The organism is Brevundimonas sp. (assembly GCF_046295075.1).
Taxonomy (GTDB): domain Bacteria; phylum Pseudomonadota; class Alphaproteobacteria; order Caulobacterales; family Caulobacteraceae; genus Brevundimonas.
This window is the reverse complement of the sequence record NZ_JBKBOC010000001.1, coordinates 108,396-218,233: the sequence shown is the minus strand read 5'-3', so window position 1 is coordinate 218,233 and position 109,838 is coordinate 108,396. Positions and strand designations below refer to the sequence as shown.

The window sequence follows — 109,838 nt, the reverse complement described above, 5'->3', positions numbered from 1 at the left end:
GTTCGCCGTCGGCCTCGCGGCCGGGCTTCAGGACCGCCAGCATCCGCTCCTGGCTTTCCGACAGCATCATCTCATAGGCGGTCATGCCCTCTTCGCGTTGGGGCACGGCGTCCATGTTCAGCTCGATGCCGACGCCGCCCTTGCCGGCCATCTCGACCGAGGAGGAGGTCAGGCCCGCCGCGCCCATGTCCTGGATCGCGGCGACGGCGCCCGAGGCCATCAGTTCGAGGGTCGCCTCGATCAGCAGCTTCTCGGCGAAGGGGTCCCCGACCTGGACGGTGGGGCGTTTCGATTCCGACTCGTCGTCGAACTCGGCCGAGGACATGGTCGCGCCGTGGATGCCGTCGCGGCCGGTCTTGGAACCGAAATAGACGACCGACAGGCCGGCCGAAGGCGCGGCCGAATAGAAGATGCTGTCCGACTTGGCCAGGCCGACGCACATGGCGTTGACCAGGATGTTGCCGTTGTAGCCGGCGTGGAAGTTGGTCTCGCCCGCCACGGTCGGCACGCCGACGCAGTTGCCGTAGCCGCCGATGCCCGAGACGACGCCCTTGACCAGGCGTTTGGTCTTCTCGTGACTGGGGTCGCCGAAGCGCAGGGCGTTCAGCAGGGCCACCGGGCGCGCGCCCATGGTGAAGACGTCGCGCATGATGCCGCCCACGCCCGTCGCCGCGCCCTGATAGGGTTCGATGTAGGAGGGGTGGTTGTGGCTCTCCATCTTGAAGATGCAGGCGTCGCCGTCGTCGATGTCGATCACCCCGGCGTTCTCGCCCGGGCCGCAGATGACGCGGTCGCCGGTGGTCGGGAACTTGCCCAGGTGGATCTTGGAAGATTTGTACGAGCAGTGCTCGGACCACATGACCGAGAAGACGCCCAGTTCGACATGGTTGGGCTCTCGGCCCAGCCGGTCGAGGACGACCTGATATTCACTCGGGGCCAAGCCGTATTCGGCGGCCAGTTCGGCCATCGTTTTGACGGGGGTCTTTTCAGGAGCGCTCATGGGCGGCGCTTCTAGCCGCAGATGGGCCAAATGTCAGCCCGCCCGGCGCAAGATCGGGGAACATCGAACACCGGGAACGGTTGATTCCGACGACAGCCACAGGAGCCGCCATGACCGACACCCCTATCGACCCCGCCGCAACCCCCGAAGACGACGACCTGCCCGAGATCGCCGCAGACGACGCCGGCGCCTCCGCCCTGGCTGAAAAGGCCCAGAAACAGGCCGACGACACCGAGGAGGACCCGGCATGAGCAAGCCCCACACCGACCGCATCACGCCGGCTTCGGGTCAGCAGATGGATCGTTCGAACGATCCCGAAACGACCGCCGAAATGGACGCGGCGGCGCCGGAGGCCGCGATGGCCAGCCGTCGTCAGCGCTTGACGGGCTCGGCGGTCGGGGTCGGCAGCGTCGGTTTCGATGAAAGCGGCGCCTTCGACGTCGGCGCCGACGATCACGACCCTCAGGACGACGCCGTTACCGATACGACTAAACCCTGATCAATCTTTTTCCGCTCATCCCGGCGAAAGCCGGGACCCAGTTCTTTGGGCGCGAGCTGCGTGAGATCAATGTTCGGCGGTCATCCGATGCACTGGCAGACGCGAAAGAACTGGGTCCCGGCTTTCGCCGGGATGAGCGGGGAGTAAAGGTTCGAGGCTTACCGGGCCCGCTCAATCCCCGGTCGCAGGCGGAAGGTCAGCAGCAGCCCGCCGACCAGCAGGACGATGGCCCCGGCCAGGGCCGTGAAAGCGACGGCCGGCTTGTCCGCCTGTTCGGCGACGAAGGCGCCCAGCAGGCCCCAGGCCGTCGGCAGCGGATAGGCCATCGTCCGCAGAACCGCCGTCACCGCTAGGGCGACGACCACGACCGCCACGATGGCGACGATGGCCCACAGGCTGGGCGAGAGAGCGTCAGGCAGGGCGTCGAACGCGGTCACCGTCGTTATCAGGTTCAGCGGCGCGGCGACCGTCAGCCAACCCGCGAGGGCGGCGAGCGGCCAGACCAGCAGGATGCGCTCGCGGTCCATCAGCCGCAGCGCGCGGATATGGCCCGACACCGCCAGCAGCGGCAGCAGCAGGGCGATCAGCGAGGCGAAGATCACCCCCACGCTGGCGGCCTTCAGGTTCATGGCCGCCACGATGATCCAGAAGCCGATGCCGAAGAAGGCGACGGCGGACGGCAGGCCCATCCGGTTGAGCAACGGGCTCTCGCCGGTCTGAGGCAGGGCTTGGCGGATCGCATAGGCCAGGATGCCGACATAGATCAGACCCCAGATCGAGAAGGCGTAGCCGGCGACGCGCAGGGTGCTGTTGCCGTCGGCGGCGAACTCGGCCTGGGTCAGGCCCAGCCCGGCCAGGTTCTGAACCAGGGGCACGACGATGGCGAAGAGGGCGGCGGCCAGGACGACCAGACGCCGGGTGCGCTGGCGAGGTGTGGGGCGGATGATGGAGGACATTCGGATTCCAGTGCGTGAACAGCTTGACCGTCACTACGCCCGAATGCGGCATATGGTTCATGGCGACCTGTACAAGGGCCTAGGGAAATCCCCAGCAGAAAAGCAAGTCGGTTCACCAATAGGATGACGTCGTCACGAACGATGGAACCCTCGCCATGAGCTTCGCCGCATCCGCAACCGCCGCAACCAGCGCCGTTTTTCTGGGCTCTTCGCCCGACACCAACAATATCGGCGACCTGTTCTCCGAACTGAAACAGGCCATCCAGTCGGTGCTTGAGAAGCTGGGCATCGGCGACGAAGGCGCCGGGTCTGCGCCGCAGGCGGCCGAGCGAAAGCTGGTCCAGTCGGACAATGCGATTACGGCCGATCCTCTGGGCGTCAAGGACGCCTATGACCTTCAGCTCTATCGCGAGCCAAGCGGCGACTACACGCTGGAGGTCCACATGGGTGTGGACTTCAACTTCAATCAGGGCACGGATCCTGCCGGCAACGCGCTGCAATGGACGGAGCAGGAGAAGCAGGCCTTCATGGCCGACTATCAGAAGTCGGTTGAAGAGGTTTGGGACGGCCGCGCCATCCGCACTGCGCCCGACGGCGGCGCGGTCAAGCTGGACATCAAGCTGGACACCCGCGAGACCATGACCGGCGAGAACTGGAACATCGACGTCGTCCGCGCCGCGCCCGGCCAGTTCGTGCGAAGCTATATGAGCCCCAGCACCAACTCCGCCTCGCTGGACAGCAACGACGTGATCGGGGTGAACAAGGGCGCCGGCGACGGCATTATCCAGTCTGGCGCCGCGCATGAATTCGGCCATATGCTAGGGCTGGAGGACGAGTATACTGGCGGCGCCCATGTCGATGATCTCGACAGCATCATGAACGCGGGGTCCACCGTTGAAAGCCGCCACCTCCAGAACTTCTCCGACTGGGTCTCGCAGGCGCTTCGCTGATATGACCTGGGCCAGAATGACAGGGGGACTCGCCGCCCTGTTTGTCGCCGCATGCGGTGCGCCCGCCGGGAGCCAGACCATGAACGAACCCGCACCCGAGGCCCGCGCCGACACTCAGGCAGCCCAGGACGCCTGGGCGCGTGTCCAGGCCGCCTCCAGCCCTGAAGAACAGGCCAACGCTGTGGGCGTCTTCCTGCGCGCCCTGCCATCGGCGGGGGGACGGCCGGCGGCATTGAGCATGACGGCCAAGGACATCGCGTCCGGCCGCACGGTCGGTTTCGAGGATCCGGCTCTGATGCAGCGACCCAAGTCGCATGAGGTGACCGTCTATGCCGGCACGCGCAGCTATGTGTTCACCCCCCTGTCGCGCGCCAGCCTGACGCCCCTACTGCGCGAATAGACGGAACCGCGCCGGGCGACGATCGGTTGAGTCTGCGAACAGGAGACACGACCATGACCGACACCTCAGACAACACCCCCGCCTTCGAAACCGACGAAGTCGAGGCCAATCACGCCATCGAACAGGGCCTGGGCGTCGGCGCGCGCGAACTGGCCGCCCAGCGCGAGGCTGGTGAAAAGGCCTTCGACGGCGAAGAAGTCGAAGACGACGCGGCCGCCGACCTGTCCGACGGTCGGTCTCAGATTAAGGACATCTGACACCGGCTTCAGAGTTCATCTGGAAGTTGACGGCGAAGCGGATCATGCGGCCGGCGAGCGGCGTCGTCGCTGAGCCCGCCAGCTCGCAGTTGCCGTCAAGCGGCGGCGTAGATGCTCTGGAACAATGTCGCGCCGTCGGCCGAACCCAGCTCGGCCTCGAAGGCGCGGTCCGGGTGGGGCATCATGCCCAGGACGTTGCCTCGCACGTTCTGGATGCCCGCGATGGCGTTGACCGAGCCGTTGGGGTTGTCGACGTAGCGGAACACGACCTGACCCTCGCCCTCGATCCGGGCCAGGGTCTCGGCGTCGGCGAAGAAGTTTCCGTCGCCGTTGCCCTGGGTCATCGTGACTTCGGCCTGGCCTTCATAGCCGGCGGTGAAGCGGGTCTGGCCGTTGGCGACGGTCAGGGCGATGGGCTTGCAGACGTATTTCAGACCCTTGTTGCGTAGCAGTGCGCCCGGCAGCATTCCGGCCTCGCACAGGATCTGGAAGCCGTTGCAGATGCCGACCACGGCGACGCCATCGTCCGCCGCCTTCTTGACGGCCTGCATCACCGGCGACTGGGCCGCCATGGCGCCGCAACGCAGATAGTCGCCGTAGGAGAAGCCGCCGGGAATGACGATCAGGTCGAGGCCCGAGGGCAGTTCGGTGTCTGCGTGCCACACCATGGAGACGGGCTCGCCGGTGGAGCGTTCGACGGCGACCTTGCAGTCGCGATCACAGTTGGAACCGGGGAAGACGATGACGGCTGCGCTCATGGCGCGGCCCTTTAGCAGGCTTCTCGCGCCTTGTCAGGCGTCACGTCCTGCACGCATCAAGGTTTGCGACTGCGACCCAGATAGTTGGCGATCCGGCCCAGATCGATCTGGCTGAAACCCGCCCCATCCAGCGTTCGGCGCTTCCCATCCGCGTATCTGAGATGGATGACCCCCTGCATCAGGGCCGCGATGGAATAGACCGTCTGGCTGCTGACCAAGCCTTCGCCTGGGTAGTGACGGCGGTTCCCGAAACTGCCCTGGACGATCACGCCATCGGGTTGGACGATGATCCTGCGACGCATCGCCAGCATCCCGGCGCCGACCTGAATCGCCAGAAGGCCCAGCCAGACGCCGATGCAAGTCAGCCAGACTCGAAGGCCTTCGCCCTGGAAGCTGCGCGTAACCTCCTCGCCCTCTTTGAGATAGATCAGGAACAGCATGACCGGCGCGAAGCCCAGCATGCCCCAAAGTCCGAACGACAGGACGCCGAACGGCGCCCATCGATAAAAGGGCCAGGGCTTCAAAATGTCTCCATCTTTCAGCGGGCCGTTCGGTTTGGGCATCCATCAACTCCCCAGCGGAGAGCCAGCCTAACGCGTCTTCAGACCGTGCGCACCCGTTGAGACCGACCCGTCAGCCAGGCGACCAGGAAGATGGCGAACCCGCCCAGCGATAGGCCGACACCGACCCAGGCGGTCGAGGTCCAGCCGTAGCCCGCCGCGATGGCCATGCCGCCCAGCAGGGGGCCGATGGCGTTGGCGGTGTTGAAGGCCGAGTGGTTCAGCGCCGCCGCCAGAGTCTGGGCGTCGCCGGCGACATCCATCAGCCGCGTCTGCAACACCGAGCCCAGGCCACCGCCTCCACCGATCAGGAAGACGACCCCCATCACGGCCCACAGGTTCGACGCCGCCATGGGATACAGCGCCAGGGCCGCCGCGCTCCACAGCAACAGGCCGCCCGCCGCCTTGAACCCGACATGGTCGGCGGCCCAGGCGCCCAGAATATTGCCGAGGAACATGCCGACGCCGAAGACGGCGAAGACCCAGGGCAGGACCTCTGCTCCCACGCCCGTCACCGCCTGCAGCGTCGAGGCCAGATAGGCGTAGACCGCAAACATGCCGCCGAAACCGACGGCGCCGACGCCCAGGGTCAGCCAGACCTGCCCGCGCTTCAGCGCGCCCAGTTCGCGCCAGGGACTGGTGTCCGGATGGGCCGGATCGCGGGGGGCGAACAGGGCGACCAGGGCCATGGTGATCACGGCCAGCACGCCCACGATGGCGAAGGTCCAGCGCCACCCATAGGCATGGCTGATGATGTTAACGACGGGCACGCCCAGCACCGTCCCGACGGTCAGTCCCATGAGGATGGTCGAGACCGCCCGTGTGCGGAAATGCAGCGGCACGATGGAGGCCGCGACCAGGGCCGCCACGCCGAAATAGGCCCCGTGCGGAAGGCCGCTGAGAAAGCGGAACACCAGCATCCAATGATAGGTGGGCGCCAGCGCGCTGAGCACATTGCCGACGGCGAACAGGGCCATGAAGCCGATCAGCAGATGCCAGCGCGGCAGCCGCGCCCCCAGCACCGCCAGGATCGGCGCCCCCACCACCACGCCGGCGGCATAGGCGCTGATGACGTGGCCGGCGGTCGGCGCATCGACGCCCAGGCCGGCGGCGAAGTCGGGTAGGATGCTCATGGCCGCGAACTCGGTCACGCCGATGGCGAAGCCGCCCATGGCCAAGGCGATCAGCACGAGGGCGACCGCCCCGCGCGAGCGGACGGGAAGGGCGGTGTCGAGGGCGGCGTCTGTCATGCTGCGCTGCAAACTAATCAGCGTTCATGACACGACAAGGGCGACGCCGCCCGACAGCGATCACGCTTTGTTTTCGTAGGTCGCGGTGATCGAGGCCTTGGCCAGGGTGTGGAAGTGCAGGTTGAAGCCGAACACGGCGCCGGAGTTGTCGGCCGTGACGTCCAGGCTTTCCACGTCCACGGCGAAGACGGTGAAGATGTAGCGGTGCGGACCATGGCCGGGCGGCGGGGCGGCGCCGCCGAAACCGGCCTGGCCGAAGTCGGTGCGGCCCTGGATGGCGCTGTGCGGCAGATGCCCGCCGGACGATCCGGCGCCAGTCTCCAGTTCGGTCACATCGGCGGGGATGTTGGCGACGGTCCAGTGCCAGAAGCCCGAGCCGGTCGGCGCGTCGGGATCATAGCAGGTGATCGCATAGCTCTTAGTGCCCTCCGGCGCGCCGGACCAGGCCAGATGCGGCGACAGATTGCCCTTGGTGTGAACCTGGGCGTCCGGCAGCACGCCGCCGTCCTGAATATCGTTGGAGGTGAGGGTGAAGGTCATCTGAGGCGCTTTCTCGGCAATGCAGAAATCAGGCGGCGGACAGGAGACGCGCTTTCACGCCGTTGCGATCCAAGAGCCGCACCGCCTGAACGTCGAACGAGACGAAGGTTTCCCCGCCCAGCCATTGGCCTTCATGGGCGATAACGCCGTCCGCGAAATCGCCGCCCGCTTCCAGCACAGCAAGACCGGCCTCTGCGGCGGGGCGATCCACCGATATGTTGTGCATGTCCAGCAGGCGGCGAATGGCGGTGGCGATGTCCTCGCGAGAAGCGCGATAACCCCGCGCCAGAACCCAGGCGAACTCGCAAAGGGATTGGACGCTGACCGCGACCCGATCTGCGGTCTCCAGCGCCTCGACCGCCAGATGCTGCTGGTCTTCGTCATCGCCGACGACGGCGCGCAACAGGACGTTGGTGTCGGCGGTGATGTTCACGTTTGCTCAGGATCCGCGCCGGCCTGTGCGGTCAAGGCGCCGATCTCTTCGATCGACAGACGCGCGCCGTTCGTTCGGCCCTTCAGGAAGCCGGACAGGTCGGACCAGGAGCCCTTCATCTGTTCGGCGCTAAGCTCCGCGCGACCGTCAGGCAGCAGGTCCAGGCGCATTTTCTGCCCTGGCTGGATGCCGAGATGCTGCAACACCTCCTTGCGGAGGGTCACCTGGCCTCGGCTCGTGACGGTCAGCGTGGTCATGCCGACAATGTAATGCAATCATGCATTACATTCAACGGTCGGTGTCAGGCCGGCTGTATCCGGCAGCCGTCCATCTCGACATCATCTTTCTGGGGGTGGAGGCAGCCTTGTATCTACCGACGGCGAACTTAGCCGGTCAGACGAGCAGAGATAGCAGGGTTCCTCGGCGTTCAGAAGGCGATCAAACGTGTCGTAGGCCCGCATTTCGAGATCAAATGCGGCTCTGTCGCCAAACCCGCAGCCGTTCGAGTCGATGATGATGGCTTCTGTAGTCGGGAAAACTTCGCGAACGAAGACCGCCGGATGTGCGGGGTTGTCTGGCAATGTGACGACATACAGCCGGTTGTGTCGGTCGTCACGATAGGTGTTGGAGCCTCGTGTATAGCGGGAAACGACAAGCTCGGGACTGCTGTCCAAATCGGCGACCAGAGCTTGGAACCCTCGGGAGCAATCCAATCCAGGTCCGATTTCCCGCGCTGGTGCGGCGGTCTCCTCGCAGCCGAACAGCATAAGAGCCGCGTCGATGATCAGAGCGGCTCTCATGTTTTACGCCACCTCGATGCGGTAGCTTTCGATCACCGTATTGGCGAGCAGTTGCTCGCACATCTTCTTGGCCTCGGCCTGGGGATCTTCGGCGCCGGCGAGGTCGAACTCGATCAGCTTGCCGACGCGGGCGTTAGACACGCCCGACCAGCCCAGACCCTGCAGGGCGCCTTCGACGGCCTTGCCCTGAACGTCCAGGACGCCGGGCTTGAGGAAGACGTGAACCTTGACCTTAGCCATTAATGCAGCCCCCCTTGGATCACCGTCGGCATGCCCTTCATAATGCCCAGGCGACGCGCGACTTCGGTATAGCTTTCGATGACATTGCCCAGGTCGCGGCGGAAGCGATCCTTGTCCAGCTTCTCGCCCGTTGTGGTGTCCCACAGGCGGCAGCTGTCGGGGCTGATCTCGTCGGCCAGCAGCACGCGGCTGAAGTCGTTTTCCCAGACGCGGCCGAACTCGATCTTGAAGTCGACCAGGGTGATGCCGACCGCGCTGAACATGCCCGACAGATAGTCGTTCACCCGCACCGTCATGGCCAGCATGTCGTCGAGTTCCTGGGTCGAGGCCCAGTTGAAGGCGGTGATGTGCTCTTCGGTGACCATCGGGTCGTTGAGCTCATCCTTCTTGTAGTAGAATTCGATGATCGAGCGGGGCAGGGGCGTGCCTTCCTCGATGCCCAGGCGCTGGCTCATCGAACCGGCGACGATGTTGCGGCAGACGACTTCCAGCGGAATGATCTCGACTTCGCGGATCAGCTGCTCGCGAAGGTTCAGACGTTTGATGAAGTGGTTGGTCACACCGATGCCGTTCAGGCGCGACATGATGAATTCGCTGATCTGGTTGTTGACCACGCCCTTGCCTTCGAGGACGGCCTTCTTCTGCGCGTTGAACGCAGTGGCGTCGTCCTTGAAATACTGGATCAGGGTGCCGGGCTCGGGTCCTTCGTACAGGATCTTGGCCTTGCCTTCGTAGATCTTCTTGCGCTTGCTGTTCATGGTCCGGTCCCGGCTTACGGGCGCCCTCCAGAAACAAAAATCGCGCGGCCATTTTTGGATGGGGAAGACCCGGTCCTGGCGGCGCGTTTCGGAATCGTTCGGGCAGTCAATCTCGTTCGGCGTCTCCTTAGCCGAAGGCGGGCCTCGATACAAATGAGGATGGCGACGCGCGGATTGGTTGGGGACAGGACGCCTGCGCGACTGAAGTCAGGTTGCGTTCATGGACGGGCGGTCTATAGACGGCGCTTGCCCCGACGTTAGCGGGGTGGACGGAGCTTTGCTGAGCGAAATGACGACCTTCGACGATCGGGAAAAGGCCTTCGAGGCTAAATACGCCCTCGATCAGGAGCAGGAATTCAAGGCCATCGCCCGGCGCAACCGGATGCTGGGCCTGTGGGCTGCCGAAAAGATGGGCCTGTCGAGCGAGAGCGCGGATCAATACGCCGCCGCCGTCGTGCGCGCCGATTTCGAGCAGCCGGGCGACGAGGACGTGTTCCGCAAGGTCGCCGGCGACTTCAAGGCCTCGGGCCTGTCGGTGTCGGAAGGTGAGATTCGCTCCAAGATCGACGAACTGGCCTCGATCGCCCGCGAAGGCATTCGCGCCGGCGAATAAGTCTTAGGCCTTCGGGCTGATTCATGAGAATTCGAAAGGGCCGCACCCGGGGGAAAGTGCGGCCCTTTCTTTTCGCCGGGGACGTTGGGGGATGTCTCACCCGGCGTAGTGTGCGTCTCGCGCCCTTGAAGAACACGAGCGCCGAGATTTGGTTTCAGGCGTTTCCGCCCGAAACCAAATATTTTTTACGGCATCAGAACCGTGTCCACGACGTGGACCACGCCGTTGGATTGACCCACGTCGGCCTGGGTGATCGTGGACGTGCCGCCCTTGGCGTCGGTGATGACCCAGGTGTTGTTCGAGCCGGCCGAAACCTTCAGTTCTTCGCCCTGAACCGTCTTCAGCGTGGCGGTGCCGCCGTTGGCCTGGGCCTGGGCTGCGATGTCGGCGGCCGTCAGACGACCGGCGACCACGTGGTAAGTCAGGATCTTGGTCAGGTCGGCCTTCATCGCCGGCTGCATCAGGCTGGTGCGCGTCGCCTCGGGGATCTTCTCGAAGGCGGCGTTGTCAGGCGCGAAGACGGTGAAGGGGCCGGGGCCCTGCAGGGTCTCGACCAGACCGGCGGCGGTCACGGCCGACACCAGGGTGCTGAGGTTCGACGCCTTGGACGCATTGGCGACGATGGTCTCGTTGGGGCTCATGGCGGCGCCGCCGACCATCGGATCGGTCGCGGGAGCCATGGCGGCGCCCTCGGCCGGGGCCATGGCGGTCGATTCCGCCGGGGTCGTGGCGGCCGGCTCGTTGTTGCCGCAGGCGCCTAGCGCCATCAGCGCGCCGCCCGATACGGCGACGAGCATGAGATTGCGAAGATTGGTCATTGTGTTTCGTTCCCTTTGGGCCGCTCTCAAGGCGGTAACGGGAACGTTACGCGCGAAACCGCACAATGGATGCACTGCCCGCGTCAAGACATCGCAGCTTCACCATTCAGTCTTCGAACACCACCGTCTTTGTGCCGTGCAGCAAAACGCGGTCCTCCAGATGACGACGCACGGCGCGCGCCAGGACGCGGCGCTCGATATCTCTCCCCTTGCGGATCAAATCTTCGGGCGTGTCGCGGTGGCTGATCCGCTCGACGTCCTGTTCGATGATGGGGCCTTCGTCCAGGTCGGGGGTGACGTAGTGGGCGGTGGCCCCGATCACTTTCACGCCGCGCGCATGGGCCTGATGGTACGGCCGCGCGCCCTTGAAGCCGGGCAGGAAGGAGTGGTGGATGTTGATGCAGCGCCCCTCCAACTTGCGACTGAGGTCGTCCGACAGGATCTGCATATAGCGCGCCAGCACGACCAGTTCGGTCCCCGTCTCCTCGATCAGCCGCAGCAGTTCGGCCTCCTGCGCCGGCTTGTCGGCCGCGCTGACCGGCAGGTGATGGAAGGGCAGGTCGCCAAGGTCGACATGGCCGATCTGCTCGCGGGGATGGTTCGACGCGACCGCCGTCACCTGCATCGGCAGTTCGTCGATGCGCCAGCGGTACAGTAGGTCCGCCAGACAGTGATCGAACTTGGAGGTCAGGATCATCACCCGGCGCGGCGCGGAACCGCGCAGGGTCCAGTCCATGGCGAACCGCTCGGCCAAGGGTGCGAAGGCTGCGCGGATCGCCGCCTCCGGGTCGCCTTCCGCCGGTTCGAACACCACCCGCATGAAGAAGGTGGCGCTGGAGGCGTCGCCGAACTGTTGTGCATCGGAAATGTTGGCGTCCCGCTCCAGCAGGAAGGCGGAAACGGCCGCGACGATGCCGTGGCGGTCGGGGCAGGATAGGGTGAGGATCATCAGGCGGCAGGCTTATCCGGGGAGAAACTGCCCCAGTATGGCCCAGCTGTCCGCCTTTGCCGACAAGGATATTGCATGGGCGGGGCTAGACGACGGCAGATCGACCAAGGCGATGCTATCCAGATCGCTCAGAATGCGCCGTCCGAGCTTGGCCGCCAGCCCGCCGTTGAAGGCGACGGCTCTCAGCTCCGGCAGGCTTTCGACCAGACCCCGCAAGTCGGCCGCCTCCGGCGACCGGATCGCCACGTCCAGACTGCCCGACCGTTCCGCCGAGGCGATTACGTCCCACAGACCGACGCCTCGCGCCTTCAACCGTTCGAGGCGTTGCTCATAGGGCAGGGCGGCCAAGCCTTCGCCCAGCACCCCTCCAATCAGGGGCCAGAAGCCATTGCGGGGATGGGCGTAATACTGGGCCGCCTTCAGCGACGCGTCGCCGGGCAGGCTGCCGAGGATCAGCAGGCGGGTCTCCCCATCAACGACGGGGGCGAAGCCCTGTCTGCGGTCGCCGGTCGAGCGGTCGGTCACTTAACCGGCGGATCGTCGCGCAGCCAGCCGGTGATCGAGCGACGCTTGCCGCCGGCATAGGCGGCGACCGGCGCGACGGAGTGCATCCGGGGCGTCTTGAACACGGTCCAGACGTTGAAGCCGGGCTTGAAGCCGCGCTCGATGTCCCCGTTCGCGTCGTGGAACATCAGTTGACCGCCCCAGTCGGGCCGCCAGTCGCGCGACAGGCCCAGCGTATAGGCCGCGCGCCGTTCGCCCACGCCGGTGTCGTCATGCTGGGTCAGGAAGTCGCCGGGCCGGAACCAGGTCGCCTGGGCGTCGATCTTGGTCAGGGCGATTTCGCCGGTGACGGCCTTGGCGAACTCGATGAAGGGAGTGTCGTTGAAGAACTGGATCAGGACGTGGGTCGCATGGCCCTGGTCCTCCCCCGTCAGGAAGGCCTTAATGACGGGATAGGCCAGATAGACGAAGGAGAAGCCGTCGCGGCCCTTGCGCAAGGCGGCCTGCATGCGTGCGTTCAGTTCGTCGCGGCCCAGCGCCGCAATCTCTTGCGGAGAGATCAACTCCCCGCCCTTCGCCGTGGGCAGCGCCAGGCTCCAGGCCGTGTCATGTTCCAGCGCGAGCTCCAGCCATTCAGCGCTGGCCTCGTCCAGCAGGTTGGGCACCTGCACCATGCCGTCGCGCGCATAGGCCGCTGCATAGTCGCGGGGATCGAGCCGGGGATTGAGCCGGATCGTGCGCTCGCTCATGGCGTCAGTCTCCGAACACCCGCTTGAACACCACGTCCACGTTCTTGGTGTGGTAGTCGAGGTCGAACAGGGCTTCCAGCTGGTCAGCGGGCAGGGAGACGCGGTCGTCGGCCTTCAGGAAGTCGATGAAGACCCCTTCGCCGCGCCAGACCTTCATGGCGTTCTCCTGCACGGCGGCATAGGCGTCTTCGCGCGAGATGCCGGCCTGGGTCAGGGCCAGCATGACCCGTTGCGAGTGAACCAGACCGCCCAGGCGGTCGATGTTCTTCTGCATGTTCTCGGGATAGACGTTCAGCCGCTCGACCACATTGGCCAGGCGTTGCAGGGCGAAGTCCAGGTGGATGGTGGCGTCCGGGCCGATGCCGCGTTCGACCGACGAATGGCTGATGTCGCGCTCATGCCAAAGGGCGACGTTCTCCATGGCCGGCACCACCGCCGAGCGGACCAGACGGGCCAGGCCGGTCAGGTTCTCGGTCAGGATGGGGTTGCGCTTGTGCGGCATGGCCGACGAGCCCTTCTGGCCCTTGTCGAAGAACTCCTCGGCCTCCAGCACCTCGGTGCGCTGAAGGTGGCGTATCTCGGTGGCGAGACGTTCGATCGAGGAGGCGACGACGCCGAGGGCGGCGAAGAAGGCGGCGTGGCGGTCGCGCGGGATGACCTGGGTCGAGACCGGCTCGACCTGCAGGCCCATCTGATCGGCGACGTATTGTTCGACGGCCGGATCGACATTGGCGAAGGTGCCCACGGCGCCGGAGATGGCGCAGGTGGCGATTTCTTCCTTGGCGGTGATCAGGCGGCGTTTGGCCCGCTGGAACTCGGCGTGATAACCGGCCAGCTTCAGGCCGAAGGTCACGGGCTCGGCGTGGATGCCGTGGCTGCGGCCCACGGTCGGGGTGTATTTATGCTCCTTGGCGCGGGTCTCCAGCGCGGCCAGGACGCGGTCGACGCCGTCGATCAGCAGGTCCGACGACCGGGCCAGCTGGACCGCGAAACAGGTGTCCAGCACGTCGGACGAGGTCATGCCCTGGTGCAGGAAGCGGGCTTCCTCGCCGACGATTTCCGACACATGGGTCAGGAAGGCGATGACGTCGTGCTTGGTGGTGCGTTCGATCTCGTCGATGCGGTCGGCGTCGAAGGTCGCGTCCTTGCCCTTGGCCCAGATGGCGTCCGCGGCGTCCTGGGGGATGACGCCCAGCTCGGCCATCTTGGTGGCGGCGTGGGCCTCGATCTCGAACCAGATCTTGTACTTGGTCTCTTGCGACCAGATGGCGGCGGCGACGGGGCGGGAATAGCGCGTGATCATGGGCCGGTCGTGTCGGTCTCAAGGGGCTCGGAGTCAAGGTTCGTCGCTTGACTTCCCGCCGGCCTGTCCCAGATTATCGACCTAGAGGACGACCTCTCCCTTCATCGGGCATGACCGCCGGGACGACCCGGCTCGCCATGCAAGGGAGAACGTCATGGCCTGGATATTCCTTCTTTTCGCCGGCCTGCTCGAAGTCGTCTGGGCTTTTCTGATGAAGGCGTCGGCGGGTTTCACCAAGCCTTGGCCGACCGTCGGCATGGTGGTCTTCATGATCGGATCGTTCGGCCTGCTGTCTATGGCGATGAAGACCCTGCCGCTGGGCACGGCCTACGCCATCTGGACCGGCATCGGGGCGGTGGGCGCCTTCGTGGTCGGTGCGGTCTTCCTGGGCGAGCCGCTGACGCCGCTCAGGATTGCGGGCGTGGTCCTGGTGGCCTCGGGCCTGGTTGTGCTGAAGCTGGCGTCCAGCCATTGATGGCCGCAGCTTTCCAAGATGAGGACGACATGGAACTGGTGATCGGCGACAAGGCCTATTCGACATGGTCGTTGCGACCCTGGCTGGTGCTGAAACACTGCGGCGCGTCGTTCGACGAGATCGTCGTGCCGCTGAATCGACCGGACACGGATCGCCGGATCCGCGAGCATTCGCCCACCGGCCAAGTCCCGGTGTTGAAGGTCGACGGCGAGGTGATCTGGGACTCGATGGCCATCGCCGTGTGGGCGGCGGAACGCTATCCCGAGGCGCGGCTCTGGCCTGCCGACGCCCATGCGCGCTGGCTGGCGCGGTCTGCAGCCTGCGAGATGCACGGCGGTTTCAACGCCTTGCGAACCGCCTGTTCGACGGGGCCCGATCACTGGATGGTCGGCCCCAGCCGGGCCCCCGCGCCGCAACATCCGGGATTGGACAAGGACCTGCGCCGCATCGTCGAACTGTGGCGGGGCATGCGCGACCGGTTTGGCGGCGGCGGGCCCTATCTGTCCGGAGAATGGTCTGTGCCGGACGCCTTCTTCACGCCGGTCGCCGCACGCATTCGCCATTTCCAGCTGGACCTGGCGGCCCACGGCGATGACGGGACGGCCCAAGCCTACGCCGACACCCTGCTGGCCCATCCCGACTTCCGCCAATGGGAGGCCGACGCCTTGGCTTCGACGGGGGCTTAACGGGCGAAAACCATCCCGGCTGACGCTGCATTAAGCGGACGCCGTTATCTGTGGGGAATGAAAAGGCCGACCCTCCAGACCCATCCGGCCGAACCCGCCTCGCGCGGCATTCATCCGGTCATGGGCTATGGTCTGGCGGCTCTGATCGGCGCGGCCTTCTGGGCCAGCCTGCTGTTTACGGTCTTCTAGCGTACGCCGGCGACGGTGGTCGCTTCGGCGATCAGCACCGGCTGGGCCCCCGGCTGCGTCTGGGGCGGCGGCGCGACATAGTCCAGAGCCATGGGCACGGACCGGGCGCCCGAGGCCAGGGCGTCCAGCGTCTTCAGCGGGCCGCCGAACAGGCGCTGATAGATCCAGTAGCTGGCCATGACCTTTTCGACGTAATCGCGCGCCTGGGGCACGTCGATGGTCTCGATCAGCAGCAGGGGATCGGCGTCCGGGCCCAGCTTGCGCACCGCCGACAGCATAGGGCCCGGCCCGGCGTTGTAGGAGGCCACGGCCCGCAGCAGGTCGCCTTGGAAGGCCGGCAGGGCCAGCATCCGGTTGATGTAGGTCTGGCCCAAACGCATGTTCACCGCCGGGACCAGCAGTTTGGACGGGTCGGAAACGAAAGTGCGATCCCCCGTCATCTCAGCCGCCGTCGTCGGCATCACCTGCATTATGCCATAGGCGCCGACGCTGGACCGGGCGTTGGGATTGAAGTCGGTTTCCTTCAGCGCCAGCGCATAGACCAGCGCCTTCTCGATGACGAAGCCGCCTTCGGGCGCAAGGTCCGGCATCGGATAGCGGGTCGCGTCGATGCGCGTGGCGTCCGCATTGCCGACCGGCATGATGGCGCGCGCCAGGGCCGTCCACATCTTGGCCGCATCGCCGACGGCGGTGCGCAAGCCGGAACGCAGCTCGGTCTCGGCGTCGGCGCGGCGTCCGACCTCGTAGAAGGCGACGGTGCGTTTGGCGCGGGCATCGGCTTGGACGAAGGCTTCCAGCGCGGTCGGCTCGACGGCGGCGCTCTGGGGCACATAGGCGGCGCGGCGCAGGCGCGGCTCGGCCTCATAGGCGCGCGGCCCCATGTTCTCGATGACGGGTTCCTCGCCCAGCTGACGCAGGGCGATCTGACCATAGAAGGTGGCGGGCCACTGGGCCGACAGGCGCAGATAGTCGGTCACCCGATCCTGACGGCCCGACTGTCCGGCCGCGCGCGCGGTCCAATAGGCGGCGCCGGCGCGGACCCAGGGGTCTTCGGTCGGATCGTTGGCCACCCGCTCGAAGGCAGCGAAGGATTCGTGGAACTGGCCCAGGCGCCATTCGGCCAGGCCGACCGTCCACCAGTCGCCGATCTGGCGGCCCATGGCCGAGGCGCCGGTCAGGTCGTCGTTGTTGTAGGCGACGCGGGCCGCCTTCGCCGGATCGTCGACCCCGCCGCCGCCGGAGACAGCCGTCACCAGACTGTTCCAGGTGCGGCCGATCACGCCCCCCGGCCGCACCGGCTCGGGCGCGCCGTCGGGGCGGCGACGCAGGGCCAGCGTATAGACGCGGTCCGCGCACGGCAGGTCGGAATAGGTCTCCAGCCAGGCCGTCAGCTCTTCGTAGGTGGCGACGTGATCGGGGTGGAACAGGCTTTCGAACTCGACCTGACCCAGCAGGACCCGGTCCTGCGCCTGACGCGCCGAGGCGCGGGCGGTCTCGATGTCGCCGCGCCGCAGGGCGTCGAAGGCGGTGGTGTAGGAGAGGCGGTCCGCAGAGCTGAGCGCCGAGAGCCGATTGGAACCGGCGCTCGATTCGGCGGTTGATGCGTAAGGCGTTTCGGCGATGGCCGCGCCCGCCAAGGCGCTGAAAGCAACAGCAAGCGTCGGCGCGAGGAACGCGCGGCGGAACAGAAACATAAGCGGCGGCCCCCTCGTTGGCGACGCGCGTAAAATACGTGCGCGTGTATGGCGATCGGTCGTCAGCATGCCAGCATGCCGCGATTATCCTTGTTCTTCAACCGAGTCCGTTTCAAGGCGAACGGCCAGCGACAGCAGGTCGCTCCACACCTGACGCTTGGCCTGGGGCTGACGCAGCAGGAAGGCCGGATGCAGGGTCGGCATGACGGGGGCAGACACCGCGCCCTCCGCCAGACGCCATTCCTTCCAATTGCCGCGCAGCTTCATGATCCCCTCTTCGGCCTGGAGCACGGACTTGGCCGAGGCCGCGCCCAGCAGCAGGACGGCCTTGGGCTGCAACAGGGCGAAGGCGCGCTCCACGAAGGGGGCGCAGACCGCCTGCTCCTGCGGGCTGGGCGTGCGATTGCCGGGCGGGCGCCAGAAGACGGTGTTGGTGATGAAGACCTTGTCGGTCAGGCCTGCTGCCGCCAGCATCCGGTCCAGCAGTTGACCGGCCTTGCCGACGAAGGGCTGACCCATCCGGTCCTCGTCCCCGCCGGGGCCTTCGCCGATGATCAGGACCGAGGCGTTGGGATTGCCGCGTCCGAACACCGATTGGGTCGCGCCCATGCCGCGCAGGGGACAGCCCTCGAACGCCGCGACGGCCGCCGCCATATCCTGAAGGGTCGCCGCGCCCGCGGCCACTCTTCGCGCCTCGGCGATGGCGTCCTCGGCGTTGGCGCCGGCCAGCGGCATGACGACCGAGGCGGTCGCCTTCTGCACCGCCTTGACGGCCGGCGGCGGGGCCACATGGGTGTGGTCGACGGGCGCATCGCCATAGCAGGCGTCCACCCCCGCATCCCGCCAGAAGGCGAGCAGGCTTTCGACTGCAGCGATGTCGTGGGGTTGCGCGTTCATGTCTCGGGCTACCGATAGGCCTTGACCGCCCTCGCGTCACCTTCCGATAAGCGTCATAACCACACGAACAAGCTGGATTTCAGGGGAAGACATGGCCGAAGAAGCCATCGAGGGCGGCGCAGAGAACGCCCGCCAGGAAGCGATCATCGACAATCTGCCGCCGCTGGAGGCGCTAGCCGGCGTCGAGCGCGAGGTCATGGAGTATGACGTCGTCATCGTCGGCGGCGGCCCCGCCGGCCTGTCGGCGGCCATCCGCCTGAAGCAGCGGGCGGAAAAGGACGGCAAGGAAATCACCGTCGCGGTGCTGGAAAAGGGCGCCGAGGTCGGCGGCCATATCCTGTCCGGCGCCGTGATCGATCCCAAGGCGCTGAACGAGCTCTTCCCCGACTGGAAGGACCGCGGCGCCCCGCTGGAGACCCCGGTCACCAAGGACAGGTTCCTGCTGCTGGGCCCGCAGGGCGAGGCTCCTCTGCCCATGCCCCTGCTGCCGCCCTTCATGCACAACCACGGCTGCTACATCGCCTCGCTGGGCAATGTCACACGCTGGCTGGGCGAACAGGCCGAGGCCCTGGGCGTCGAGGTCTATCCCGGCATGGCCGCCAGCCACGTCGTCTGGGAAGAACAGACGGGTCGGGTCAAGGGCGTCGTCGCCGGCGTCTTCGGCATCGACCGCGAGGGCAAGCCCACCGACGACTTCCAGCCCGGCATCGAACTCCACGGCAAATATGTCTTCATCGCCGAGGGCGTGCGCGGCTCCCTGGCCAAGACCATCATCGCCAAGCACGGGCTTCAGGACGGGAAGTCGCCCCAGAAATACGGCATCGGCCTGAAGGAGCTGTGGCAGGTGCCTGCCGAGCAGCACCAGCCCGGCCTGGCCCAGCACACCACCGGCTGGCCCTTGGACGAGCACACCGGCGGCGGCAGCTTCCTGTATCATTTCGGCGACCGCTACGTGGCCATCGGCTACGTCGTTCACCTGAACTACAAGAACCCGTTCCTGTCGCCGTTCGACGAGTTCCAGCGCTTCAAGCACCACCCGTCTATCGCCCCGCATCTGGAAGGCGGCACGCGCATCTCGTACGGCGCGCGGGCCATCACCGAGGGCGGTCTGCAGTCGATCCCGAAACTCAGCTTCCCCGGCGGCGTCCTGATCGGCTGTTCGGCCGGCTTCGTGAACGTGCCCCGTATCAAGGGCAGCCATAATGCGATGAAGACCGGCATGCTGGCCGCCGACGCCGCCTATGACGCGGTTCAGGCCGGACGCGGCGGCGACGAACTGGTCGAATACCAGACCGCCTTCGAAAAGAGCTGGGTCTACAAGGAGCTGTCGGTCGTCAAGAACGCCAAGCCCCTGCTGAGCAAGTTCGGCACGACCCTGGGCGGGGCGTTTGGCATGTTCGACATGTGGTGCCGGACCCTGCTGGGCGGTTGGTCGCCGATCCCGACGCTGAAGCACGAAAAGACCGACGCCGCCTCGACCGGGCTGGCCGTCGATCACAAGGAGATCAAGTATCCCAAGCCGGACGGGAAGCTGTCGTTCGACAAGCTGTCGTCGGTGTTCATCTCGAACACCAACCACGCCGAGGACCAGCCCGCGCACCTGAAGCTGCTGGACCCGTCCAAGCCGATCCAGGTCAACCTGCCCAAATACGGCGAACCGGCGCGGCTGTATTGCCCGGCGGGCGTCTATGAGGTCGTCTATGCGGACGAGGTCGCCAAGACCGATCCGCGTTTCGTCATCAACGCCCAGAACTGCGTCCACTGCAAAACCTGCGACATCAAGGATCCGTCGCAGAACATCGTCTGGACTACGCCCGAGGGCGGCGGCGGTCCCAACTATCCGAACATGTGACGGAACGGGGCAGGGGCGCGTTCCGCCCTTGCCCGCCGCCGCAAAAGCGTGAAGGGTCGAGGCATGATCGCCTCCCGTTCGCGCCTCTTCGCCGCCTCCCTGACCGTTCTCGCCCTGGCCATGGCCGGACAGGCCGGCGCACAGGAAACCCCGCCTGCCGCGCCGACGCCGGAAACCCATCCGCCGGCGATCATCCTCAAGCCAGGCGAGCCGACGCCGGGCCAGGCGCCTTCGGATCAGGCGCCGTCCAGCCAGGACGCCGCACCCGATCCCTTCATCATCATCACCGATACCCCGGTCACGCCGCCCATCCCTGCGGTCTGGGCGCCGATCCCCACGAACGCCGAGGGCCGCAGCGCCTATGGCCTGTATCTGGCGGGCAAGCTGGCCCTGATGCAGGGCGAGGGCGCGACCGGCTCGGACTATCTCGCCCAGGCCGAGCAACTGGTTCCCGAGCAGCCGCGCGTGCGCGAACAGGCCTTCACATCGGCCCTGCTGACCGGCGATCTGGACGTGGCGGCCGCACTTGCGCCCACCGATGCGACCGCCTCGCCCGCCTTCGTCGAGGGCGGACGCCTGGTCCGGCTGGTTCAGGACTTCGTGCGCGGCGACGCCAGGACGTCCAACGCCGCCCTGGCCCAGCAACCCATCGGCGCCCCCCATGCCCGCGCCGGCCTGCTGGTCGCGCCGTGGATTGCGGCGGCGGCCGGGGACTGGACCCGCGCGCTTCAGCCTGCCCCGATCAGCGGCGATCCCCTGACCCTGGCCTTCGCCCGGATGAACCGCGCCGCCCTGCTGGAAAAGCGCCGCGACTATGCCGAGGCCGAGGTCGAGTTGAAGGCCGCCGCCGACGTGGCCGGGGTCGGCGCCCTGTTCAAACGCCCCTATGGCGAGTTCATGGAACGACGCGGCCGTCGCGACGACGCCATCGCCCTGTATGAGGCCGCGATCGCGGTTCAGCCGGTCGATCCCGGCGTCGTCCGCGCGTTGCAGCGTGTGCGCGACGGCGGTCGGCCCCCGGTCCTGCCCGACTTCCGCGAAGGCGCGGCCCAGGGCCTGATCACCGCCGCCGCCCAGGCGTCGGCCGAGCGCGGCAATGAGTTCGCCGCCGTCTATCTGCGGCTCGCGCAGAACCTGCACGACGATGACGAGACCGAGTTCCAGCTGGCCCAGGTCCTGTCGCGCGCCGGTCTGAAGTCGGCGGCCCGCAGCGCCCTTTCGCGCGTCGGGACCGACGATCCTCAGCTCTACGCCGCCGCCCGCGCCCAACTGGCCATTGCGCTGGAAGAGGACGGCCAGTCGGACAACGCCCTGGCCGAACTGCGCCGCGCGGCCGCCGCCAGCCCCGACGACCGCCGGATCGCCCTGGTTTTGGCGGGTCAGTTGATGCAGCTGAAACAGCATGACGAGGCGTTGACCCTGCTGGACGGGCCGGTGCTGAACACCGCCGATCAGGGCGCCAGCGTCCACTTCCTGCGCGGCGCCGCCTATGAGGCGCTGGGCCGCACGTCCGAGGCCGAGGCCGAACTGTGGGCCGCGCTCCAGACCGCGCCCAATGACGCCGACATGCTGAACTACCTGGGCTATCTGTGGGTCGACAAGGGCCTGCGGGTTCAGGAGGGCGCCGAGATGATCGCCCGCGCCCATGCGCTGGAGCCCGAAAACGGCAACATCCAGGATTCTCTGGGCTGGGCCCAGTTCAAACAAGGCCAGTTCGAAACCGCCGTCGACACCCTGGAGCAGGCCGTCGACAAGGAGCCGTCCAACGCCGAGATCAACGATCACCTCGGCGACGCCTATTGGCGGGTGGGCCGCGAACGCGAGGCCGTGTGGCTGTGGAACCGCGTCCTGGTGCTGGAGCCCGAACCCGAGCGCCGCGCCGATGTCGAGCGCAAGATCGCCAATGGGCTGGACGGCGCCGCGCCCGCCCAGGGCGTTTCTCAATAGTTTCCATGCCCGCGCTGACCGCCCTGGCTCCGGCCAAGATCAATCTGTTCCTGCATGTCGGGGCGGTGGACGCCGACGGCTATCACCCGCTGACCAGCCTGGTCGCCTTCGCCGATGTGGGCGACCAGGTTTCGGTCGAACCGGCCGACAGCCTGTCTCTAAATGTGACCGGGCCGTTCGGCGAGGCGCTGGGGGCTACGCCCGACAACCTAATCCTGCGCGCCCTTCGGCGCCTGGGCGAAGTCGCGGGAACGGGCGAGCCGAAGCTGAAGGTGACGCTGGACAAGCGCCTGCCCATCGCGGCCGGGCTGGGCGGCGGGTCGTCCGACGCGGGCGCGGCGGTGAAGCTGACGCGGCAAGCCCTGTCGCTGGACATCGACGATGCGGCGCTTGAGGTGGTCGCCGGCGTCGTGGGTGCGGACGGCCCCATGTGCCTGCGCATGCGCACCGCCTGGGCCGAGGGCAGGGGAGATGTGCTGACCGACGAACCGCGCCTGTCGCCGCTGCCGGCCGTCCTGTTCAACCCCGGCGTCCCGTCGCCGACCGGCGCCGTCTATCGCGCCTATGATGCCGGGCCGATGCGTTCGGCCGACCGACCGGATCCGCCGCACGACTGGTCCGTCGCCGCCGTGATCGACTGGCTGTCGGTTCAGCGCAACGACCTCCAGCCGCCCGCCCTGGCCCTGACGCCCGCCATCGCGGACGCCCTCGCCGCCGTCTCCGCCACGCCGGATGTGGCCCTGACCCGCATGTCCGGTTCGGGCGCGACGGTGTTCGGCCTGTATCTCACCGAGGCGGCGGCCCAGGCGGCGGCGCGAGCGCTGACTGCCGCTCATCCCCACGCCTGGGTCACAGCAACGCGGTTAGCCCTTCAGTAGCGTTCCAGGTTTGTGGCCGAATACTGGCCATTCGCCCTGTGGAACGCCGATATCGCCAAGGTCTCGCCTTGATCATCACAATCGTTACGAATTGTTTCGATGTCTCGGAACCAGATCACGGCGTTCTGATTTGAGTCCGCAGTTCCGATGACTGGAACGGGTCGCCGCTCCCCTCATGGCGATCCTCAAACAGAAAAAGGATACCGTCATGCTTCGTGCAAAACTGCTTGCCGCAACCGCCGTGGTCACCCTGATGGCCGCTCCCGCCTTCGCTCAGGACGTCACCCCGCCGACCTCGCCCGCCCCGGCCGAGGCCCCCGTGCCGCAGACTGATACGTCCATGCCTGCCGCGCCCGCGTCATCGGCGCCGGCCGCTGAAGCCGCAGCGCCAGCCGCAACGGATGTCGCCCAGGCCGCTACGCCGGCCGCCGGCGAGACCGTCGTCGACAAGCTGAAAGCGAGTGGTCAGTTCACCACCCTTCTGGCGGCCCTCGATGCTGCGCAACTGACCGACACCCTGGCGACGCGCCCGGCCATTTCGATCTTCGCCCCGACCGACGCGGCCTTCGCCGCCCTGCCGGAGGCCGACCGCACGCGTCTGATGGATCCGGCCAACGCCGCCGAACTGCGTCAGCTGCTGCTGTATCACGTCATCGTCGCCGACGTGACGCCCGACCAGATCATGGGCAAGAAGGGCGGCGTTCCGACCGCCGCCGAGAGCCAAATCCTGCTGGACGGCACCGGCTCGGCCATCAAGGCTGACGGCGCCACGGTGGTCAGCGCCGAACTGGACGCCTCGAACGGCGCCATCTTCCCGATCGACCAGGTCCTGAACCCGGCGAACTCCATGGCCGCCATGGGCGATGAAGAGGCCGCCGCCCCGGCTGAAGCCGCTGCTCCGGCTGAAGAGGCTGCACCTGCAGAAGCCGCCGCCCCGGCCGCCCCGGCTACGACCCCGACGGGTGAACCGGCTGCCGCGACCACCACCACGGCCTCGCCCCCGGTCGCCAATCCGACCGACGGTCAGGTCGATCCCTCGGCCACGCCTCCGGTCGATGCGGCCGATCCCGCCGCTGACGGCGGCGACGAAGCCAACCCGACTCCCCAATAAGATGGGGCGATAATACGGGTCACCCACGCGCTCGCTTGGTAGCGTGTTGAAGCGGAAGGCGGCGGGCCCTATGGTCCGCCGTCTTTTTTGCACCCCTCCCCACGAGCCCGATTTGACCCCCTCTACCGAGCCGCTCGCGTTTCAGGACCTGATCCTGACGCTCCACCGCTATTGGGGCGAGCAGGGCTGCGCCATTCTTCAGCCCTATGACATCGAGGTCGGGGCCGGCACCCTGCACCCCGCCACGGTCCTGCGCGCGCTCGGGCCCAAGCCGTGGAAGGCTGCCTATGTCCAGCCCAGCCGCCGCCCCGGCGACGGTCGCTATGGCGAAAACCCGAACCGCCTCCAACACTATTACCAATACCAGGTCATTCTGAAGCCGAACCCGGACAACCTTCAGGAGCTGTATCTGGGCTCGCTGGCGGCCATTGGGATCGATCCGAAACTGCACGACATCCGCTTCGTCGAGGACGACTGGGAGAACCCGACCGTGGGCGCCTGGGGTCTGGGCTGGGAGGTCTGGTGCGACGGGATGGAGGTGACGCAGTTCACCTATTTCCAGGGAGTCGGCGGCATCGAGGTCGATGTGGTCTCGGGCGAACTGACCTACGGGCTGGAGCGTCTGGCCATGTATGTTCAGGGCGTGGACAACGTCTATGACCTGAAGTTCACCAAGGAGGGGCTGACCTACGGCGAGGTCTTCCTGGAGAACGAGCGCCAGCAGTCGGAAGCCAACTTCCACGGCTATGACGTGGACGGGCTGAAGCGCCGGTTCGAGGACATGGTGTCTGAAGTTCAGCGCCTGCTGGACATGCGTGGCCCGCAAGGCCAGCCTTTGGTCCTGCCCGCCTACGACCAGGTCCTGAAGGCCAGCCACCTGTTCAACCTGATGGACGCCCGCGGCGCCATCGCCGTCGCCGAACGCCAGAGCTACATCGGCCGCATCCGCGACCTCTGCAAAGCCTGCGCTCTGGCCTATGTCGAAAATGAAAAGGCCGCGTCGTGAGCACTGTCTCTGGAATTCTCTCCTTCGATCTGGCCGACATCAATCTGGAGCAGCACCCCGGCGAGGCGATCTCGCTGTTCTCCAGCGGCCGTGTGGAAATCGAAGGCCAGGAGTCGTGGGCCGAGGTTCGCATCGTCCGCCCCGCCGATGATCTGAGCGGCCATCTGACCTCACAGCCCGGCGGCTGGCGCGGCGTGGTCGTGGTCAGCGCCGAGTGGTTCGACATCCTGCAGAACGCATTTCTGGCTCCGCGCCCCTTCCTGCTGAACATCGCCTTCAGCGCAGAGTCGGGCGCGGCTGACGCGCCGCTGGCCCTGCGGGACGTCGCCCTCACCCTGATGCGGTCTGCCGCCACGACCGAAGAGTCCGCCGACTGATGCCCCAGCTTCTTCTCGAAATCTTCTCCGAAGAAATCCCCGCCCGCATGCAGCAGGGCGCCGCGCGCGACCTCGACCGCATGGTCTCCGACCGGCTGAAGGCCGCCGGCCTGACCTGGGACGCCCTGACGACCTATGCCGGTCCGCGCCGTCTGACCCTGGTCATCGACGGCCTGCCCGTCGCCACGCCCGACCGCGAGGAAGAGCTGAAAGGCCCGCGCGCCTCGGCCCCGGAACAGGCGCTGGAAGGTTTCCTGCGCAAGACCGGCCTGACCCGCGATCAACTGACCGAGCGCGACGGCGTCCTGTTCGCCGTCCTGTCGTCCAAGGGCCGCGCCACCACCGATCTTGTCGCCGAGACGGTGGACCATGTCGTCCGCACCTTCCCCTGGCCCAAGTCGATGCGCTGGGGTTCCGGCACGCTGCGTTGGGTCCGTCCGATCAAGCGCATCCTGTGCATCTTCGACAGCAAGGTCGTGCCGTTCGAGATCGATGGCATCCAATCCGACGCCATCACCGAGGGTCACCGCTTCATGGGCTCGGGCCAGCCGCTGAAGGTCAGCGACTTCGTCGACTACCGCACCCAGCTGGAGAAGAAATTCGTCCTGATCGACGCAGCCGACCGCAAGCTGCGCATTCTGGAACAGGCCAAGGCCGCCTGCGCCGCGCGGGGCCTGGCCTTGGTCGATGACGACGGCCTGCTGGACGAGGTGGCGGGTCTGGCCGAATGGCCGACCCCGATCCTGGGCGACATGGACCCGCAGTTCCTGGCCCTGCCGCCCGAGGTCGTGCGCCTGTCGATGAAGGTGCACCAGAAGTATTTCGCCGTCCGCGATCCGTCCAAGGACGGCCTGGCCCCCAACTTCCTGGTCGTCGCCAATGTCGAGGCCACCGACGGCGGCAAGGCCCTGGCCGCCGGCAACTCCAGAGTCCTGTCCGCCCGCCTGAACGACGCCCGTTTCTTCTGGGACGAGGACCAGAAGGTCGGCTTCGACGCCTGGAACGCCAAACTGTCCGGCGTCACCTTCCACGCCAAACTGGGCACCCTGGCCGAGCGCGTCGAGCGCATCGCTGCGCTTGCCCGCGAGATCGCCCCCTTGGTCGGCGCCGACGCGGACGAGGCCGAGATGGCGGCGCGCCTGTCCAAGGCCGACCTGCTGTCGGGCATGGTCAGCGAATTCCCAGAACTTCAGGGGATCATGGGCGGCTATTACGCCCGCACCGCAACGAACTTCCCCACCCGGGCGTCGCTGCGCTCCGCCGTCCCTCCCCATGAAGGGGAGGGAGAATCCGCGCCCGATCCTCTCCCTCCCCTTCATGGGGAGGGACCGGGAGGCGAAGCCGACCGCGGGTGGGGCCGTGAGCAACGCGACCGCATCGCCGACGCCGTCCGCGACCACTACAAGCCGCAAGGCCCCGCCGACACGGTCCCGACCGCCCCGGTCACGGTCGCCGTCGCTTTGGCCGACAAGCTGGACACCCTGGTCGGCTTCTTCGCCATCGACGAAAAGCCCACGGGCTCGAAGGACCCGTTCGCGTTGCGGAGAGCGGCGTTGGGCGTGATCCGGCTATTGCTTGAGAATGGCGTGCGTTTGGGGTTGAGGACTGAACAGGTTCTCGACCTCTTCCTCTACGGTCCTGCGCATTTGGCGGCGGCCAAAGTAGAACTGGCGGTTACCAATCCTGCTCTGCCTGCGGCCATAGGCAAAAGCATAATGGAGAGCGACGAACCACTCGCTCAGCTTGAAGCGATAGCCGACGTTTTCCGTGAAGTGGAAGGAAAGTCTGCGGCCAAATGGGCTGATGGTGCGCCTCTAGCTTGGTTGATGCCTTTGAAGGCTGATGTGCTCGCCTTCTTCGCCGACCGCCTAACCGTCCTCCTCCGCGACCAAGGCCAACGCCACGACCTCGTCGCCGCCGTCTTCGCCCTGGGCGACGACGACCTCGTCCGCATCGTGCGTCGGGTGGAGGCGCTGGCCGCCTTCCTCGCCACGGACGACGGGGCCAATCTGCTGGCCGGCTACAAGCGCGCCTCCAACATCCTCCGCGCCGAGGAGAAGAAGGGACCGGTTCCGACCGGCATGGTCCAGACCGGCCTGCCGAACCAGCCCGAGCCCGAGACCGTCCTGGCCTTCGCCGTCGGCGCCGCCCGCACCGCCGTCGCGGCCGCGCTGGAGACCGAGGACTTCGCCGCCGCCATGACCGCCCTGGCGGCCTTGCGCGCCCCGGTGGACCGGTTCTTCGAGGACGTGCTGGTCAACTCCGACGTCCCCGCCGAACGCGACAACCGCCTGAAGCTGCTGGGCCAGGTGCGCGACGTGATGGGCCAGGTCGCGGACTTCGGTCAGATCGCGGGGTAGGGGAGAGCCTCTCGGGTACAGACGAGGCGAGGCGCGGGTTGCGAAAGCGCCGTTGGTGCGGTCAGCCGTCCGCCCGCGCCAGCAGCGCCTGAGCCTGCTCCAGATGCAGCCGCTCGACCATGGCCCCGTCCACGCGGATCGCGCCTTGGCCCTCGGCGTCCGGCGCGGCGAAGGCGGCGATGACGGCGCGGGCGTGGGCGATCTCGGCGCCCGACGGCGAGAAGGCGGCGTTGGCCCCGGCGATCTGGGACGGGTGGATCAGGCTCTTGCCGTCGAACCCATACAGCCGTCCCTGCAATGCCTCGGCCGCCAGCCCGTCCGCATCGTCGATCCGGTTGAACACCCCGTCGATGGCCAGCAAGCCATTGGCCCGCGCGGCGGCGACCAGCAGGGCCAGCCAAGGCTTGAACGGCTCGCGATCCGCAGACGCCCCGGTCCCCAGCGTCTTGGCCAGGTCGTTGACCCCCAGCATCAGCCCATCCAGCGCCCCATCTGCGGATGCAATGTCGGCCAGGGCCGTCAGCGCGCGCGGCGTCTCGATCATGGCCCACAGGGCGCACCCCTTGGCCAGGCCGGCGGACAGGGCGTGGACCGCCTCTGGCGTCTCCACCTTGGGCGCGACGACCAGCGTGGCCCCCGCCGCCTTCATCGCCGCCAGATCGTCCAGCCCCCACTCGGTGTCCAGCCCATTGATCCGCACGCCCAGGCGCGGCCCGAAACCGCCGCCGCGAACGGCCTCGACGGCGGCGGCGCGCGCATCGGCCTTGGCCTGGGGCGCCACCGCGTCCTCCAGATCCAGCACGGCGACATCGCAGTCCAGCGTCCGCGCCTTCTCGATCGCCCGCGCATTGGAGGCGGGCAGATAAAGGACGCTGCGGACCCGGTCGCTCCGCATCAGACGCGGCCCGTGACGGGGATCAGGGCGCCGGTCATGGCCCGGCTCTCGGGCGAGGCGAGGAACAGGATCACCGCCGCCAGATCGGCCGGCGCGACCCAGGTCGCCGGATCGGCGTCGGGCATGTCCTTGCGGTTGGCGGGCGTGTCGATGATGGAGGGCAGGACGGCGTTGACGGTGACGTGGGTGGTCTTCAGCTCTTCGGCCAGGGCCTGGGTCAGGGCGTGGACCCCGGCCTTGGCCGCCCCATAGGGCCCCATGCCGGCCCCGGCCTTCAGCGCGGCGGCCGACCCGACATTGGCGATCCGTCCGTCGGGCGAGGCCTTCAGCGCGTCCAGTGCCGCGCGGCTGGCGTTGACGGCCGTCGTGACGTTCAGCGCCTGCATCCGCGCCCAGGCCGGCTCCGCATCGTCGGTCGTCTGCCAGACGAAGCCCCCGGCGATGTTCAGCAGGGCGTCCAGCCGCCCGAACCGCGCGATGACCGTATCGATCGCGCCTTGCGCCTGATCCGCGTCCGTCAGATCGACCCCGCCGACCTCCAGCACGCCCTGCGGCACGGGATGGCCCGCCGCATGATCGATGACCGCGACCTGCCAGCCGGCCTTCAGCGCCGCCTCCAGCACCGCGCGGCCCAGGACGCCATGCCCGCCCGTGATTGCGACTGTCCGCTGTGTCATCCGATCCTCCATGTCGCCGGGGACCATAGAGGCGCTGACCGTGCGATCAACCGGCCGCGAACACCCGCGCCATCAACCGCTCCAGCGCGACCTGATCCTCGGCATCGAAGGCGGCGGGCGTCGTCGCATCCACGTCCAGCACCGCGATCAGCGCGCCCGAGGCGTCCAGCACCGGCACCACGATCTCGCTGGCCGAGCGGCTGTCGCAGGCGATGTGACCGGGAAAGGCGTGAACGTCCTCGACCAACTGCGTCTGGCGCGTCGCCGCCGCCGTCCCGCACACCCCGCGTCCGAACGCGATCCGCAGACACCCCAGCGTCCCCTGATACGGCCCGACCACCAGCTCGTTTTCCTTGTCCGGCGCCACGACATAGAAGCCGGTCCAGAAATAATGCTCGAACGCATCCGCCAGCATCGACGCCACCGTCGCCATCCGCGCCGTCACGTTCGGCTCCCCCTCCAGCACGGCCAGGATCTCCGCCTCGACCTCCAGATAGCGCGCGGCCTTGTCCGAGGGACGATCGGTGCGGGCGACATAGGCCATGGGGGAACTCCGAGAGGATACAGGCTGGCGATATAGGAGGGGCTTGGCGTGAAGGGGAGGGGCTAAGGAGATGGCTCTACATGAAAATAGGGCCGCCACCCGAAGGATGACGGCCCCGTACCATCAAGGCCGCGACTACGACTCAGTGCCGTTGCAATATTCTCCGTAGTAGAGTTCGCTGGCCCGTCGATAGCAGTCCCGCCAAGCGCTGGTGCCGAAAGTGTATCCGCCCAGTAAAGTGCAGTAATCATCGGGCGGCATGATGCATACGGGGTCGCCGGGATTGGCAGAGGCGGTTCCCGTTGAAACGAATGTGGCGGCCATGGTCATCGCAACGGCTGCGCTGAGGCGAACCATATTTGAGCGGATCGATTTCATGTCAGTCCTCCAAGGGAGCCAATCTCCCGTGGAGATTGCGACACAAGATTGCATTTCTATCAACCTGTAATGGGCGTTAATCGCTCTACTTCAGACCGCGTCTTCTTTGGTTAGACTGTGCGAGCGCCTAACCAGCCTGCGACCCAGGGTCAGACAAACGGCACTTGGATGCCGACCCTGACGACGACAAATCAGGCGATCCTTTGGGAAACTTGCGCCTGCACGGAGAGTGCTGGGTAAACGATTGCACGCGTAGCGTACTGTATCGTTTGCGAGGCTAGATGGAACCATGCGGGGTCGTAGCCTGCGAGAGGAGAGGACCATGCGGATGATCAGCCAATGGAGTCTGGTTGCACTGGCGCTGGCGTTGAGCGTCCCAGCACTGGCCAATCCGCAGGATCAAGAGTGCGGCAACGCCGCCAGGATCGTGCGCCAGGCCTACCCCAACGCCATTGCGCAAGGCGAGCGCGCTGTGCGCGTAGGCGACCGCACCCTCACGCTTCCATCCCCGTCGTCCATCAATCCGCACGCCATGGTGTGTCGGCGTTGGCGTGGCCAGCCGGGCCTGCTGTTGGTGGCCGTTCCGCTCATCGCTCAGGTCAGTTCAGACGAAACCTGGGGGGATCTGGATCTCCTCGTCGTCGATGAAGCCACCGGAACGCCGCGCCAACGCCTTCGCCTTCCCCACGCCATGGATGACGACGCCGTTCGGATATCCAGCGTCGCGTTCGACACCGCCGCCTACCGGCTTCAGCCGGATCGACTGGCGTTCGGCGTGAGACGCGAATGGGAGGGCAGTTCACGTCCCAATCCCTTCCGGGAGACGACGTTGTCCCTGTATGAGGTGCGAGGCGGCAGGCTTGCGCCAGTCCTCGAAGATCTGATGGTCTTTCGCAGCGTCGGGGAATGGGATTTGTCCTGCGCCGGCCAGACCGACGTGATCGAGCGCATCCTGCGAATGATCCCCGGCCCGCGCGGGCAGGACATTTCTGTGCTGGAGCGCCGGACGCATAGCACTTCGAGCGAAGCCAAGAGCGGAGAGTGCCGCACGGCAGACCAACCGGAGGCGCCACGCACGATCCGTCTGCCATTCGACGGCGAGCGATACGTCGTGTCTGGCACTCTCAAAGAGAGACTGGACTAGGTCCTGCAAGCGCCAAGCTCTGACGCTCTTGGCGCGACGAAGTGGTCTCGACAAGGTTTGGTAGGCCCGGAGGGACTCGAACCCCCAACCAGACCGTTATGAGCGGTCGGCTCTAACCATTGAGCTACAGGCCCCCAAGGCGCGCCTCGGCGGAAGGGGTCTCGCCTAGCAGGCGCGGGCGCGGCTTGCCAAGCGGGGGCGGGCAAGAAGGCGATCTTTCGGCGATTTCACGTAGATGAACGGAAACTGCCAAGCCTCACGGGCGTTCGTTCAGGCGAGAACGGCCAAGGTCGTTGCAACGGATCGGCGAACGCGCCGTCCTGGATCGCTTACGGAGAAGACCGCATGACCCGCACCCTGGCCGCCGCCCCCCTGAAGACCGTGTCGCTGAAGACCATCGCCCTGGGCGGCGCGGTCGCCGCCGCCGCCTTCCTGGCTGCCGCCACGCCGCGCGCCATGGCCCAAACAGCTGAACCCGCCATGGGAGCCATGCATATGATGCAGCCCGCGCCGTCGCTGAACCTGTCTGCCTATGGCGAGGTCAAGGCCGCGCCCGACATGGCGACCATCACGTTCGGCGTCCAGACCGAGGCGGTCACGGCTCAGGAAGCCATGCGGGATAACGCTGCGCAGATGACGCGGGTCGTCGCCGCACTGCGCCGCGCCGGCATCGCTGAGCGTGACATCCAGACCTCGGGCCTGAACCTGTCGGCGCAATACGACTATGTCCAGAACGAACCGCCCAAGCTGCGCGGCTATCAGGCGGTCAACCGCGTGACGGTGGTGATCAACGACCTGACCAAGGTCGGCACGACGGCCGACGCCGTGGTCGCCGCCGGCGTCAACCAGATCGACGGCATCAGCTTCGGCCTGAAGGATCCGACGGCGGCCGAGAACCAGGCGCGCCAGCTGGCCGTGCGAAACCTGCAGGCCAAGGCCCAGTTGTACGCCCAGTCGCTGAACGTCCAGCTGTCTGGCATCCGCAACCTGACCGAAGGCGGCGGCTATGCGCCCCAGCCGCCGATGCCGATGTTCGCCGCGCGCGCCATGTCGATGGATCGCGCCGAAAGCACTCCGGTCGCCGCCGGCGAACTGACGGTGCGGATCGACATCACGGGCGTCTACGACATCGCCCGGTAAAGGTGTGAGGGGCGACCGCCCAGGCGGTCGCCCCGACCTTTCACCATCCGCAGTTCAGCGGCTCATAGGTCGAATAGGCTGTAGATACGCCGGTGGAATAACGGCTGTAGTCACATGCTGTAAGCATCGTGCCCACTTCGTTTGTCAGTTCAGGGTCCGAAAAATACCGGATGTAGCTGGGAGGCGGACCATCCGGAGGAATGATCGGATCGGCATGAGCGCTTATGGACATTGCCGCTAGCAGAGCGGCCGTCGCAGTGATCACTTTGAGTCGCATCTTGATCTCCTATGCCGGAATGGAATGGCATAGGAGATCATAAAGGATGCAATCTCAAGATGATTCTTGGCGTCTTTAAGATTGCTTTCTTGGCTTGGCCCTCAATAGCCTTCAGCCGGCGTGTTTGATCTCGTTGGCGTCGTCCAGCAGGACCACGTTGGGGTTCCACTGGCGGGCTTCTTCCTGGGGCATCTGGCCATAGGTGACCACGATGACCTTGTCGTTCTTCTGGACCAGGCGGGCGGCGGCGCCGTTGACTCCGATCACGCGTGAGCCACGCGGGGCCTCGATGGCGTAGGTGGTGAAGCGCGCGCCGTTGGTGATGTTCAGCACATCGACCTGTTCGTGCGGATAGATGCCCGCCGCGTCCAGCAGGTCCATGTCGATGGCGATCGATCCCTCATAGTCGAGATCGGCCTGGGTCACCGTCGCACGGTGCAGCTTGGACTTCATCAGGGTGACCAGCATGGCGCGGTCTCCAAATATACGCGGGGCGCAGGCCCTCGCTCTCAGGCGGCTCATATAGGGATTTTCGAGGCCCGCATCAATCGGGGCGCCGCGCCGCAGCAAACGGTTTGCGTGTGCGAACGCTAGCGCCCGTCGGATATTGCGCGACCTTCATTTGACGACGGCCCGCGTCCCCCTATGCTGGCGCGGCCATTTCCGGCCTGCGAGCGCGCGTTTTCCAATCCGATGAAGCAATTCTTCCTGACGGTCCTTGGTGTCTTCACCGGGTTGATCCTCTTCCTCGTCGTCATTCCCGTGGTGCTGCTGACCGTCGCCGTCGCCTCCTCGTCCAAGCCGACGACGCCGGCGAACACGGTGCTGGAACTGGATCTGCGCGAGGGGATCAGCGACCAGCCGTCATCCAATCCGTTCGCGGCCTTCGGCGGTTCGGGCCTGGCCCTGACCCAGGTCGTGGACGGCCTGCATCAGGCCCAGGGCGACAACAGCGTCAAGGCCCTGCTGATCCGCCTGCCGGAAAGCGGCATGACGCCCGCGACCGCCGACGAACTGCGCCAGGCCATCCACCGCTTCCGCAACTCGGGCAAGCCGGTGATCGCCCACAGCCAGGGCTTCGCGCCCGTGGGCGCGGTGATGTCCACCTATATGGTCGGCGCCTCGGCGTCGGAACTGTGGATGCAGAACACCGCCGGCTTCCAGGCCACGGGCTTCTCGGCCGACAGCCTGTTCCTGGGTCGCGCCTTCGAGAAATACGGCGTCAAGCCCGACTTCGAACAGCGCTATGAGTACAAGAACGCCGTCAACGAATACACCCAGAGCGACTATACCGGCCCGCACCGCGAGGCCATGACGGCCTGGATGACATCCATCTACGACAGCGCCCTGGCCAACGCGGCCCGGGATCGCAAGACGACCGCTCCGGCGCTGAAGACGATCATTGAGGCCGGCCCCTATTCGGCGCCCCAGGCCCTGGCCAACCGTCTGATCGACAAGGTCGGCCAGGTCGAGGAGGCCGAGGCCGCCATCAAGACCCGCGCGGGCAAGGGCGCCGAGATCGTCGAGTTCGGCAAATACGCCGACCAGAAGGGCGAACGCACCGGCTCGGGCAAGAACGCCATCGCCATCGTCGGCGGGGAGGGCGCCATCGTCACCGGCCGCGGCGGCGGCGGCAGCTTCGGCGGCGGTTCGTCCATCCACTCGGATGACACGGCCGAGGCCATCTACGACGCCATTGAGGACAAGAGCGTCAAGGCCATCGTCTTCCGCGTTTCCTCGCCCGGCGGCTCGCCGGAAGCCTCGGAACAGATCCTGGCCGCCGTGCGCGCGGCGCGGGCGGCGGGCAAGCCGGTGGTGGTCTCCATGGGCGCTTACGCCGCCTCGGGCGGTTACTGGGTCAGTTCGGAGGCCGACTGGATCGTGGCCCAGCCCTCGACCTTGACCGGCTCGATCGGCGTGTTCGGCGGCAAGTTCGTGCTGGCCGATGCGCTGGGCCGATTCGGCGTCGACATGCGCGAGCTGACGGTGGGGGGCCAGTACGCCGATGCCTTCTCGCCGACGCAGGAGTTCACGCCGCAACAGCGCGCGGCCTTCGCCGGCTCGATGGACCGGATCTATGACGACTTCATCGCCCGCGTGGCGACGGGCCGCAAACTGTCGCCCGACCGCGTGCGCGAAATCGCCAAGGGCCGCGTCTGGACCGGGGCCCAGGCCCTGCCTCTGGGCCTGGTCGATCAGCTGGGCGGCGTCACCGAGGCGGTGAACAAGGCCCGCGAACTGGCGAAGATCCCGTCGAACGAACCCGTCCGCTTCAAGCATTTCCCCAAGCAGCAGTCGCCGTTCGAGGCCCTGTCGGAGATGTTCGGCGTCCAGACCGAGGCGGCCAAGGCCCTGGTCATGCTGGGCGGCGTCATGGCCGATCCCCAGGCCCAGGCCGTGATGCGCCGCGTCGAAAGCGACCGGATGCGGGGCGAGGGCGCGGTGGTCCTGGCCGACCAGCCGATCTTCTGAGGGACCGCGGCACACGCGACCGTGCGTCGCGGTCCATTGACCGCAGGCCCCGATGGACCGACATTGCGTGTCAGGCGTTCCTCGGGTCGCCTGAGAGGATGATCCATGTTCCAGCCTGAACGTCTCGCCACCATCGGTTTCGCCGCCCGCCGCCGTCCCAATGGGATCGTGGCCTCCGTGATGTGGGTCGCCGGCATGATCGCCGCCGTCTGCGCCATGGCCGTCGGCGCCGTCCTGGCCATCTTCACCGCCGCCGCCGTTGCGGTGATCGCCCTGTTCGCGGGCGTGCTGGTCTTCCTGGTCGGACTGGTCATGCGGACCCGCCGCAACATGACGCCGCGTCGCCGCAACGGCGATCCCGACCTGATCGAGGCGCACAAGGTGGACGGCGCCTGGGTCGCCTATGGCTGGGAACGCAACGGCCGCTGAGCCGGCGCCTGCAATGACATCCTACATCGACGCGCCTTCGCCCAACTTCGACGCGCGCCGTGCGCCTCCCGACATGCTGGTGCTGCACTATACGGGCATGCGGACGGGTGAGGCCGCGCTGGCGCGCCTGCGCGACCCGGAAGCCAAGGTCTCGGCCCACTATCTGGTCGAGCAAGACGGCCGCATCTTCCAGCTTGTCCCCGAGGAACGTCGCGCCTGGCACGCCGGTCGCGGCGTCTGGCAGGGCGAGGACGACTGCAACGCCGCCTCCATCGGCATCGAGATCGTCAATCCCGGCCACGAATTCGGCTACCGCGCCTTTCCCGAGGCCCAGGTCGCGGCGGTCATCGCCCTGATCGACGATATCCGCAGCCGCTGGAGCATTCCCGACAACCGCATCATCGCCCATTCCGACCTGGCGCCGGACCGCAAGGAAGATCCCGGCGAACTCTTCCCCTGGAAGCGTCTGGCCGAGGCCGGCCATGGCCTGTGGTTCGAACCGGCCCCCGAACGGATCCAGGCCCTGGGCGGCCTGCTGCAAAAGGGCGATCAGGGCATCGGCGCCATGGTCCTGCGCGCCGGCCTGCACCGTCTGGGCTACGGGCTGAAACCCGGCGGCGACTATGACGCCGAGACCGAAACCGCTGTCCGCGCCTTCCAGCGCCACTGGCGACCGACCCGCGTCGACGGCGTCGCCGACGGCGAAACCCGCGCCCGCCTGGTCGGCCTTCTCCAACTCGCCAGCGCCGAGAGCGTCACGGGCGTGCTGAACTAAAGGTCCGCGCGGTCCTGGAAGGGGCCGAAGACCCTGATGATCGAAATGGTGCGGTTTCCATCGTCGATACGATACAGGGATGCGATAGCCCTCGACGGGGCGTTCTCGAACGCCTGACGTTTGACCCTCGGGCCATCGGAACGGCGTGAACTGCAATTCGACGATGGCGCGCGTGATGCGGGCGGATCGCAAGCGCGCCTTCAGGCCGCTGCCGGGCTGATACAGCCAACGCCGCACCGCGAGCAGATCAACGCGCGCCCGAGCGGTGAAGATGACCTGATAAGGGCCGCTCATTCAGCTGAGGCTGGGTTCTTCAAGGTCTTCGCCGGCCGCCCCGACGCATCCGTTGGTTGACCTCGGCGGCGCGGCGGCGCATCTAGCGCGCGCCAGACGGCTGGGCGGTCGCGGCGGACTTCGCGTCCGTCGAGGAAAGTCCGGGCTCCACGGTGAAAAGGCGGCGGATAACTTCCGCCCGGGGCGACCCGAGGGATAGCGCCACAGAAAGCAAACCTCCGGCCTCGCGAGGCCGGTAAGGGTGAAAGGGTGGGGTAAGAGCCCACCGCGTGCCTGGCAACAGGGACGGCATGGCAAGCCCCGCCTGGAGCAAGACCAAATAGGGACATCGCGCGGGGTTCGCCTCGCGGGGCTCACCGCCTCAGATGTCCGGGTAGGTCGCGAGAACCGTTCAGCAATGGACGGTCCAGAGGAATGATCGTCGCCGTTCTTAGGAGCGGAACAAAACCCGGCTTACAGGCCGTCTGGCATACTTTTCTGAGGGCCTATCGCGCTTCGCGCTGCTTGAGGCCGATTTTTCTTGGGCCTATCGGCCTTCGTCCGACTTGAGACCGGTTGGGTGGGACTTGCCGCCCGCCGATGCGGCGGTGGTTTGCGCGTCGCCTTGGTCCGAGTTCGGATTATCCCCGCATTTCAGCGTTCTGGCAGCGAGCCCGCAGGTTTGCGGTCGTTAACCTATTGTCTGTTCAAGGAAGGTTAGAACGCTTCACAGCCTGTGAATACTTCGTCTGTTCCGTGTATGTTCTCGCTGTCAGACCGTGCTTAAGTCGTCACACGTCAAAACATGGTTAAATCTTGGCTTTGATCCCATTGAGGCCCATCTGATCCCATGCTATCCCACAATCATGATTTGGGGCTGAGAGGCGGGCGCGGCGGGCGTTCGTCAGGGCATCTAGGGACGGGCCGGAAGGTTCGATTGGCAGGGCGTGTTTCTCTCGACCTATGAGAAGCAGCTGGACGGCAAGCGCCGTCTCCTCATCCCCAACGACTTCCGCACGACCGAAAACGGCGCCGCCGGCGGCGTCTTCATCTTCCCCTCGATCGAAGCCGACTGCCTGGAAGCGGGCGGCGACCGCCTGTTCGCCGTCTATGCCGAAATGATCGAGGCCCTGCCGTTCGGCTCCGAAGAGCGTTCGGCCCTGGAGTGGCAGGTCATGGGCGAGCAGGTCCGCCTGGCCTATGATTCCGGCGGTCGCATCACCCTGCCCGAAGCGCTTTGCAACGAAGCGGGCCTGGACGACACCGTCGTCATCGTCGGCCTGAACGACCGGTTCCAGATCTGGTCGCGCGAGAAATGGGCGGCCCGCCGCGCCGAGCAGCGCGCCCTGGCCAAGGCCGGCATGGCCCAGATCGGCGCCCTGAAACTGGCGGCACAGATGAAGCTGGCGGGAGGCGGATCGTGACCGACGCCTCCATCAATGCGCCCCACGCCCCCGTCCTGCTGGCCGAGGTGATCGAGGCCCTGGCGCTCGCGCCCGGCGATGTCGTGATCGACGCCACCTTCGGCGCCGGCGGCTATACCCGCGCCATCCTGAAGACCGGCGCCCAGGTCGTCGGCCTGGATCGCGACCCGACGGTTCAGCCCCACGCCGACGCCGTCGCCAATGACTTCCCCGGCCAGTTCCAGCTGATCCGCACGCCCTTCTCGGGTCTGGCCCAGGCCTTTTCCGACAGCGGCAAGGCTCAGCTGGACGGCGCCGTCTTCGACATCGGCGTCTCGTCGATGCAGCTGGACCAGGCCGAGCGCGGCTTCTCCTTCATGCGTGACGGGCCGCTGGACATGCGGATGTCCGACGACGGGGCGACCGCCGCCGACATCGTCAACGGCTGGGATCACGGCCCCCTGGCCCATATCTTCAAACTGTATGGCGAAGAGCGTCAGTCGGGCCGCGTCGCCACCGCCATCCTGCGCCGCCGCGTCGAACAGCCCTTCACCCGCACCCTGGATCTGGCCGAGGTCGTCGAGAAAGCTCTGGGCGGTCGTCGCGGCGCGCCGATCCATCCGGCGACGCGGGTCTTTCAGGCCCTGCGCATCGCGGTGAACGACGAACTTGGCGAGCTGGAGCGCGGTCTGGAGGCGGTCGAGGCGACCCTGGCCCCCGGCGGGCGCCTCGCCGTCGTCACCTTCCATTCGCTGGAGGACCGGATCGTCAAGGCCTTCATGACCGAGCGCACGGGCAACAGCCCCGCCGGCTCGCGTCACGCCCCCATGGCCGTCGATCCGCGCAAACCCAGCTTCACGCTTCAGTTCAAGGGCGCGCGCGAGGCGGGCGACGAAGAGCGTTCGACCAATCCCCGCGCCCGTTCGGCCAAGCTGCGCGCCGCCGTCCGCACCGACGCCCCGGCCTGGGGCAAGATCGGTGGGGGGAGCGCCGCATGACCACGGCGCCCTTCTTCACCTATTCCCGCACCGCCCTTCAGCGCCTGTTCGACTGGAAGGTGCGCGGCGTGCGCTGGATCGAGATCATCGGCGTGGCCCTGGTCGCGATCATGATCGTGTCGGTCTATGCGGCCAAGGCGGCGGCGGCGCGCGAGAGCAGCCGCATCGCCCAACTGGAACAGGACATTCGCGAGAACGGCCAGCGTGTCCGCCTGCTGCGCGCCGAGGTCGCCCGCCTGGAACAGCCCGCGCGTCTGGAGGCCCTGTCGCGCCAGATCGGCATGGCGCCGGTGGACGTGCATCGTCAGGCCAAGGAAGCTCAACTGACCGAGCTGAAGCCCGTGCCGGCCCCGGCCCCAGTCGCAGCCGCGACCCCCGCCGTCGCCCCCGCTGCGGCCCCGGCCGTGGTTGAAGACGCCGCTCCCGCACCGGAGACGGCGCAATGAGCGTTCAGGACCACCGCTATCACCGCCCCGCGCCGGGCGTCGATCTTCAGGGGCGCCTGTCGCCCTTCTGGCGCGGGCTGTCGGAACTGATCTGGCGTCTGGAACACGGTTTCGAGCGCGCCCGCGCCGACGCCCGGCCGGAAGAGGACACCCGCGTCCGCATCTTCCTGATCCTGATCGTCTTTTCCTGCGTCTTCGGCGCCCTGGCCGTCGGCGCCTCGTACAAGGCCCTGTTCGCAGAGGCGAACGGGCGTGGCTCGGGCGTCAATCCGAACGCCCTGGTGCGCGGCGACCTGACGGATCGCAACGGCGAACTGCTGGCGACCAACATCATCCACTACGGCCTCTATCTGGACCCGGCCCAGATCTGGGATCGCGACCTAGCCTATCGCCAGCTTCGCCGCGCCCTGCCGCGCATTTCCAGCGAACGTCTGAAGCGCGTCCTGGCCAGCGACCGTCGCCTGATCGCCCTCAGCGGCCTGACGCCCCAGGAAAAGGCCGCCGTCCACGACCTGGCCCTGGGCGGGGTCACGTTCGAACCCGAGGACCGCCGCGCCTATCCGCTGGGAACCTCGGCGGTTCACCTGATCGGCGACGCCGACACGGGCGGGCGAGGCGTCTCGGGCGCCGAGCTGGCCTTCAACGACGAGATCCGCGCGGCGGGTCAGCGGGGCGAGAGCTTCCCCCTGTCCATCGACCTGCGCGTTCAGGGCGTGCTGGAAAACGAACTGGCCGCCGCCGCCATCAAGGCCCAGGCCAAGGGCGCCGTCGGCATCGTCACCGACGTCCAGACCGGCGAGGTCCTGGGCATGGCCAGCTGGCCGACCTTCAACTCGGCCGACCGCAACGCCGCGCCCGACGGCGCCACGCTGAACCGCGCCGTCTCGGGCCACTACGAGATGGGTTCGGTGTTCAAGACCTTCACCGTCGCCGCCGGCCTCGACACCGGCCGCGCCGACATGAACACCCTGTTCGACGCCTCCCAGGCCTTCCAGATCGGCGACCGCAAGATCAAGGACTTCCACGCCCAGAACCGCGTGATGACCCTGGAGGAGGTCTATCTGCACTCCTCCAACATCGGCACCTCGCAACTGGCGGTGCAGATGGGGCCTGACACGATGCGGGATTATTTCCGCCGCCTGGGCCTGCTGGACGCCTCGACCATCGAGCTGAAGGAATCGGCCAAGCCCGTCGTGCCGCGTCGCTGGGACAACTCGACCTTGGCCTCCCTGTCGTTCGGCTACGGCATCATGATCACCCCGGCCCAGATGGTTCAGGCCATGGGCGCCCTGACAAACGGCGGGCGGATGATCCCGCTGTCCTTGCGCAAGGGCGGCGCGCGCGGCGCGCAGCCCCAGCAGGTCGTCACCGAGGAAACCTCGCGCACCATACTGGACCTGCTGCGTCGCAACGTGGTCAAGGGGTCGGGCGGGTTCGCCGATGCGGCCGGTCTGCGGGTCGGGGGCAAGACAGGCTCGGCCAACAAGCTGGTCAACGGTCGCTACGACCCCAGCCATGCGCTCGGCTCCTTCGCGGCGGTCTTCCCCGTCGACGGCCCGCTGAACGGCAAACGCTATGCCATCCTGATCGTCATGGACGAACCCGGCGCCTATCCCAAGACCGGCGCCTATGTCGCCGCGCCGGCCGTGAAGAACATCGCCGACCGCATCGCCGGCTTCCTGGGCGTGGAGCGCCGCGAGGATCGCTGGCGCACGGCGACCGGCGAAAAAGTGCCTGAGTATCAGGACGTGGCGGGGGACGGTCTGTGAGCGCCCTTCACCTGTCCGACCTGTTGCGCCGCGACGTGTCCAGCGACCCCATCATCACCGGCGTGACCGCCGACAGCCGCAAGGTCGCCCCCGGCGCCCTGTTCGTCGCCCTGCCGGGCACGGCCGCCGACGGCCGCGCCTTCATCCCGCAAGCCTTGGCGCAAGGAGCCGCTGCGGTCCTGGCCCCGACCGATACGCCCGACGGCGCGGCGCCGGTCCTGGTCACCTCGGGCGACGTGCGCCGCGCCTACGCCATCGCCGCGCGGGGCTTCTACGGCGTACAGCCCAAGACCTGCGTCGCCGTCACCGGCACCAACGGCAAGACCTCGGTCGCCACCTTCTGCCGCCAGATCTGGGCCGGCGTCGGCCACAAGTCGGCCAGCATGGGCACCCTGGGCGTCATCGGCCAGAAGGGCGACAAGACCTACGCCCTGACCGGCCCCGGCCTGACCAGCCCCGACGCCGCCGAGGCCGCGCGCCTGATGGCCGAGCTGGCCGCCAAGGACGTGACCCACGTCGCGCTGGAGGCGTCGTCGCACGGCATCGACCAGCGCCGGTTGGACGGGGTGGCGCTGAAGGCCGCCGCCTTCACCAACCTGACCCAGGACCACCTCGATTATCACGGCACGATGGAGGACTATCGCGCCGCCAAGATGCGACTGTTCGAAACCCTGCTGCCGCGCGGCCGCACCGCCGTTCTGAACGCCGATTCCGACGCCTATTCCGCCTTCGCCTCGGCCTCGATCATGGCGGGCCTGGGCGTGATGGGCGTGGGCGAGCGCGGGCGCGACCTGGCCCTGATCGGCCGTCGAGCGACGCCGGAGGGCCAGCGTCTGACCCTGGACGTGCGCGGCCAGGTGCATGAGATCCTGCTGCCGCTGGCCGGCGCCTTCCAGGCCTCGAACGCCCTGGTGGCGGCCGGCCTGTGCATCGCGGCGGGCGATCCCGCCGACGCCGTGATCGGCGCTCTGGAAGGCCTGACCGGCGCCCAGGGCCGCCTGCAACGGATCGGCGCCAACGACGCTGGACGCGGCGGCGAGGTCTATGTCGACTACGCCCACACCCCCGACGGGCTTGAGACGGTGCTGAACGCCCTGCGCCCCCACGCGACCGGCCGACTGATCGTGGTCTTCGGCGCCGGCGGCGACCGGGATCGCGGCAAGCGTCCGCTGATGGGCGCCATCGCCGGGCGTCTGGCCGACGTCGCCATCGTCACCGACGACAATCCGCGTTCGGAAGATCCCGCCGCCATCCGCGCCCAGGTCCGCGCGGGTTGCCCGGACGGCCTCGAAATCGGCGACCGCCGCGCCGCCATCGAGGCCGCCGTCGAAATGATGCGCGACGGGGATGTGGTGGTCATCGCCGGAAAAGGGCATGAACAGGGTCAGATCGTCGCGGGCGTGACCCACCCCTTCGACGACGCCACCGTCGCGTCCGAGGCCCTGTCGTTGAATGCCTGATACATCCGCCCGCCCGCTCTGGACGGCCGCCGAAGTCGCCGCCGCCACGGGCGGCGTGCTGCATGGCGACGACCGCCCGATCACGGGCGTGACCTACAACAGCCGCGAGATCGTCCCCGGCGACCTGTTCCTGGCGCTGAAGGGCGCGCGCGACGGGCATGAGTTCGCATCCGCCGCCTTCGCCGCCGGCGCCGCGACCGCCCTGGTCGAACATCCGGTCGACGGCGGTTCCTATGTCGTCGTCCCCGATACGCTGCACGGCCTGGAGGCCCTGGGCGTCGCCGCCCGCGAGCGCGCGCCCCATGTCAAACGCGGCGCCGTCACCGGCAGCGTCGGCAAGACCAGCGTCACCCAGGCCATCAAGGCCGGCCTCGACCTCGCCGGTCCCGCCCACGGCTCGATCAAGAGCTACAACAACCACATCGGCGTGCCCCTGACCCTGGCGCGGATGCCGGTCGATATCCGGCGCGCCGTGTTCGAGATCGGCATGAATGCGCCCGGCGAGATCGCGCCCCTGTCGCGCTTCGTCGCCCCCCACGCCGCCTGCGTCACCACCGTCGGCCCGGTCCATATTGAGGCCTTCGCGGACGGCGAGGCCGGGGTCGCGCGCGAAAAGGCCTGTATCTTCCAGGGGCTTGTTTCCGGAGGGGCGGCCGTAGCGAACGGCGACGTGGCCTTCTCCAACGTCCTGTGCGACGCAGCCAGGTCCGTCGGCGCGCGCCTGCTGACCTTCGGCACGGACGCCGATCATGACGCCCGCCTGCTGGACTTCCGCCCGGATTCGGAAGGGGCCTCGGTCGCCGCCGAACTGTTCGGGCGGCGGATCGACTATCGCCTGGCCCAGTCGGGCGCCCACTGGGGCCTGAACAGCCTGTGCGTTCTCCTGATGCTCGACGCGCTCGACGTATCGCTGGACACGGGTCTTGAGGCTCTGGCGGGGTTTCAGCCGCTGGCGGGACGCGGCCAGACCCGCATGGTCACCCTGGCCGACGGCGACTTCACCCTGATCGACGAAAGCTACAACGCCAATCCGCTGTCGATGGCTGCCGGGTTCAAGACCCTGGGCGCGCGCAGCGTCTCGGGCCGCCGTGTCGTGGTGCTGACCGACATGCTGGAGCTGGGCGACCAGAGCCGCGACCTGCACGAAGGGCTCGCCGCCCCCATCGACGCCGCCGGTCTGGACCTGGTCCACGCCGCCGGTCCCGAGATGCGCTGGCTCTACGACGCCCTGCCGGTCTCGCGACGCGGCGTCTGGCGCGCGACGGCGGCGGAACTGGCGGCCGAGGCGGTCATGCTGGTCGCGCCGGGCGACGTCGTCATGGTCAAGGGCTCGAACGGGTCCAAGGCGTCGCTGGTCGCCAAAGCGTTGGCCGACCTGCAAGGCCGCGACACGCCGCCCGCGACGCGATAGGGAACGAGAATGTTCTATCTTCTGTATCTCTATTATGCCGACGTGGCGGACCAGTATCCGCTGCTGAACCTGGTCCAGTACCAGACCGTGCGCGTCGCCTTGGCCATGGCCACGGCCATGATCGTCGCCGTCGCCATGGGCAGCCGCTTCATCAACTGGATCCGCACCAAACAGGGCCGGGGCCAGCCGATCCGCGACGACGGCCCTGTTTCCCACCTGTCCAAGGTCGGCACCCCCACCATGGGCGGGCTGATGATCCTGGCCGGCATCGGCGTGGCGGTCTTCCTGTGGGGCGACCTGACCAATCCCTATATCTGGATCGTCAGCTTCGTGACGGCCGCCTTCGGCGTGCTGGGCTTCATCGACGACTACGCCAAGGTGACCAAACAGACCTCGGCCGGCCTGACCTCCAAACAGAAGCTGCTGGCCCAGACGGTCGTCGCCGTCGTCGCCGGCGTCCTGACCGTGCTGTGGATGACGGTGTCGCCGACCTCGCCGGGGCTTGAGACCTCGATCGCGTTTCCGTTCTTCAAGGCCGTGCTGCTGAACGTCGGCTGGTTCTATGTGGCGTTCGCGGCCTTCACCATCGTCGGCTTCTCCAACGCCGTGAACCTGACCGACGGACTGGACGGCCTCGCCACCGTCCCGGTGATGATGGCGGCCGGCGCCTTCGGGGTGATCAGCTACCTCGCCGGCAACTTCGTCTTCGCCCAGTATCTTCAGGTCCACCATGTGCCCGGCGCCGGCGAACTGGCCATCTTCTGCGCGGCCATGATCGGCGGGGGCGCGGGCTTCCTTTGGTACAACGCCCCTCCGGCCAAGATCTTCATGGGCGACACCGGTTCGCTGGCCCTGGGCGGCGCCCTGGGCGCCATCGCCGTCACCACCAAGCACGAGCTGGTCCTTGGCATCGTCGGCGGCCTGTTCGTCGCCGAGGCCGCCTCGGTCATGATCCAGGTCGGCTATTACAAGCTGACCAAGAAACGCATCTTCCTGATGGCGCCGGTCCACCACCATTTCGAGAAGATGGGCTGGCCGGAATCCACCGTCGTCATCCGCTTCTGGATCATCGCCGGCGCCCTGGCCCTGCTGGGCCTGTCCACGCTGAAGCTGCGCTGATCCGATGATTCCCGTTCCCGGCTATGAGGGCAGGCGGGTCGCGGTCTTCGGCCTGGGACGGTCGGGGATCACGGCCGCGCGCGCGCTTCAGGCCGGGGGCGCCATCCCGATCCTGTGGGACGACGGCGTCTCGGGCCGGATGCAGGCCGAGGCGGAAGGCTTCACGGTCGAGGACCTGACCACGGCCGACTGGTCGGGCTTCGCCGCCCTGGTCCTGTCGCCCGGCGCGCCCCTGACCCACCCGAAGCCGCACTGGAGCGTCGACAAGGCGCGCGAGGCCGGCGTGCCCGTCATCGGCGACGTCGAACTGTTCGCCCGCGCCATCTCCGCTCTGCCGAAGGACCAGCGGCCCCGCGTCGTCGCCATCACCGGCACCAACGGCAAGTCCACCACCACCGCCATGATCGGCTGGGTGCTGAAGTCGGCGGGCCTGACGGTCCATGTCGGCGGCAACATCGGCATCGGCGTCCTGGCCCTGCCGGCCCCGACGCCCGACGCCGTCTATGTGATCGAGGTCTCCAGCTACCAGCTGGACCTGACCACCACCTTCGCCCCCGATGTCGCCATCCTGACCAACATCTCGCCCGACCACCTGGACCGGCATGGCGGCATGGAGGGCTATGTCGCCGCCAAGGCGCGGATCTTCGCGGCCCAGGGGCCGGATGCAACGGCAATTGTCGGCGTGGACGAGGACTGGGGGCGAGGGATCGAGTCACGCTTGAGCGGTCATGTCATCGCTGTTTCCTCTTCCGGGCATCCATCGGAGCGGCCCCAGAACTGCGCCCCGGCTTCTGCCGAGATGAGCGGAATAGACGCGGAGCCGGGGTTGATCCGGTGGCAAGGCGGAATCCTGGCCGACCTCACCACCGCTCGCTCGCTCGCCGGCCGCCACAACGCCCAGAACGCCGCCTTCGCCTACGCCGCGGCTTGGGCGATCGGCGTCTCTCACGACGCCGCCGTCGCCGGCCTGCTGTCCTTCCCCGGCCTGGCCCATCGGATGGAAGCCGTCGGCCGCCTCGGCCCCGTCCGCTTCATCAACGATTCCAAGGCCACCAACGCCGACGCCGCGCGTCAGGCCCTGTCCTCTTACCCCCACGTCTTCTGGATCGCCGGCGGCGTGCCAAAGGCCGGCGGCATTGACGATCTCTCCGACCTCTTCCCGCGCGTGATCAGGGCCTATCTGATCGGAGAGGCGGCCGAGGCCTTCGCCGCCACTCTGGCTGACACCCCCCACGTCATCTCCCGAACCCTGGACGCCGCCGTCGCGGCAGCCGCCGCCGACGCCGCATCCGCAGGCGACGACCAGATCGTCCTCTTGTCCCCCGCCTGCGCCAGTTTCGACCAGTATCCCGACTTCGAGGCGCGGGGCGAAGCCTTCCGCGCCGCCGTCCTGGCCCTCGGGGCCGTCCCGGAAACCGCGTCATGAGCGCCCCCTACACCCCCGCCTTTTCGCGCAACGACCAGAGCCACGTCGCCCAGTGGTTCTGGACCGTGGATCGCGGCTTGCTGGGCGCGGCGCTGGCGCTGATGGGCCTGGGCGTGGCGCTCAGCTTCGCCTCCAGCCCTGCTGCTATCCTGGCTGATGAATCGATCACCGACCCCTTCCACTATTCCTGGCGGATGATGGTCTTCTCGGGCCTCGGCCTGAGCCTGATGCTGGCCAGTTCGCTGCTGTCGCCGCGCGGGGTGCGCCGCATCGCCGTCCTGGCCCTGTTCGGCGCCATTCTGGTGATGATGGCCCTGCCCTTCATCGGCGATACGGTGAAGGGGGCGGCGCGCTGGGTGAACTTCGGCCCGTTCAGCCTGCAACCGTCCGAGTTCGCCAAGCCCGGCCTGATCGTCTTCGCCGCCTGGATGTTCGCCGAGGCGCAGAAGGGGCAGGGGGTGCCGGGCGTCACCATAGCGTTTGGTTTCTACGCCCTGACGGTCTCCCTCTTGTTGATCCAGCCCGACATCGGCCAGACCCTATTGATCACCACCACCTTCATGGCCGTCTTCTTCATGGCGGGCGTGCCGTTCAAGTGGATGGCGGTCCTGGCCAGCGCGGGCATGGCGGGGCTGGTGTCGCTGTATTTCGTCTTCGGCCACATGCGCGACCGCCTCAGCCGCTTCTTCTCGCCCGAGACCACCGACACCCACCAGATCGACAGCGCGTCCGAGGCCATCCGCGCCGGCGGCCTGCTCGGTCGCGGCATCGGCGAGGGCGTCATGAAGCGCCGCGTCCCCGACCTGCACACCGACTTCATCTATTCCGTCGGCGCCGAGGAGTTCGGCCTGATCCTCAGCCTGATGATGATCGGCCTCTACGCCTTCATCGTCATCCGGGGCATGCGCCGGGCGATGAAGCTGACCGACCCGTTCGAACAGACGGCGGCGGCGGGCCTGTTCATGCTGATCGGGCTTCAGGCCTGCATCAATGTGGCGGTGAACCTGAACCTGATCCCGACCAAGGGCATGACCCTGCCCTTCATCAGCTACGGCGGCTCGTCCATGCTGGCCATGGGCCTGACCATGGGCTTCGCTCTGGCCCTGACGCGGCGCCGCCCCGGCGCCTACGAACCTGGCGCCAGCCTGCCGGGAAGACGCCGGCGGTTGCTCTAACTTCCTTTCGTCATCCTCTTCGGCGCCGCTAGGGTGATGCGGGCTTGGAAGGCGTTCATCACAACGGTCACGACGAGGTCACGGCGAACACGACGGGACCGAGCGCGTCGGCTCCCAGCGCCATGTCCAGGCCGTTGATCAATTTGCGGCTTTGCCGCGCCGCAGGCCATCAAGATTTCTGGGCCGGCACGGTCCCGTCGTGTCCGCCGTGACCTCGTCGTGCCCGTTGTGACGAACCTTTTGACTGCGCTGATGGCGCCGGCCTCAACAATCCGCCATTTCAGCCAAATATATCCCAGTAATTTCGACCGTTTGACGCTGACCAGCCGCTTTCTCCTGCCCACACCCCAAAACCGTGCGATCCTGTCGCCGCCTCATCCTCGACCCCACCCGCCCGCCACGGATTTCAGACGAATTGCACCATTCAGACGGTGTTTTTCGCGCTCCCGCCGTCTGAATTTCAGACGAATTGCACTATTCAGACCCTCTTTTTTTCCGGAGCCCGCCCCATGACCAAGCTCTGCGTCGTCGCCGCCGGCGGCACCGGCGGCCATATGTTCCCGGCCGAGGCCCTGGCGCGTGAGATGGCGGCGCGGGGCTGGCGCGTGGTGCTGGCGACCGATCATAGGGGCGAGCAATACGCCCACGCCTTCCCGGCCGAGGAACGGCTGGCGCTCGACGCCGCCACCGGCTCGGGGCCGCTGGGCTTGATCAAGGCGGGCGTCGCCATCTTCAAGGGCGTGGTCCAGGCGCGCACGGCCTTCGACCGGCTGGGCGCCGACGTGGTCGTGGGCTTCGGCGGCTATCCTTCCGCGCCGGCCCTGGTTGCGGCCGTGACGTCTCAGCGACCGACCGTGATCCACGAACAGAACGCGGTCCTGGGCCGCACCAACCGCATCCTGGCCCCCTATGTCGGTCAGGTCGCCTCGTCCTTCCCGACGCTGGAGCGGGCGCCGGCCAAGGTCCAGGGCCGCTCGCACGTCGTCGGTTCGCCGGTGCGCGCCGAAATCCGCGCCCTGTTCGACCGCCCCTATGTCGCCCCTGCCGACGACGGCCCCATCCATGTGCTGGTGACGGGCGGCAGCCAGGGCGCCCGCATCCTGTCCGAGAACACGCCTCGGGCTTTGGCCGCATTGCCCGAGGCCTTGCGCCGTCGCCTGAAGGTGCAACAGCAGTCGCGGCCCGAGACGCTGGAGGCCGCGCGCCAGATCTATCTGGAGGCCGGGATCGAGGCCGAGGTCGCCCCGTTCTTCCGCGACATGGCCGAGCGGCTGTCCAGGGCGCATCTGGTGGTGGGCCGTTCCGGCGCCTCGACCTGCGCCGAACTGGCGGTTGCGGCCCTGCCGTCCGTTCTGATCCCGCTCAAGATCGCCACCGACGACCACCAGCGCCTGAATGCCAAGGCCCTGACCGACGCCGGCGCGGCCGAGGTCATTCTGGAAGACGACCTGACCGTCGATCGCCTGTCGGCTGTCCTGACCGCCGTCCTGTCAGACCCCACCCGCCTGTCGGCCATGTCCGCCGCCGCCCGCTCCGTCGCCATCCCCGACGCCGCCCAGCGCCTGGCCGATCTGGTCGAGGCGACGGCGGGAAACGGTCAACCGCAACGCCCCTGATGCGTTAGGAAGCCCATGCCTCCCGAAATCATCGCCGTCACCCGCCAGATCCGCGCCCTTTGGCATCGGTTCGACTGGCTGCCCGAATGGGCGGTCGTCGTGCTGGTCCTGCTGGTCTTCGTCGGCGGCGGCTGGCTGACGCACAAGATCGCCTTCGCCATCCTGCGCCGGGTGGTCAAGAACAAGGACGTCTTCTGGCGAGGCGTGGTCGAGCGCGCCCGCATCAAGCTGCGTGTCCTGATCATCATCATCGGCGTCGGCATCGGCGTGACCGTCTCGCCCATGGACCCCGCCCCGTCCCAGGACATCCGCAATGTCCTGCAATTCTTGTTCGTGCTGACCCTTGGCTGGCTGGCGTCGGGCATGCTCGACATGTGGTCGGTCATGCACCTGAAGCGCTACAATATCGCCGTCGAGGACAATCTGCTGGCCCGCAAACACCTGACCCAGACCCGCATCCTGCAGCGGGTGGCCAAGGTGGTGCTGTTCATCGTCACCGTCGGTCTGGCCCTGATGACCATCGCCGGCTTCCGCCAATGGGGCGTCAGCCTGCTGGCCTCGGCCGGCGTCGTCGGCATCATCGCCGGCCTGGCCCTGCAGCCGATCCTGACCAACATGGTCGCCGGCATCCAGATCGCCCTGACCCAGCCCATCCGCCTGGACGACGCCGTCATCGTCGAGAACGAGTGGGGCAATGTCGAGGAGATCACCGCGACCTATGTGGTGGTCAAGCTGTGGGACTGGCGGCGGATGGTCCTGCCCTTGTCCTACTTCATCACCAAACCCTTTCAGAACTGGACGCGCGAGAACGCCCGCCTGATCGGCACGGCCTTCTTCTACGTCGATTACGAGGCCCCGATCGATCGGCTGCGCGAGGCATTCGAGGGGATCGTGAAGAACTCGAAACTGTGGGACGGCGACGTCCAGGTCATGCAGGTGACCGACATCACCGAACGGGTGCTTCAGGTCCGCTGCCTGGCCAGCGCGCGGTCCGCGCCGGTGGCCTTCGACCTGCGTTGCGAAATTCGTGAGAAGCTGATGGCCTTCATGCGGGACGAATGCCGCGAAGCCCTGCCGCGCGACCGCATCGAGTGGCCGCAGGGGGAAGAGAGGCCGGTCAGTCCGCCAGCGCCGCTTGGCCCCGACGGATTGCTTCGTCCAGCGTGAGTGTCTCGGGACTGATTCTGTCGCCGCAGGCCACGGCCAGCAGTTCCGCCGCGTCGCCGCCGGGCGGGGCGGCATAGGCCGGGGCCGGATCTGCCGTCGCCGGGCCTTCGGTTCCGTCGGACCTCAAGGACGCGAAATCGAGCCGATCCGCCGTCTTCGCCCGGCAGTCGAAGGCCCACCGCGACCAGCCCCCGACATAGGTCACGTCCGCGACCTTGAACCCCGCCTCCGTGACCTGAAGCTCACGCATATGGGCGATGTCGCCCTCCTGTTCGATGGAGGCGACGTCAGCGTAGATGGCGAACCGGCCGACGCCGGTCTCGACCAGTTGAGGATCGATCAGGGCCAGCAGCAGGGCGATCATGCGACCAGCGTCTCCGCCTGATGCAGGTCCACGCTGACCAGCTGGCTCATGCCGCGTTCGGGCATGGTGACGCCGTAGAGGCGGTCCATGCGGCTCATGGTCACCGGGTTGTGGGTGATGACAATGAAGCGGGTGTCGGTGCGGCTGCGCATCTCGTGCAGCATCCGGCAGAAGCGGTCCACGTTGGCGTCGTCCAGCGGGGCGTCCACCTCGTCCAGCACGCAGACGGGGGCGGGGTTGGCCAGGAAGACGCCGAAGATGAGGGCCGCCGCCGTCAGGGCCTGCTCGCCCCCGCTCATCAGGCTCATGACCGACAGCCGCTTGCCGGGCGGGCAGGCGTAGATCTCAAGCCCCGCCTCCAGCGGGTCGTCGCTCTCGACCAGTTTCAGCTCGGCCTGACCGCCGCCGAACAGGGCCTCGAACAGGCTCTTGAAGTTGGCGTTGATGACGTCGAAGGCGGCGACCAGCCGCTCGCGGCCCTCGGCGTTCAGCTCGTCGATGCCGTCGCGGAGCTTGGCGATGGCCTGGGTCAGGTCGATCCGTTCCGACTTCATGCTGTTCAGCCGGTCGCCGTATTCGACGGCCTCGTCCTCGGCGCGCAGGTTGACGGGGCCGAGGGCCTCGCGCTCGCGCTCCAACCCGTACAGCAGGCTCTCGGCCCCCGCCGCATCGGGCGGGCGGGCGATGGCGTCGTCGGTCAGCTTGCGGCCCAGCTCGTCGGGCGACATCTGGGCCGTCTCGCGCAGGGTGGTCTCGGCCTCGGTCAGCTTCTCGGCGGCGGCCTCGGCGCGGGCGGACAGGCCGGCGCGGGCCTCGCGGGCCTGGGACGCGGCGGTCTCTGCGGCGCGGCTGGCGCGGTCGGCGTCCGTCGCCGCCGTCTCGGCCAGAGCCATGGCGTCGGACGAGGCCTGCTTGCGCTGTTCCGCGGCGGTCAGCGTGTCCAGCAGCTTGCCGCGCTGCTCGGCGAAGCCCTGGGGCGCGACCTCGGCCTGTTTCAGCAGGGCGGCGGTCTTGTCCGCATCCTTGGCCAGGGCGGCGATGCGGGCGGCGCTGTCCCTGGACCGCGTGACCCAGCCGTCGCGGGCGCGGGTCAGGCTGCCCAGCCGCTGCTCTCGGCCCTGGCGATCGCGAGCCTCGGCGTCGCGGTCCGAGCGGGCGGTCTGGGCGGCGAGGCGGGCCGTGTCGGCGGCGGCTCGGGCGGCGGTCAGTTCGTCGCGCAGGCCAGACAGGGTCTCGGACGGGGCGTCCGTGGTCTGGGCGGCGTCCAGCGCGGCTTGCGCCTCGGCGACCTCGGCGGCGAGGCGGGTGACGGTGTCGTCTAGGGCCTGGGCGCGGGCTTCGCGACGGGCCTGTTCGCGGGCCAGAGTCTCGACGCGGTCGCGGGCGGCGGTCACGGCCTTGTCGGCGGCGAAGGGAGCCAGGCGGGCGGTCTTGACCGCCTCCTCTGCGGCGCGGAAGGCGTCGGTGGCGGCCTTCTGGGCGGCCTGGGCCTGATCCAGGGCGGGGCGGCCCTTGTCGATCTCCGCCTCCAGCTCGGCCAGCCGCGTGCGCTGGGCCAGGCGGACGGCGGCGGGGCGGGGCGCCTCTGCGCGGCTGACGAACCCGTCCCAGCGATAGAGGTCGCCCTCGGTCGTGACCAGGCGCGCGCCGGGCGGCAGGGTCTTGGCGAGGTCGGCCGCCTGCGCGTGGGACGCGACGCCGCACAGGGCGAGGCGCGCGGTCAGCTGCTCGGGCGCCTGAACATGGTCGGACAGGGGCGTGACCCCGGCGGGCCATGTCGGGGAGGGCGCGTCCGCCCCGCCCCAATAGGCGGCGGCCTTGGCGTCCAGCGCCGCGTCCAGATCGTCGCCCAGGGCGGCGGCGAGAGCGGCCTCGTAGCCCTTGTCGGCGCGGACCTTGTCCAGAGCCGGGGGATGCTCGCGCTTGCCGGTGACCAGCAACTGGGCCAGGCCCCGCGCCTCGGTCTGCAACCGGCCCAGCCGGTCCTCGGCGGCGCGGGCGGCGGTGCGGGCCTCCTGCTCAATTCGGGCCAGGTCGCCGCGCTTGGCCTCGGCCGCCTCGACGGCCTCGCGCGCGGCGGTCAGCTCGGCTTGGGCTGTCTCCAGCGCCTTGCGGGCCGTTTCCAGTTCCGGCGTCTCCAGCGGACCCAGGGCCTCGCGTTCGCGCTTCGCCTGGTCGTGCTGGCCGGCGACGCGGGCCAGCCGGGCCTCAGCGTCGCGTTTCCTGGCCGTCTCGGCGTTGGCGCGGGCCTCGACGGCGGCGAGCGTCCCGGCCAGCCGCTCGACCTCGCCGTCGGCGGCCTTGCGGGCGTCCTCGGCGGCGGCAAGGGCCTTGTCCAGTTCGGGGCCGCGTTCGGGGGCGGCGGCGATCTCGGCCTGGAGCCGGGTCAGTTCGTGGTCCAGCCGGTCCAGTTCGCGCTGGGCGTCGGCGGCCATGTTGGTTTCGCGCTCGACGTCGGCGGCGATGCGGGCGGCCTCGGCCTTGAGTCGGTCCACCTCGGCGCGAGCGGCCTGTTCGGCCATGTCGAGCCGGTCGCGCTCCAGGCTGGCGCGGTGCAGCAAGGCCGATGCGACGGCGTCCTCTTCCCGCGCCGGCTTCAGGGCTTCCTGAGCGGCCAGGGCGGCGGTCTGGGCGGCGGCGGATGTGGTCGTGGTCTCGGCGACGGCCCGGTCGGCGTCGCGCAGTTCTTCGGCGGCGGCTTCGGCGGCCAGTCTGGCGTCGTTCCAGCGGACGTAGAGCAGGGCGGCCTGAAGGGCGCGGATCTCGGCGGAGATCTTCTTGTATTTCTCGGCCTGGCGGGCTTCGCGCCTCAGCCGGTTCAGCGCCGTCTCCAGCTCGCGGCCGATGTCGTCCAGCCGGTCCAGATTGGTCTCGGCGGCCTTGAGGCGCAGCTCGGCCTCGTGTCTGCGGGTATGCAGCCCCGCCACGCCGCCCGCCTCTTCCAGGATGCGCCTGCGGTTCTGCGGCTTGGCGGCGATCAGCTCGCTGATCTGCCCCTGACGCACCAGGGCCGGCGAGTTGGCGCCGGTCGAGGCGTCCGCGAACAGCAGCTGGACGTCGCGGGCGCGGACCTCCTTGCCGTTGATGCGATAGGTCGAGCCCTGGCCCCGGTCGATGCGGCGCGACACCTCCAGCATGGGGCTATCGGTAAACGGCTGGGGCGCGCGGCGTTGCGCATTGTCGATGGTCAGGCTGACTTCGGCATGGCTGCGCGGGGGTCGGCCCGCCGCGCCGGCGAAGATGACGTCGTCCATGCCCTGACCGCGCATGGCCTTGGCCGAGTTGGCCCCCATGACCCAACGCAGGCCTTCCAACACGTTCGACTTGCCGCAGCCGTTGGGGCCGACGACGCCTGTCAGGCCGGATTCGATATGCACCTCCGCCGGGTCGACGAACGACTTGAAGCCGACGAGCCGGAGGCGCTGGAACTGCATCGTCCTGGCGGACTACCGGAGCAGAGGGTCGATGGCGGCCGAGAGGGCGTCCAGCGAATGGTCGGCGACGGGCTTGCCGTTGACGAAGAAGGCGGGCGTGCCGGTGACGCCGGCTGTATCGGCGCCCGCGATCTGGGCGTCCAGTTCAGCGCGGATGGTCGGGCCTTCCAGGCAGGTCTCGATCTGTTCGCGCGTCATGCCGCTGGCGGCGATGCCCGCTGCAAACCAGGGCTGAGGCCCTGTGGTGCGCAGATTGGCCTGGTCGCGCATGAAGACGCCCGCCACGTCGAAATAGCGTTCGGGCGCGGCGCACAGGGCCACCGCAGCGGCGGCGGCGGCGACATTGGCGGGCTGGGTCGGCAGGTTGCGATGAACCAGCCGGACCTTGCCGGTGTCGATGTATTTGGCCTTAAACGCCGGCAGTACGGTGTTGTGGAAGTCCGCGCAGTGCGAGCAGGTGAAGGACGCGTATTCGATCACCGTCACCGGCGCATCCGCGCGACCCAGGACATGATCCTGGGCCGTGACGGGCGGGGGCGCATCGGCGGCGAAGGCCGGCGCCGCCAGACCCGCGGCGGCCAGTGCGACTAAGACCGATAGCGAGAGGGCGGCGCGGCGGATCATCCTATTTGGCCAGTTCGGCGTCGATGGCCGTGGACAGGTCGGCCAGGCTGGCGCCCTCGCCGCCGGGGGTGATGACCTGGGTGTCGTTGACGTAGAAGGCGGGGGTACCGGTCACGCCCTGGGTACGGGCGGCCTGGACGCGGGTTTCCATGGCGGCGACGGCGTCCTTGTCGGTGACGCAGTCGTTGAACTGTTGCTCGGACATTCCGGCCGCCTGGGCGGTGCGCAGCAGCCAGTCGCGCGGCGACGAGGTCAGCATCTCCTGCTGGGTGGCCATCAGCTGGTGAACGACGTCGAAATACTTGTCCGGGCCGGCGCAGCGCGCGACCAGGAAGCCGGCGGTGGCGGCGTCGACCGGCGGGGTCGGCAGCTCGCGGAAGATGTAGCGGACCTTGTTGGTGTCGACGTATTTGGCCTTGAACGCGGGCCAGGTGTTCTTCTGCCACAGGGCGCAGTGGGGGCAGGTGACCGAGGCGTATTCGACCACGGTGACCTTGGCGCCTTCCGGCGCGCCCAGACCCATGTCGCCCTCGGCCGCGCCCTTGGCGCCGCCGCCGCACGCGGCCAGGGCCATGGTCGCCAGGGCGGCGCCGGTGATGGCCGCACGACGGCTCATGCGGACGAAGCGGGATTCAGTGTCGGCCATGGGACTTCCTTGATCGGATCGTTGGCGAATGGTGGCGCGATTCCCCCGGAACGGCGCAACCCCAGACTTGTCGAGAACAGGTGCGGCGAAGTTTTGTCAATCTTGACTGTTGGGACGTGACAGGGCGACGCGGCCAAGGCGGGCAAGCGCAGCGCGCAGATCGTCGGGGGCGGAGGCGATGGAGGCGGCGAGATCGGCCTCGGCCTGGGCGGGCAGGGGCGGGGGCTTGGCGCTGCGTTTGGGGCGCGAGGCGGCGTCTTTCAGGGGGGAGACCGGCCCCTGTGCGATGCGCAGGCGATCGACCGTTCCGGCGCCCAGGAACAGATTGACGCGGGCCAATATGTCCTCGGACTGATGCTGGATCAGCAGGGCGGCGGCGCCGGCGACGCGCAACTCCAGCACGCCGGGCTGGCCGCCCTTGCCCTTGGTCAGTTTCTGGGGGCGGGTGACGCGGGCCAGGCGGTCGCCGACGATCTCGCGCCAGCGGGGCTCCAGCGCGCCGGCGCCGCGTCCGAACTGCTCGTCCAGCTTCTTGATCAGGGGCGTCAGCGCCTTGCCCGCGCGCGGCGCCGGCCGGGGGACCGGACGGGTGCGGCGGCGAGACAGGATCTCGCGGACCTCGGCGTCTGTGGGCAGCGTGCGGCGCATGGGTCTATATAGCCCGGTCCATGGCTTGCGTCTCTCCCGACATCGTCCTGATCCGTTCCCGGTTGCTGGCCTGGTACGACGCCCATGCGCGCAGCCTGCCGTGGCGGGCGCCAGTGGGCGCGGCGCGGACCGAGCCTTACCGCGTCTGGCTGTCGGAGGTTATGCTGCAGCAGACCACCGTGCCGCATGCGACGCCCTATTTCCACGCCTTCACCACGCGGTGGCCCACGGTCTGCGACCTCGCGGCGGCCGAGGATGCGGAGGTGATGGGGGCCTGGGCGGGGCTGGGCTACTACGCCCGCGCCCGCAACCTGCTGGCCTGCGCGCGGGCGGTGGCGGGCGAGCATGGCGGGGTGTTCCCGGATACGGAGGCCGGCTTGCTGGCCCTGCCGGGGGTGGGCGCCTATACGGCCGCGGCGGTGGCCTCCATCGCCTTCGACCGGGCCGCCAATGTGGTGGACGGCAATGTCGAGCGGGTCATGGCGCGGCTGTTCGCGGTCGAGACGCCGGTTCCGGCCGCGCGACCCGAACTGAGGCGGCTGGCGGGCCTGTTCGTCACCGACGAGCGGCCCGGAGATTGGGCGCAGGCGCTGATGGACCTGGGCGCAACGGTGTGCCGGCCCAAGTCGCCGTCGTGCGGGGCCTGTCCCGTGGCGAGCGAATGCCTGGGCCTGGCGAGCGGCGAACCGGCCCGTTTTCCGCTGAAGACCAAGAAGGCGGATCGACCGCACCGGCGAGGTGCAGCCTATGTCCTGGTCGACGATCAGGGTCGGGTGGCGGTCGAGACGCGGCCGGACAAGGGGCTGCTGGGCGGAATGCTGGGCCTGCCCACCGGCGACTGGACGACGGATGCGCCGTCAGGGGCGGCGCCGATCGAGGCCGACTGGCGCGAGGCCGGCGCGGTCGAGCACGTCTTCACCCACTTCAGCCTGACCCTGACCGTGATGACGGCGCGCGGCGAAGCAGATGGTCTCTGGCGCTGGATGCCGGTCGAGGCGGCGCGGGCGGCCCTGCCGACGGTGTTCGCCAAGGCGCTGGATCGGGCGACCGTTGAACCTGATCTATTTTTGTAGTAACAAAAATCCGTGCGCATCACCTTCGATCCGAGCAAGCGCGAGCGCACCTTGGCCGAGCGAGGGCTGGATTTCGCCCAGGCGGCGGCCGTGTTCGACGGCGATCATCTGACGTTCGAGGATGATCGCCAAGACTATGGAGAACGACGTCTGATCACCATCGGGCGTTTGACGGACCGGATGGTGGTTCTGGTGTGGACGCCGCGCGGCGGGGCGCGCCACGTCATTTCGATGAGGAAGGCCAATGACCGTGAACAACGACGCTACGAAGACCGCCTGGGTCGATCCTGACGACGCGCCCGAGCTGGACGACGCCTGGTTCGAAAAGGCGGATCACCATCGCGGAGAGACGCTGGTCCGACGGGGAAGGCCAAAGGGCGCGGATAAGGTCTCGACCACCATAAGGTTCGATGCCGACGTGCTGGCCGCCTTCAAGCAGGACGGCGCCGGGTGGCAGACCCGTATGAACCAGGCCCTGCGCGACTGGCTGGCCAGGAAGTCGGCGGCCTGAGCCTGGTCGTCACCGTAGGGTGCGGATCGCGACCCTGCCTTGTTTATGGTGGGGAATGACGACGGCGCGGCCGCCGGCGTGCTGGATGTTCAGATCGACGACGGAGCCGCCGACCTCCAGGCCGGTGATCCTTAGCCGATCCAGACCGGCGGGAAGGACAGGGTCGGCCAGATCGACTGTCTCGGTCCAGGCGTCGATGGACAGGCCAAGCGTCGCCTGCAGCATCAGGAAGACCGAACCCGCCGCCCAGGCCTGGGGCAGGCAGGCGACCGGGTAGGCGATGGGCGGCTCGCCCGGTTCGCGGGGGAAGCCACAGAACAGTTCGGGCAGGCGCAGGTGGAAATGGGCCGCGGCGGCGTAGATCTCGGCCAGGATTTCCGAGACGGCTTCGCGCTCTCCGTAGTTGGCCATGCCGGCGGCGGCCATCGCGGTGTCGTGGGGCCAGACCGAGCCGTTGTGATAGCTCATCGGATTGAAGCGGGCTTGACCGAGCTCCAACGTGCGGATTCCCCAGCCGGTGCGGAACTCGGCCGACAGCAGGCGTTTGGTGACGCGGCGCGCGCGCTCCAGCGACGGCAGGCCGGTGAACAGCAGATGGCCGGCGTTGGAGGCGATGGCGCGGCACTGCTCGCCGTCGCCGTCCAGGGCCACGGCGTAGAAGCCTTCGTCCTCCATCCAGAACCTGTCCTCGACCAGGGCGCGGACCTGTTCGGCGCGCATCCGCCATTCGGTCGCGCGGTCGTCGTGCAGGCGTTCGCCCAGGTCGCCCAGCGCGCGCCAGGCCGCGAAGGCGTAGCCCTGGACTTCCAACAGGGCGATGGGCCCCTTGGGGAAACGGCCGTCGGCGTGGAAGATGGAGTCTTCCGAGTCCTTCCAGCCCTGGTTGGACAGGCCGGTGTCGGCGCCGCGCTGATAGTCGATCAGGCCGTCATTGTTGCTGTCGCCATAGTCGCGCATCCAGTCGGCGGCGGCGATCAGATTGGGCCACAGCGTGCGGATCAGGTCCAGATCGCCGGTGCGGTTGGCGTAGGCGCCGGCCAGGGCCACGAACAGGCAGGTCGTATCGACCCCGCCGTAATAGAGGCCGAAGGGCACCTCGTGCAGGGCGCTCATCTCGCCGCCGCGCGTCTCGTGCATGATCTTGCCGGGCTGGCTGTCCTGGAATAGCGAGGTCTCGGTCGCCTGGCGCGACGCCAGATAGGTCAGCACGCCCTTGGCCAGGGACGGGTCCAGCCACAGCATCTGCCAGGCGGCGATGATGCCGTCGCGCCCAAAGGGCGTCGAGAACCAGGGCGTGCCTGCATAGGGATAGGGGCCAGTCGGCAGGTCGGTGGTCAGCAGGGCCATGTCGGCCCGCGACTGATCCAGCCAGTCGTTGAACCGCGGGCTGCGCGGACCGCGCACCGAGGCGCCCCGCCGGCGCTTGGCGCGCATGGCGAGACGAGCCTGGACGGCGTTCAGACGCCACCGCCCGGCGTCCGGCGTCTCGCAGGCATCGACGCCGCATTCGATGAACAGGTCCATCGAGCGCCCCTTGGGCAGGCTGAACATGAACTCGGCGCGCTGGTGCGTCAGGCGGGCGGGGGGCTCGGAGAAGGCGATGCAGCTGGAACGATCGACATCGTCCAGGCCGGTGTAACGGAAGGTGACGCGGCGGCCGTCAGTGGTCGGGGTGTGGATGGTCCCGCGCTTGGCCCGAGGCGTGCCGCGCACCTGGAAGATGTCGGCGAAGTCGGCGCCGAAATCGAACGCCAGCGGCAGAAGGATGTCCTCCACGCCGTGATTGACCATGCGGATGCGCTCGAACATCCGCCGGCCCCACAGGAAGCGACGCCGCTCGATATGCAAGACGCCGGCAGGGGCGGATCGGCCGCCCATCGGGGGCAGGGGGCGGTTGGTGGTGTGGCAGGAGAAGAAGACGTTGTCCTGGCTGACGCCGGAAGACAGCCGCGACGGCTTCTGCAGACCGACCGTCATGGCCCAGCGCGACAGGACACGCGTGTCGTCGGCGAACAGGCCGTCGGCGCCGCCCTTCATGTCGCCCCAGCCATCCGCGACCAGGAAGGTGTCGCCGTCCTTGAGCGCCATCAACTGTTCGAGGCCGGAAGCCTCGACGGTCTCGCCGGCGGTCAGCTGGGTGGAATAGGCGTCGTCCATGCGGTCTCTTCCCCGTCGTTTGAGGCCTTGGCCGAACGTGTCGCACCCGAATGCGGCGCTCAGGGGCCGCTTGAGTGATCAAATGAAGCAGGCGGCGGAGGGTTCACCTTCGCCGCCTGCTTTTCTTCGATAATCGTCGGCTGCGACGCTTAGGCGATGGCGGCGAAGCTGCGATCTTCTTCGATGGGACGCAAGGGCGTAATCAGATTGCCCAGCGGCGCCTCGGCGAAGGGGCGACGGGCCAGCAGGTCGCCGTAGACATCCAGGTAGCGGCGCGCCATGGCGGTGGCCGAGAACCGCAGGTCGAAACGTGCGCGGACCGTCTGGCGGTCCAGCAGATGGGCGCGGCCGGCGGCGGCGATCGCCTGTTCCATCGTGTCCACCAGGAAGCCGGTGGCGCCGTTCTCTATGATCTCGGGCGTCGAGCCGCAGCGGAAGGCGACGACCGGCGTGCCGCAGGCCATGGCCTCGATCATCACCAGGCCGAAGGGCTCGGGCCAGTCGATGGGGAAGAGCAGGGCGTCGGCGCCGCCGAGGAAGGCGGACTTCTGGTGGTCGCCGATCTCGCCGATGAATTCGATCAGGGGATTGCCCTCGACCATCGGGCGAATGGTCTCTTCCCAATAGCGTTTGTCGGCGGCGTCCACCTTGGCGGCCATCTTCAGGCGCTTGCCCAGCTTCGTGGCGATTTCGATGGCGCGGTCGGGGCGTTTCTCGGGCGAAATCCGGCCCAGGAAGGCCAGGTAGCCCTCGGACTTGGGTGAGAACAGATACTGTTCGCTCGGCATGCCGTGATGGACGGTCGCCTTCCAGTTGGCGAAATGAAGGGGCTTGCGCTGGTCGTTCGAGATGGAGACCAGGCCGAACTCGCTCCAGCGGGCATAGACGCCGGGCAGGTCCTTCATGTCGAGGCGACCGTGCAGGGTCGTGATCGTCTTGTCCGCATACTGCCGGAACAGCGGGAAATGGATCATGTCGGTGTGGAAGTGGATCACGTCGAACTCGTCGGCGCGGTCCATCACCTCGCCCAGCATGGACAGGTGGGCGGCGAGGTCGGATTTGAGCGGGGCGGGATCCAGGCGGATGGCCTGGTCGCGGACGGGCACCAGGCGGGCCTTGGTCTGGGCGTCGGCGCTGGCGAACAGGGTGACATCATGGCCCAGATCGACCAGGGCGTCGGTCAGATGCGCGACGACGCGTTCAGTGCCGCCGTAAAGCTTCGGAGGAACAGCCTCGTAAAGCGGGGTGACCTGCGCGATCTTCATGATGTTGTGCTCCGACCCCGCACCGGCGGGGGCCGTGGACAACAATGGTCTCGCAACTGCGAAGTTCCATCGCGGCTTGCGAATTTTCACATAGGTTTCGGTGGGTTACAGCGAAGCTGACCCGGCGTTCGTGTGCGAAATCGTACGTATCGGCCGCGCGTTGCCGGCTAAGTGCTTGATGTGGCTGATGCGACGTGGGGTCGCATCAGCTTACATCGCGGCGCGAACCTCGGAGCGCAGGGCGTCTATGGATTTCAGGCCCTGGTCCGTCTTGAAGCGCCAGTAGGTCCAGCCGTTGCAGGCGGGGGCGTTTTCCAACAGGGCGCCCAGTTTGTGAATCGACCCGCTGAGCGAGCCGGAGACCAGCGAACCGTCGGCGCGGACGCGGGCCTCGCGCTCGCCCTTGGGGCAGTACAGACGATCGCCGGCGTTCAGCAGGCCGGCCTCGACCAGGGCGCCGAAAGGAACCTTGGGCTCGGCGCGCTTGGAGCCGGTGACGATCAGGTCCTCGGGGCGGGCGGGGATGACCGAGGCGATGCGGGTCTCGGCGACGTCGGCATAGGTCTCGTCACGCTCGATGCCGATGTAGTGGCGGCCCAGGCGTTTGGCGGCGGCGCCGGTCGTGCCGGTGCCGAAGAAGGGATCCAGAATCACGTCGCCGGGGCGCGTCGCCGACAGCAGGACGCGGTGCAGCAGGGCTTCCGGCTTTTGCGTCGGATGGGCCTTCTTGCCGTCGGCGTCCTTGATCCGCTCTTCACCCGTGCACAGGGCGAAGGTCCAGTCGGACCGCATCTGGGTGTCTTCGTTGAAGGCCTTCATCGCATCGTAGTTGAAGGTATAGCGCTTCTGATCGCGGCTCTTGGCGGCCCAGATCAGGGTTTCGTGGGCATTGGTGAACCGGGTGCCCTTGAAGTTCGGCATCGGGTTGGACTTGCGCCAGATGATGTCGTTCAGCACCCAAAAACCCAGGTCCTGGATCGCCGAACCCAGTCGGAAGACATTGTGGTAGCTGCCGATCACCCAGATCGAACCCTCCGGCTTCAGCACGCGGCGGCATTCCGCCAGCCAGGCGCGGGTGAAGGCGTCGTAGGCGGCGAAACTGTCGAACTTGTCCCAGTCGTCGTCCACGGCGTCGACCTTGGAATTGTCGGGACGCAGCAGGTCGCCGCCCAGCTGAAGATTATAGGGGGGGTCGGCGAAGACCATGTCCACCGAGGCGTCGGGCAGGCTCTTCAGCACTTCGATGCAATCGCCACGGTGAATGACGTCCTTGGCGAGGACAGGGGTCTTCAGATCGGACATGGAACGCGGCCCCGCAACAATGAGACCGCCATGGTGAATCCTTGTGGTTAAGGTCGGGTAACCGGCTGCGAAGGGTGATGCAAAACGCATCGCGTCTGTCTATGACGCTTTGATGATCGCACGCCTTCGCCCCGTTCCATTCGACCTCGGTCCCGTCCATTTCGTCGGCATAGGCGGCATCGGCATGAGCGGCATCGCCGAGATCATGTTGAAGATCGGCTATTCGGTTCAGGGCTCGGACGCCAAGGCCAGCGCCAATACTGAACGTCTGGAGCAGCTCGGCGCCCGAATCTTCATCGGTCACGACGCCGCCCATGTGGGCGAAGGGGTCTCGGCCGTGGTCTATTCGACGGCGGTCAAGGCCGAGAACCCCGAGATGAAGACGGCGCGCGAGCGTCGCATCCCTCTGGTTCGCCGGGCCGAGATGCTGGCTGAACTGATGCGGCTGCAATTCTCGATCGCGGTCGGCGGCACCCACGGCAAGACGACGACGACCTCGATGGTCGCGGCCCTGCTGGATGCGGCGGGCCTGGATCCGACGGTGGTCAACGGCGGCATCATCAACGCCTATGGCACCAACGCCAAGGTCGGTGACGGCGACTGGATCGTGGTCGAGGCGGACGAGAGCGACGGCAGCTTCCTGCGCCTCAAATCGACGGTCGCCATCGTGACCAACATCGATCCCGAGCACCTGGATCACTACGGCGACTTCGACGGGGTGCGGAAGGCGTTCGTCGATTTCGTCGAGAACATCCCCTTCTATGGTTTCGCAGCCGTCTGCCTGGATCACCCCGAGGTGCAGCGGCTGGTCGCCGCCATCGATAACCGACGCCTAGTGACCTATGGCGTCAATCCGCAGGCGATGGTGCGCGCGGAGAATATCGACATGGGCGCGGACGGCTGCCGGTTCGACGTGGTCTTCCACGGGGCGGGCGCGGACGCCGACGAGACGCGGATCGACGGCCTGTATCTGCCCATGGCCGGGGGGCACAACATCGCCAACGCCTTGGCCGCCATCGCCGTGGCGCGCGAGTTGAACGTGGCCGACGAGGCGATCAGGACCGGCCTGGCCGGCTTCGGCGGCGTCAAACGCCGCTTCACCACCACCGGCGTCGTCAATGGCGTGCGGATCGTGGACGATTACGGCCACCACCCTGTCGAGATCGCCGCCGTTCTGAAGGCCGCGCGCCAGGTGGTGCAGAACGCCGAGGGCGACGGCCGCGTCATCGCCGTGGTCCAGCCGCACCGCTACACCCGCCTTCGCGACCTGATGGAAGAGTTCTCGACCTGCTTCTCGGACGCCGATGCGGTGATCGTGGCGGACGTCTATGCGGCGGGCGAGGCGCCGTTGGACGGGGTGGACAAGCATGCGCTGGTCGAAGGGATCCGTCGTTTCGGCCATCGCTCGGTCCAGGCGCTGGATGGCGTGGAAGCTCTGCCGGGCGTGATCGCGGGTGAGGCCAAGGCGGGCGATCTGGTCGTCCTGCTGGGCGCCGGCGACATCACGACCTGGGCCTACGCCCTCCCGGGACAGTTGGAGGCGTTGAACGGCTGACGGCCCTCGCCTCAGAGATAGGCGAGGATCATGTTGCCCGCGATGAAGGCCAGAAAGCCAGCCATCACAAAGGCGGTGGCGAAGGAGGACAGCCACTCCTGTCGACCGCGGATGCCGAGCACCTCCTGTTCACTCCGGCCTCCGGCGGCAAGCCGTTTCCGGTCCGTCTCGAACAATGGGATGAGGCAGGCGAAACATAGCGCCATCGGCAAGAAGACGATGACCAGTTGAACCAGGCTGGAAAAAGACGCCCGACCTGCGCTGAACCGCCAAAGGAATGAGGTCAGTGCTTCCTGATGGCCCAAGGGAGCGTAGGCGGCGATCAACGAGCTCATTCCGATCAGATACAAGAGAGCGTAGACGGCGATCTGGCGCGCCCCCCACTTGATTGATGGAGGCGGCTGGGTGGGCTCTGAACCAAAGCCTGGCATCTCTTCGCCGAGCAGGAATTCGCCAGCCGCCTGCTTGCGCCGGATGTGCCAGAACCATCGATAGGTCGCGGCGTGCAGGATGGGCAGGCCGATTACGGCGACGAACCCGACCAGAATCAGGTTCAAGACTTCCTCGGCGGTGATGGCGATCGCAGTGTAGGTGTTTACGGCGTAGACGAGCCCGATCCAGCCCATCAGCATGACCGCCGTCACAACCATGGAGAGGGCGAGAATCTTGACCACTTGAACGGGTTTCATGACGCGACCCTAGGCGATGCAGGACGGGGCAGGCCAGCGGCCTTGTTCGTCTATGCTTTGACTTCGGCGGCGGCGCCTTTATCGGACATCGCATGACCATGAGTGACGATCTTCCTTCCGTGCGCGGCAAGCTGCTGCATGGCGAACCGCTTGGCCCTTACACCTGGTTCCGGGTGGGCGGCGCGGCCGAGGCCTTGTTCATCCCGGCGGACGCCGACGATCTGGCGGATTTCCTGAAGGCGCTTGATCCGGTTGTGCCCGTGACCGTGCTGGGCGTCGGTTCGAACGTCATCGTGCGCGACGGCGGGGTCGAGGGGGTGGTGATCCGTCTGGCCGGCCGTCCGTGGGCGCAGATCATGACGGACGGCGATACGATCACGGCCGGCGCAGGTGCGCTGGACTCCATGGTCGCCAAGGCCTCGGCCAAGGCGGGCCTCGCCGGGCTGGAATTCTATGCCGGCATCCCGGGAACCATCGGCGGCGCCCTGACCATGAACGCCGGTTGCTACGGTTCGGAGACCAAGGACGTGCTGGTCTCGGCCTGGGGTCTGACCCGCAAGGGCGAGCGGGTCGACTATGTCCTGGCGGACTTCGGCTACACCTATCGCCATAGCCAAGCCCCGACCGACATCATCTGGATCGAGGCGACCTATCGCGGCGCGCCCGACGCGCCCGAGGCCGTCGCCGCCCGGATCAACGACATCACCAGCCGCCGCGAGACCACCCAGCCGATCCGGGAGAAGACGGGGGGCTCGACTTTCAAGAACCCGCCCGGCCATTCGTCATGGAAGCTGGTGGACGAGGCCGGCTGGCGCGGCAAGCTGCACGTCGAGACAGGCGGCGGCGCCATGTTCAGCGACCTGCACTCCAACTTCATGATCAACCCTGGCGAGGCGACCGCCGCCGACATCGAAGGCCTGGGCGAGGCGGTGCGCGCCGATGTCCTGACCAAGACCGGCGTTCAGCTGGAGTGGGAGATCAAGCGGATCGGCCGACGCTGATCTCTAGTTGCGCGGGAGGGGCTCGCGCGTTACGGGGAAATTTCTCGGGGGAGAAATCAGATGAAGCGTATCGCAGCCGTCGTGGGTCTTGTGGCCTTGGTCGCAGAACCGGCCCAGGCTCAACTCGTGACTAGGGCGGCGGTCGGGCCTGCCGTTCCGGATGTCGAGAACCGTATCGACCTGACGCGGTCCAGCGCCGGCTATACCTACTTCAACCGCGCCGGGGCTGATCTGGCTCAGCACGATGCGGCCGTGAGCGCGTGCATGGTCGAGGCCTCGCGCATGCGTCAGCCCGACGATAATGGCGCGGCCGGTGCGGCGGCGGCCGGCGGATTGCTGGGCGCGCTGGTCGTCGGCGTCATGCAGGGCGCGATGAACGGCATGCATGAACGCAGAGGCGTCGCCGCCAATGTCGAGAACTGCATGGTGGTGAACGGCTGGCGCGTCGTTCGTTTGGACGAGACGGAAGGCAAGGCTCTGGACGCGCTGGAGCAGGCGGAACTTCACGCCGCCCTGGCCGAACACGTCGGGGCCGCACAGCCGAAGGGCGAGGTCATCCGGGTGTATGACAATGACGCCGTGCGCGGCGAGACGGTGCTGATCGGCCGTTCAGGCGATCTGGACAAGGTGTCCCTGAGCCTGCAGGCCCAGCCTCCGGAAGGCGCGACGCCGCCGCCCGGCCGAAAGGGGCCGCAGGCGCCGCGCACCGCTCGCCCGCCGCGCGCTCTCAAGGCCGAAGAGGTCGCGGTGACGGCTGGAGACGCTCTGATCACCGTGCGGCTGACCGGCATGGCCGAACAAGGCGGTCGGACGCTGTTCTTCACGCGCCAGGGGCCCGCGCCCGATATCCAGCCCTGGGAGCAGGACGGTCGTCCTGCGCTGTTCGCCGTCGCCTTGCCGACGCGCGGCGCTGTGCGCGGCGATCGCACGCGGGCCATGACCCAGACCTTCTCCGTGCCGCCCGGTCGCTGGCGGCTGAGCGCGGTCAATGTCGGCCAGTACATCACCCATTTCTGCCTGGGGAACTCAGGGTTCGAGGTTCGCGACGGCGAGGCGGTCTATACCGGAGCGTTCGACCTGTCGGGCGAGCAGTTGCGACCGGACATGACCGTCCGCGACGATCTGCTGGCGCCGGCATCGCCGGCCGCAGTGGCGGGTGTGCGCCATCGTGCGGCGCAATGGTCCTACGGCGACAAGGAACAGTGCCAGGGCGCGTATCTTTACGCTTTGGACCTGACGCCTCAAACCGAGAAGGCTGTCGAGGCGGCTGCGCCTGAAGTCACGGGTGCGGACACGCCGGTCGTCGTGGTGGAAACGACAGCCTCATCAACACTTCAGTGATGTCTTGAGGGTTTGGTTGACGGGCTGTTAACGACCTGCGCGGCATCCAGACGGTTCTGGAGCCGCCCATGACCCGCCCCTTCGCATCTCTTCATGTCGCCGTCCTGATGGGCGGGCTTTCCGCAGAGCGGGAGGTGTCGCTGTCGTCGGGCGAGCAGTGCGCGCAGGCGCTGGAGCGGCAGGGCGTGCGCGTCAGTCGCGTGGACGCCGGGCGCGACCTGGCCAATGTGCTGTCCGGCCTGATCAAGCCCGATGTGGTGCTGAACTGCCTGCACGGCGCCTGGGGCGAGGACGGCTGCGTTCAGGGCGTGCTGGAGACGCTGAAGATTCCCTATACCCACTCGGGCGTGCTGGCCTCGGCCCTGGCGATGGACAAGGAGAAGTCCAAGGCCGTGCTGCGGGCGGCGGGCATCAAGGTGCCCGGCGGCGGTCTGTATGATCGCCACGAGGTCGCCAGCCGTCACGTCATCGCCCCGCCCTACATCATCAAGCCGAACGCCGAAGGCTCGTCCGTCGGGGTCTTCCTGGTGCCCGAAGGGGCCAATGGTCCGCAGGCCGAGGTCGGCTATCCGGAGTGGACCTATGGCGAGCAGGTCATGGTCGAACCCTATATCGCCGGCAAGGAACTGGCCGTCGCGGTGATCGGCGAGGCGACGGGGCCGCGCGCCCTGACGGTGACCGATATCACCCCGACCAAGGGTTTCTACGACTACGAGGCCAAATATGCGCCGGGCGGTTCGGTGCATGTCCTGCCCGCCGTCCTGCCTGCCGCTGTGTTCGAAAAGGCCCTGCGTCAGGCCGAGGCCGCGCACGTCGCCATGGGATGCCGGGGCGTGTCCCGATCCGACTTCCGTTATGATGATGTTAAGGACGATCTGGTCCTGTTGGAGGTCAATACTCAGCCCGGCATGACCCCGACCTCGCTCGCGCCCGAGCAGGCGGCCCATACCGGAATGAGCTACGATGATCTGGTTCGTTGGATGGTGGAGGACGCCTCATGCCCGCGGTAGTTCGCGGCGGTCGGCGACAGAGTTCTAATCAGGCTCCCCAACGCGGCGCGGCTCCCAAAGTGGGAGGGCGGTCGCGTGGCGGGGCCAAGAACGCGTCCGCCATTCCCGGCAAGATGGCCGCCATCGGCCGTGTCGATATTTCACCCCGCACCGCCGTGATCGCCCTGGGCGCCGGCGCGCTGCTGCTGGTCGGCGTTCTGGCGACGGGGGCGCGCGCCGAGCGGATCGGCGCCTCGGTCTCGCATGGGGTCGACAATCTGACGGCGGGCATGGGCCTGACGCTGAAGCGGGTGCACATCACCGGCGCATCGCCCGAGGCCGAGCCGGCGATCCAGCAGGCGCTGGGTCTTTATTCCGGCCAGCCGATCACCAGCCTGGATCTGGACGCCATTCGCACGCGGGTTCAGGGCGTGGGCTGGGTCAAAGAGGCGCGTGTGGTGCGCCTGTTGCCCGACACCCTGATCGTCGAGGTCAAGGAGCATGACCGCCTCGCCGTCTGGCAGGAAGCCGGTCAGATCAAGGTCATCGACGCGCGCGGTCAGGTCATCGACGGGGCCGATGCGCGCCGCTACCCGACTTTGCCCCTGGTCGTGGGCAAGGGCGCCGATGTGGCGGCGGGCGAGATCCTGCCGCTGCTGGCCCAGCGTCCACGCCTGATGGGGATGGTGGACGCCCTGGTCCGTGTGGACGAGCGCCGCTGGGACCTGCGTCTGAAGGACGGCAGCCTGATCCAACTGCCCGCCACCGAACAGGAGGCGGCTCTGATCCGCCTCGATGCGCTGGACCAGCGCGAACGCCTGCTCGACCTGGGCTTCGCCCGTGTCGATCTCAGAACCCCGGACGAGGTCGCGGTGCGACCTGCCGGCGACGCCTAGGAACGCCAAGATCATGACCAAGCAACGCGGAGCGGCGAACGATCAGGGTCGGGGCATGGATCCTCGCGCCGGTCGCGCGCCCGTGATCGCGGCGTTGGACATCGGCCAGTCCAAGGTCTCGTGCTTCATCATGAAGCCCGACGGCGTGCGCCACGCCGACCGCACCATCCGCGTCGCCGGCGCCAGCCACGTCCAGTCCAAGGGTGTAAAGGGCGGGGCGATCATCAATATGGACGAGGCCGCCCAGGCCATCGGCCACGCCGTCGAACGCGCCGAGCGTGCGGCCCAGAGCCCGGTCTCCGGCGTCGTCGTGACGACCGCCATCGGCCAGATGGCCAGCCACCGGGTCCAGGCCCGGGTCTCACTCGGCGCTAATCCGGTCGGGGACGCCGATCTGGCGCGCGCCATCGGCATGGCCCTGGCCCAGATTCGCCTGCCCAACCGCCGCCCGATCCACGTCCTGCCCATCGCCTGGTCAGTGGACGGGGCGCGCGGCGTGCATGATCCGCGTTCGATGCGCGGTGGTTCGCTGGGACTGGACCTGCTGGTCGTCTCCATGGCCGAGAACGTCTTCACCACCCTGAGCCACTGCCTGGAACTGGCGCATCTGGACCTTCAGGGCGTGGCCGCCGCGCCTGTCGTGTCGTCGCTGGCCGCGCTGGAAGAGGACGAGATGGACCTGGGCGCTGTCTGTATCGACATGGGCGGCGGCTCGACCAGCGCCGCCGTGTGGGGCGGGCGGTCATTGCTGCATATCGAAAGCCTGAATGTCGGCGGCGACCACGTCACCTCGGACATCGCGCGAGGCCTGTCGACCTCCAAGGCGGGCGCCGAGCGGCTGAAGACCCTGCACGGCTCGGCCATGGCCAGCGCCAACGAAGACCGCGAAATGCTGGAGGCCCCGCCACGCGGCGAGGACGCTTCCGCCGGCCCGGTCATCGTCCCGCGCGCCATGCTGAAGACCGTCATCGCCCCGCGCGTCGAGGAAACCCTCGAACTGCTGCGCGACCGACTGAAAAACGCCGGCGTCGGTCTTGAGCCGGGCGCGGGCCTGGTCCTGACCGGCGGCGCCAGCCAGTTGAACGGGGTGCGCGAACTTGCCGTGCGCGTCTTCGACCGCCCCGTCCGCCTCGGAAAACCCCAACGAGCGCCACATTTGGCCGACGCCGCCTCCGGCCCCGCCTTCTGCGCCACGGCCGGCGTCCTGCTCCGCGCCGCCTATGGCCCGCGCGAAGCGGTGTCGGCCCGCAAGCTGATGGCGCGCCAGATCACGGCGGCGGATGCGCCCCGCATTCACCGCGGGAATGTGGTGGGGCGGGTAGCCGGGTGGCTGCGCGACAACCTTTAGGTTGCTGTGTTCAAAATCCTGCGCTGAATTGGAAAGATCTTTTCTCTCTTTGTAAATGTGTGCAGTAAAATTGCAGCTTAAATCATTTTTTTAGTTGAAATATCTCAATAAAGTTATCGGTCATGTGACCGAAGTGTGTCCTTCCTGTAACATTGGTAGCGTAGGATTGCCCAGTTTGGGTCACAATGGTTGCCCCGCCGTCACATTCGGCTAGACCACATTCAGGAGAGACGGGTTATCGACTCGTCTTGGGTTTGAATTTTGTGGGGCCAATTTGAAATGATGTTAATGCGCAAATATCTGTTCGGCACGACCGTGCTGGCAGGCCTGATCGCCGCAACCGCACCGGCGATTGCCCAAGACCAACCGGTCGGCCAATCAACCGATGCTGCAACGGTTGAAGAGATCGTCGTCACCGGTTCGCGCATTCGTCGCGACCCCACCACCTCGCCCACGCCCATCATCACGGTCTCGCAGGAGCAACTGCTGAGCACCGGGCAGACTTCGGTCATCAACTATCTTGCCAATATCCCGGCCCTGTCCAGTTCGCAGATTCCGTCGGATACGACGGGCAGCGGTCTGAACGATGGTGGTTTGTCGTTCGCCAACCTGCGTGCTCTGGGCTCCAATCGCACGCTGACCCTGGTCAACGGTCGTCGCCACGTCGGGTCCAGCGCTGGGTCGCTTTCGGTTGACGTCGACACCATTCCTCGTCTGCTGATCCAGAACATTGAGATCGTGACCGGTGGTGCGTCTTCGGTCTATGGCGCAGATGCCGTGTCCGGTGTCGTCAACTTCATCACGCGCGATGATTTCGAAGGTCTGGAAATCGACGCCAACTACGGCCAGATCAACTCCGACGGCAAAACCAACCAACGCATCTCGGCTCTGCTCGGTCAGAACTTCTTTGACGATCGCCTGAATGTTTACATTCACGGCGAGTATGAAGACATCGAAGAGGTCAAGCCTCTCGACCTGCGTTGGCTGCGCCGTGCGCCTACTCTGGTTTCGGTTGACGCCGATCCGACGAACGTTGCAAACGGTCCGAACTTTGATGGTGTGGCGGACACGCAGCTGTTCTCCGGCTTGACGCGAATCGACCGTCCGCGGTGGGGCCAGACTACCCTGGCCAACGGTCAGGGCGGCACGCCGCTCAGCAATCCGCTGATCCCGAACGCGCCCTGCACCACCTACACCAGCACCAACTGCTACGGTGTGAACCCGGGTAAGACCTTCTGGTACGACGGGACCAGCGCCCGCTTCGCCAACTTCGGTCAACGTGTCGGCAATGTCGGTGTGAACCGCCCGCTGAACATCGGTGGCGACGGCGAAAACCCTGCGCTGTTTTCGACGGAGTCCGCTCAGCCTCGCTCGCAATCGGCTCGCTTCCAGACCGGCGCCAAGTTCGACATCACGTCGAACATCACGGCCTATGCTGAAGCCAAATACGTCAAGGAAGACACGTTCGACGTTTCGCAACCGTCCTTCTTCGACATCAACCTGGTCAACTCGTACTCCGCCGACGAAACCAACCTCATTCAAACGACCTCGCAGTTCGACCTGCGCTGGGACGACAACGCCTTCCTGCCTCAAAACGTGAAGGACGCCATCCGGACCAACATGGTCCAGAACTACTCGGCGCCGACGCGCGACAACCCGGGCGTTCCCACGACGATGTCGTTGCGCCAGTTCGCCCGTCACTCGATGTTCGGTCCGCAGCGGACGCAAGACAACACGCGTGAAATCCAGCGCTATGTCGCCGGCATCCGTGGGTCGTTCGACAAGGTTTCCTTCGTCAAGAACGTCGATTTCGACATCGGCTACACCTACGGCAAGCTTGAGAACGTCAACGTCGAAGCCGGTCTCGACATTCTGCGCTTCAACCTCGCCGCAGACGCCGTGGTTGACACTGCAGGCATCGTCTCCGGCCGTGCGGGTCAAATCGTCTGCCGGGCCCAACTGCTGCAGGCACGGGGCACTCCGCGCACTGCGTACGATGCACAAGGAAACCTGATCACTGCGGGCATCATGGATCAGGCCATTACCGGCAACGATCTTCGCGACACGGCTTACGGTCAGGCCTCGATCAACGAATGCCAACCGTTGAACGTCTTCGGCAACGGCAACCAAAGCGCTGAAGCCTTGGAGTATATTGGCGCATCGGTCTCCGTGCGCGAGACCAATGAACAAGAGCAAGGCCTGGCGACTGTTTCCGGTCAACTGTGGGACTTCTGGGGCGCCGGTCCGATCGGTATCTCGATGGGCTACGAGCACCGTCGCGAGTATACGCAAGGTATTGGTCGTGACGGCGATACCGCAGGTCGTCTGCTGTTCCTGAACACCAGCCCGGACCAGCCAGGCGCGGAGTACAAGAGCGACGAAGTGTTCGGTGAACTGTCGCTGCCTCTGATCCGGGACTCGTTCCTGGGTGAGTATGCGGAACTGAGCGGCTCCTACCGTTATGCCGATTACACCACGGTTGGAAACCTGGACGTCTTCGGCGTCAATCTGGTCTACCGCCCGGTTCGCGATATCACGTTCAAGGCCAGCTACAACAAGTCGGCGCGCGTGCCGGATCTGTCGGAAAACTTCGATCCGCTGGGTCAGACCTTCATCAACTTTACCGACCCCTGCCAGACTTCGGTCATCAACGGTGCGTTCACGGCAACCTATACCGCCGAGAACAAGGCGAACCGCATCGCCAACTGCACGGCCTTGGCCGCAGCTAAGGGGCTGACCTACGACTTCGGCAGCACCACCGCGACGCCGGAAGACGATTACACTCCTGACTACAGCGGCGGCGGCACCGCAGGCGTTTCTGGCGGCAACCCGTTCCTGCAGCCGGAAGAATCCGACTCCTTCACCTTCTCGGTCGTGTATCAGCCGCGGTTCATTCCGAACTTCACGCTGGCGCTGGACTATTTCGAGATCGAGATTGAGCAGGTTATCTCGGCTGTCTCGGCTCAGACCGCTGTGAACAACTGCGTTAATGGCGTTGGCCTGAATGCCTCGGCTTGCGGCACGATCTTCCGCAATGTCGCACCAGTGGCTGCCCCGACGACCGTCCAAGACCGTTCGCAAGCCTTCAAGATCGGCGCCCCTCTGGGTGATCCGTTCGGCGGCTTCATCCAAGGCTCGATCAACTACGCCGCCTTGACGACTCGCGGCCTGGACTTCGACGCACGCTATCGCTTCGATTTCGACGAGATGATGGGACGGAACTGGGGGCGTCTGGACTATTCGATGGCCGGAACCTGGCTGATCGAGCAGCAGGAGTTCCTCGACTCGACCAACCCTGCGAACTTCGTCGAATACGCTGGCCGCGCTGTCGTTGGTGGTTCCTATCCTCGGGTCCGGTTCTCGTCCTCGCTGACCTACACGCCTAACGACACGTGGAGCGTCAACTGGACCGCTGACTGGCAGTCTTCGCAGAACATCGTGTTCCCGCGTGACTTCATCAACAACGCCGACAGCCGTTCGCAAGACTACCTGGCCACAGGCAACTTCGTGCGCAACGACTTCACGGTCCTGTGGAATGTGAGAGACGATCTCACCGTGCGGGCCGGTGTGGTCAATGCGTTCGACGCCGAACAGGCGCCTTGGTTGGGCACCACGCTCTACAGCAACTTTGATCCCTACGGCCGTCGCTTCTTCGTCGGTCTGAACTTCCGTCCCTGGTAAGTTCTAATCTGAACAAGACGGTAAGGGCGGCCCGCGAGGGCCGCCCTTTTTCTTTGAGCGACAGAAAACTGCGGCCAAGCTCGCAGTTTGTGCTGTTCCGGAGTCCGACTCACATTATCGCCGTAACCTTCTCTTAACCTTCATGGGTGCAATCCTTAACGCGCTCATAACCAAAGCGATTCGGCGGGGGCGGTCGGTTGGTTTGAAGGGGCGGGTCAGCAGGTCGGAAAAAGAAATGTCGCTTTCATTGGTCAAGCCGCAACACACTGAACTGAAGCCCCGGATCGTCGTGTTCGGCGTCGGCGGCGCCGGCGGCAACGCCGTGAACAACATGATCGACGCCGGCCTCGAAGGGGTCGAGTTCGTCGTGGCCAACACCGACGCGCAGCACCTCAGCTTCGCCAAGACGGATCGCCGCATCCAGCTGGGCGAGACCATCACCCAGGGCCTGGGCGCCGGAGCCCACCCCGAGGTCGGCATGAACGCCGCCGAGGAATCCGCCGACGAAATCCATCAGCACCTCGAAGGTGCGCACATGGTCTTCATCACCTGCGGCATGGGCGGCGGCACCGGCACCGGCGCGGCCCCCGTCATCGCCAAGTGCGCGCGGGATCGCGGCATCCTGACCGTCGGCGTCGTGACCAAGCCCTTCACCTTCGAAGGCCGTCACCGGATGCGCCTTGCCGACGCGGGCGTCGCCGAGTTGCAGCGCTATGTCGACACCCTGATCGTCATTCCGAACCAGAACCTGTTCCGCGTCGCCAACGAACGCACCACCTTCGCCGACGCCTTCGGCATGGCCGACCAGGTGCTGCATTCGGGCGTGCGTTCGATCACCGACCTGATGATCCTGCCCGGCCTGATCAACCTGGACTTCGCCGACGTGCGCGCCGTCATGTCCGAGATGGGCAAGGCGATGATGGGCACGGGCGAGGCCTCGGGCGACGACCGCGCCCTGCTGGCCGCCCAGAACGCCATCGCCAATCCGCTGCTGGACGAGACCTCGCTGAAGGGCGCCAAGGCCGTGCTGGTGAACATCACCGGCGGTCTGGACATGACCCTGCTGGAAGTCGACGAGGCGGCCAACGCCATCTCGGCCGAGGTGGACGGCGACGCCAACATCATCTTCGGCGCGGCCTTCGATCCCGCCCTGGATGGCAAGATCCGCGTCTCGGTCGTCGCTACGGGCATGGACGAAGGCGAGATCAAGCGTATCGAACCCATCGCTCCGCCGGCCGCCAGCGCGCCTCTGGCCGGTCATGACGCCCGCCGTTCGGCCGGCGGCCTGTATGGCACCCAGCCGTCGCGCGCGCCGGAACCGACGCGTGATACGTATCGCGAGCCGGTCCGTGCGGAAGCCCCGCGTGCGCCCGAGCCCCGCATCGAGGCGGCGCCGGTCGTGCCGACCTTTCAGGCCCCTGCCGCTCGCGAGCCGGAACCGCGCCCCGAGCCGGTGATTCGCGTCGCCGAACAGCAGCCGCGCGCCCTGGACCCCATCGTCGATCCGTGGGTCGAGGAATATGAGACCCGCGCGCCCGCGCCCCGCGTCGCGCCTCAGGGCGACCTGTATGCCGAACGTGAACGCCCTGCGGCCGCGCAGCCCCAGGCCGACGACGGTTATGACGATCGCGATCACCGCCGCAGCGGCTGGAGCCTGTTCGGCCGTGGCAAGCGCACCCAGCCTCAGCACGAGGCGTCCTATGCCCCGCAACCGACCCATCAGATGCGGGGCGCGGCCCAGCCGGCGCAGCAACCAGAGCCGGAGGCGGGACAGGCCGATGACGACCTGGAAATCCCATCCTTTCTCCGCCGTCTGGCCAACTAGACGACCCAAGTGACGATGGAACGCCCCGGAGCCCGGCTCCGGGGCGTTCTTCGTTTCTAGCCGTGTCCCATAGCGAAACAATCCGAAACCGGACTTTGATTTCGCGGTTGCGGCCCCCCGGCTAAAGGACATGCAGGGCGCAATCCGCACGGCGTGCGGCGCGCATAACGAAGAGCGAGTTTGAGTTTGTCGGTCAGAAACGACCATCACGAACACACCATCGTCGCACCGGCCATCATCGCCGGCGTCGGGGTGCACACCGGCCGCCGCGTGCGGCTGGCGGTTCGGCCTGCGCCCTCGGGCACGGGCATCGTCTTCGTGCGCACCGACATCACCGACCGCGACAACCGCATTCCGGTGTCGGGCGAGGCCGTCGTGGACGCCCGCCTGAACACGATGATCGAGAATGGCGCGGGGGTTCGCCTGTCGACCATCGAGCATCTGATGGCCGCCTTCGCCGCGCTGGGCGTGTCGAACGCCGTGATCGAGGTGGACGGGCCCGAACTGCCGATCCTGGACGGATCGGCGCTGGAGTTCGTGCAACTGCTGGACCGGGCGGGTTTCCGTCCGCAGCCGACGCCGCAACGCTATATCGAGATCCTGGAGACGGTCCACGTCACCGAGGGCGACAAGCACGCAGCCCTGCTGCCGTGCGACCGCTACGAGATGCGGTTCGAGATCGACTTCCCCTCGGCCGTGATCGGCAATCAGGTCATCGACTTCGTCGTGGATGAGCCAACGTTCCGCAAGGACATCATGGCCGCACGCACCTTCGGCTTCGCCCATGAGGTCGAGGCCCTGCGTCAGGCGGGCCTGGCGCGCGGCGGTTCGCTGGAGAACGCCGTGGTCATCGACGGCGACGACATACTGAACCCCGGCGGCCTGCGCATGGAACGCGAGTTCGTGCGTCACAAGGCGCTGGACGCGATTGGCGACCTGTATGTCCTGGGCGCGCCGCTGCTGGGCCGTTACGAGGGCTACAAGGCGGGCCACGCGCTGAACAACCGTCTGGTGCGGGCGCTGCTGGCTGCGCCGCATGCGTGGCGCGAAGTGACGCGGGTGCCGGAGCTGGCGCGCGCGGGCTAAGCCCCGATCACCGAAATCAAACGTCCAAAGTCGGGCTCGCCGTGCTGGAACGCGCGGCGGTTGGAGTAGAAGCGCGCCGCGTCGGCGCAGGTGTCGTGGCCGGTCCAGACGGCCTGGCCGACGCCGGCCTGTTGCAGCCGCCACAGGACGAAGCCGGGCAGGTCGAACTGGCGTTTGTCCTCGGTCTCGCCGAGGTGGAAGAAGCGATCGCTGCCGGGGTCGTGGTGGGTGAAGCGGTCTTCGAAATCGACGCCGACCTCATAGCTGGCGGGGGCGATGCACGGGCCGACTACGGCCAGGGTGCGGCGGGGATCGGCGCCCAGGGCCTGCATGGCGGCGACGACGGAATGGATCACGCCGCCCAGCGCGCCCTTCCAGCCGGCATGGACGGCGGCGACGATGCGGGTCTCGGGATCGGCCATCAGCACAGGCGCGCAGTCGGCCGTCAGGACAGAACACAGCAGACCAGGCTCGGCCGAGACGACGGCGTCGCCTTCCGGCCGGTGGCCATGCCAGGGGCCTTCGGCCACGCGCGCGACGGCGGAATGGATCTGGTAGCAGCCGTTCAGATGGTCGGCGTCGGCATTGAAATGGGCGGCGACGAGACGGCGGTTCTCGGCCACGGCGGCGTGATCGTCCTGTGAGCCGACCCCGGCGTTCAGGCCTTCGTAGATGCCGGTCGAGACCCCGCCCGCGCGGGTGAAGAAGCCGTGGGCGATGCCGGCGGCGGTCAGAAGCGGGTGGGTGATGGGGGCCAGATCGCTCATGCCCCACCTATATCAGGCGTCCCAGCCGGGCACGACCAGGGATCGGGGCGCAAAGATCGCGGCGGCCTTGAACAGGCTGCCCATCTGGTCGTCGCCGGTCAGGCGGTCGAGCTGGCGCGCGATGACGGCGGCGGCTGCGGGCCGGCTGGTCGTCAGGGCCTCTGCGCGGGCCTGGATGCCCAGCAGGCGCAGGAACTCGCCCTGGGGCAGGCAGCCGGTGACGTCGGCGCCGGTGCGGACTGCGGCCTCCATGACCAGGGGGAAGTCGGCCCACTGGGTCAGGTCAGCTTCGCCCGGCGTCGACAGGGGATCGACCTTCTGGTGACGGCGCAGGGCTTGGAGGGTGTCGCCGGCCTCGGGCCGCGCGCGGCCGTAGTCGATCAGCAGGGCGGCGCCCGAGGCGGCCTTGATCAACAGACCCAGGTCGCGGCCGAAGAAAGCCTGCTGCTCCGAGATTTCGAGGATGCCGCCCGGCGCGATGTCGAAGCCCGGCTTGTGGAAGCCGCCGGAGATGGCGGTCAGGCCGAAGATCAGGTCGCCGTCGTCGGTGACGCCGATGCGGCGTTCGGCCCAGCCGCCGTCGGTGCGGACGAATTGGCGCGCGGGCATGCAGTCCAGCACCTCGTTGGCGATCAGGATGACGGGGGCGTCGGTTTCGATCCGCGTAAGGTCGCGCACCCAGAGCGGCGACAGGTCGGCGCCGGCCAGGGCCTTGGCCTGAAGATCGCGCAAGGGGGCGCTGGGTTCGATCAGGATCAGGTCGCAGGCCTCCAGGAAGCCGGGGACCAAACGGGCGGCCCGCAGGGCGTCGCTCATCAATGTGCCGTCGCCGGGGCCGACTTCGACCAGGCGGAAGCGTTCGGGGGCGCCCAGCCGGTTCCAGGTCTCGACCGCCCACAGGCCGATCAGTTCGCCGAACATCTGGCTGACCAGGGGTGCGGTGATGAAGTCGCCGCGTGCGCCCAGGTCAGGACGCGACGCATAGTAGCCGCCCTTGGGATCGTGCAGGCAGCGGGTGACGTAGTCGGCGACCGTCAACGGACCCGTCAGGGCGATCTCTCGCGCCAGACGGGTCTTGAGGGTTTGGACCTCGTTCATGCCTCGGCGGCGACCGGGGGACGCTTCCAGGCGCGCCAGATCAGCCAGGCCCCGACCAGGATCATCGGGATCGACAGCATCATTCCCATGGTCAGGCCCAGCGGGAAGTCGGGCATGCCGAAGTCGGGCTCGCGCACATTTTCCAGCGCGGCGCGGCAGACGCCATAGCCGACCAGGAACAGGCCGGTGATGTAGCCCGGCTTCTTGAGCAGGCCGAACTTCCAGATGCCCAGCGACAGGATGGACAGCAGGACGATCCCCTCCAGGCCGGCTTCATAGAGCTGGCTGGGGTGGCGGGGCGCGTCGCCGGCGGGGCAGAAGCCGTACATCTGTTCGATGCGGGCGTTGCAGAAGCGCACGGCCCAAGGAACGGTCGTCTCGCGGCCCCACAGCTCGCCATTGATGAAGTTGGCCAGGCGGCCGAACATCAGGCCGATCGGGACCACAGGAGCGACCATGTCGCCGAGGCGCAGCATGTCGATCTTCTGTGACCGCGCGTAGAGGGCGATGGCCACGACCACGCCCAGGAAGCCGCCGTGGAAGCTCATGCCGCCGGTCCACAGCTGGAACAGTTCGAACCGCTCGCCCAACGTCTGGCCGGTGAACAGCTGGCCGTACATGACCGGCTTGTAGAAGAGGGCGTAGCCGAGACGGCCGCCCAGGATGATGCCTAGCACGATCCACAGCACCAGGTCGTCCAGCTGCGTCGTGGTGACGGGCGGCTTGCCCGGCGCCCACAGACGCTGGGTCTTGGCCAGGCGCGCGGCGTACCACCAGCCCAGAACAATGCCGGCGACATAGGCCAGGGCGTACCAGCGGATCGGAAGCGGTCCGAGGTGGATCAGAACCGGATCGAATTCGGGAAAGGGCAAGGGGCGTTCCTGTGAAGGGCAGTCTCTGAAAGGCGGTTTAGCAAGCGTCGCTGCGTCCGTCGCCTGTGAAGACGAATAACAACGCCTTGATGGCATCCGCGAAGCAGCAGAAAGAAAGGTTTCGTTCACCATAGTCGGTGAACCTTCGTTAACGACGTTGAGGTCGGAGCCGCCATGCAGACCCGCAATCCCATCCTGGACGAGTTCGCCAAACTGACGACCGGCGCCATGGGCCTGGCCCAGGCCGCAGGCGAAGAGGCGAAGACCGCCTGGCGCGGCCAGGCCGACAGGATCGCCGCCGAAATGGACCTGGTCCGCCGCGACGAATTCGATGTGCTGAAAGACGAGATCGCCGCCCTGCGGGCCGAAATCGCGGAGCTTAAGACGGCCTCGAAACCTGCTGGCAAACCGGCCGCAAAGCCCGCCAGCAAGCCTTCTGAGGGAACGTCCACAGATGGAACTCAACCCGGGGACGCAGCCGGTTGAGCCGAATCTGCGAACAGGCTTACCGTTCTGTTAATGCCCGCGATTCTCGCGGACGCAGCTCGAATCGAGACTATTGATGGATATCGCCCGGCCAGAGGAAGTGGACGTGCCCTTCGACCCGCTTGAGGTCGTCGAGCATGTTCTTACGGCCGAGAATCTTCCGTTCGACCGCACCGATGACGGCGATCTGGCCTTTGCTCTGGCCGGCGACTGGAAGGATTATGAGCTGTGGTTCGCCTGGCGGCCCGAGGGTGATTGCCTTCAGCTGTGCTGCGCCCTGGACCTGAAGGTGGCCAAGAGCCGCAAGACGGCGGCCTATGAATTGGTCGGCCTGATCAACCAGCGCACCTGGATGGGCCATTTCGAGGTCTGGGCCGAGGACGGCGAGATCGTCTTCCGCCACTCGCTGGCCCTTCCGATGGGCGAGCGCCCGACCCTGGCCCAGGCTGCGTCCATGATCGACGCCGCCATCGAGGCCTCGGATCGCTACTACCCCGCCTTCGACTTCATGGTGCGCGGGAACAAGAAGCCGCAGGAGGCGATCGACGCCTGCCTGTTTGAGACCGTCGGCACCGCCTGATGACCGTTACGGGTCCTGTCGTCCTGGTCGGCTGCGGCCGGCTGGGATCCGCCATTCTGGAAGGCTGGCTGCTTACCGGGACGGTGGCTGCGTCCGATCTGATCATTCTCAGCCCGTCGGAAAAGCCCGCCGCCGAGACGGCGCGTGCAAAGGGCGCGCGGATCAATCCGCCGATGGAGGCCTTGACTGAGGCCTCCGTGATCGTGCTGGCGGTCAAGCCGGCCCTGTGGCGCGAGGTGATGGCCCCGCTGGCGCCGTTCCTGAACGATCGGGCCGTCATCCTGTCGGTGATGGCGGGCGTGACTGCGCCGACGCTGGCGGAAGGGATCGGCGGCTGGCCTATCGTGCGGGTGATGCCGACGACGGGCGTGTCGCGCGGGCGCGGCGTGGCCTCGGTCTGGTCGGAGGATGCGCGGGCCGAGGACATCGGGCGGGCACTGTTCGAGCCGATGGCCGAGACCGTGGTTCTGGCCGACGAGGCCCTGATGGATGCGGCGACGGCGGTGGCCGGATCGGGCGCGGCCTATTTCTACGCCTTCACCGAGGCCCTGGCGCGGGCCGGGGAGGCGGCGGGTCTGGATGCGGCGACGGCGGACATGCTGGCGCGCGCCACCCTGAGATCCGCAGCGGACTCGATGGGCGACGATGGGCTGGAGGCCCTGATCGGCCGGATCGCCTCGCCCGGCGGCTCGACCCGCGCCGGGCTTGACGCCATGGCGAAGGACGGCCGGCTGACGGCGATGCTGGACGAGACGGTCGCGGCGGCGGTGAAGCGCAACCGCGAGATGGGTTAGAATCGCCCGCGCTCGATCTGATTGCCGAAACGCTCGAACGCGCGGTCGGCGTCGCGCCAGACGCTGTAGCCCCAGACATCGGCGATGTTGGGCGAGAAGTAGGAATAGTTCACCGGCCGGGTCTGGCCGTCCGCCGTGACGATCTCGCCCTTGATCGCGGCCCCACCGATCGAAATGCTGTTGATCGGGTCGAGGCCCGGCGTCTGACGCACCTGTTCCATGGTCGGGCGGTTCGGCTTCAGATCGACCAGGATCAGGTTGGCCGTGGCGCCGGGGTAGCGTTGCTCCAACGCCTTGCCGACCTCGGCCTGAAGGCCGGCGATCTGTTCGTTGACCTCGCGGTCGCCAAGCTTCTCGACCTGACGCTGAAGTTCCGGGCCGACCGTAACGTTGACGGTCGGGGCTTGCGCCTGGGCCATGGCGGCGGCTGCGAGGGTCGCGGCCAGGGGTGCAAAGAAGGCAAGTCTACGCATCGAATTCATCTCCAAGCCCTGTCGGAACCAAGATGACCCTTGTGGCGCCGTTTCGCCAGCCCCTGACCCGCGAAAGCTGAAGGCCTCAGACGGTCTCGGCGACCGTGACGGTTCCCGGAATGCGGATCGTGGCCTTCAGTCCGCCCATGTCGCTGCGGTCCAGGGCGACGTCGCCGCCGTGGCCGCGCGCCACGTCGCGAGCGATGGCCAGGCCCAGGCCCACGCCCTTGCGGTTCTGATTGCGAGACTCGTCCAGGCGCGAGAAGGGGCGGAAGGCCTCGTCATACATGGCCTCGGGAATGCCCGGCCCGTCGTCCTCGACGATGATCTCCAGCCCGCCGGACGCCAGGGCGCGGCCAGACAGGCGCACATGTTCGCCGTGCGAGGCGGCGTTGCCGGCCAGGTTCACCAGCGCGCGCTTGAAGGCGAGGGGGCGCACGGACGCAGTCAGGCCTTCGGGGACCAAGACCTGGACCTCGGCGCCGACGCGCCGAGCGTCCTCGCCGGCCGCCTTGAGCAGATCGGAAATCGAGACCGGCTTGGGCGGTTCGCCGGCCTCGCCCCGGGCGAAGTCGAGGTATTCGTCGATCATATGCTCCATCTCGTCCAGGTCGCCGCGCATGGCGGCCTGGCGCTTGAACGGCGGGGCCAGGGCCAGTTCCAGACGAAGACGGGTCAGGGGCGTGCGAAGGTCGTGGCTGACCGAAGCGAGCAGGGCAGTGCGCTGGTCGATGTGGCGCTGGATGCGGTCGCGCATGGCCATGAAGGCGACGGCGGCTGCGCGCACCTCGCGCGCGCCATGCGGCTTGAACCGTGGCACGGTCTCGCCGCGCCCGAAGGCCTCGGCCGCATCGGCCAGCCGCTCGATGGCGCGGACCTGGTTGCGGATGAACAGGATGGCCACGCCCATCAAAAGCACGGTCGCGACCGCCAGCCACAGGACGAAAATGTGGGCCTGGGTCGCCACGGCGCGCTCGCGCGGGGCGATGATGCGAAGGACGCCCTGCGGCTCCTGCACCTGAATGTCGACATAGGCGGGGTAGCGGGTGGTGTCGAACCAGTAGGGGCGGTCCACACGGGCGTCCAAGGCCTTGTCCAGCACCCGGTCCACCACGCCGATGGCCCCGCGCCGCTCTTCCGTCGGCAGGGTGCGGCCCTCCTGAAGCACGATGGACAGGGACATCGACCGCTCGGCGCGATTGGCCAGCTTTTCCAGGTTGGCCGGGCTGGGATCGTCCTCGTAGCTTTCGACGGCCCAGGCGATGTCGCCGGCCAGGCCTTCGGACAGACGGGCGGTCACGGTCTGCCAGTGGGCGTCGAAGAAGACCCAGGTCACCGCCATCTGCATGACCAGCACCGGCAGGACGATTATCAGCAGCGACCGGCCCCACAGCGAGGTCGGCAGGCGCCGCTTCAGGAACCGCGGCCACAGATAGGCGGGCAGCAGCCGCATCGGATCAATCGGGCGCCAGCATATAGCCGACGCCGCGCACCGTCTGGAGATAGCGCGGGTTCTTGGGGTCGACTTCCAGCTTGCGACGCAGGCGCGTCACCTGAACATCCACGGCGCGGCCGGTGATGTCGGCGGTGTCGGGCGACAGGCTCATCCGTTCCACCGGAGCATGGGCGTGCAGGGCCAGGGTTTTGAGCAGTTGCGCCTCGGCCTCGGTCAGGCGCTGGGGAACGCCGTCGCGGATCAGCTCCAGCCGTTCCATGTCGAAGACGGCGGTCCCCAGCTTGACCTCCTTGGGACCGATCGGCTTGCCGCCGGTGCGGCGCAGGATGGCGTCGATGCGCAGCACCAGCTCGCGCGGTTCGAACGGCTTGGACATATAGTCGTCGGCCCCGCGCGACAGGCCCTCGATCCGGTCTTCGGGATCGCCGCGTGCTGTCAGCAGCAGCACCGGCGTCTTGGACAGTTCGGCCTTGCCGCGAACCCAGCTGGTCAGGTCCAGCCCGCTTTCGCCCGGCATCATGACGTCCAGCACGACCAGATCGAACTCGATAAGCTCCATCATACGCTTGGCGGCGGCGGCGTGGGCGGCGCCGGTGACCCGGTAGCCTTCGCGCGCCAGAAATTCTTTCAGCAGCTCGCGGATGCGATCATCGTCATCGACGATCAGCAGATGGCGGCCCACGCCGGGGCCGGCGATGGGGCCTGAACGGCCGTGCGAGCGCGATTCCGTCATGCTCATGCGACGTTTCCCCCGCTGCGGGCGTTGACCTGAGCGATTCGTGAGGCTCTAACACCGTCAATTTCGCGGGAGACGTATTTCAATGGCCTTCGTTCCTTTCGACGATCGTGACGGCTGGATCTGGGTGAATGGCGATTTCGTCCCCTGGAGGGAAGCGAAAACGCACGTTCTGACCCATGCCCTGCACTATGGCTCGTCGGTCTTCGAGGGTGAGCGTATGTACGCTGGCGAAATCTTCAAGCTGACGCAGCATTCCGAGCGCCTGAAGCGGTCCGCCAACCTGCTCGATTTCGAGATACCCTACAGCGTCGCTGAAATCGACGCCTTCTGTAAGGAAACCTGCGCCAAGAACGGCCTGACGGACTGCTACGTGCGTCCCGTCGCCTACCTCGGCCCGGAACAGACCAGCGTTTCGGCCCTGAACAACAAGGTCCATCTGGCCATCGCCGTGTGGGACTGGCCCAGCTATTTCGACCCCGAGGTCAAGGCGCGCGGCCTGAGACTGGAATGGGCCAAGTGGCGTCGCCCCGATCCGGCGACGGCGCCGACGACGGCCAAGGCGGCGGGTCTGTACATGATCTGCACCATGTCCAAGAACACGGCAGAGCGTAACGGCTTCGCCGACGCCCTGATGCTGGACTGGCGCGGCTATGTCGCCGAGGCGACGGGCGCCAACGTCTTCTTCATCAAGGACGGCGTCATTCACACGCCCAAGGTCGAGCACATCCTGGACGGCATCACCCGCCAGACGGTGATCGAGATCGCCCGCGAGAAGGGCATCGAGGTCGTGGTGCGCGACATCCTGCCGGAAGAACTGTCGGGCTTCTCCGAGTGCTTCCTGACCGGCACGGCCGTCGAGGTGACGCCGGTCGCCGAAGTGGGCGAGTATCGCTTCACGCCGGGCGCCCTATCGCTGGACCTGATGGACCACTACGGCAAGCTGGTGCGCGGCCAGCTCTGAGCCGGTCCGCGACGGCATGACGAGGGCGGTCCCGAGGGACCGCCCTTTTTCGTTTCGCTTGCCAGCCGCGTCACTTTGTCCTTGAAGCGCATGAAGACCGGCGGGCGCGCCGGATACGGGGATCGTCTTTCATGTTCAGTCTTCTGAACCTCCAGAGCCTGTTCGGCCTGGTCGTCATCGTCGCCGTCTGCTGGGCGTTCTCCGAGAACCGTCGCGTCTTCCCGTGGAAGCTGGCGATCGGCGCCGTGCTGGTTCAGGCCGGTCTGGTCCTGGCCCTGTTCGCCATTCCGGGATCGCGCGCGGTCCTGACGGCGGTGACGGGCGCCATCGACGGCCTGGCGGTCGCGACGTCGCAGGGGACGCGGTTCGTGTTCGGCTATCTGGGCGGCGGCGATCAGCCCTATGCGGTGCAGAACGAAGGCGCGCTGTTCACCTTCGCCTTCAACGTCCTGCCGCTGATCATGGTCATCTCGGCCCTGTCGGCCCTGCTGTGGCACTGGAAGATCCTGAAATGGCTGATCCGCGGCTTTGGCCTGCTGTTCCAGCGCACCATGGGCCTGGGCGGCGCATCGGCCCTGGCGGTGGCGGCCAACATCTTCCTGGGCACCATCGAAAGCCCGATCGTCATCAAGGCCTATCTGGACAAGCTGAGCCGGTCGGAAATCTTCCTGATGATGACCGTGGGCCTGGCGACGGTGGCCGGTTCGACCATGGTCGCCTACGCCAGCATCCTGTCGCAAACATTGCCCAACGCTGCTGGCCACGTCCTGGTCGCCTCCATCGTCTCGGCGCCGGCCGGCGTGCTGCTGGCGCGGATCATGGTGCCGGAGCCCAACAAGGAAGCCATCCAGGCGATCAGCTACGACTCGGCTCTGAAATACGACAGCGCCATCGACGCCATCTCCAAGGGCACGTCGGACGGCCTGATGGTGGTGCTGAACATATCGGCGGTGCTGATCGTCTTCGTGGCCCTGGTGGCCCTGGTCAACGTCATGCTGGGCGGCTTCATCGTCTTCGGCGAGCCGCTGACGGTCGAGCGTATCCTCGGCGTCTTGCTGACACCGTTGGCCTGGCTGATCGGTGTCGATGCACGCGAGGCGGGCCAGGCGGGCTGGCTGCTGGGCGTCAAACTGGCCCTGACCGAGTTCGTGGCCTTCATCGACCTGGGCAAGATTCCGGCCGACGCCATAAGCGAGCGCACGCGGATGCTGATGACCTACGCCCTGTGCGGCTTCGCCAACATCGGCTCGGTCGGCATCACCGTGACCGGCCTGTCGGTGCTGATGCCCGAACGGCGCGAAGAGGTTCTGGGCCTGATCTGGAAGGCGCTTTTCGCCGGCTTCATGGCCACGGCCATGAGCGCGGCCATCGTCGGGATCATGCCGGCGGCCGTGTTCGGCTGATCGAACACGGCCAGGATGGCCTCAGGCCGTCCAGGTCTCGGCGAAGACGCGCTGGAAGTTGCCGCCCAGGATCTTGTCGATGCTCCGGGCGCGATAGCCTCGCTTGGCCAGGCCGTCAGCGATGACGGCGCAGCGGTCGGGGCGGTTCAGTCCCGTCACGAACGGCGGCGGCCCTTCGCCCGGCGCGGCGACGCCTGAGGCCTTTCGCTGTTCCAGGCTCGCGTTCCACTGAGCCATGCTTTCGGGCGAGGTGTCGAACGGCCACAGCAGGGCGTCGCTGCCGATCCCGACATGGTCCTCACCGCAGATTTCCAGGGCGTGGGTCAGGTGGGCGAAATAGACGTCCAGAGAGGGCTGGGCCGGCGCGGTCGTCAGATAGCTGAGTTCGTAGATGCCCATGACGCCCCCGCCCAGGGCCAGGGCGCGCATCAGCCTGTCCGACTTGTTGCGCGGATGAGGATGGACGATGCTGGCGCCGGCATGGGTGATCAGGACGGGTTTGGTCGAGGCTGAGATGGCGCCGAGGCTGGACAGTTCGTCGCTGTGGCTGACGTCGATGGCGACGCCGCGGCTGTTCATGCGGGCCACCGCCTTGTGGCCCAGATCCGTGAGGCCTGTAGAGGTCGGCGACATCGTGCCCGAGGCGAAGGGGGTGGTCAGGTTGTAGCTCAGGCCCATCACCCGCACGCCGGCGGCGCGGAACTGGTCGATGGCGTCGATGTCGCCCTCCAGCATTTCGGCCGCTTCGAACGAATAGATGATGCCCAGCTTGCCGGCCGTCTTGGCGCGGGAGAAGTCCGCCACAGAGGTGATCTTCATGTAGATGTCGAGGTTCAGCGCCACGGTCTTGTCGATGGCGGCGATGGAGGCGGCGGTTTCGGCCCGTGTCTCGCCGCCGGATCCCCCGATGGTCAGTTTGGCCGCCGTCAGGCCCGACGCCTTGATGATGTCGCGCGTCTCCTGATCCAGAGGCGTATCCGGATCGATCGGAAGAACCAGATTGCCGTTGATCACGATGGCGTCGCGATAGACGCGCGCGGCGTCCACGGTCCAGGGGCGGGGCACGCCTGCACAGGCCGAGACGGAGGCGGCGGCTGCGCCCAACAGAATGCGACGCGTGATGATCATGGCTGCAAGCTCAGACTTGAATGAATATGCGTAGGTGCCTACCTATTCATCGTCTGCGGTCTTCGGGTCCAGTGAAATTTTGGACAGAATCCTGTCGAACATGGAGCGGCGGTCCAGGGCGTCGTCGAGACGGTCGAGCAGATCGACCAGATCGCCTGCCTCGGCGTTCAGCTCCACCGCCGCGTCGCTGAAGGCGTTCCACAAAGGTGTCAGCTCGGCCGCCAGGGCCTGGCCGGCAGCCGTCAGGCGCAACAGCCGCCGTCGGCCGTCTTCGGGGGCGGTCGCGGACTCGACCAGGCCGCTCTTTTCCATCGAGCGTCTGGCCTCGCTGACCGAGGCATGGGTGATGCGCAGGATGGCGGCGATCTCGCCGACCGCCATGGGTCGGTCGTGTTCGACTAGCTGGCGCAGGATGCCGTACCAGCGCTGCTCGAACTCTATCCCCTGGGCTGCATAGACCCGCGTGCCGTCCCGATCGATCCGTTCGGAGGCCCGGCGCAGGCGCGCGCCTAGAGCAGCACCGCCGAAACTGCGGCTATAATCCGTCACCGGGGCGTGAATTTGCGGATGACGCCGGAGAAGGTCATCAGCAGGCGCTCGCCGGTGTTGATCTGGCCGCGCACGAAGATCAGGCTCTTGCCCGCCTTGGTGACCTGGCCGGTGGCTTCGATCAGTTCGCCGACATAGCCGCCGTCGATGAAGGTCGAGTCCAGCTGAACCGTGACGCCCGAGGCGCCCTCCATCTCCTGATAGGCGATCTGGAACATGGCGATGTCGGCGAAGGTCATCAGGCAGCCGCCGTGCATCCGGCCGCCGGCGTTCATGTGCTTCTGCTCGGCGCGGAAGGCGCAGCGCATGTGACCGTCGGGATCGGGTTTGCCGTAGAACGGGCCCACGACGGTGTCGAAGGTGTCGTGCAGATCGTAGGTCTGCCAGCCGGCGAACTCGCCCTCTGTGATGGTGATTTTCTTGGGCATGCAGACTCGGCCTTACTTATGGGCGTGCGTTGCAGCATATAGGCGCAATGAGCGATCCGATCGAAACCGCAATCCTGAACAAAATTGCTGCGCTGGAGCCCGGCAAGAGCATTGAGCCCGCCGAAGTGGCCAAAGAGCTAGAGCCGGAGCAGTGGCAGCGCATGCTGCCCAAGGTCCGCGCCATCGCGCTGAGCCTGATGCGCCAGGGCAAGCTGACCATCACCAAGAAGGGCAAGCCGGTCGATCCGGACCACGTCCGCGGCGTGACGCGCCTGCGTCAGGCGACCGAAGAAGAGACGGCCCAGGCTCTGAGCCGTCGTCCGCCCGCAGCCAAAGACGACATCGAGGATTAAGCGCTCCGCTCATCCCCGCGAAAGCGGGGACCCAGTCCTTTCGTGAGGCAAGGCGTTTGGGATCGATATCGCTGAAAATCGGCGAAGGGGGAGCGCCCAAAGATCTGGGTCCCCGCTTTCGCGGGGATGAGCGGATCGGAGGAAATCTCGAAGAGGTCCTGAGCGACATCCGCGCCTGTCGCGCCTGCGCGGGCGTGTTGCCGCACACGCCGCGTCCGGTGGTGCGGGTGTTTCCCGAGACGCGGCTGCTGATCTGCGGCCAGGCGCCGGGGCGGCGGGTGCACGAAAGCGGCCTGCCGTTCACCGATCCGTCGGGCGACCGGCTGCGCGACTGGATGGGGGTGGATTACGAGACCTTCTATGCCGATCACCGTATTGGGGTGGCGGCCCAGGCCTTCTGCTATCCGGGGACGGCGCCCAAGGGTGGGGACTATCCGCCGCCGACACGGTGTGCGGACCTGTGGCGACCGCAGCTTCTGGAGGCTCTGCCGGAGATGGAGCTGACGCTGCTGGTCGGCGGCTATGCCCAGGCCTGGGCGCTGGGGGATCGAGCCAAGCGGAGCATGACCGAGACGGTGCGGGCGTGGCGGGAGTATGCGCCTGACCTGCTGGTGTTGCCGCATCCGTCCTGGCGCAATACGTCCTGGTTGAGGAAAAACCCGTGGTTCGAGGCGGAGGTGGTTCCGTATCTGCGGGAACGGGTGCGTTCGATCCTGAGTTCTGCGGCCGCTCGTCCTCGCGAAGGCGGGGACCCAGTTCTTTCGTGAGGCGATGCGTGGGACCAATGGTTTTGCATTTCTCCAAGTTGATTCCGCTGGCGGCTGTGCTCGCCCTGTCCGCCTGCGCCACGCCCCATATCCAGCCGCCGTTGACGCCGCCGCCGGGGTTTGCGGGCGCTCATGTCGAGGATCGCGCCTTGGTCATGTCGGACGGCGCACGTCTGCCCTATCTGCGCTGGGGACCGACGGATCGGGCGCCCTGGGCGGTGATCGTGGCGCTGCACGGCATGAACGACCATGACGCCAGCTTCCGTCTGGCCGGCCCATGGTGGGCCGAGCAGGGGATCGAGACATGGTCGTATGACCAGCGCGGCTTCGGCGCAGCGCCGGGCAGGGGCGAGTGGGCCGGCGAACAGAGAATGACCGACGATCTGCGCGAGATCACGGCCATGGCGCGGGCTCGTTATCCGAACGCCGTCATCGCGGTGGTGGGCGAGAGCATGGGCGGGTCGGTGACGGCGGCGGCGTTCGGCTCGGATAACCCGCCGGATGCGGATCGGGTGGTTCTGCTGGCGCCCGGCGTCTGGGGCTGGTCCACGCAAGGTCCGTTGAACAGCGCGGCGCTGAACATCGCGGCGCGGGCGCTGGGTGACGTGGCGCTGGAGCCGCCCGAGTTCATCACCCGCGACATCCACGCGTCGTCCAATACGCTGGAACTGATCCGCAACGGGCGCGATCCGATGAGCATCCTCGCGACGCGGTTCGACACCGTCTATGGACTGGTCGATCTGATGGAGACCTCGTCACGTAGCCTGGGCCGCATCCGGGGCGACGCCATCCTGATGTATGGCGCTCATGACGAGGTGGTGAAGAAGGGGCCGATGCGGCTGGCCTTGAAACGGGCCGAGGTCGAGGGCGGCACGTTGCGCACGGCCTGGTATCCGAAGGGCTGGCATCTGCTGAACCGCGATCTGGACGCCGAGATCGTCTATCGCGACGTGGTGTCGTGGCTGAGAGACCCAAAGTCGGCCCTGCCATCGGGCGCGCCAGCCGTCTTGCCGCAGCTGGACCGCAAGGCTTCGGCCGTTCCGTAACCTCTCTTAACGCGACGTTTACCATCCAGGCGGCATTTTCTGCCTAGCGGGGCGTTTGTGTCTCCCGCGTGTATGGGGCGGGGACGCGTGGGCGGCTTCACAGCGGCGTTGCAGAAGTTCGGGATCGGCCGTCTGGCCGCGGTCCTCGGCGTCGCCGCGGGCGTGGCCGCCGTGCTGGTCGCCGTCATGCTGCGCATGGGCCAGGCGCCCGATGCGCTGCTCTATTCCAATCTGGATCTGCGCGAAGCCAGCGAGATCACCACCGCCCTGGATCAGGCCGGCATCAAATATACGTCCAAGGGCGACGGCTCGACCGTCATGGTCAACCGCGACGACGTGGGCACGGCGCGGATGCTGGTGGCCGAGAAGGGTCTCGTGACCTCGGGGTCGGTCGGCTACGAGCTGTTCGACAATCAGTCTGTCCTGGGCCAGACCGAGTTCCAGCAGCAGTTGAACGAGCAGCGCGCGCTGCAGGGCGAACTGTCGCGCACCATCATGTCGATGCGCGGCATCACCGCCGCCCGCGTCCACATCACCATGCCGCGCCGCGAGATGTTCACCTCCGCCGCAGGCGATCCGACCGCCGCCGTTCTGGTGGGGCTGGGCGGCCGCGATCTGAGCGCCGATCAGGTGCGGGCGATCCGCAACCTGGTGGCCTCGTCGGTGCCGAACCTGAAGCCGGACCGCGTCACCGTCGCCGATCAGAACAACCGCACTCTGGCCGCCGGCAGCGACGACGGGACCTTCTCCTCGGCCTCCGCCGCCGAGGCCAAGGGCAATACCGAAAGCCAACTGCAGGCGCGCATCAAGGACATCGTCGAAGGCGTCGTAGGCATCGGCTCGGCTCGCGTTCAGGTGACGGCCGACATCGATCAGAGCCGCGCCACCACCCAGGAAGAGAAGTTCGATCCCGATGGCCAGGTCGTCCGTTCGACCACCACCAACGGCTCGCAGTCCGCAGACAACACGGCCCAGCCCGACGGCGGCGTCACCGCCACGAACAACATCCCCGGCGGCGCGGCGCCCGGCGCCACGCCGGCCGGTTCGACCAACTCGGAAAACGCCGAGACCACCAACTACGAAATCTCCAAGACCACCACCACCACGACCAAGGAGCCGGGCGAGGTCAAGAAGCTGGCCGTCGCCGTCGCCGTGGACGGCAAGTGGACGCCCGCCGCCGACGGCAAGGGCGAGCCGACCTATGCGCCGCGCACCGCCGAGGAAATCGCCCAGATCAAGTCGCTGGTCGCCGCCGCCGCCGGCATCGACGAGACGCGCGGCGACAAGATCGAGGTCATCAACGTCCGCTTTAACCACGACACCGGCATCGCCGGCGGTCTGGAGGGCAAGTCGTCGATGCTGGACTTCTCCAAGAACGACATCATGCGCTTCGTCGAGCTGGGCATACTGACGGTCGTCGCCCTGCTGCTGATCTTCTTCGTGCTGCGTCCGCTGCTGAAGACGGCCTCGGGCGGGACGAACCTGCCGGCCGTCATGGGCGCCAACGGCATGCCGGTGACGACGGTGGCGACGACGGTGATCGGCGCGGACGGTCAGCCGCAACTGGTTCAACTGCCCGCCCCGACCGAGATGGACCAGAAGATCGACATCGCCCGGATCGAGGGTCAGGTGAAGGCGTCCTCGGTCAAGAAGGTCGCCGACTTCGTCCAGGCTCATCCCGATGACGCCGCGGGCATCCTGCGTACCTGGGTGGCCGAAGGCTGATGGCGAAGCTGGTCAACAAGAAGGCTGCGATCGACGACCCCAACAAGCTGACGGGGCCGGAGAAGGCCGCCGTCATCCTGCTGGCGCTGGGCGAAGAGCACACGGCCTTGTGGGAGCGTCTGGACGACGACGAGGTCAAGGAGATCTCGCAGGCCATGGCGACGCTGGGCAATGTCAGCGCCGAGGCCGTCGAGGCCCTGATGATCGAGTTCGTCTCGGGCCTGTCGGGTTCGGGCTCGGTCATGGGTAGCTATGAACAGACCCAGAAGCTGCTGGCCGCCTTCCTGCCCAAGGATCGCGTCGACGGCCTGATGGAGGAGATCCGGGGTCCGGCTGGTCGCACCATGTGGGACAAGCTGGGCAATGTGAACGAGGCCGTCCTCGCCAACTATCTGAAGAACGAATACCCCCAGACCGTCGCCGTCATCCTGTCCAAGGTGCGCTCGGATCACGCCGCCCGCGTTCTGACCAGCCTGCCCGAGGACTTCGCCCTGGAGTGCGTGCAGCGGATGCTGCGCATGGAGCCGGTGCAGCGCGAGATCCTGGACAAGATCGAGGCGACGCTGCGCACCGAATTCATGTCGAATCTGGCGCGCACCTCCAAGCGCGACAGTCACGAGATGATGGCCGACATCTTCAACAGCTTCGACCGCCAGACCGAGGCCCGCTTCATCGGCGCCCTGGAAGAGCGCAATCGCGAGTCGGCCGAGCGCATCCGCGCCCTGATGTTCGTGTTCGAGGACCTGTCCAAGCTGGACCCCGGCGGCGTCCAGACCCTGCTGCGCGGCGTGGACAAGGATTCGCTGGGCCTGGCGCTGAAGGGCGCCTCGGAGGGGCTGCGCGAGATGTTCTTCTCCAACATGTCCGAGCGCGCCTCCAAGATCATGCGCGAAGACATGGAGTCGATGGGGCCCGTGCGTCTGAAAGACGTCGATGCGGCGCAGATGGCCATGGTTCAGGTCGCCAAGGACCTGGCCGCCAAGGGCGACATCATGCTGGCCGGCCAGGGCTCCGACGACGAGTTGATCTACTGACATGACCCAGTCCCCCGAAATCCGTCACCTCTTCGCCTTCGACACCGAGTTCGACGCCGACGGCACGGTCGTGCGCCCCGGCGCCTGGGCGCCGGCCAAACGCTCCTATCTGCCGGCCGAGGTCGATGCCCTGGTGGCGCAAGGCCGGCTGGAAGCCCGCCAGCAGGCGCTGGGCGAGATCGAGAACATCCGCGCCATGGCCCTGAGCAACATCGCCCAGTCGGTGGCGTCGGCCATGCCGACGCTGAAGGCTGTGGCCCAGGCGCATCGCGAACAGTCCGCCGACCTGGCTCTGGCCGCCGCCCGCGCCATCGGCGGGGCCGCGCTGGAGCGTTTCCCGCAGGCGCCGTTGAAGGCCGCGCTGGAGATGCTGGCGCAGGAGATCGACGCCTCGCCGCGCCTGGTGGTGCGGACCTCGGGCCTGGACGACGAGGCGCGCGCCTTGATCGAACAGGCTTGCGCCGACAGCGGCTTCACCGGCGTGGTCGCCTTCCGTGACGAGCCGGGCATGGCGCAGACGGCCTTCCAGCTGGAATGGGCCGACGGTCGCGCCGATCATGATCCCAAAGGGTCCGCCGACCGTGTCGCCGAGGCGCTGACGGCCGCCCTGGCGGCCGAGGCCGGACACGCCGAATCCCTTCCCGTCGACAGGAGCATGTTCTGATGGCATCCGACGACCTGGCGCTGGAGGAATTCTCCAGCCTTTCCGGCCCGCCGCCGATCGACGATCACGGCGACAAGACCGCCGCCGACCTGGCCACCGTCTTCGACGTGCCGGTCAATATCTCGGCCGTTCTGGGCAAGTCGCACATGTCGGTGGCCCAGCTGCTGAAGCTGAACAAGGGGTCTGTGCTGGAGCTCGACCGCAAGGTCGGCGAGGCGATCGACATCTTCGTCAACAATCGCCTGATCGCGCGCGGCGAGGTCGTCGTCGTCGACGACCGGCTGGGCGTGACCATGACGGAAATCATCAAGACCGAGGATTCGGGCGCCTGAAGCAATGCCGCGCAGGCATTGCGCAGCAGAAGTGACGGCGACCGACTTTAGAGATTAAGGGAGAAGAACGATGCGTCTTCTGGTGGTAGGCAGACTGAGCGGACAGCTCGCTTCGGCGGTGAAGATGGCCATGGCGCACGGCGCCAAGGTCACCCATGTCGAGCGCGCCGACCAGGCGACCGAACAACTGCGCCGGGGACAGGGCGCGGACCTGCTGATGGTCGATTATCAGCTGGACATCGCCGCCCTGATCGCCGCCAACGAGGCCGAGCGGATCACCATCCCGGTCGTGGCCTTCGGCATCGACGCCGATGCCCGCGAGGCGGCCGCCGCCATCAAGGCGGGCGCCAAGGAGTTCATCCCGCTTCCGCCCGACGCCGAACTGATCGCCGCCGTCCTGTCGGCCGTCGCCGATGACGAAAAGCCGATGATCTCGGCCGACCCGTCGATGAAGGCGGTGCTTCAACTGGCCGATCAGGTCGCGCGCTCGGAAGCCTCGATCCTGATCACCGGCGAAAGCGGCGTCGGCAAGGAGGTGATGGCCCGGTATCTGCACGAGCATTCGCGCCGCGCCGAACGCCCCTTCATCAGCGTCAACTGCGCCGCCATTCCCGACAACCTGCTGGAATCCGAACTGTTCGGGCACGAGAAGGGCGCCTTCACCGGGGCGGTCGCGCGTCGTATCGGCAAGTTCGAGGAGGCCGACGGCGGCACCCTGTTGTTGGACGAAATCTCGGAGATGGACGCCCGGCTTCAGGCCAAGCTGCTGCGCGCCATCCAGGAACGGGTCATCGACCGCGTGGGCGGATCGAAGCCGGTCTCGGTCAACATCCGCATCATCGCCACCTCGAACCGCGATCTCGCCAAGGCCGTGGCGGAGGGCACGTTCCGCGAGGACCTGCTGTATCGCCTGAACGTCGTGAACCTGCGCCTGCCGTCCTTGCGCGAGCGTCCGGGCGACATCGTCGTTCTGGCCGACCACTTCATCAAGAAATACGCCGCCGCCAACGGCGTGCCGGTCCGCCCGATCTCGGCCCAGGCGCGCCAGGCCATCGCCGCCCACCGCTGGCCCGGCAACGTCCGCGAGCTTGAGAACGCCATGCACCGCGCGGTGCTGCTGGCGACCGGTCCCGAGATCGATGTGGACGCCATCCGCCTGCCGGACGGTCAGCCGCTGTCGGGGCAAGGCGCGGCTATGACGGGCCATGCCTATGACGGCGGGCAGGGGGGCATCGCCGCCCGCGCCGCCCAGGCCGCTGACGCCGTGACCCGCAGCTTCGTGGGCCAGACGGTGGCGGCGATGGAAAAGACCCTGATCCTGGACACCCTGACCCACTGCCTGGGCAACCGCACCCACGCGGCCAACATCCTGGGCATCTCGATCCGCACCCTGCGCAACAAGCTGAACGAATATTCCGATGAGGGCACAGCTATTCCGGCGCCCATGAGCGGCGTCTCGGCCTCGGGCTACGCGGCCTGAGGATGGCCGCCGGTTTCGATCGCAGGACGCTGATCGGCGGGGCGGGCGCGCTGGTGCTTGTCGGCTGCTATCCGCGACGCGATGAACCCAAGGCGGAAGAGACCCCACAACCCTTCCTGCTGAACGACTTGGAAGAGCGCCACGGCGGACGGCTGGGCGTGGCGGCGCTGGATGTCGGCAGCCAACGCCGGGTGTCGTGGCGCGGACAGGAACGGTTCGCCTTCTGCTCGACCTTCAAGGCCTTCCTCGCCGTCGCCACGCTGGAGCGGGTTCAGCGCGAGGAAGAACATTTGGACCGCGCCGTCGCCGTCACACGGGCGGACATGATCCCCCATGCGCCGGTCACCGAAAAAGCCATCGGCCGCACCCTGACGATCCGCGAACTGATGCAGGCGGCGGTCGAGGTCAGCGACAATCCGGCGGCCAATATCCTGATCCGTGAAATGGGTGGAATCGCCGTATGGCGTTCTTGGTGGCCGACGTTCGGCGACACCACCACAGTCATCTCGCGCCTGGAGCCGGACCTGAACACCGCCCTGCCCAACGATCCGCGCGACACCTGCCTGCCGGACCAGACCATCGCCAACATCCGTGAGCTGGCGTTCAGCGACCGGCTGACGCCGGAGCATGACCAGTTGATCACAGGCTGGCTGACGGCCTCGCCGACCGGACCGAACCGCATCAAGGCGGGCGCGCCCCAGGGTTGGACCGTCGCGCACAAGACCGGGACCGGCGCCAATGGCGCGACCAACGACATCGGCATGCTGACGCCGCTGTCGGGTTCGCCGGTCCTGATGGCCGCCTATTTCACCGGCGCGCCCGAGGCGACGGACGATCAACGCGACGCCGTGATCGCCGAGGCGACGCGTCGCGCCCTGAAGGCGTTGGGACGTGACTGAAACGCCTATGATGATGAAGGACGGCATGGCGCGTCCCACCGGGCGCGACGTCCTGGGCTGGGTCAACCGCGGCGAAGTGCTGATGGCGGTGAGCGTGATCGGCGTGATCATGCTGCTGATCCTGCCGGTTCCGAAGATGCTTCTGGACCTGCTGCTGGCCTTCTCGCTGGTGTCCAGCGTGCTGATCCTGATGACGGCCGTGATGATGAAGCGGCCGCTGGACTTCGCCATCTTCCCCACGGTTCTGCTGGTCTCGACCCTGTTCCGCCTGGGTCTGAACCTGGCCTCGACGCGTCTGATCCTGACGCACGGCCAGGAAGGTCATGAGGCTGCCGGTCAGGTGATCAACGCCTTCGGGCAACTGATGATGGGCGGCAACTTCATCATTGGGGTGATCATCTTCGCCATCATCCTGGTGGTGAACTTCGTCGTCATCACCAAGGGATCGACCCGGATCGCAGAAGTCTCGGCCCGCTTCACCCTGGACTCCATGCCGGGCAAGCAGATGGCCATCGACGCCGACCTGTCGTCCGGCCTGATCACCGAAGACCAGGCCAAGATCCGCCGCAAGGAACTGGAGCAGGAATCGACCTTCTTCGGCGCCATGGACGGCGCGTCTAAGTTCGTGCGCGGCGACGCCGTCGCCGGCCTGATCATCACCTTCATCAACGCCATCGGCGGCATCCTGATCGGAACCCTGACGCACGGCATGCCGGCGATGGAGGCCGCCAACACCTATGTCCAGCTGACCATCGGCGACGGCCTGGTGACGCAGGTTCCGGCCATCATCATCTCCATCGCCGCCGGCTTCCTGGTGTCCAAGGCCGGCGTCGAGGGCACGGCGGACAAGGCCATGGTCACGCAACTGGCCACAAACCCCGTGTCGCTGGGCGTGGTTTCGGGCGCGGCCGGCCTGATCGGTCTTATCCCCGGCATGCCTCTGCTGCCGTTCGCGGCCCTGGCCATCGGCTCGGGCTTCATGGCCTGGAAGCTGGGTCGCAACCGCCTGAAGCCGCAACCGACCGAGGCCGAGATCGCCGCGACCGCCGCCGCCGCCAAGCCCAAGGAAGACGTCGAAGAGCCCATCTCCAACATCCTGACCATCGACGAGGTGAAGATCGAGCTGGGCTATTCGCTGCTCAGCCTGATCAACGATCTGGAGGGCCGCCGCCTGACCGATCAGATCCGCGCCCTGCGACGCTCGCTGGCCCAGGAATACGGCTTCGTCATTCCCCAGGTGCGCATCCTCGACAACATGCGCCTGCCGACCCAGGGCTACGCCATCCGCATCAAGGAGATGGAGAGCGGCGCGGGCGAGGTGCGGCTTGGTCATCTGATGGCGATGGACCCGTCGGGACGTCAGGTCGAACTGCCCGGCGAGCACATGCGCGAGCCGGCCTTCGGTCTGCCGGCCACCTGGATCGAGGACGGGATGCGCGAAGAGGCGACGTTCCGGGGCTACACCCTGGTCGATCCATCGACGGTGCTGACCACCCACCTGACCGAGATCCTGAAGGACAATATGGCGGACCTGCTGTCCTATGCGGAGGTGCAGAAGCTGCTGAAGGAACTGGGCGCCGAAGAGAAGAAGCTGGTCGAGGAACTGGTCCCCAGCGTGGTCACGGTCACTACCCTGCAACGGGTGCTGCAGGCCCTGCTGCGCGAGAAGGTGTCGATCCGCGACCTGCCGGCGATCCTGGAAGGGCTGGCCGAGGCAGCACCGCACAGCTCCAGCGTCACCACCCTGGTCGAGCACGTCCGCGCACGCTTGGGCCGTCAGCTGTGCTGGCAGAACAAGGACGGGGAAGGCGCTCTGCCGATCGTCACCCTGTCGCCGGAATGGGAGACCGCCTTCTCCGAAAGCCTGGTCGGACAGGGCGAGGACAAGCAGTTGGCCATGGCGCCGTCGCGGCTTCAGGACTTCATCCGCGCCGTTCGGGACACCTTCGAACGCATCGCCATGACGGGCGAAAATCCTGTCTTGCTGACCGGGCCGATGACCCGCCCCTATGTGCGGTCGATCATCGAGCGCTTCCGGGGCCAGACCGTGGTGATGAGCCAGAACGAAATCCACGCCAAGGCGCGGTTGCGTACACTGGGCCAAGTCTGATAACGGCCTGGAAACACGGTGGATTCAGTTTGACGTTTGACGCGGCGCAGCACGCCGCTAAAGCTTCGCCGCCATGATCCAAAGTCCCCGGTCCCAATGGTCGCGATTGCGCGACTTCACCCGCACGTCGTCGCTCGCGCGGTCCATGTCCGCCATGCTGATCCTGGTTTTCGGGCTGCTGATCCTCGTCAACGCGACGACCTTCGTGATGATCCAGCGGACGGCGTCGGTGAACCGCACCGTCGAGCACGCGCAGCAGATGCGGCGTGCGTCGCGTACGATCCTGATTTCCATGTTGAACGCCGAGACCGCCCAGCGGGGATTCCTGCTGACCGGCCGCAGCGATTTCCTTCAGCCCTATCGCGACGCAAGGGCGGAGATGGAGCCGGCCGTGGTCTTTCTTGAGGGAGGCGCGGTGCAGGACCGGACGCTCAAGGCGCCTATCGACCGTATCCATCGTCTGGCGGACCTCAAGTGGGCCGAGATGGAACGGACCGTGACCTTGGCGCAGCAGGGGCGGATCGGTCAGTCGATCCAGTCCGTAAGGTCTGGCGAAGGCAAGCGCTACATGGATGAGCTGCGCGTCGCCGTGGAGGACTTCGACACAATCAAATCGACCCGGATCGCCGAGCGCAGTTGGGCCTCCGAGCGGTTCGGCGTCCTGACGGTGACGATGAACGCCATCGCGGGCCTGCTGGTGATCGTCCTGGCGCTGCTGTCGGCCTGGATGGTGCGGCGCTACGTGTCTGAACTTCAGGCCGCCCGCGCGACGCTGGACGCCGCCAACGCCGGGCTGGAGGACAAGGTCCGTGAACGCACCGGCGACCTGATGCGGGCCAACGAGGAAATCCAGCGCTTCGCCTACATCGTCAGCCATGACCTGCGCGCGCCCCTGGTCAATGTGATGGGCTATACTTCCGAACTGGAGCAGGCTGGCAAGGTCATCGACAAGTCCATCACCGACGCCGAGAAGACGCGCGAGGTCGATCCCGACGTCGTCATGGCGGTCCGAGAGGATATGCCCGAGGCCATCGGCTTCATCCGCGCCTCGACCGAGAAGATGGATCGACTGATCAACGCCATCCTGAAGCTGTCGCGCGAAGGTCGGCGCAATCTGCTGCCCGAGACGCTGGACATGACCGCCATGGCCCAGAACATCGCCAACAGCGTCCACCACCAGACCGAAGCGTCGGGCGCTCGCATCGAGGTCCAGCCTCTGCCCGAAATCGAAAGCGACCGAATTTCGATGGAGCAGATCATGGGTAACCTGATCGACAACGCCGTCAAATATCTGGACGCCAGTCGGCCAGGCGAAATCGTGGTGTCGGGCGAAGACGTGCCGGGCGGCTGGGTCGTCTATCGGGTCGCCGACAACGGTCGGGGCATTGCGCCGCGCGACCACGAACGGATCTTCGAACTGTTCCGCCGATCCGGCAAGCAGGACCGGTCGGGCGAGGGGCTGGGCCTGGCCTTCGTGCGCAACAGCGTGCGACGGATCGGGGGCACGATCGACATCGAGTCCGAGCTGGGTAAGGGCTCGACTTTCTTGCTGAAATTCCCCAAACGACTGATCCTAGCTGAACCCGGAGGCGCGCTGTGACGCAACCCGTCAAAATCATCATGGTCGAGGACGACCACGGTCATGCCAAGCTGATCGAAAAGAATATCCGCCGGGCCAACATCAACAACGAAATCAAGCATTTCGACGAGGGTGGCGCGGCGCTGGACTATCTGTTCAGCGAAGAAATTCTGGCTAACGGGCCGCTGCTGATCCTGCTCGATCTCAACCTGCCGGATATGTCGGGAACTGACATTCTGGAGAAGGTGAAGGGCAACGACCGCCTGAAGCGTGCGCCGGTCGTCGTGCTGACGACCACGGACGACAAGGTCGAGATCCAGCGCTGCTACGACCTGGGCTGCAACGTCTACATCACCAAGCCGGTGGACTATGAATCCTTCGCCGGCGCGATCCGTCAGCTGGGCCTGTTCCTGTCGGTCATCCAGGCGCCGGAGATCTGACGATCGACACGCCGCAGCCCATCCGCCTGCTCTATATTGACGACGACCGGGGTCTGTCCCGGCTGGTCGAGAAGGAGTTGGGGCGTCACGGCTATGCCGTCACCTGCGCCCCCGACGGGGATGCGGGGCTGGAGCTGTTGCAGCAGCATGAGTACGATATCTGCGCCCTCGATCATTACATGCCGGCGCGCGATGGTCTGGACGTCCTGCCTGACATCCTGGCGCTGAACGCGCCGCCGCCCGTCGTCTATGTAACGGGCACGCAGGATGGGCGGATCGCGGTGGCGGCCCTGCGCGCGGGCGCGGCCGACTATGTCATCAAGGACGTGTCCGAGGACTTCACCTCCCTGCTGCGCTCGGCGCTGGAAGACGCCCTGCTGCGTCGCCGGCTGCAGCGTGAGAACGACTTGGCGCAGGAAGAAATCCGCCTGGCCCGCGACCGGGCCGAGGCCATGCTGCGCGAGGTGAACCACCGCGTCGGCAACTCGCTGCAACTGGTGTCCAGCTTCATGTCGCTGCAGATGCGACACGTGACCGATCAAGGCGCCAGGGATGCGCTGCGCGAGTCTCAGGCGCGCATCGAGGCCGTCGCCCACGTTCACCGCCGCCTCTACACCTCGGGCGACATGAGCACCGTCGCCATGGACGAATATCTTGTGGGGCTGATGGACGAACTGTCCAAGTCCATCGGGCCTGACGAGGGATCGCCCAAGTTGACCTTGGACGCCGAACCCCTGTCGGTCACGACCGACCAGGCGGTGTCCATCGGCGTCATCGTCACCGAACTGGTCACCAACGCCGTCAAATACGCCTATGCGCCGGGGCAGGGCGGCGAGATCCGCATCCATTTGCGCCGCGAGGGCGAGAACAAGGTCGCCCTGATGGTCGAGGACGACGGTCCCGGCATGGGCGACGGCACGCCCAAGGGCACGGGCCTGGGCGGCAAGATCATCTCGGCTATGGCCTCCGGCCTTCGCTCGGCCGTCGAGTTCGACGGCGCACACAAGGGCGTGCGCGCCCGGCTGTCGTTCGACCTCTAGGGTCGGTATCCATGATGTTGCAGTTCGGCGTTCGCAAACCCGCTTCGGAATATCGTCACCGCGCCACGGCGTTCGGCATCGTCGAACGCGACGGACTGATCGCCTGTGTCCGCGTCGAGCGCGAGGCCGGTCCCTATTTCGATCTGCCGGGCGGCGGCGTGGATGCCGAGGAGACCGAGGTCCAAGCCCTGAAGCGCGAGTTCGTCGAGGAAACGGGGCTCGACATCGCGCCACTGAATCGCATCGCCGAGGCCAGCCAATATTTCGTGCGCTCGACGCGCGAGCCTGTGAACAATGTCGGCGGCTTCTGGACCGCGACGGTCACCGCCGAAGACCCGGATGCGAAATGCGAGGACGACCATACCCTGGTGTGGCTGGATCCGACCTTCGCCCTGTCCCGACTGAGACACGATGCTCACGCCTGGGCGGTCGCCGTCTGGCTGCGTCACGCAAGCTGAGCCGTACGGAACGGGCGCCCGCTTTCGCCGTTTTCCTTTCAACCCGCAACGCTCTGTCGCGGTTATTGAAAACGGAGAGCCCAGATGGCTGATCACGACCGTATCGAAGGCGCCGCCAAGAACATCGGCGGCAAGATCAAGGAAGCCGCCGGCAAGGTGACCGGCGACAGCAAACTGCAGGCCGAAGGCAAGGCCGACCAAGTCGAAGGCAAGGTCCAGAACACCGTCGGCGGCGTCAAGGACAGCCTCCGCGACAAGGCCTGAGTCTCACTAGAATTGCGCGAAAATAGGAAACGCCGTCCGCGAAAGCGGGCGGCGTTTCTGCGTTTCGATCAGTCCTTGTCGCCCCAGAGATTGATCGACAGCCCCTTGCTGTCCGTCTCATCGACAGGGCGGCATTCCGAACTGAACCCGCCTTCGACGGGACGGGGACGACAGTCCATTTCCCGCAAGGCGGACGGCGCGCTGGCCGCGCGCGATTGTGGGCCGCACTGAACGGCATAGGCCGAGCCGCCGGCGCTGGCCTGGATCATCTGACAGTCGCCCGCCATGCCGCTGGGACGCAGGGCCTCGGGCAGGTCCGGTCCCATGGCCAGGGCCAGTTGTTCGCGCACTTCGGTCTGGCAGGTCTCCATCGACTTGGCGCCGCGCACCAGCGGGCTGCACCGGGCGCGCTCGAAACCGAAGGGATCGGCCAAGCCCCACGCCGGCACGGAATGCTGCACCGTCGGCGCGGGCGCCTCGACCACGGGGTCTGGTGCGGGCGCCTCCCACACCACGCTGGGGGCGGGTTGCTGAAACAGAAGCAGGGCGAAGGCGGCGGCGATCATGTGGACACGGTCCCTCGATGTGGTCGTGGGCAGGAACCCGCCCGTGACCCGAACCTACCTTGTCAGGGCGCGCATTGCCTTGTCGAGACCTTCCAGCGTCAGGGGGAACATCCGCTCCTCCATCACCTCGCGCAGCAGGCCGACCGAGGCGGTGTAGCTCCAGTAGCGTTCCTGCACCGGGTTCAACCAGATCGACTTCTCCCACTGCTGACGCGCCCGCTTCATCCAGACGGCGCCCGCCTCCTCGTTCCAGTGCTCGACCGAGCCGCCAGGCATGGTGATCTCGGACGGCGACATGGTCGCGTCGCCGACGAAGATGGCGCGCCAGTCGCCGGGGTATTTGTGCAGCAGGTCCCAGGTTGCGATCCGCTCGGTGTGCCGACGCCGGTTGTCCTTCCAGACGCCCTCGTAAAGACAGTTGTGGAAGTAGAAGAACTCCAGGTTCTTAAACTCGGTCTTGGCGGCGGAGAACAGTTCCTCCACCAGCTTGATGTGCCCGTCCATCGACCCGCCGATGTCGAGGAACAGCAGGACCTTGATCGTGTTGCGCCGCTCGGGCCGCATGCGAATGTCCAGCCAGCCCTGGCGCGCCGTGCCGTCGATGGTGCCGTCGATGTCCAGTTCTTCCGCCGCCCCCTCGCGCGCGAACCGGCGCAGACGACGCAGCGCCACCTTGATGTTGCGCGTGCCCAGCTCGACCGTGTCGTCCAGGTTTCGAAACTCGCGCTTCTCCCACACCTTGACCGCCCGGCCATGCTGGCCCGGCCCGCCGATGCGCACGCCCTCGGGGTTGTAGCCGCCGTGACCAAAGGGGCTGGTCCCGCCCGTACCGATCCATTTCGAGCCGCCGGAGTGACGTTCGTGCTGCTCGTCCAGACGCTGTTTCAGCGTCTCCATCAGCTTGTCGAACCCGCCGAGCGCCTCGATCTGGGCCTTCTCTTCATCGGTCAGATATTTTTCGTTCAGCAGCCGCAGCCAATCCTCAGGGATTTCTGTCGTCAGGTCCTCGCCCGCGCCGACCGACTCGACCCCCTTGAACACGGTCCCGAACACCTGGTCGAACCGGTCATAGTGTTTCTCGTCCTTGACCAGGACCGCACGCGACAGGTGATAGAAGGTCTCGACCTCGCGTCCCGCCAGATCGCGATCCATGGCCTCCATCAAATGGAGCCATTCCTTCATCGACACCGGAACCTTGGCGTCGCGCAGGGCGGTGAAGAAGGGTAGGAGCATGGAACGGATGTGAACCCGGATCAGCCGCGCCGCAAGATGAACTCGCGATCACGCCAGGCGCCGACTGGGTAGTCATATTCCCCAGCCTTCTCGAAGCCGTAGGCGGCGTAGAGGCGCTGGGCCTTGTCGTTGCCGCTCCAGACGCCGATCCACAGCGGGCCTTGGGTGTGGGCCTCCATCCAGTCCAGCGACAGGGTCAGCAGTTGCGTGCCCAGGCCCAGACCCTGCGCGGCCTTGGACACATAAAGGCGGCGCAACTCCATGTGCTCCGGTCGGGCCTCGGGATGGGGCAGGCCGTTGGGACCGGCGTTGGCGAAGGCCAGCAGCTCGTCATCCCGCTCGGCCACCCACCAGGCGCAGCCCGGTTCGGCGAGTTTTTTCCTTGTCGGCTCGGGATCGAAACTGGCGTCGAGGAAGGCCTTCAGATCGGCCTCGGGATAGGGAATGCCGAACCCCTCGACGAAGGTGTCGACGAAGGTCTGGCGGCCCAGGGCGCCCAGGGCGGCGGCGTCTTCCATGCGGGCAGGGCGGATCACGATCTCGGTCATCATCCGCCCATAGAGGCAGAGGTCAAAAGCCGTCCAGCGCGATCTTGCCTATGGTTGCGCCGCTTTCCAGCCGGCGGTGACCCTCAAGCAGATTTTCGACCGACAGCGCGCCGAGGTTTTCGGTCAGGGTGGTGCGGACGGCGCCGGCGTCCACCAGGCGCGAAACCTCCGTCAGCAACCTGTGCTGTTCGATCATGTCGGGGGTCTGCTGCACCGGTCGGGTGAACATGAACTCCCAGACGAAGCCGGCCGCCTTCTGTTTCAGCAGTTCGACCGGCAGCCCCTTGAAGTCGTCGATGGCGCCGATCACGCCCTGCACCGCCACCGCGCGGGCCAAGGCTTCGAAATGGGCCTGGGTGTGGGTCAGGGATGCGATATACTTCGGCGCGCGCTCGCCGGCCGCCGCAAGGGCTTCGTCGATGGGGCCGGAGTGATTGATCACCGCGTGGGCGCCCAGGTCCAGGCACCATTGGCGGGTTTCGGGACGCGAGGCGGTGGCGACGACACGCAGCTTGGTGACGGCGCGGGCGATCTGGATCAGGGCCGAGCCGACACCGCCGGCGCCGCCGACGATCAGCAAGCTCTCGTCCTCGTCCTTGCCGGCCTTCAACCGGTCGAACAAAAGCTCCCAGGCCGTGATGACGGTCAGGGGCAGGGCGGCGGCCTCTGCGAATGTCAGGGAGCTGGGCTTGGGGCCGACGATCCGCTCGTCCACGGTTTGGCGCTCCGCGTTGGAGCCCGACCGGTCGATCTGGCCGGCGTAGAAGACTTCGTCGCCGACCTTGAACAGGCTGGCGTCTTCGCCGACGCCGATCACCACCCCGGCCGCGTCATAACCCAGGATGCTGGTCTGGTCTTCCTCGGGCTGGCGGCTGGCGCGCACCTTGGTGTCCACGGGGTTCAGGCTGACGGCCTTGACCTGAACCAGCAGGTCGCGCGGGCGCAGGATCGGTTCGGGCGCGTCGAAGGCGACCAAGGCGGCGGGGTCGGTCGCGGGGCGGGGGCCGGTCGTGCCGATTGCCTTCATGACGATCTCCTCAGGCTTGTTTCGTCGCCTTGCACATCGGCTTGCGATAGGCTGGCCGCAAGGCGCATCCGAGAAATGACCAACCCGCCATGAACCCTCTGCCGATCTTCACCCATCCGTCGATGCTGTCTCACGCGCCCGGTGCGGGACATCCCGAAAGTCCCGAGCGTCTGAAGGCAGTGCTGGACGCCTTGGCCGACGCCGGGCTCGCTGGCGACCTGCGCGCGGCGACCCTGGCCGAAGTCGTTGATCTGGAGCGGGTGCATCCGGCCGCCTATGTCGCGCGCCTGCTGGACGCGTCGCCGGTCGAGGGGATGATCCAGCTTGACGCCGACACCATGCTTTCGCCCGGAAGCGTGCCAGCGGCTCGTTTGGCGGCGGGAGCGGCGATCGACGCGGTGCGGGCTGTGGCGCGGGGTGAGATGAACCGCGCCTTCGCCGCCGTTCGCCCGCCGGGCCACCATGCCGAGCCGGATCGGGCCATGGGGTTCTGCCTGTTCTCCTCCGTCGCCGTCGCGGCGCGCGTGGCTCAATCCGAAGGGGTGGCGCGGGTGGCGGTGGTGGATTTCGACGTCCACCACGGCAACGGCACCCAGGCCGCGTTCGAAGACGACGACAGTCTGTTCCTGGCCTCCATCCACCAGATGCCGCTCTATCCCGGCACGGGTGCGGCGTCCGAAACAGGGGTCGGCAACATCGTCAACGCCCCGGTCGTTCCCCATGCTGCGCGAGAAGACTGGCGCGCGACCTTCGCCGGCGGGCTGATGCCGGCGCTGGAATCGTTCAGGCCCGACCTGATCCTGATCTCGGCCGGCTTCGACGCCCACAGGCGCGATCCGCTGGCGCATCAATCGCTCGAAGCCGAGGATTTCGCCTGGGCGACGCGTGCGATTCTGGAGGTCGCGCGTCGGACGTGTTCGGGCAAGGTTGTGTCGGCGCTTGAGGGCGGTTACGACCTTGAAGGACTAGGCCGCTCTGCGGTCGCCCACGTCGCCGCGCTCGGGGAGGACTGAGGACGCTTAACGCCTTGAAACCAAAGGCCCGTCCGTTTGTCATGTCAGCCCCCGCCCTGTCCCTCGATTCGACCGAACCGTCCGTGTCCCCGCCTGATGCCGCGCCATCCGTCGGCGCGCTTGCAGCCCGGCGGCCCGGCGCCATCATCCTGACGCGCCACGGCGAGCCGGCCCTGTCGCGCAAATGCCTGATCACGGCGCGTCAGTACGGCGAGTGGTGGGCGAAGTACGAGATCGGCGGTCTGCTGGCGGGGCAGACCCCGCCCGCCGAACTGGTGGCCACGGCTCAAGGGGCCGGCGCCATCTATGCTTCCACCCGTCAGCGCGCCCAGGAAACCGCCGCCGCCGCCGCGGCCGGGCGCGAGGTGATGGCCGACGTGATGTTCATCGAGGCGCCCCTGCCGCCGCCGCCGATTCCGGAATGGATCAAGCTGTCGCCCAAATGGTGGGGCGTGGTGTCGCGCTTCTGGTGGCACGCCTTCGACCACCACGACGGCCAAGAAACCCGCGCCCAGGCCGAGGCGCGCGCCGATCAGGCGGCGCAAAAGCTCATCGCGCGGGCCGAAAGCGGCCAGGACGTGCTGGTCTTCGCCCACGGCTATTTCAACCATATGGTCGGCCGCGCGCTGAAGGCCGACGGCTGGAAACTGGTCCACAACCAGGGCTTCAAATACTGGTCCCAGCGGCGCTACGAGAAACGATAGCCGCTTCTGACGTTGATGCGGCGGTTGCGCCCCATTAGGGTCCGCGCCATGACCGACACCGCCGCCGCCATCCCCGCCGATCTCAGCTTCGAAGACGCCCTGCAGCGCCTGGAGACCATCGTGTCCCGCCTGGAGTCCGGCCAGGCGCCGCTGGAAGAATCCATCGCCCTGTATGAAGAGGGCGCCAAGCTGAAGGCCCACTGCGAGGCGCGCCTGAAGGCGGCCCAGCTGCGCGTCGAGAAGATCGTCGTCGGCCCGGACGGCCAGGCCAAGGGCGTCGAGGCGGCGTCGTTCGAATGATCAATCTGTTCCGCGTCAGGTCGGCAATGGGCGGCCGGTCTTGAACCGCGTCATCGCCGCCAACTCGCCGGAACAGGCGGTGATCGATCGCGTGGCCGAGGTCGCCGATCTGGTCACGGTCGCGCTGGATGAACTGCTGCCGCGCGCTGAAGGCCCCGAATCGCGGCTGACCGAGGCGATGCGCTATGCGGCGCTGGGCCCCGGCAAACGGCTGCGGCCGTTCTTTGCGCTGGAGGCCGCGCGCCTGTTCGACATCGACGAGCGGTCGGTGCTGCGCGCCGCCTGCGCCCTGGAATGCGTCCACGCCTACAGCCTGGTTCACGACGACCTGCCGTGCATGGACGACGACGACATGCGCCGGGGCCGCCCCACGGTTCACCGCGCCTATGACGAGGCGACGGCGGTTCTGGCCGGAGACGCGCTTCAGACCGCCGCCTTCGACATCATCCTGCACGAAGACACCCACGACGATGCGGCCGTGCGGTGCGAACTGGCGGCGCGGCTGTCGCTGGCGTCCGGGGCGCGCGGCATGGCGGGCGGTCAGATGATCGATCTGCTGGGCGTGCGTGACGACCTGGGCGGCGTCGCGCGGATGCAGCGGCTGAAGACCGGCGCCCTGTTCGCCTATGCGTTCGAAATCCCGCTGATCATCGCCGACGCCTCGATGTCGCAGCAGCATGCCTTGATCAGCTTCGCCCACGATGTCGGACTGGCCTATCAGATCGTCGACGACCTGCTGGACGCCGAAGGGTCGGCCGAGGAGATGGGCAAGGCGGCGGGCGGCAAGGACGCGGCCCTGGGCAAGACCAATTTCGTCACCCTTCTGGGTCTGGAAGCGGCGCGACACAGGGTCGCGCATCTCGCAAACCAAGCCCGGTCGCACTTGGAGCCCTTCGGCGAAGACGCCGAAATCCTCAGAGCCAGCGTGGACTTTGTGCTAAAGCGCCGGTCCTGATACGAAACGTTGACGCGACCTGCGGGTTGATCAATCAGACTTTCCAAGGTTTTACGGCTGATGCCCGACACCCCGCTTCTCGACACCGTCAAATTCCCGGCCGACACCCGGGCCTTCGATATCGCCCAGCTGAAACAGCTGGCGCAGGAGGTGCGGGCCGAGACGATCGATGCAGTGTCGGTCACCGGCGGCCATCTGGGCGCGGGTCTGGGCGTGGTCGAGCTGACCACCGCGCTCCACCACGTGTTCGAGACGCCCAAGGACATTCTGATCTGGGACGTCGGGCATCAGTGCTATCCGCACAAGATTCTGACCGGCCGGCGCGACCG

General features: G+C 67.0%; 114 protein-coding genes, 1 tRNA gene and 1 other RNA gene (2 of these 116 cut by a window edge). 70 read left to right on the top strand and 46 right to left on the bottom strand.

Annotated elements, in window-relative coordinates; all coding sequences use genetic code 11:
- On the bottom strand, positions 1–1,000 hold the start of the coding sequence (gene purL / locus ACK4MH_RS01165) for a phosphoribosylformylglycinamidine synthase subunit PurL (protein WP_409713519.1). The gene continues 1,229 nt to the left of window position 1, outside the view; the window shows 1,000 of its 2,229 coding nt (coding positions 1–1,000); its start codon is at positions 998–1,000; the stop codon falls past the left edge of the window.
- A gap of 110 nt (positions 1,001–1,110) precedes the next feature.
- On the opposite strand from purL, the gene ACK4MH_RS01160 reads away from it, so the two are divergent.
- Both ACK4MH_RS01160 and ACK4MH_RS01155 read left to right on the top strand, forming a co-directional pair.
- Positions 1,111–1,251: a hypothetical protein gene (locus ACK4MH_RS01160; protein ID WP_159849522.1), complete on the top strand. Its 141-nt coding sequence runs from the start codon at positions 1,111–1,113 to the stop codon at positions 1,249–1,251.
- Positions 1,248–1,499 carry a Tat pathway signal protein gene (locus ACK4MH_RS01155; RefSeq protein WP_409713516.1) on the top strand — a complete coding sequence of 84 codons (252 nt, stop codon included), beginning with the start codon at positions 1,248–1,250 and terminating at the stop codon, positions 1,497–1,499. Before ACK4MH_RS01160 ends, ACK4MH_RS01155 begins: the two co-directional genes overlap by 4 nt.
- A 158-nt stretch (positions 1,500–1,657) precedes the next feature.
- Here the strand turns inward: ACK4MH_RS01155 and ACK4MH_RS01150 are convergent, their stop codons facing one another.
- Positions 1,658–2,455: a hypothetical protein gene (locus ACK4MH_RS01150; protein WP_409713513.1), complete on the bottom strand. Its 798-nt coding sequence runs from the start codon at positions 2,453–2,455 to the stop codon at positions 1,658–1,660.
- Between the two features lie 155 nt (positions 2,456–2,610).
- Between ACK4MH_RS01150 and ACK4MH_RS01145 the strand changes: the two genes are divergently transcribed.
- From ACK4MH_RS01145 to ACK4MH_RS01135, 3 genes are all read left to right on the top strand, one after another.
- The gene (locus ACK4MH_RS01145; protein WP_409713510.1) at positions 2,611–3,405 is read left to right on the top strand and encodes a hypothetical protein; all 795 of its coding nucleotides are present in this window, start codon (positions 2,611–2,613) and stop codon (positions 3,403–3,405) included.
- Positions 3,406–3,484: 79 nt separating this feature from the next.
- Positions 3,485–3,805, top strand: coding sequence for a hypothetical protein (locus ACK4MH_RS01140; protein ID WP_409713507.1), 321 nt, complete (start codon positions 3,485–3,487; stop codon positions 3,803–3,805).
- Positions 3,806–3,858: 53 nt separating this feature from the next.
- Complete coding sequence (locus ACK4MH_RS01135; RefSeq protein ID WP_409713504.1) at positions 3,859–4,062, top strand: hypothetical protein; 204 nt, start codon at positions 3,859–3,861, stop codon at positions 4,060–4,062.
- A gap of 95 nt (positions 4,063–4,157) precedes the next feature.
- Here ACK4MH_RS01135 and purQ read toward each other — a convergent pair whose 3' ends face one another.
- From purQ to purC, 9 genes are all read right to left on the bottom strand, one after another.
- Positions 4,158–4,820, bottom strand: coding sequence for a phosphoribosylformylglycinamidine synthase subunit PurQ (gene purQ / locus ACK4MH_RS01130; RefSeq protein ID WP_409713501.1), 663 nt, complete (start codon positions 4,818–4,820; stop codon positions 4,158–4,160).
- Between the two features lie 56 nt (positions 4,821–4,876).
- On the bottom strand, positions 4,877–5,383 hold the full coding sequence (locus tag ACK4MH_RS01125; RefSeq protein WP_409713498.1) for a hypothetical protein: 507 nt from the start codon (positions 5,381–5,383) through the stop codon (positions 4,877–4,879).
- Between the two features lie 38 nt (positions 5,384–5,421).
- On the bottom strand, positions 5,422–6,630 hold the full coding sequence (locus ACK4MH_RS01120; protein ID WP_409713495.1) for an MFS transporter: 1,209 nt from the start codon (positions 6,628–6,630) through the stop codon (positions 5,422–5,424).
- Between the two features lie 60 nt (positions 6,631–6,690).
- The gene (locus ACK4MH_RS01115; protein ID WP_409713492.1) at positions 6,691–7,170 is read right to left on the bottom strand and encodes a YbhB/YbcL family Raf kinase inhibitor-like protein; all 480 of its coding nucleotides are present in this window, start codon (positions 7,168–7,170) and stop codon (positions 6,691–6,693) included.
- Positions 7,171–7,198: 28 nt separating this feature from the next.
- Complete coding sequence (locus ACK4MH_RS01110) at positions 7,199–7,603, bottom strand: type II toxin-antitoxin system VapC family toxin (protein WP_409713489.1); 405 nt, start codon at positions 7,601–7,603, stop codon at positions 7,199–7,201.
- A complete protein-coding gene (locus ACK4MH_RS01105; protein WP_409713486.1) occupies positions 7,600–7,860 on the bottom strand; it encodes an AbrB/MazE/SpoVT family DNA-binding domain-containing protein in 261 nt (86 codons plus the stop codon). Before ACK4MH_RS01105 ends, ACK4MH_RS01110 begins: the two co-directional genes overlap by 4 nt.
- Before the next feature lie 81 nt (positions 7,861–7,941).
- Positions 7,942–8,403, bottom strand: coding sequence for a hypothetical protein (locus tag ACK4MH_RS01100; RefSeq protein WP_409713483.1), 462 nt, complete (start codon positions 8,401–8,403; stop codon positions 7,942–7,944).
- 3 nt (positions 8,404–8,406) lie between these two features.
- Positions 8,407–8,643, bottom strand: a complete 237-nt coding sequence (gene purS / locus ACK4MH_RS01095) for a phosphoribosylformylglycinamidine synthase subunit PurS (protein WP_409713480.1) — start codon at positions 8,641–8,643, stop codon at positions 8,407–8,409.
- Positions 8,643–9,401, bottom strand: coding sequence for a phosphoribosylaminoimidazolesuccinocarboxamide synthase (gene purC, locus ACK4MH_RS01090; protein ID WP_135194926.1), 759 nt, complete (start codon positions 9,399–9,401; stop codon positions 8,643–8,645). The genes purS and purC overlap by 1 nt, the downstream gene beginning before the upstream one ends.
- Positions 9,402–9,690: 289 nt before the next feature.
- Between purC and ACK4MH_RS01085 the strand changes: the two genes are divergently transcribed.
- A complete protein-coding gene (locus ACK4MH_RS01085) occupies positions 9,691–10,014 on the top strand; it encodes a DUF1476 domain-containing protein (RefSeq protein WP_209308033.1) in 324 nt (107 codons plus the stop codon).
- Positions 10,015–10,199: 185 nt separating this feature from the next.
- On the opposite strand, the gene ACK4MH_RS01080 is transcribed toward ACK4MH_RS01085, so the two are convergent.
- The 5 genes from ACK4MH_RS01080 to purB all read right to left on the bottom strand — a co-directional run bounded on the left by ACK4MH_RS01080 (position 10,200) and on the right by purB (position 14,337).
- On the bottom strand, positions 10,200–10,832 hold the full coding sequence (locus ACK4MH_RS01080) for a fasciclin domain-containing protein (protein WP_409713475.1): 633 nt from the start codon (positions 10,830–10,832) through the stop codon (positions 10,200–10,202).
- A 106-nt stretch (positions 10,833–10,938) separates the two neighbouring features.
- A complete protein-coding gene (purU, locus tag ACK4MH_RS01075) occupies positions 10,939–11,781 on the bottom strand; it encodes a formyltetrahydrofolate deformylase (RefSeq protein ID WP_409713472.1) in 843 nt (280 codons plus the stop codon).
- A 12-nt stretch (positions 11,782–11,793) separates the two neighbouring features.
- Positions 11,794–12,306 (bottom strand): DNA-deoxyinosine glycosylase, encoded by a 513-nt coding sequence (locus ACK4MH_RS01070; RefSeq protein ID WP_409713469.1) that lies wholly within the window; start codon positions 12,304–12,306, stop codon positions 11,794–11,796.
- A complete protein-coding gene (locus ACK4MH_RS01065; RefSeq protein WP_409713466.1) occupies positions 12,303–13,034 on the bottom strand; it encodes a 2OG-Fe(II) oxygenase in 732 nt (243 codons plus the stop codon). Before ACK4MH_RS01065 ends, ACK4MH_RS01070 begins: the two co-directional genes overlap by 4 nt.
- Positions 13,035–13,038: 4 nt before the next feature.
- On the bottom strand, positions 13,039–14,337 hold the full coding sequence (gene purB, locus ACK4MH_RS01060; RefSeq protein ID WP_409713463.1) for an adenylosuccinate lyase: 1,299 nt from the start codon (positions 14,335–14,337) through the stop codon (positions 13,039–13,041).
- Between the two features lie 154 nt (positions 14,338–14,491).
- Here purB and ACK4MH_RS01055 point away from each other — a divergent pair, with 154 nt between their 5' ends.
- The 3 genes from ACK4MH_RS01055 to ACK4MH_RS01045 are packed head-to-tail and all read left to right on the top strand — an operon-like array spanning position 14,492 to position 15,687.
- Positions 14,492–14,812, top strand: coding sequence for a DMT family transporter (locus tag ACK4MH_RS01055; protein ID WP_409713460.1), 321 nt, complete (start codon positions 14,492–14,494; stop codon positions 14,810–14,812).
- A gap of 29 nt (positions 14,813–14,841) precedes the next feature.
- Entirely contained in the window at positions 14,842–15,498 is a 657-nt protein-coding gene (locus ACK4MH_RS01050) for a glutathione S-transferase family protein (protein WP_409713457.1), read from the top strand.
- A gap of 57 nt (positions 15,499–15,555) precedes the next feature.
- Complete coding sequence (locus ACK4MH_RS01045; protein WP_409713454.1) at positions 15,556–15,687, top strand: hypothetical protein; 132 nt, start codon at positions 15,556–15,558, stop codon at positions 15,685–15,687.
- On the opposite strand, the gene ACK4MH_RS01040 is transcribed toward ACK4MH_RS01045, so the two are convergent.
- Positions 15,684–17,381, bottom strand: coding sequence for a lytic transglycosylase domain-containing protein (locus ACK4MH_RS01040; RefSeq protein ID WP_409713451.1), 1,698 nt, complete (start codon positions 17,379–17,381; stop codon positions 15,684–15,686). The genes ACK4MH_RS01045 and ACK4MH_RS01040 overlap by 4 nt on opposite strands.
- An 84-nt stretch (positions 17,382–17,465) precedes the next feature.
- Positions 17,466–18,278, bottom strand: a complete 813-nt coding sequence (locus ACK4MH_RS01035; RefSeq protein ID WP_409713448.1) for a uracil-DNA glycosylase family protein — start codon at positions 18,276–18,278, stop codon at positions 17,466–17,468.
- Between the two features lie 196 nt (positions 18,279–18,474).
- Between ACK4MH_RS01035 and ACK4MH_RS01030 the strand changes: the two genes are divergently transcribed.
- The 7 genes from ACK4MH_RS01030 to glyS all read left to right on the top strand — a co-directional run bounded on the left by ACK4MH_RS01030 (position 18,475) and on the right by glyS (position 27,809).
- On the top strand, positions 18,475–20,130 hold the full coding sequence (locus ACK4MH_RS01030; RefSeq protein ID WP_409714007.1) for an electron transfer flavoprotein-ubiquinone oxidoreductase: 1,656 nt from the start codon (positions 18,475–18,477) through the stop codon (positions 20,128–20,130).
- Positions 20,131–20,193: 63 nt separating this feature from the next.
- Positions 20,194–22,077: a tetratricopeptide repeat protein gene (locus ACK4MH_RS01025; RefSeq protein WP_409713445.1), complete on the top strand. Its 1,884-nt coding sequence runs from the start codon at positions 20,194–20,196 to the stop codon at positions 22,075–22,077.
- Between the two features lie 5 nt (positions 22,078–22,082).
- On the top strand, positions 22,083–22,955 hold the full coding sequence (locus ACK4MH_RS01020; RefSeq protein WP_409713442.1) for a 4-(cytidine 5'-diphospho)-2-C-methyl-D-erythritol kinase: 873 nt from the start codon (positions 22,083–22,085) through the stop codon (positions 22,953–22,955).
- Positions 22,956–23,163: 208 nt separating this feature from the next.
- The gene (locus tag ACK4MH_RS01015) at positions 23,164–24,066 is read left to right on the top strand and encodes a fasciclin domain-containing protein (protein WP_409713440.1); all 903 of its coding nucleotides are present in this window, start codon (positions 23,164–23,166) and stop codon (positions 24,064–24,066) included.
- Between the two features lie 112 nt (positions 24,067–24,178).
- The gene (locus ACK4MH_RS01010; protein WP_409713436.1) at positions 24,179–25,072 is read left to right on the top strand and encodes a glycine--tRNA ligase subunit alpha; all 894 of its coding nucleotides are present in this window, start codon (positions 24,179–24,181) and stop codon (positions 25,070–25,072) included.
- Positions 25,069–25,449: a hypothetical protein gene (locus ACK4MH_RS01005; protein ID WP_409713433.1), complete on the top strand. Its 381-nt coding sequence runs from the start codon at positions 25,069–25,071 to the stop codon at positions 25,447–25,449. The genes ACK4MH_RS01010 and ACK4MH_RS01005 overlap by 4 nt, the downstream gene beginning before the upstream one ends.
- On the top strand, positions 25,449–27,809 hold the full coding sequence (gene glyS, locus ACK4MH_RS01000; protein ID WP_409713430.1) for a glycine--tRNA ligase subunit beta: 2,361 nt from the start codon (positions 25,449–25,451) through the stop codon (positions 27,807–27,809). Before ACK4MH_RS01005 ends, glyS begins: the two co-directional genes overlap by 1 nt.
- Before the next feature lie 61 nt (positions 27,810–27,870).
- Here glyS and ACK4MH_RS00995 read toward each other — a convergent pair whose 3' ends face one another.
- From ACK4MH_RS00995 to ACK4MH_RS00980, 4 genes are all read right to left on the bottom strand, one after another.
- Positions 27,871–28,704 carry an HpcH/HpaI aldolase/citrate lyase family protein gene (locus tag ACK4MH_RS00995; RefSeq protein WP_409713427.1) on the bottom strand — a complete coding sequence of 278 codons (834 nt, stop codon included), beginning with the start codon at positions 28,702–28,704 and terminating at the stop codon, positions 27,871–27,873.
- Entirely contained in the window at positions 28,704–29,381 is a 678-nt protein-coding gene (locus ACK4MH_RS00990; RefSeq protein WP_409713424.1) for an SDR family NAD(P)-dependent oxidoreductase, read from the bottom strand. The genes ACK4MH_RS00995 and ACK4MH_RS00990 overlap by 1 nt, the downstream gene beginning before the upstream one ends.
- Positions 29,382–29,427: 46 nt before the next feature.
- Entirely contained in the window at positions 29,428–29,925 is a 498-nt protein-coding gene (locus tag ACK4MH_RS00985; protein ID WP_409713421.1) for a GAF domain-containing protein, read from the bottom strand.
- A gap of 135 nt (positions 29,926–30,060) precedes the next feature.
- The gene (locus tag ACK4MH_RS00980; RefSeq protein ID WP_409713418.1) at positions 30,061–30,303 is read right to left on the bottom strand and encodes a hypothetical protein; all 243 of its coding nucleotides are present in this window, start codon (positions 30,301–30,303) and stop codon (positions 30,061–30,063) included.
- A 322-nt stretch (positions 30,304–30,625) separates the two neighbouring features.
- Between ACK4MH_RS00980 and ACK4MH_RS00975 the strand changes: the two genes are divergently transcribed.
- On the top strand, positions 30,626–31,447 hold the full coding sequence (locus ACK4MH_RS00975) for a hypothetical protein (protein ID WP_409713415.1): 822 nt from the start codon (positions 30,626–30,628) through the stop codon (positions 31,445–31,447).
- Between the two features lie 58 nt (positions 31,448–31,505).
- Here ACK4MH_RS00975 and ACK4MH_RS00970 read toward each other — a convergent pair.
- Positions 31,506–31,581: transfer RNA gene (locus tag ACK4MH_RS00970), tRNA-Ile, on the bottom strand.
- A 211-nt stretch (positions 31,582–31,792) separates the two neighbouring features.
- Here ACK4MH_RS00970 and ACK4MH_RS00965 point away from each other — a divergent pair.
- Positions 31,793–32,587, top strand: a complete 795-nt coding sequence (locus tag ACK4MH_RS00965; RefSeq protein WP_409713412.1) for an SIMPL domain-containing protein — start codon at positions 31,793–31,795, stop codon at positions 32,585–32,587.
- A 388-nt stretch (positions 32,588–32,975) separates the two neighbouring features.
- Here ACK4MH_RS00965 and panD read toward each other — a convergent pair whose 3' ends face one another.
- Positions 32,976–33,332: an aspartate 1-decarboxylase gene (panD, locus tag ACK4MH_RS00960; protein WP_135194957.1), complete on the bottom strand. Its 357-nt coding sequence runs from the start codon at positions 33,330–33,332 to the stop codon at positions 32,976–32,978.
- Positions 33,333–33,557: 225 nt separating this feature from the next.
- On the opposite strand from panD, the gene sppA reads away from it, so the two are divergent.
- From sppA to ACK4MH_RS00885, 15 genes are all read left to right on the top strand, one after another.
- Positions 33,558–35,336, top strand: coding sequence for a signal peptide peptidase SppA (gene sppA / locus ACK4MH_RS00955; RefSeq protein ID WP_409713409.1), 1,779 nt, complete (start codon positions 33,558–33,560; stop codon positions 35,334–35,336).
- A 105-nt stretch (positions 35,337–35,441) separates the two neighbouring features.
- Positions 35,442–35,765, top strand: coding sequence for a hypothetical protein (locus tag ACK4MH_RS00950; protein WP_135194959.1), 324 nt, complete (start codon positions 35,442–35,444; stop codon positions 35,763–35,765).
- 13 nt (positions 35,766–35,778) lie between these two features.
- Positions 35,779–36,540, top strand: a complete 762-nt coding sequence (locus ACK4MH_RS00945; RefSeq protein ID WP_409713405.1) for an N-acetylmuramoyl-L-alanine amidase — start codon at positions 35,779–35,781, stop codon at positions 36,538–36,540.
- 386 nt (positions 36,541–36,926) lie between these two features.
- An RNA gene (gene rnpB, locus ACK4MH_RS00940) (RNase P RNA component class A) lies at positions 36,927–37,306 on the top strand.
- A gap of 454 nt (positions 37,307–37,760) precedes the next feature.
- Positions 37,761–38,237 (top strand): division/cell wall cluster transcriptional repressor MraZ, encoded by a 477-nt coding sequence (locus ACK4MH_RS00935; RefSeq protein WP_159849624.1) that lies wholly within the window; start codon positions 37,761–37,763, stop codon positions 38,235–38,237.
- An 11-nt stretch (positions 38,238–38,248) separates the two neighbouring features.
- Positions 38,249–39,214 carry a 16S rRNA (cytosine(1402)-N(4))-methyltransferase RsmH gene (gene rsmH, locus ACK4MH_RS00930; RefSeq protein WP_409714004.1) on the top strand — a complete coding sequence of 322 codons (966 nt, stop codon included), beginning with the start codon at positions 38,249–38,251 and terminating at the stop codon, positions 39,212–39,214.
- Positions 39,211–39,660, top strand: a complete 450-nt coding sequence (locus tag ACK4MH_RS00925) for a cell division protein (protein WP_409713402.1) — start codon at positions 39,211–39,213, stop codon at positions 39,658–39,660. The genes rsmH and ACK4MH_RS00925 overlap by 4 nt, the downstream gene beginning before the upstream one ends.
- Positions 39,657–41,429, top strand: a complete 1,773-nt coding sequence (locus ACK4MH_RS00920; protein WP_409713399.1) for a peptidoglycan D,D-transpeptidase FtsI family protein — start codon at positions 39,657–39,659, stop codon at positions 41,427–41,429. The genes ACK4MH_RS00925 and ACK4MH_RS00920 overlap by 4 nt, the downstream gene beginning before the upstream one ends.
- Positions 41,426–42,889, top strand: coding sequence for a UDP-N-acetylmuramoyl-L-alanyl-D-glutamate--2,6-diaminopimelate ligase (locus tag ACK4MH_RS00915; RefSeq protein ID WP_409713396.1), 1,464 nt, complete (start codon positions 41,426–41,428; stop codon positions 42,887–42,889). The genes ACK4MH_RS00920 and ACK4MH_RS00915 overlap by 4 nt, the downstream gene beginning before the upstream one ends.
- Complete coding sequence (gene murF / locus ACK4MH_RS00910) at positions 42,882–44,300, top strand: UDP-N-acetylmuramoyl-tripeptide--D-alanyl-D-alanine ligase (RefSeq protein ID WP_409713393.1); 1,419 nt, start codon at positions 42,882–42,884, stop codon at positions 44,298–44,300. The genes ACK4MH_RS00915 and murF overlap by 8 nt, the downstream gene beginning before the upstream one ends.
- Before the next feature lie 9 nt (positions 44,301–44,309).
- Positions 44,310–45,419, top strand: a complete 1,110-nt coding sequence (mraY, locus tag ACK4MH_RS00905) for a phospho-N-acetylmuramoyl-pentapeptide-transferase (protein ID WP_135194969.1) — start codon at positions 44,310–44,312, stop codon at positions 45,417–45,419.
- 4 nt (positions 45,420–45,423) lie between these two features.
- On the top strand, positions 45,424–46,845 hold the full coding sequence (gene murD, locus ACK4MH_RS00900; RefSeq protein ID WP_409713389.1) for a UDP-N-acetylmuramoyl-L-alanine--D-glutamate ligase: 1,422 nt from the start codon (positions 45,424–45,426) through the stop codon (positions 46,843–46,845).
- Positions 46,842–48,020 carry an FtsW/RodA/SpoVE family cell cycle protein gene (locus ACK4MH_RS00895; RefSeq protein WP_409713387.1) on the top strand — a complete coding sequence of 393 codons (1,179 nt, stop codon included), beginning with the start codon at positions 46,842–46,844 and terminating at the stop codon, positions 48,018–48,020. Before murD ends, ACK4MH_RS00895 begins: the two co-directional genes overlap by 4 nt.
- Before the next feature lie 509 nt (positions 48,021–48,529).
- Positions 48,530–49,636, top strand: a complete 1,107-nt coding sequence (gene murG, locus ACK4MH_RS00890; protein WP_409713384.1) for an undecaprenyldiphospho-muramoylpentapeptide beta-N-acetylglucosaminyltransferase — start codon at positions 48,530–48,532, stop codon at positions 49,634–49,636.
- A gap of 15 nt (positions 49,637–49,651) precedes the next feature.
- Complete coding sequence (locus ACK4MH_RS00885; protein ID WP_409713381.1) at positions 49,652–50,803, top strand: mechanosensitive ion channel family protein; 1,152 nt, start codon at positions 49,652–49,654, stop codon at positions 50,801–50,803.
- Here the strand turns inward: ACK4MH_RS00885 and ACK4MH_RS00880 are convergent.
- The 5 genes from ACK4MH_RS00880 to ACK4MH_RS00860 all read right to left on the bottom strand — a co-directional run bounded on the left by ACK4MH_RS00880 (position 50,754) and on the right by ACK4MH_RS00860 (position 56,519).
- Positions 50,754–51,167, bottom strand: coding sequence for a surface-adhesin E family protein (locus ACK4MH_RS00880; protein ID WP_409713378.1), 414 nt, complete (start codon positions 51,165–51,167; stop codon positions 50,754–50,756). The genes ACK4MH_RS00885 and ACK4MH_RS00880 overlap by 50 nt on opposite strands.
- Entirely contained in the window at positions 51,164–54,601 is a 3,438-nt protein-coding gene (gene smc / locus ACK4MH_RS00875) for a chromosome segregation protein SMC (RefSeq protein WP_409713375.1), read from the bottom strand. Before smc ends, ACK4MH_RS00880 begins: the two co-directional genes overlap by 4 nt.
- 12 nt (positions 54,602–54,613) lie before the next feature.
- Complete coding sequence (locus tag ACK4MH_RS00870; protein ID WP_409713372.1) at positions 54,614–55,225, bottom strand: thioredoxin domain-containing protein; 612 nt, start codon at positions 55,223–55,225, stop codon at positions 54,614–54,616.
- A 1-nt stretch (position 55,226) separates the two neighbouring features.
- The gene (locus tag ACK4MH_RS00865) at positions 55,227–55,871 is read right to left on the bottom strand and encodes a DsbA family protein (RefSeq protein ID WP_409713369.1); all 645 of its coding nucleotides are present in this window, start codon (positions 55,869–55,871) and stop codon (positions 55,227–55,229) included.
- 96 nt (positions 55,872–55,967) lie between these two features.
- Positions 55,968–56,519: a DUF721 domain-containing protein gene (locus ACK4MH_RS00860; protein WP_409713366.1), complete on the bottom strand. Its 552-nt coding sequence runs from the start codon at positions 56,517–56,519 to the stop codon at positions 55,968–55,970.
- Between the two features lie 20 nt (positions 56,520–56,539).
- Between ACK4MH_RS00860 and mutY the strand changes: the two genes are divergently transcribed.
- The 3 genes from mutY to ACK4MH_RS00845 are packed head-to-tail and all read left to right on the top strand — an operon-like array spanning position 56,540 to position 58,103.
- On the top strand, positions 56,540–57,592 hold the full coding sequence (mutY, locus tag ACK4MH_RS00855) for an A/G-specific adenine glycosylase (RefSeq protein WP_409713363.1): 1,053 nt from the start codon (positions 56,540–56,542) through the stop codon (positions 57,590–57,592).
- Between the two features lie 12 nt (positions 57,593–57,604).
- Positions 57,605–57,883, top strand: coding sequence for a BrnT family toxin (locus ACK4MH_RS00850; RefSeq protein WP_409713360.1), 279 nt, complete (start codon positions 57,605–57,607; stop codon positions 57,881–57,883).
- A complete protein-coding gene (locus ACK4MH_RS00845; RefSeq protein WP_409713357.1) occupies positions 57,843–58,103 on the top strand; it encodes a BrnA antitoxin family protein in 261 nt (86 codons plus the stop codon). Before ACK4MH_RS00850 ends, ACK4MH_RS00845 begins: the two co-directional genes overlap by 41 nt.
- A gap of 9 nt (positions 58,104–58,112) precedes the next feature.
- On the opposite strand, the gene ACK4MH_RS00840 is transcribed toward ACK4MH_RS00845, so the two are convergent.
- From ACK4MH_RS00840 to ACK4MH_RS00830, 3 genes are all read right to left on the bottom strand, one after another.
- Complete coding sequence (locus ACK4MH_RS00840; RefSeq protein ID WP_409713354.1) at positions 58,113–60,260, bottom strand: glycogen debranching N-terminal domain-containing protein; 2,148 nt, start codon at positions 60,258–60,260, stop codon at positions 58,113–58,115.
- A 149-nt stretch (positions 60,261–60,409) separates the two neighbouring features.
- A complete protein-coding gene (locus ACK4MH_RS00835) occupies positions 60,410–61,525 on the bottom strand; it encodes a glycosyltransferase family 4 protein (RefSeq protein WP_409713351.1) in 1,116 nt (371 codons plus the stop codon).
- Between the two features lie 210 nt (positions 61,526–61,735).
- Entirely contained in the window at positions 61,736–62,827 is a 1,092-nt protein-coding gene (locus ACK4MH_RS00830) for a site-specific DNA-methyltransferase (protein WP_409713348.1), read from the bottom strand.
- Positions 62,828–62,939: 112 nt separating this feature from the next.
- On the opposite strand from ACK4MH_RS00830, the gene murC reads away from it, so the two are divergent.
- Positions 62,940–64,382: a UDP-N-acetylmuramate--L-alanine ligase gene (gene murC, locus ACK4MH_RS00825; RefSeq protein WP_409713345.1), complete on the top strand. Its 1,443-nt coding sequence runs from the start codon at positions 62,940–62,942 to the stop codon at positions 64,380–64,382.
- A gap of 11 nt (positions 64,383–64,393) precedes the next feature.
- Here the strand turns inward: murC and ACK4MH_RS00820 are convergent, their stop codons facing one another.
- Entirely contained in the window at positions 64,394–65,071 is a 678-nt protein-coding gene (locus ACK4MH_RS00820) for a hypothetical protein (RefSeq protein WP_409713342.1), read from the bottom strand.
- Positions 65,072–65,163: 92 nt separating this feature from the next.
- On the opposite strand from ACK4MH_RS00820, the gene murB reads away from it, so the two are divergent.
- From murB to lpxC, 8 genes are all read left to right on the top strand, one after another.
- Positions 65,164–66,072 carry a UDP-N-acetylmuramate dehydrogenase gene (murB, locus tag ACK4MH_RS00815; RefSeq protein ID WP_409713340.1) on the top strand — a complete coding sequence of 303 codons (909 nt, stop codon included), beginning with the start codon at positions 65,164–65,166 and terminating at the stop codon, positions 66,070–66,072.
- A 60-nt stretch (positions 66,073–66,132) separates the two neighbouring features.
- Complete coding sequence (locus ACK4MH_RS00810; protein ID WP_409713337.1) at positions 66,133–67,413, top strand: hypothetical protein; 1,281 nt, start codon at positions 66,133–66,135, stop codon at positions 67,411–67,413.
- A 68-nt stretch (positions 67,414–67,481) separates the two neighbouring features.
- Positions 67,482–68,423, top strand: a complete 942-nt coding sequence (locus ACK4MH_RS00805; protein WP_409713334.1) for a D-alanine--D-alanine ligase — start codon at positions 67,482–67,484, stop codon at positions 68,421–68,423.
- Positions 68,411–69,298: a cell division protein FtsQ/DivIB gene (locus tag ACK4MH_RS00800; RefSeq protein WP_409713331.1), complete on the top strand. Its 888-nt coding sequence runs from the start codon at positions 68,411–68,413 to the stop codon at positions 69,296–69,298. The genes ACK4MH_RS00805 and ACK4MH_RS00800 overlap by 13 nt, the downstream gene beginning before the upstream one ends.
- Before the next feature lie 13 nt (positions 69,299–69,311).
- Complete coding sequence (gene ftsA, locus ACK4MH_RS00795) at positions 69,312–70,646, top strand: cell division protein FtsA (RefSeq protein WP_236547504.1); 1,335 nt, start codon at positions 69,312–69,314, stop codon at positions 70,644–70,646.
- A gap of 288 nt (positions 70,647–70,934) precedes the next feature.
- Positions 70,935–74,327, top strand: coding sequence for a TonB-dependent receptor domain-containing protein (locus tag ACK4MH_RS00790; protein WP_409713328.1), 3,393 nt, complete (start codon positions 70,935–70,937; stop codon positions 74,325–74,327).
- Positions 74,328–74,562: 235 nt separating this feature from the next.
- Positions 74,563–76,152 carry a cell division protein FtsZ gene (gene ftsZ, locus ACK4MH_RS00785; protein WP_409713325.1) on the top strand — a complete coding sequence of 530 codons (1,590 nt, stop codon included), beginning with the start codon at positions 74,563–74,565 and terminating at the stop codon, positions 76,150–76,152.
- Between the two features lie 186 nt (positions 76,153–76,338).
- On the top strand, positions 76,339–77,238 hold the full coding sequence (gene lpxC, locus ACK4MH_RS00780; RefSeq protein ID WP_409713322.1) for a UDP-3-O-acyl-N-acetylglucosamine deacetylase: 900 nt from the start codon (positions 76,339–76,341) through the stop codon (positions 77,236–77,238).
- Here lpxC and pgeF read toward each other — a convergent pair.
- The 3 genes from pgeF to lgt are packed head-to-tail and all read right to left on the bottom strand — an operon-like array spanning position 77,235 to position 79,975.
- The gene (gene pgeF / locus ACK4MH_RS00775; RefSeq protein ID WP_409713319.1) at positions 77,235–78,005 is read right to left on the bottom strand and encodes a peptidoglycan editing factor PgeF; all 771 of its coding nucleotides are present in this window, start codon (positions 78,003–78,005) and stop codon (positions 77,235–77,237) included. The two genes, lpxC and pgeF, sit on opposite strands and share 4 nt — an antisense overlap.
- 12 nt (positions 78,006–78,017) lie before the next feature.
- Positions 78,018–79,103: a class I SAM-dependent methyltransferase gene (locus ACK4MH_RS00770; RefSeq protein WP_409713316.1), complete on the bottom strand. Its 1,086-nt coding sequence runs from the start codon at positions 79,101–79,103 to the stop codon at positions 78,018–78,020.
- On the bottom strand, positions 79,100–79,975 hold the full coding sequence (gene lgt / locus ACK4MH_RS00765; protein ID WP_409713313.1) for a prolipoprotein diacylglyceryl transferase: 876 nt from the start codon (positions 79,973–79,975) through the stop codon (positions 79,100–79,102). The genes ACK4MH_RS00770 and lgt overlap by 4 nt, the downstream gene beginning before the upstream one ends.
- A gap of 174 nt (positions 79,976–80,149) precedes the next feature.
- Here lgt and ACK4MH_RS00760 point away from each other — a divergent pair, with 174 nt between their 5' ends.
- From ACK4MH_RS00760 to ACK4MH_RS00750, 3 genes are all read left to right on the top strand, one after another.
- Positions 80,150–80,461: an accessory factor UbiK family protein gene (locus ACK4MH_RS00760; RefSeq protein ID WP_409713310.1), complete on the top strand. Its 312-nt coding sequence runs from the start codon at positions 80,150–80,152 to the stop codon at positions 80,459–80,461.
- A 76-nt stretch (positions 80,462–80,537) separates the two neighbouring features.
- Positions 80,538–81,041: a YbjN domain-containing protein gene (locus tag ACK4MH_RS00755; RefSeq protein WP_017504503.1), complete on the top strand. Its 504-nt coding sequence runs from the start codon at positions 80,538–80,540 to the stop codon at positions 81,039–81,041.
- Positions 81,041–81,835, top strand: a complete 795-nt coding sequence (locus ACK4MH_RS00750; protein WP_409713307.1) for a pyrroline-5-carboxylate reductase family protein — start codon at positions 81,041–81,043, stop codon at positions 81,833–81,835. The genes ACK4MH_RS00755 and ACK4MH_RS00750 overlap by 1 nt, the downstream gene beginning before the upstream one ends.
- Here the strand turns inward: ACK4MH_RS00750 and ACK4MH_RS00745 are convergent.
- The 3 genes from ACK4MH_RS00745 to ACK4MH_RS00735 all read right to left on the bottom strand — a co-directional run bounded on the left by ACK4MH_RS00745 (position 81,832) and on the right by ACK4MH_RS00735 (position 84,497).
- Positions 81,832–82,308: a hypothetical protein gene (locus ACK4MH_RS00745; protein ID WP_409713304.1), complete on the bottom strand. Its 477-nt coding sequence runs from the start codon at positions 82,306–82,308 to the stop codon at positions 81,832–81,834. The two genes, ACK4MH_RS00750 and ACK4MH_RS00745, sit on opposite strands and share 4 nt — an antisense overlap.
- Before the next feature lie 85 nt (positions 82,309–82,393).
- The gene (locus ACK4MH_RS00740; RefSeq protein ID WP_409713302.1) at positions 82,394–83,761 is read right to left on the bottom strand and encodes an ATP-binding protein; all 1,368 of its coding nucleotides are present in this window, start codon (positions 83,759–83,761) and stop codon (positions 82,394–82,396) included.
- A 4-nt stretch (positions 83,762–83,765) separates the two neighbouring features.
- Positions 83,766–84,497: a response regulator gene (locus ACK4MH_RS00735; protein WP_409714001.1), complete on the bottom strand. Its 732-nt coding sequence runs from the start codon at positions 84,495–84,497 to the stop codon at positions 83,766–83,768.
- Between the two features lie 88 nt (positions 84,498–84,585).
- Between ACK4MH_RS00735 and ACK4MH_RS00730 the strand changes: the two genes are divergently transcribed.
- Both ACK4MH_RS00730 and ACK4MH_RS00725 read left to right on the top strand, forming a co-directional pair.
- Positions 84,586–85,464 carry a branched-chain amino acid aminotransferase gene (locus tag ACK4MH_RS00730; protein WP_409713298.1) on the top strand — a complete coding sequence of 293 codons (879 nt, stop codon included), beginning with the start codon at positions 84,586–84,588 and terminating at the stop codon, positions 85,462–85,464.
- Positions 85,465–85,595: 131 nt separating this feature from the next.
- Positions 85,596–86,867, top strand: coding sequence for a NupC/NupG family nucleoside CNT transporter (locus ACK4MH_RS00725; RefSeq protein WP_409713295.1), 1,272 nt, complete (start codon positions 85,596–85,598; stop codon positions 86,865–86,867).
- A gap of 21 nt (positions 86,868–86,888) precedes the next feature.
- Here ACK4MH_RS00725 and ACK4MH_RS00720 read toward each other — a convergent pair whose 3' ends face one another.
- From ACK4MH_RS00720 to ACK4MH_RS00710, 3 genes are read right to left on the bottom strand one after another with little or no spacing between them, the layout of a single operon-like run.
- The gene (locus ACK4MH_RS00720; RefSeq protein ID WP_409713292.1) at positions 86,889–87,995 is read right to left on the bottom strand and encodes a dipeptidase; all 1,107 of its coding nucleotides are present in this window, start codon (positions 87,993–87,995) and stop codon (positions 86,889–86,891) included.
- Between the two features lie 42 nt (positions 87,996–88,037).
- Positions 88,038–88,544 carry a MarR family winged helix-turn-helix transcriptional regulator gene (locus ACK4MH_RS00715; protein WP_409713289.1) on the bottom strand — a complete coding sequence of 169 codons (507 nt, stop codon included), beginning with the start codon at positions 88,542–88,544 and terminating at the stop codon, positions 88,038–88,040.
- Positions 88,541–88,972 carry a PaaI family thioesterase gene (locus ACK4MH_RS00710; protein WP_039246907.1) on the bottom strand — a complete coding sequence of 144 codons (432 nt, stop codon included), beginning with the start codon at positions 88,970–88,972 and terminating at the stop codon, positions 88,541–88,543. The genes ACK4MH_RS00715 and ACK4MH_RS00710 overlap by 4 nt, the downstream gene beginning before the upstream one ends.
- Before the next feature lie 47 nt (positions 88,973–89,019).
- Here ACK4MH_RS00710 and ACK4MH_RS00705 point away from each other — a divergent pair, with 47 nt between their 5' ends.
- From ACK4MH_RS00705 to ACK4MH_RS00635, 15 genes are all read left to right on the top strand, one after another.
- Entirely contained in the window at positions 89,020–89,325 is a 306-nt protein-coding gene (locus tag ACK4MH_RS00705) for a DUF3253 domain-containing protein (protein ID WP_409713286.1), read from the top strand.
- A gap of 197 nt (positions 89,326–89,522) precedes the next feature.
- Positions 89,523–90,092, top strand: a complete 570-nt coding sequence (locus ACK4MH_RS00700; protein ID WP_409713283.1) for a uracil-DNA glycosylase family protein — start codon at positions 89,523–89,525, stop codon at positions 90,090–90,092.
- A 17-nt stretch (positions 90,093–90,109) separates the two neighbouring features.
- The gene (locus ACK4MH_RS00695) at positions 90,110–91,138 is read left to right on the top strand and encodes an alpha/beta fold hydrolase (protein WP_409713280.1); all 1,029 of its coding nucleotides are present in this window, start codon (positions 90,110–90,112) and stop codon (positions 91,136–91,138) included.
- A gap of 87 nt (positions 91,139–91,225) precedes the next feature.
- On the top strand, positions 91,226–92,863 hold the full coding sequence (fliF, locus tag ACK4MH_RS00690; protein WP_409713277.1) for a flagellar basal-body MS-ring/collar protein FliF: 1,638 nt from the start codon (positions 91,226–91,228) through the stop codon (positions 92,861–92,863).
- Positions 92,863–93,897: a flagellar motor switch protein FliG gene (gene fliG, locus ACK4MH_RS00685; protein ID WP_135195015.1), complete on the top strand. Its 1,035-nt coding sequence runs from the start codon at positions 92,863–92,865 to the stop codon at positions 93,895–93,897. Before fliF ends, fliG begins: the two co-directional genes overlap by 1 nt.
- A 1-nt stretch (position 93,898) precedes the next feature.
- Positions 93,899–94,561 carry a flagellar assembly protein FlbE gene (locus ACK4MH_RS00680; protein WP_409713273.1) on the top strand — a complete coding sequence of 221 codons (663 nt, stop codon included), beginning with the start codon at positions 93,899–93,901 and terminating at the stop codon, positions 94,559–94,561.
- Positions 94,561–94,893, top strand: coding sequence for a flagellar motor switch protein FliN (gene fliN, locus ACK4MH_RS00675; RefSeq protein ID WP_135195017.1), 333 nt, complete (start codon positions 94,561–94,563; stop codon positions 94,891–94,893). The genes ACK4MH_RS00680 and fliN overlap by 1 nt, the downstream gene beginning before the upstream one ends.
- A gap of 70 nt (positions 94,894–94,963) precedes the next feature.
- Complete coding sequence (locus tag ACK4MH_RS00670) at positions 94,964–96,373, top strand: sigma-54 interaction domain-containing protein (protein ID WP_409713269.1); 1,410 nt, start codon at positions 94,964–94,966, stop codon at positions 96,371–96,373.
- A 2-nt stretch (positions 96,374–96,375) separates the two neighbouring features.
- Positions 96,376–97,272 carry a class A beta-lactamase gene (gene bla / locus ACK4MH_RS00665; RefSeq protein WP_409713267.1) on the top strand — a complete coding sequence of 299 codons (897 nt, stop codon included), beginning with the start codon at positions 96,376–96,378 and terminating at the stop codon, positions 97,270–97,272.
- 7 nt (positions 97,273–97,279) lie between these two features.
- Positions 97,280–99,382 (top strand): flagellar biosynthesis protein FlhA, encoded by a 2,103-nt coding sequence (flhA, locus tag ACK4MH_RS00660; protein WP_409713998.1) that lies wholly within the window; start codon positions 97,280–97,282, stop codon positions 99,380–99,382.
- A gap of 73 nt (positions 99,383–99,455) precedes the next feature.
- The gene (locus ACK4MH_RS00655) at positions 99,456–100,982 is read left to right on the top strand and encodes a sensor histidine kinase (protein ID WP_409713264.1); all 1,527 of its coding nucleotides are present in this window, start codon (positions 99,456–99,458) and stop codon (positions 100,980–100,982) included.
- Positions 100,979–101,401 carry a response regulator gene (locus tag ACK4MH_RS00650; protein ID WP_409713262.1) on the top strand — a complete coding sequence of 141 codons (423 nt, stop codon included), beginning with the start codon at positions 100,979–100,981 and terminating at the stop codon, positions 101,399–101,401. The genes ACK4MH_RS00655 and ACK4MH_RS00650 overlap by 4 nt, the downstream gene beginning before the upstream one ends.
- Positions 101,398–102,441 (top strand): sensor histidine kinase, encoded by a 1,044-nt coding sequence (locus ACK4MH_RS00645; protein WP_409713995.1) that lies wholly within the window; start codon positions 101,398–101,400, stop codon positions 102,439–102,441. The genes ACK4MH_RS00650 and ACK4MH_RS00645 overlap by 4 nt, the downstream gene beginning before the upstream one ends.
- Positions 102,442–102,455: 14 nt before the next feature.
- The gene (locus ACK4MH_RS00640) at positions 102,456–102,899 is read left to right on the top strand and encodes an NUDIX domain-containing protein (RefSeq protein WP_409713992.1); all 444 of its coding nucleotides are present in this window, start codon (positions 102,456–102,458) and stop codon (positions 102,897–102,899) included.
- Positions 102,900–102,983: 84 nt separating this feature from the next.
- Positions 102,984–103,163, top strand: a complete 180-nt coding sequence (locus ACK4MH_RS00635; RefSeq protein ID WP_409713259.1) for a CsbD family protein — start codon at positions 102,984–102,986, stop codon at positions 103,161–103,163.
- Between the two features lie 68 nt (positions 103,164–103,231).
- On the opposite strand, the gene ACK4MH_RS00630 is transcribed toward ACK4MH_RS00635, so the two are convergent.
- The 4 genes from ACK4MH_RS00630 to ACK4MH_RS00615 are packed head-to-tail and all read right to left on the bottom strand — an operon-like array spanning position 103,232 to position 106,537.
- Positions 103,232–103,729 carry a hypothetical protein gene (locus tag ACK4MH_RS00630; protein WP_409713256.1) on the bottom strand — a complete coding sequence of 166 codons (498 nt, stop codon included), beginning with the start codon at positions 103,727–103,729 and terminating at the stop codon, positions 103,232–103,234.
- A 54-nt stretch (positions 103,730–103,783) separates the two neighbouring features.
- Positions 103,784–104,962 carry a vWA domain-containing protein gene (locus tag ACK4MH_RS00625; protein WP_409713253.1) on the bottom strand — a complete coding sequence of 393 codons (1,179 nt, stop codon included), beginning with the start codon at positions 104,960–104,962 and terminating at the stop codon, positions 103,784–103,786.
- Positions 104,963–104,982: 20 nt separating this feature from the next.
- Positions 104,983–105,510 (bottom strand): N-acetyltransferase family protein, encoded by a 528-nt coding sequence (locus ACK4MH_RS00620; protein WP_409713250.1) that lies wholly within the window; start codon positions 105,508–105,510, stop codon positions 104,983–104,985.
- 22 nt (positions 105,511–105,532) lie between these two features.
- Positions 105,533–106,537 carry a zinc-binding alcohol dehydrogenase family protein gene (locus ACK4MH_RS00615; RefSeq protein ID WP_409713247.1) on the bottom strand — a complete coding sequence of 335 codons (1,005 nt, stop codon included), beginning with the start codon at positions 106,535–106,537 and terminating at the stop codon, positions 105,533–105,535.
- Between the two features lie 89 nt (positions 106,538–106,626).
- Between ACK4MH_RS00615 and ACK4MH_RS00610 the strand changes: the two genes are divergently transcribed.
- The 5 genes from ACK4MH_RS00610 to dxs all read left to right on the top strand — a co-directional run.
- A complete protein-coding gene (locus tag ACK4MH_RS00610) occupies positions 106,627–107,550 on the top strand; it encodes a histone deacetylase family protein (RefSeq protein ID WP_409713244.1) in 924 nt (307 codons plus the stop codon).
- Between the two features lie 41 nt (positions 107,551–107,591).
- Positions 107,592–108,254, top strand: a complete 663-nt coding sequence (locus ACK4MH_RS00605) for a histidine phosphatase family protein (protein ID WP_409713241.1) — start codon at positions 107,592–107,594, stop codon at positions 108,252–108,254.
- A gap of 48 nt (positions 108,255–108,302) precedes the next feature.
- Positions 108,303–108,554, top strand: a complete 252-nt coding sequence (locus tag ACK4MH_RS00600; RefSeq protein ID WP_008260204.1) for an exodeoxyribonuclease VII small subunit — start codon at positions 108,303–108,305, stop codon at positions 108,552–108,554.
- Positions 108,555–108,633: 79 nt separating this feature from the next.
- Positions 108,634–109,509, top strand: a complete 876-nt coding sequence (locus ACK4MH_RS00595; protein WP_135195623.1) for a polyprenyl synthetase family protein — start codon at positions 108,634–108,636, stop codon at positions 109,507–109,509.
- A 57-nt stretch (positions 109,510–109,566) separates the two neighbouring features.
- A protein-coding gene (gene dxs, locus ACK4MH_RS00590; RefSeq protein ID WP_409713989.1) for a 1-deoxy-D-xylulose-5-phosphate synthase crosses the window boundary here: on the top strand, positions 109,567–109,838 show its 5' end (the start). Its footprint extends 1,642 nt past the window's final position; only the first 272 of its 1,914 coding nucleotides appear in the window; its start codon is at positions 109,567–109,569; the stop codon falls past the right edge of the window.

Coding starts and splice junctions, on each gene's coding strand:
- ACK4MH_RS01160 (WP_159849522.1), top strand. CDS start 1,111: ATGACCGACACCCCTATCGACCCCGCCGCAACCCCCGAAGACGACGAC.
- ACK4MH_RS01155 (WP_409713516.1), top strand. CDS start 1,248: ATGAGCAAGCCCCACACCGACCGCATCACGCCGGCTTCGGGTCAGCAG.
- ACK4MH_RS01150 (WP_409713513.1), bottom strand. CDS start 2,455: ATGTCCTCCATCATCCGCCCCACACCTCGCCAGCGCACCCGGCGTCTG.
- ACK4MH_RS01145 (WP_409713510.1), top strand. CDS start 2,611: ATGAGCTTCGCCGCATCCGCAACCGCCGCAACCAGCGCCGTTTTTCTG.
- ACK4MH_RS01140 (WP_409713507.1), top strand. CDS start 3,485: ATGAACGAACCCGCACCCGAGGCCCGCGCCGACACTCAGGCAGCCCAG.
- ACK4MH_RS01135 (WP_409713504.1), top strand. CDS start 3,859: ATGACCGACACCTCAGACAACACCCCCGCCTTCGAAACCGACGAAGTC.
- purQ (WP_409713501.1), bottom strand. CDS start 4,820: ATGAGCGCAGCCGTCATCGTCTTCCCCGGTTCCAACTGTGATCGCGAC.
- ACK4MH_RS01125 (WP_409713498.1), bottom strand. CDS start 5,383: ATGCCCAAACCGAACGGCCCGCTGAAAGATGGAGACATTTTGAAGCCC.
- ACK4MH_RS01120 (WP_409713495.1), bottom strand. CDS start 6,630: ATGACAGACGCCGCCCTCGACACCGCCCTTCCCGTCCGCTCGCGCGGG.
- ACK4MH_RS01115 (WP_409713492.1), bottom strand. CDS start 7,170: ATGACCTTCACCCTCACCTCCAACGATATTCAGGACGGCGGCGTGCTG.
- ACK4MH_RS01105 (WP_409713486.1), bottom strand. CDS start 7,860: ATGACCACGCTGACCGTCACGAGCCGAGGCCAGGTGACCCTCCGCAAG.
- ACK4MH_RS01100 (WP_409713483.1), bottom strand. CDS start 8,403: ATGAGAGCCGCTCTGATCATCGACGCGGCTCTTATGCTGTTCGGCTGC.
- purS (WP_409713480.1), bottom strand. CDS start 8,643: ATGGCTAAGGTCAAGGTTCACGTCTTCCTCAAGCCCGGCGTCCTGGAC.
- purC (WP_135194926.1), bottom strand. CDS start 9,401: ATGAACAGCAAGCGCAAGAAGATCTACGAAGGCAAGGCCAAGATCCTG.
- ACK4MH_RS01085 (WP_209308033.1), top strand. CDS start 9,691: ATGACGACCTTCGACGATCGGGAAAAGGCCTTCGAGGCTAAATACGCC.
- ACK4MH_RS01080 (WP_409713475.1), bottom strand. CDS start 10,832: ATGACCAATCTTCGCAATCTCATGCTCGTCGCCGTATCGGGCGGCGCG.
- purU (WP_409713472.1), bottom strand. CDS start 11,781: ATGATCCTCACCCTATCCTGCCCCGACCGCCACGGCATCGTCGCGGCC.
- ACK4MH_RS01065 (WP_409713466.1), bottom strand. CDS start 13,034: ATGAGCGAGCGCACGATCCGGCTCAATCCCCGGCTCGATCCCCGCGAC.
- purB (WP_409713463.1), bottom strand. CDS start 14,337: ATGATCACGCGCTATTCCCGCCCCGTCGCCGCCGCCATCTGGTCGCAA.
- ACK4MH_RS01055 (WP_409713460.1), top strand. CDS start 14,492: ATGGCCTGGATATTCCTTCTTTTCGCCGGCCTGCTCGAAGTCGTCTGG.
- ACK4MH_RS01050 (WP_409713457.1), top strand. CDS start 14,842: ATGGAACTGGTGATCGGCGACAAGGCCTATTCGACATGGTCGTTGCGA.
- ACK4MH_RS01045 (WP_409713454.1), top strand. CDS start 15,556: ATGAAAAGGCCGACCCTCCAGACCCATCCGGCCGAACCCGCCTCGCGC.
- ACK4MH_RS01040 (WP_409713451.1), bottom strand. CDS start 17,381: ATGTTTCTGTTCCGCCGCGCGTTCCTCGCGCCGACGCTTGCTGTTGCT.
- ACK4MH_RS01035 (WP_409713448.1), bottom strand. CDS start 18,278: ATGAACGCGCAACCCCACGACATCGCTGCAGTCGAAAGCCTGCTCGCC.
- ACK4MH_RS01030 (WP_409714007.1), top strand. CDS start 18,475: ATGGAGTATGACGTCGTCATCGTCGGCGGCGGCCCCGCCGGCCTGTCG.
- ACK4MH_RS01025 (WP_409713445.1), top strand. CDS start 20,194: ATGATCGCCTCCCGTTCGCGCCTCTTCGCCGCCTCCCTGACCGTTCTC.
- ACK4MH_RS01020 (WP_409713442.1), top strand. CDS start 22,083: ATGCCCGCGCTGACCGCCCTGGCTCCGGCCAAGATCAATCTGTTCCTG.
- ACK4MH_RS01015 (WP_409713440.1), top strand. CDS start 23,164: ATGCTTCGTGCAAAACTGCTTGCCGCAACCGCCGTGGTCACCCTGATG.
- glyS (WP_409713430.1), top strand. CDS start 25,449: ATGCCCCAGCTTCTTCTCGAAATCTTCTCCGAAGAAATCCCCGCCCGC.
- ACK4MH_RS00995 (WP_409713427.1), bottom strand. CDS start 28,704: ATGCGGAGCGACCGGGTCCGCAGCGTCCTTTATCTGCCCGCCTCCAAT.
- ACK4MH_RS00990 (WP_409713424.1), bottom strand. CDS start 29,381: ATGACACAGCGGACAGTCGCAATCACGGGCGGGCATGGCGTCCTGGGC.
- ACK4MH_RS00985 (WP_409713421.1), bottom strand. CDS start 29,925: ATGGCCTATGTCGCCCGCACCGATCGTCCCTCGGACAAGGCCGCGCGC.
- ACK4MH_RS00980 (WP_409713418.1), bottom strand. CDS start 30,303: ATGAAATCGATCCGCTCAAATATGGTTCGCCTCAGCGCAGCCGTTGCG.
- ACK4MH_RS00975 (WP_409713415.1), top strand. CDS start 30,626: ATGCGGATGATCAGCCAATGGAGTCTGGTTGCACTGGCGCTGGCGTTG.
- ACK4MH_RS00965 (WP_409713412.1), top strand. CDS start 31,793: ATGACCCGCACCCTGGCCGCCGCCCCCCTGAAGACCGTGTCGCTGAAG.
- panD (WP_135194957.1), bottom strand. CDS start 33,332: ATGCTGGTCACCCTGATGAAGTCCAAGCTGCACCGTGCGACGGTGACC.
- sppA (WP_409713409.1), top strand. CDS start 33,558: ATGAAGCAATTCTTCCTGACGGTCCTTGGTGTCTTCACCGGGTTGATC.
- ACK4MH_RS00950 (WP_135194959.1), top strand. CDS start 35,442: ATGTTCCAGCCTGAACGTCTCGCCACCATCGGTTTCGCCGCCCGCCGC.
- ACK4MH_RS00945 (WP_409713405.1), top strand. CDS start 35,779: ATGACATCCTACATCGACGCGCCTTCGCCCAACTTCGACGCGCGCCGT.
- ACK4MH_RS00925 (WP_409713402.1), top strand. CDS start 39,211: ATGACCACGGCGCCCTTCTTCACCTATTCCCGCACCGCCCTTCAGCGC.
- ACK4MH_RS00920 (WP_409713399.1), top strand. CDS start 39,657: ATGAGCGTTCAGGACCACCGCTATCACCGCCCCGCGCCGGGCGTCGAT.
- murF (WP_409713393.1), top strand. CDS start 42,882: ATGCCTGATACATCCGCCCGCCCGCTCTGGACGGCCGCCGAAGTCGCC.
- mraY (WP_135194969.1), top strand. CDS start 44,310: ATGTTCTATCTTCTGTATCTCTATTATGCCGACGTGGCGGACCAGTAT.
- murD (WP_409713389.1), top strand. CDS start 45,424: ATGATTCCCGTTCCCGGCTATGAGGGCAGGCGGGTCGCGGTCTTCGGC.
- ACK4MH_RS00895 (WP_409713387.1), top strand. CDS start 46,842: ATGAGCGCCCCCTACACCCCCGCCTTTTCGCGCAACGACCAGAGCCAC.
- murG (WP_409713384.1), top strand. CDS start 48,530: ATGACCAAGCTCTGCGTCGTCGCCGCCGGCGGCACCGGCGGCCATATG.
- ACK4MH_RS00885 (WP_409713381.1), top strand. CDS start 49,652: ATGCCTCCCGAAATCATCGCCGTCACCCGCCAGATCCGCGCCCTTTGG.
- ACK4MH_RS00880 (WP_409713378.1), bottom strand. CDS start 51,167: ATGATCGCCCTGCTGCTGGCCCTGATCGATCCTCAACTGGTCGAGACC.
- smc (WP_409713375.1), bottom strand. CDS start 54,601: ATGCAGTTCCAGCGCCTCCGGCTCGTCGGCTTCAAGTCGTTCGTCGAC.
- ACK4MH_RS00870 (WP_409713372.1), bottom strand. CDS start 55,225: ATGATCCGCCGCGCCGCCCTCTCGCTATCGGTCTTAGTCGCACTGGCC.
- ACK4MH_RS00865 (WP_409713369.1), bottom strand. CDS start 55,871: ATGGCCGACACTGAATCCCGCTTCGTCCGCATGAGCCGTCGTGCGGCC.
- ACK4MH_RS00860 (WP_409713366.1), bottom strand. CDS start 56,519: ATGCGCCGCACGCTGCCCACAGACGCCGAGGTCCGCGAGATCCTGTCT.
- mutY (WP_409713363.1), top strand. CDS start 56,540: ATGGCTTGCGTCTCTCCCGACATCGTCCTGATCCGTTCCCGGTTGCTG.
- ACK4MH_RS00840 (WP_409713354.1), bottom strand. CDS start 60,260: ATGGACGACGCCTATTCCACCCAGCTGACCGCCGGCGAGACCGTCGAG.
- ACK4MH_RS00835 (WP_409713351.1), bottom strand. CDS start 61,525: ATGAAGATCGCGCAGGTCACCCCGCTTTACGAGGCTGTTCCTCCGAAG.
- ACK4MH_RS00830 (WP_409713348.1), bottom strand. CDS start 62,827: ATGTCCGATCTGAAGACCCCTGTCCTCGCCAAGGACGTCATTCACCGT.
- murC (WP_409713345.1), top strand. CDS start 62,940: ATGATCGCACGCCTTCGCCCCGTTCCATTCGACCTCGGTCCCGTCCAT.
- ACK4MH_RS00820 (WP_409713342.1), bottom strand. CDS start 65,071: ATGAAACCCGTTCAAGTGGTCAAGATTCTCGCCCTCTCCATGGTTGTG.
- murB (WP_409713340.1), top strand. CDS start 65,164: ATGACCATGAGTGACGATCTTCCTTCCGTGCGCGGCAAGCTGCTGCAT.
- ACK4MH_RS00810 (WP_409713337.1), top strand. CDS start 66,133: ATGAAGCGTATCGCAGCCGTCGTGGGTCTTGTGGCCTTGGTCGCAGAA.
- ACK4MH_RS00805 (WP_409713334.1), top strand. CDS start 67,482: ATGACCCGCCCCTTCGCATCTCTTCATGTCGCCGTCCTGATGGGCGGG.
- ACK4MH_RS00800 (WP_409713331.1), top strand. CDS start 68,411: ATGCCCGCGGTAGTTCGCGGCGGTCGGCGACAGAGTTCTAATCAGGCT.
- ftsA (WP_236547504.1), top strand. CDS start 69,312: ATGACCAAGCAACGCGGAGCGGCGAACGATCAGGGTCGGGGCATGGAT.
- ACK4MH_RS00790 (WP_409713328.1), top strand. CDS start 70,935: ATGCGCAAATATCTGTTCGGCACGACCGTGCTGGCAGGCCTGATCGCC.
- ftsZ (WP_409713325.1), top strand. CDS start 74,563: ATGTCGCTTTCATTGGTCAAGCCGCAACACACTGAACTGAAGCCCCGG.
- pgeF (WP_409713319.1), bottom strand. CDS start 78,005: ATGAGCGATCTGGCCCCCATCACCCACCCGCTTCTGACCGCCGCCGGC.
- ACK4MH_RS00770 (WP_409713316.1), bottom strand. CDS start 79,103: ATGAACGAGGTCCAAACCCTCAAGACCCGTCTGGCGCGAGAGATCGCC.
- ACK4MH_RS00760 (WP_409713310.1), top strand. CDS start 80,150: ATGCAGACCCGCAATCCCATCCTGGACGAGTTCGCCAAACTGACGACC.
- ACK4MH_RS00755 (WP_017504503.1), top strand. CDS start 80,538: ATGGATATCGCCCGGCCAGAGGAAGTGGACGTGCCCTTCGACCCGCTT.
- ACK4MH_RS00750 (WP_409713307.1), top strand. CDS start 81,041: ATGACCGTTACGGGTCCTGTCGTCCTGGTCGGCTGCGGCCGGCTGGGA.
- ACK4MH_RS00745 (WP_409713304.1), bottom strand. CDS start 82,308: ATGCGTAGACTTGCCTTCTTTGCACCCCTGGCCGCGACCCTCGCAGCC.
- ACK4MH_RS00740 (WP_409713302.1), bottom strand. CDS start 83,761: ATGCGGCTGCTGCCCGCCTATCTGTGGCCGCGGTTCCTGAAGCGGCGC.
- ACK4MH_RS00735 (WP_409714001.1), bottom strand. CDS start 84,497: ATGACGGAATCGCGCTCGCACGGCCGTTCAGGCCCCATCGCCGGCCCC.
- ACK4MH_RS00730 (WP_409713298.1), top strand. CDS start 84,586: ATGGCCTTCGTTCCTTTCGACGATCGTGACGGCTGGATCTGGGTGAAT.
- ACK4MH_RS00725 (WP_409713295.1), top strand. CDS start 85,596: ATGTTCAGTCTTCTGAACCTCCAGAGCCTGTTCGGCCTGGTCGTCATC.
- ACK4MH_RS00720 (WP_409713292.1), bottom strand. CDS start 87,995: ATGATCATCACGCGTCGCATTCTGTTGGGCGCAGCCGCCGCCTCCGTC.
- ACK4MH_RS00710 (WP_039246907.1), bottom strand. CDS start 88,972: ATGCCCAAGAAAATCACCATCACAGAGGGCGAGTTCGCCGGCTGGCAG.
- ACK4MH_RS00705 (WP_409713286.1), top strand. CDS start 89,020: ATGAGCGATCCGATCGAAACCGCAATCCTGAACAAAATTGCTGCGCTG.
- ACK4MH_RS00695 (WP_409713280.1), top strand. CDS start 90,110: ATGGTTTTGCATTTCTCCAAGTTGATTCCGCTGGCGGCTGTGCTCGCC.
- fliG (WP_135195015.1), top strand. CDS start 92,863: ATGGCGAAGCTGGTCAACAAGAAGGCTGCGATCGACGACCCCAACAAG.
- ACK4MH_RS00680 (WP_409713273.1), top strand. CDS start 93,899: ATGACCCAGTCCCCCGAAATCCGTCACCTCTTCGCCTTCGACACCGAG.
- fliN (WP_135195017.1), top strand. CDS start 94,561: ATGGCATCCGACGACCTGGCGCTGGAGGAATTCTCCAGCCTTTCCGGC.
- ACK4MH_RS00670 (WP_409713269.1), top strand. CDS start 94,964: ATGCGTCTTCTGGTGGTAGGCAGACTGAGCGGACAGCTCGCTTCGGCG.
- bla (WP_409713267.1), top strand. CDS start 96,376: ATGGCCGCCGGTTTCGATCGCAGGACGCTGATCGGCGGGGCGGGCGCG.
- flhA (WP_409713998.1), top strand. CDS start 97,280: ATGATGATGAAGGACGGCATGGCGCGTCCCACCGGGCGCGACGTCCTG.
- ACK4MH_RS00655 (WP_409713264.1), top strand. CDS start 99,456: ATGATCCAAAGTCCCCGGTCCCAATGGTCGCGATTGCGCGACTTCACC.
- ACK4MH_RS00640 (WP_409713992.1), top strand. CDS start 102,456: ATGTTGCAGTTCGGCGTTCGCAAACCCGCTTCGGAATATCGTCACCGC.
- ACK4MH_RS00635 (WP_409713259.1), top strand. CDS start 102,984: ATGGCTGATCACGACCGTATCGAAGGCGCCGCCAAGAACATCGGCGGC.
- ACK4MH_RS00630 (WP_409713256.1), bottom strand. CDS start 103,729: ATGATCGCCGCCGCCTTCGCCCTGCTTCTGTTTCAGCAACCCGCCCCC.
- ACK4MH_RS00625 (WP_409713253.1), bottom strand. CDS start 104,962: ATGCTCCTACCCTTCTTCACCGCCCTGCGCGACGCCAAGGTTCCGGTG.
- ACK4MH_RS00620 (WP_409713250.1), bottom strand. CDS start 105,510: ATGACCGAGATCGTGATCCGCCCTGCCCGCATGGAAGACGCCGCCGCC.
- ACK4MH_RS00615 (WP_409713247.1), bottom strand. CDS start 106,537: ATGAAGGCAATCGGCACGACCGGCCCCCGCCCCGCGACCGACCCCGCC.
- ACK4MH_RS00610 (WP_409713244.1), top strand. CDS start 106,627: ATGAACCCTCTGCCGATCTTCACCCATCCGTCGATGCTGTCTCACGCG.
- ACK4MH_RS00605 (WP_409713241.1), top strand. CDS start 107,592: ATGTCAGCCCCCGCCCTGTCCCTCGATTCGACCGAACCGTCCGTGTCC.
- ACK4MH_RS00600 (WP_008260204.1), top strand. CDS start 108,303: ATGACCGACACCGCCGCCGCCATCCCCGCCGATCTCAGCTTCGAAGAC.